The organism is Lentzea aerocolonigenes (assembly GCF_000974445.1).
Lineage (GTDB): Bacteria > Actinomycetota > Actinomycetes > Mycobacteriales > Pseudonocardiaceae > Lentzea > Lentzea aerocolonigenes.
In genome coordinates, this window is sequence record NZ_BBOJ01000005.1 from 1 (window position 1) to 115,343 (window position 115,343).

The 115,343-nt window shown below is 69.0% G+C and carries 101 protein-coding genes and 2 pseudogenes (1 of these 103 running past the window's edge); 54 read left to right on the plus strand and 49 right to left on the minus strand.

Going from position 1 to position 115,343, the window contains the following annotated elements; all coding sequences use genetic code 11:
- Window positions 1-326: 326 nt before the first annotated feature.
- Window positions 327-1,334 carry a Gfo/Idh/MocA family protein gene (locus AOM45_RS10765; protein ID WP_030467534.1) on the minus strand — a complete coding sequence of 336 codons (1,008 nt, stop codon included), beginning with the start codon at window positions 1,332-1,334 and terminating at the stop codon, window positions 327-329.
- Window positions 1,335-1,385: 51 nt separating this feature from the next.
- Entirely contained in the window at window positions 1,386-2,102 is a 717-nt protein-coding gene (locus AOM45_RS10770; protein ID WP_236703291.1) for a TioE family transcriptional regulator, read from the minus strand.
- Window positions 2,103-2,181: 79 nt separating this feature from the next.
- Here AOM45_RS10770 and AOM45_RS10775 point away from each other — a divergent pair, with 79 nt between their 5' ends.
- A complete protein-coding gene (locus AOM45_RS10775; protein ID WP_030467532.1) occupies window positions 2,182-3,294 on the plus strand; it encodes an erythromycin esterase family protein in 1,113 nt (370 codons plus the stop codon).
- On the opposite strand, the gene AOM45_RS10780 is transcribed toward AOM45_RS10775, so the two are convergent.
- Entirely contained in the window at window positions 3,266-3,772 is a 507-nt protein-coding gene (locus tag AOM45_RS10780) for a hypothetical protein (protein ID WP_030467531.1), read from the minus strand. The genes AOM45_RS10775 and AOM45_RS10780 overlap by 29 nt on opposite strands.
- Window positions 3,773-3,892: 120 nt before the next feature.
- On the opposite strand from AOM45_RS10780, the gene AOM45_RS10785 reads away from it, so the two are divergent.
- From AOM45_RS10785 to AOM45_RS52760, 4 genes are all read left to right on the plus strand, one after another.
- Window positions 3,893-5,032, plus strand: a complete 1,140-nt coding sequence (locus AOM45_RS10785) for a sensor histidine kinase (protein WP_030467530.1) — start codon at window positions 3,893-3,895, stop codon at window positions 5,030-5,032.
- Window positions 5,029-5,682 carry a response regulator gene (locus AOM45_RS10790; protein ID WP_030467529.1) on the plus strand — a complete coding sequence of 218 codons (654 nt, stop codon included), beginning with the start codon at window positions 5,029-5,031 and terminating at the stop codon, window positions 5,680-5,682. Before AOM45_RS10785 ends, AOM45_RS10790 begins: the two co-directional genes overlap by 4 nt.
- Window positions 5,683-5,744: 62 nt before the next feature.
- A complete protein-coding gene (locus AOM45_RS10795) occupies window positions 5,745-6,449 on the plus strand; it encodes an alpha/beta hydrolase (RefSeq protein ID WP_051783308.1) in 705 nt (234 codons plus the stop codon).
- Window positions 6,446-7,468, plus strand: coding sequence for an acyltransferase family protein (locus tag AOM45_RS52760; RefSeq protein WP_081902100.1), 1,023 nt, complete (start codon window positions 6,446-6,448; stop codon window positions 7,466-7,468). The genes AOM45_RS10795 and AOM45_RS52760 overlap by 4 nt, the downstream gene beginning before the upstream one ends.
- A gap of 1,366 nt (window positions 7,469-8,834) precedes the next feature.
- Here AOM45_RS52760 and AOM45_RS54020 read toward each other — a convergent pair.
- Window positions 8,835-9,296, minus strand: a pseudogene (locus tag AOM45_RS54020) (hypothetical protein); the annotation flags it as partial.
- 41 nt (window positions 9,297-9,337) lie between these two features.
- The gene (locus AOM45_RS10810; protein ID WP_030467526.1) at window positions 9,338-9,910 is read right to left on the minus strand and encodes an SACE_7040 family transcriptional regulator; all 573 of its coding nucleotides are present in this window, start codon (window positions 9,908-9,910) and stop codon (window positions 9,338-9,340) included.
- Between the two features lie 270 nt (window positions 9,911-10,180).
- Here AOM45_RS10810 and AOM45_RS10815 point away from each other — a divergent pair, with 270 nt between their 5' ends.
- From AOM45_RS10815 to AOM45_RS10830, 4 genes are all read left to right on the plus strand, one after another.
- Window positions 10,181-10,966: an SGNH/GDSL hydrolase family protein gene (locus AOM45_RS10815; RefSeq protein ID WP_030467525.1), complete on the plus strand. Its 786-nt coding sequence runs from the start codon at window positions 10,181-10,183 to the stop codon at window positions 10,964-10,966.
- A gap of 135 nt (window positions 10,967-11,101) precedes the next feature.
- Window positions 11,102-12,691, plus strand: a complete 1,590-nt coding sequence (locus AOM45_RS10820; protein WP_030467524.1) for a carboxyl transferase domain-containing protein — start codon at window positions 11,102-11,104, stop codon at window positions 12,689-12,691.
- A gap of 2 nt (window positions 12,692-12,693) precedes the next feature.
- Window positions 12,694-14,610, plus strand: a complete 1,917-nt coding sequence (locus tag AOM45_RS10825; protein WP_030467523.1) for an acetyl/propionyl/methylcrotonyl-CoA carboxylase subunit alpha — start codon at window positions 12,694-12,696, stop codon at window positions 14,608-14,610.
- Window positions 14,611-14,615: 5 nt separating this feature from the next.
- Window positions 14,616-15,767 (plus strand): acyl-CoA dehydrogenase family protein, encoded by a 1,152-nt coding sequence (locus AOM45_RS10830; protein WP_030467522.1) that lies wholly within the window; start codon window positions 14,616-14,618, stop codon window positions 15,765-15,767.
- A gap of 48 nt (window positions 15,768-15,815) precedes the next feature.
- On the opposite strand, the gene AOM45_RS10835 is transcribed toward AOM45_RS10830, so the two are convergent.
- Window positions 15,816-17,351, minus strand: a complete 1,536-nt coding sequence (locus AOM45_RS10835) for an acyl-CoA dehydrogenase family protein (protein WP_030467521.1) — start codon at window positions 17,349-17,351, stop codon at window positions 15,816-15,818.
- 19 nt (window positions 17,352-17,370) lie between these two features.
- On the minus strand, window positions 17,371-20,001 hold the full coding sequence (locus AOM45_RS10840) for an ATP-binding protein (protein ID WP_051783305.1): 2,631 nt from the start codon (window positions 19,999-20,001) through the stop codon (window positions 17,371-17,373).
- A 138-nt stretch (window positions 20,002-20,139) separates the two neighbouring features.
- Between AOM45_RS10840 and AOM45_RS10845 the strand changes: the two genes are divergently transcribed.
- From AOM45_RS10845 to AOM45_RS10860, 4 genes are all read left to right on the plus strand, one after another.
- Entirely contained in the window at window positions 20,140-21,390 is a 1,251-nt protein-coding gene (locus AOM45_RS10845) for an FAD-binding oxidoreductase (RefSeq protein WP_081902098.1), read from the plus strand.
- Window positions 21,391-22,623, plus strand: coding sequence for an SAM-dependent methyltransferase (locus tag AOM45_RS10850; protein WP_030467518.1), 1,233 nt, complete (start codon window positions 21,391-21,393; stop codon window positions 22,621-22,623).
- 89 nt (window positions 22,624-22,712) lie between these two features.
- Window positions 22,713-22,934, plus strand: a complete 222-nt coding sequence (locus AOM45_RS10855; protein ID WP_156093806.1) for a hypothetical protein — start codon at window positions 22,713-22,715, stop codon at window positions 22,932-22,934.
- On the plus strand, window positions 22,931-23,332 hold the full coding sequence (locus tag AOM45_RS10860; RefSeq protein ID WP_035910135.1) for a type II toxin-antitoxin system VapC family toxin: 402 nt from the start codon (window positions 22,931-22,933) through the stop codon (window positions 23,330-23,332). Before AOM45_RS10855 ends, AOM45_RS10860 begins: the two co-directional genes overlap by 4 nt.
- On the opposite strand, the gene AOM45_RS10865 is transcribed toward AOM45_RS10860, so the two are convergent.
- From AOM45_RS10865 to AOM45_RS10885, 5 genes are all read right to left on the minus strand, one after another.
- Window positions 23,329-24,162 (minus strand): S1C family serine protease, encoded by an 834-nt coding sequence (locus tag AOM45_RS10865; RefSeq protein ID WP_030467515.1) that lies wholly within the window; start codon window positions 24,160-24,162, stop codon window positions 23,329-23,331. The two genes, AOM45_RS10860 and AOM45_RS10865, sit on opposite strands and share 4 nt — an antisense overlap.
- Before the next feature lie 66 nt (window positions 24,163-24,228).
- Complete coding sequence (locus AOM45_RS10870; protein WP_162185654.1) at window positions 24,229-26,262, minus strand: putative bifunctional diguanylate cyclase/phosphodiesterase; 2,034 nt, start codon at window positions 26,260-26,262, stop codon at window positions 24,229-24,231.
- A gap of 658 nt (window positions 26,263-26,920) precedes the next feature.
- Window positions 26,921-27,388 carry a flavin reductase family protein gene (locus AOM45_RS50720; protein WP_030467513.1) on the minus strand — a complete coding sequence of 156 codons (468 nt, stop codon included), beginning with the start codon at window positions 27,386-27,388 and terminating at the stop codon, window positions 26,921-26,923.
- Window positions 27,385-27,864: an NADPH-dependent FMN reductase gene (locus AOM45_RS50725; protein WP_035910129.1), complete on the minus strand. Its 480-nt coding sequence runs from the start codon at window positions 27,862-27,864 to the stop codon at window positions 27,385-27,387. The genes AOM45_RS50720 and AOM45_RS50725 overlap by 4 nt, the downstream gene beginning before the upstream one ends.
- A gap of 67 nt (window positions 27,865-27,931) precedes the next feature.
- Window positions 27,932-29,587 (minus strand): FAD-binding dehydrogenase, encoded by a 1,656-nt coding sequence (locus AOM45_RS10885; RefSeq protein ID WP_030467511.1) that lies wholly within the window; start codon window positions 29,585-29,587, stop codon window positions 27,932-27,934.
- 71 nt (window positions 29,588-29,658) lie between these two features.
- Here AOM45_RS10885 and AOM45_RS10890 point away from each other — a divergent pair, with 71 nt between their 5' ends.
- Both AOM45_RS10890 and AOM45_RS52770 read left to right on the plus strand, forming a co-directional pair.
- On the plus strand, window positions 29,659-30,084 hold the full coding sequence (locus AOM45_RS10890) for a cupin domain-containing protein (RefSeq protein ID WP_051783304.1): 426 nt from the start codon (window positions 29,659-29,661) through the stop codon (window positions 30,082-30,084).
- A 252-nt stretch (window positions 30,085-30,336) separates the two neighbouring features.
- Window positions 30,337-30,791, plus strand: a pseudogene (locus AOM45_RS52770) (DUF6098 family protein).
- Here AOM45_RS52770 and AOM45_RS10895 read toward each other — a convergent pair.
- A complete protein-coding gene (locus tag AOM45_RS10895) occupies window positions 30,775-31,464 on the minus strand; it encodes a hypothetical protein (RefSeq protein ID WP_051783302.1) in 690 nt (229 codons plus the stop codon). The pseudogene AOM45_RS52770 and the gene AOM45_RS10895 sit on opposite strands and share 17 nt — an antisense overlap.
- Window positions 31,465-31,571: 107 nt before the next feature.
- Between AOM45_RS10895 and AOM45_RS10900 the strand changes: the two genes are divergently transcribed.
- Together AOM45_RS10900 and AOM45_RS10905 are read left to right on the plus strand one after the other, a co-directional pair.
- A complete protein-coding gene (locus tag AOM45_RS10900; RefSeq protein ID WP_030467508.1) occupies window positions 31,572-32,114 on the plus strand; it encodes a hypothetical protein in 543 nt (180 codons plus the stop codon).
- A gap of 251 nt (window positions 32,115-32,365) precedes the next feature.
- Window positions 32,366-35,605: a S8 family serine peptidase gene (locus tag AOM45_RS10905; RefSeq protein WP_030467507.1), complete on the plus strand. Its 3,240-nt coding sequence runs from the start codon at window positions 32,366-32,368 to the stop codon at window positions 35,603-35,605.
- A gap of 50 nt (window positions 35,606-35,655) precedes the next feature.
- Here the strand turns inward: AOM45_RS10905 and AOM45_RS10910 are convergent, their stop codons facing one another.
- The 3 genes from AOM45_RS10910 to AOM45_RS10920 all read right to left on the minus strand — a co-directional run bounded on the left by AOM45_RS10910 (window position 35,656) and on the right by AOM45_RS10920 (window position 38,483).
- Window positions 35,656-35,931, minus strand: coding sequence for a hypothetical protein (locus AOM45_RS10910; RefSeq protein WP_156093805.1), 276 nt, complete (start codon window positions 35,929-35,931; stop codon window positions 35,656-35,658).
- Window positions 35,932-36,031: 100 nt separating this feature from the next.
- Complete coding sequence (locus tag AOM45_RS10915) at window positions 36,032-37,378, minus strand: MFS transporter (RefSeq protein ID WP_030467505.1); 1,347 nt, start codon at window positions 37,376-37,378, stop codon at window positions 36,032-36,034.
- A 22-nt stretch (window positions 37,379-37,400) separates the two neighbouring features.
- Entirely contained in the window at window positions 37,401-38,483 is a 1,083-nt protein-coding gene (locus AOM45_RS10920) for a mechanosensitive ion channel family protein (RefSeq protein ID WP_236703292.1), read from the minus strand.
- 115 nt (window positions 38,484-38,598) lie between these two features.
- On the opposite strand from AOM45_RS10920, the gene AOM45_RS10925 reads away from it, so the two are divergent.
- The 4 genes from AOM45_RS10925 to AOM45_RS10940 are packed head-to-tail and all read left to right on the plus strand — an operon-like array spanning window position 38,599 to window position 42,403.
- On the plus strand, window positions 38,599-39,606 hold the full coding sequence (locus AOM45_RS10925) for a protein kinase family protein (protein ID WP_030467503.1): 1,008 nt from the start codon (window positions 38,599-38,601) through the stop codon (window positions 39,604-39,606).
- Window positions 39,607-39,608: 2 nt separating this feature from the next.
- Window positions 39,609-40,589, plus strand: coding sequence for a hypothetical protein (locus AOM45_RS10930; RefSeq protein ID WP_030467502.1), 981 nt, complete (start codon window positions 39,609-39,611; stop codon window positions 40,587-40,589).
- A gap of 1 nt (window position 40,590) precedes the next feature.
- Entirely contained in the window at window positions 40,591-41,823 is a 1,233-nt protein-coding gene (locus tag AOM45_RS10935; RefSeq protein WP_051783300.1) for an adenylosuccinate synthetase, read from the plus strand.
- Complete coding sequence (locus AOM45_RS10940) at window positions 41,774-42,403, plus strand: NUDIX hydrolase (RefSeq protein ID WP_030467500.1); 630 nt, start codon at window positions 41,774-41,776, stop codon at window positions 42,401-42,403. The genes AOM45_RS10935 and AOM45_RS10940 overlap by 50 nt, the downstream gene beginning before the upstream one ends.
- Here AOM45_RS10940 and AOM45_RS10945 read toward each other — a convergent pair.
- From AOM45_RS10945 to AOM45_RS10965, 5 genes are all read right to left on the minus strand, one after another.
- Window positions 42,400-43,596 carry a M1 family metallopeptidase gene (locus tag AOM45_RS10945; protein WP_081902097.1) on the minus strand — a complete coding sequence of 399 codons (1,197 nt, stop codon included), beginning with the start codon at window positions 43,594-43,596 and terminating at the stop codon, window positions 42,400-42,402. The two genes, AOM45_RS10940 and AOM45_RS10945, sit on opposite strands and share 4 nt — an antisense overlap.
- Window positions 43,593-47,330, minus strand: coding sequence for a Pls/PosA family non-ribosomal peptide synthetase (locus tag AOM45_RS10950; RefSeq protein ID WP_081902096.1), 3,738 nt, complete (start codon window positions 47,328-47,330; stop codon window positions 43,593-43,595). Before AOM45_RS10950 ends, AOM45_RS10945 begins: the two co-directional genes overlap by 4 nt.
- Before the next feature lie 99 nt (window positions 47,331-47,429).
- Window positions 47,430-49,043 (minus strand): DUF4153 domain-containing protein, encoded by a 1,614-nt coding sequence (locus AOM45_RS10955; RefSeq protein ID WP_156093804.1) that lies wholly within the window; start codon window positions 49,041-49,043, stop codon window positions 47,430-47,432.
- A gap of 331 nt (window positions 49,044-49,374) precedes the next feature.
- A complete protein-coding gene (locus AOM45_RS10960; protein WP_030467496.1) occupies window positions 49,375-50,346 on the minus strand; it encodes a HAMP domain-containing sensor histidine kinase in 972 nt (323 codons plus the stop codon).
- Window positions 50,347-50,369: 23 nt separating this feature from the next.
- Window positions 50,370-51,059, minus strand: coding sequence for a response regulator transcription factor (locus AOM45_RS10965; RefSeq protein ID WP_063757024.1), 690 nt, complete (start codon window positions 51,057-51,059; stop codon window positions 50,370-50,372).
- Between the two features lie 84 nt (window positions 51,060-51,143).
- Here AOM45_RS10965 and recD2 point away from each other — a divergent pair, with 84 nt between their 5' ends.
- Window positions 51,144-53,306: an SF1B family DNA helicase RecD2 gene (recD2, locus tag AOM45_RS10970; protein WP_030467494.1), complete on the plus strand. Its 2,163-nt coding sequence runs from the start codon at window positions 51,144-51,146 to the stop codon at window positions 53,304-53,306.
- Between the two features lie 83 nt (window positions 53,307-53,389).
- Here the strand turns inward: recD2 and AOM45_RS10975 are convergent, their stop codons facing one another.
- Window positions 53,390-54,154 (minus strand): alpha/beta fold hydrolase, encoded by a 765-nt coding sequence (locus AOM45_RS10975; RefSeq protein ID WP_030467493.1) that lies wholly within the window; start codon window positions 54,152-54,154, stop codon window positions 53,390-53,392.
- 361 nt (window positions 54,155-54,515) lie between these two features.
- Between AOM45_RS10975 and AOM45_RS10980 the strand changes: the two genes are divergently transcribed.
- Both AOM45_RS10980 and AOM45_RS10985 read left to right on the plus strand, forming a co-directional pair.
- Window positions 54,516-55,811, plus strand: a complete 1,296-nt coding sequence (locus AOM45_RS10980) for a M14 family zinc carboxypeptidase (RefSeq protein ID WP_035910127.1) — start codon at window positions 54,516-54,518, stop codon at window positions 55,809-55,811.
- Between the two features lie 59 nt (window positions 55,812-55,870).
- Window positions 55,871-56,971 (plus strand): serine hydrolase domain-containing protein, encoded by a 1,101-nt coding sequence (locus tag AOM45_RS10985; protein WP_030467491.1) that lies wholly within the window; start codon window positions 55,871-55,873, stop codon window positions 56,969-56,971.
- Between the two features lie 51 nt (window positions 56,972-57,022).
- Here the strand turns inward: AOM45_RS10985 and AOM45_RS10990 are convergent, their stop codons facing one another.
- Both AOM45_RS10990 and AOM45_RS10995 read right to left on the minus strand, forming a co-directional pair.
- On the minus strand, window positions 57,023-58,645 hold the full coding sequence (locus AOM45_RS10990) for a glycosyl hydrolase family 18 protein (RefSeq protein ID WP_030467490.1): 1,623 nt from the start codon (window positions 58,643-58,645) through the stop codon (window positions 57,023-57,025).
- 407 nt (window positions 58,646-59,052) lie between these two features.
- Window positions 59,053-61,449, minus strand: a complete 2,397-nt coding sequence (locus tag AOM45_RS10995) for an ATP-binding protein (RefSeq protein ID WP_030467489.1) — start codon at window positions 61,447-61,449, stop codon at window positions 59,053-59,055.
- A gap of 204 nt (window positions 61,450-61,653) precedes the next feature.
- Between AOM45_RS10995 and AOM45_RS11000 the strand changes: the two genes are divergently transcribed.
- Together AOM45_RS11000 and AOM45_RS49370 are read left to right on the plus strand one after the other, a co-directional pair.
- A complete protein-coding gene (locus AOM45_RS11000; RefSeq protein ID WP_081902093.1) occupies window positions 61,654-62,367 on the plus strand; it encodes a response regulator in 714 nt (237 codons plus the stop codon).
- Window positions 62,368-62,507: 140 nt separating this feature from the next.
- Entirely contained in the window at window positions 62,508-63,368 is an 861-nt protein-coding gene (locus AOM45_RS49370) for a DNA-3-methyladenine glycosylase family protein (protein ID WP_236703293.1), read from the plus strand.
- Between the two features lie 247 nt (window positions 63,369-63,615).
- Here AOM45_RS49370 and AOM45_RS11010 read toward each other — a convergent pair whose 3' ends face one another.
- Entirely contained in the window at window positions 63,616-64,497 is an 882-nt protein-coding gene (locus tag AOM45_RS11010) for a serine/threonine-protein kinase (RefSeq protein WP_030467486.1), read from the minus strand.
- Between the two features lie 109 nt (window positions 64,498-64,606).
- On the minus strand, window positions 64,607-65,989 hold the full coding sequence (locus AOM45_RS11015; RefSeq protein WP_051783320.1) for an N-6 DNA methylase: 1,383 nt from the start codon (window positions 65,987-65,989) through the stop codon (window positions 64,607-64,609).
- A 52-nt stretch (window positions 65,990-66,041) separates the two neighbouring features.
- Between AOM45_RS11015 and AOM45_RS11020 the strand changes: the two genes are divergently transcribed.
- Window positions 66,042-66,737 carry a PP2C family protein-serine/threonine phosphatase gene (locus tag AOM45_RS11020; protein WP_035910125.1) on the plus strand — a complete coding sequence of 232 codons (696 nt, stop codon included), beginning with the start codon at window positions 66,042-66,044 and terminating at the stop codon, window positions 66,735-66,737.
- Between the two features lie 54 nt (window positions 66,738-66,791).
- On the opposite strand, the gene AOM45_RS11025 is transcribed toward AOM45_RS11020, so the two are convergent.
- The 3 genes from AOM45_RS11025 to AOM45_RS11035 form a co-directional block, all read right to left on the minus strand.
- Window positions 66,792-68,564, minus strand: coding sequence for an alpha/beta hydrolase (locus tag AOM45_RS11025; RefSeq protein WP_236703294.1), 1,773 nt, complete (start codon window positions 68,562-68,564; stop codon window positions 66,792-66,794).
- Window positions 68,565-68,741: 177 nt separating this feature from the next.
- Complete coding sequence (locus tag AOM45_RS11030) at window positions 68,742-69,632, minus strand: helix-turn-helix transcriptional regulator (protein ID WP_030467482.1); 891 nt, start codon at window positions 69,630-69,632, stop codon at window positions 68,742-68,744.
- Between the two features lie 58 nt (window positions 69,633-69,690).
- Complete coding sequence (locus AOM45_RS11035; protein WP_030467481.1) at window positions 69,691-70,506, minus strand: oxidoreductase; 816 nt, start codon at window positions 70,504-70,506, stop codon at window positions 69,691-69,693.
- Window positions 70,507-70,597: 91 nt separating this feature from the next.
- Between AOM45_RS11035 and AOM45_RS11040 the strand changes: the two genes are divergently transcribed.
- On the plus strand, window positions 70,598-71,179 hold the full coding sequence (locus AOM45_RS11040) for a TetR/AcrR family transcriptional regulator (protein WP_051783293.1): 582 nt from the start codon (window positions 70,598-70,600) through the stop codon (window positions 71,177-71,179).
- Here the strand turns inward: AOM45_RS11040 and cobF are convergent.
- The 3 genes from cobF to AOM45_RS11055 are packed head-to-tail and all read right to left on the minus strand — an operon-like array spanning window position 71,158 to window position 73,263.
- Window positions 71,158-71,901, minus strand: a complete 744-nt coding sequence (gene cobF / locus AOM45_RS11045; RefSeq protein ID WP_030467479.1) for a precorrin-6A synthase (deacetylating) — start codon at window positions 71,899-71,901, stop codon at window positions 71,158-71,160. The genes AOM45_RS11040 and cobF overlap by 22 nt on opposite strands.
- Window positions 71,902-71,940: 39 nt before the next feature.
- Window positions 71,941-72,582 carry a peptidylprolyl isomerase gene (locus tag AOM45_RS11050; protein ID WP_035910122.1) on the minus strand — a complete coding sequence of 214 codons (642 nt, stop codon included), beginning with the start codon at window positions 72,580-72,582 and terminating at the stop codon, window positions 71,941-71,943.
- A gap of 27 nt (window positions 72,583-72,609) precedes the next feature.
- The gene (locus tag AOM45_RS11055) at window positions 72,610-73,263 is read right to left on the minus strand and encodes a DUF2306 domain-containing protein (RefSeq protein ID WP_030467477.1); all 654 of its coding nucleotides are present in this window, start codon (window positions 73,261-73,263) and stop codon (window positions 72,610-72,612) included.
- A gap of 249 nt (window positions 73,264-73,512) precedes the next feature.
- Here AOM45_RS11055 and AOM45_RS11060 point away from each other — a divergent pair, with 249 nt between their 5' ends.
- Window positions 73,513-74,403, plus strand: a complete 891-nt coding sequence (locus tag AOM45_RS11060) for a C40 family peptidase (protein ID WP_030467476.1) — start codon at window positions 73,513-73,515, stop codon at window positions 74,401-74,403.
- Between the two features lie 14 nt (window positions 74,404-74,417).
- Window positions 74,418-75,284 (plus strand): M23 family metallopeptidase, encoded by an 867-nt coding sequence (locus tag AOM45_RS11065; RefSeq protein ID WP_030467475.1) that lies wholly within the window; start codon window positions 74,418-74,420, stop codon window positions 75,282-75,284.
- Here AOM45_RS11065 and AOM45_RS11070 read toward each other — a convergent pair whose 3' ends face one another.
- Window positions 75,285-77,957 carry an AfsR/SARP family transcriptional regulator gene (locus AOM45_RS11070; RefSeq protein ID WP_162185653.1) on the minus strand — a complete coding sequence of 891 codons (2,673 nt, stop codon included), beginning with the start codon at window positions 77,955-77,957 and terminating at the stop codon, window positions 75,285-75,287.
- Between the two features lie 438 nt (window positions 77,958-78,395).
- Between AOM45_RS11070 and AOM45_RS11075 the strand changes: the two genes are divergently transcribed.
- From AOM45_RS11075 to AOM45_RS11085, 3 genes are read left to right on the plus strand one after another with little or no spacing between them, the layout of a single operon-like run.
- Window positions 78,396-80,525, plus strand: a complete 2,130-nt coding sequence (locus AOM45_RS11075; protein WP_236703298.1) for a bifunctional diguanylate cyclase/phosphohydrolase — start codon at window positions 78,396-78,398, stop codon at window positions 80,523-80,525.
- A 27-nt stretch (window positions 80,526-80,552) separates the two neighbouring features.
- The gene (locus tag AOM45_RS11080) at window positions 80,553-82,526 is read left to right on the plus strand and encodes an APC family permease (RefSeq protein WP_030467472.1); all 1,974 of its coding nucleotides are present in this window, start codon (window positions 80,553-80,555) and stop codon (window positions 82,524-82,526) included.
- Window positions 82,527-82,573: 47 nt separating this feature from the next.
- Entirely contained in the window at window positions 82,574-84,124 is a 1,551-nt protein-coding gene (locus AOM45_RS11085; RefSeq protein ID WP_030467471.1) for a tannase/feruloyl esterase family alpha/beta hydrolase, read from the plus strand.
- Here AOM45_RS11085 and pip read toward each other — a convergent pair.
- The 3 genes from pip to AOM45_RS11100 all read right to left on the minus strand — a co-directional run bounded on the left by pip (window position 84,121) and on the right by AOM45_RS11100 (window position 86,279).
- Window positions 84,121-85,068, minus strand: a complete 948-nt coding sequence (gene pip / locus AOM45_RS11090) for a prolyl aminopeptidase (RefSeq protein WP_030467470.1) — start codon at window positions 85,066-85,068, stop codon at window positions 84,121-84,123. The two genes, AOM45_RS11085 and pip, sit on opposite strands and share 4 nt — an antisense overlap.
- A 127-nt stretch (window positions 85,069-85,195) precedes the next feature.
- On the minus strand, window positions 85,196-85,741 hold the full coding sequence (locus AOM45_RS11095; protein ID WP_030467469.1) for a DUF305 domain-containing protein: 546 nt from the start codon (window positions 85,739-85,741) through the stop codon (window positions 85,196-85,198).
- A gap of 55 nt (window positions 85,742-85,796) precedes the next feature.
- Window positions 85,797-86,279 carry a hypothetical protein gene (locus AOM45_RS11100; protein ID WP_030467468.1) on the minus strand — a complete coding sequence of 161 codons (483 nt, stop codon included), beginning with the start codon at window positions 86,277-86,279 and terminating at the stop codon, window positions 85,797-85,799.
- 268 nt (window positions 86,280-86,547) lie between these two features.
- On the opposite strand from AOM45_RS11100, the gene AOM45_RS11105 reads away from it, so the two are divergent.
- Genes AOM45_RS11105 through AOM45_RS11115 form a run of 3 tightly spaced genes read left to right on the plus strand, consistent with a single transcriptional unit; the run spans window position 86,548 to window position 88,959 of the window.
- Complete coding sequence (locus AOM45_RS11105; RefSeq protein WP_051783289.1) at window positions 86,548-87,294, plus strand: lytic polysaccharide monooxygenase; 747 nt, start codon at window positions 86,548-86,550, stop codon at window positions 87,292-87,294.
- A 16-nt stretch (window positions 87,295-87,310) separates the two neighbouring features.
- Window positions 87,311-87,901 carry a DUF305 domain-containing protein gene (locus tag AOM45_RS11110; protein WP_051783287.1) on the plus strand — a complete coding sequence of 197 codons (591 nt, stop codon included), beginning with the start codon at window positions 87,311-87,313 and terminating at the stop codon, window positions 87,899-87,901.
- Window positions 87,902-87,936: 35 nt separating this feature from the next.
- Window positions 87,937-88,959 carry an FAD-dependent monooxygenase gene (locus tag AOM45_RS11115; RefSeq protein ID WP_030467465.1) on the plus strand — a complete coding sequence of 341 codons (1,023 nt, stop codon included), beginning with the start codon at window positions 87,937-87,939 and terminating at the stop codon, window positions 88,957-88,959.
- On the opposite strand, the gene AOM45_RS11120 is transcribed toward AOM45_RS11115, so the two are convergent.
- Window positions 88,928-91,525: an ATP-binding protein gene (locus AOM45_RS11120; protein ID WP_051783285.1), complete on the minus strand. Its 2,598-nt coding sequence runs from the start codon at window positions 91,523-91,525 to the stop codon at window positions 88,928-88,930. The two genes, AOM45_RS11115 and AOM45_RS11120, sit on opposite strands and share 32 nt — an antisense overlap.
- A gap of 4 nt (window positions 91,526-91,529) precedes the next feature.
- Window positions 91,530-92,291, minus strand: a complete 762-nt coding sequence (locus AOM45_RS11125; protein ID WP_030467463.1) for an AraC family transcriptional regulator — start codon at window positions 92,289-92,291, stop codon at window positions 91,530-91,532.
- Between the two features lie 29 nt (window positions 92,292-92,320).
- On the opposite strand from AOM45_RS11125, the gene AOM45_RS11130 reads away from it, so the two are divergent.
- The 5 genes from AOM45_RS11130 to AOM45_RS11150 all read left to right on the plus strand — a co-directional run bounded on the left by AOM45_RS11130 (window position 92,321) and on the right by AOM45_RS11150 (window position 96,699).
- Complete coding sequence (locus tag AOM45_RS11130; protein ID WP_030467462.1) at window positions 92,321-92,740, plus strand: DUF2000 domain-containing protein; 420 nt, start codon at window positions 92,321-92,323, stop codon at window positions 92,738-92,740.
- A 12-nt stretch (window positions 92,741-92,752) separates the two neighbouring features.
- Entirely contained in the window at window positions 92,753-93,679 is a 927-nt protein-coding gene (sigJ, locus tag AOM45_RS11135) for an RNA polymerase sigma factor SigJ (RefSeq protein ID WP_082157633.1), read from the plus strand.
- An 81-nt stretch (window positions 93,680-93,760) separates the two neighbouring features.
- Window positions 93,761-94,879, plus strand: coding sequence for an NAD(P)/FAD-dependent oxidoreductase (locus tag AOM45_RS11140; RefSeq protein WP_030467460.1), 1,119 nt, complete (start codon window positions 93,761-93,763; stop codon window positions 94,877-94,879).
- A 7-nt stretch (window positions 94,880-94,886) separates the two neighbouring features.
- Window positions 94,887-95,465, plus strand: a complete 579-nt coding sequence (locus AOM45_RS11145; protein ID WP_051783284.1) for a Pr6Pr family membrane protein — start codon at window positions 94,887-94,889, stop codon at window positions 95,463-95,465.
- 28 nt (window positions 95,466-95,493) lie between these two features.
- Window positions 95,494-96,699 carry an MFS transporter gene (locus AOM45_RS11150; protein ID WP_051783282.1) on the plus strand — a complete coding sequence of 402 codons (1,206 nt, stop codon included), beginning with the start codon at window positions 95,494-95,496 and terminating at the stop codon, window positions 96,697-96,699.
- Here AOM45_RS11150 and AOM45_RS49375 read toward each other — a convergent pair.
- Together AOM45_RS49375 and AOM45_RS11160 are read right to left on the minus strand one after the other, a co-directional pair.
- Window positions 96,609-97,433 carry an alpha/beta fold hydrolase gene (locus AOM45_RS49375; protein ID WP_030467457.1) on the minus strand — a complete coding sequence of 275 codons (825 nt, stop codon included), beginning with the start codon at window positions 97,431-97,433 and terminating at the stop codon, window positions 96,609-96,611. The genes AOM45_RS11150 and AOM45_RS49375 overlap by 91 nt on opposite strands.
- Complete coding sequence (locus AOM45_RS11160) at window positions 97,430-98,113, minus strand: SRPBCC family protein (protein ID WP_030467456.1); 684 nt, start codon at window positions 98,111-98,113, stop codon at window positions 97,430-97,432. The genes AOM45_RS49375 and AOM45_RS11160 overlap by 4 nt, the downstream gene beginning before the upstream one ends.
- 133 nt (window positions 98,114-98,246) lie before the next feature.
- On the opposite strand from AOM45_RS11160, the gene AOM45_RS11165 reads away from it, so the two are divergent.
- Window positions 98,247-98,831, plus strand: coding sequence for a DUF998 domain-containing protein (locus tag AOM45_RS11165; protein ID WP_035910115.1), 585 nt, complete (start codon window positions 98,247-98,249; stop codon window positions 98,829-98,831).
- Between the two features lie 61 nt (window positions 98,832-98,892).
- Here the strand turns inward: AOM45_RS11165 and AOM45_RS11170 are convergent, their stop codons facing one another.
- Entirely contained in the window at window positions 98,893-99,120 is a 228-nt protein-coding gene (locus tag AOM45_RS11170) for a zinc-ribbon domain-containing protein (RefSeq protein WP_030467454.1), read from the minus strand.
- Between the two features lie 96 nt (window positions 99,121-99,216).
- Between AOM45_RS11170 and AOM45_RS11175 the strand changes: the two genes are divergently transcribed.
- From AOM45_RS11175 to AOM45_RS11200, 6 genes are read left to right on the plus strand one after another with little or no spacing between them, the layout of a single operon-like run.
- A complete protein-coding gene (locus AOM45_RS11175) occupies window positions 99,217-99,807 on the plus strand; it encodes a nucleotidyltransferase family protein (protein ID WP_030467453.1) in 591 nt (196 codons plus the stop codon).
- Window positions 99,770-100,018, plus strand: a complete 249-nt coding sequence (locus tag AOM45_RS11180) for a hypothetical protein (protein WP_030467452.1) — start codon at window positions 99,770-99,772, stop codon at window positions 100,016-100,018. Before AOM45_RS11175 ends, AOM45_RS11180 begins: the two co-directional genes overlap by 38 nt.
- Window positions 100,015-100,737, plus strand: coding sequence for a metallophosphoesterase family protein (locus AOM45_RS11185; protein ID WP_030467451.1), 723 nt, complete (start codon window positions 100,015-100,017; stop codon window positions 100,735-100,737). The genes AOM45_RS11180 and AOM45_RS11185 overlap by 4 nt, the downstream gene beginning before the upstream one ends.
- Window positions 100,734-102,491, plus strand: coding sequence for a thiamine pyrophosphate-requiring protein (locus AOM45_RS11190; protein WP_030467450.1), 1,758 nt, complete (start codon window positions 100,734-100,736; stop codon window positions 102,489-102,491). Before AOM45_RS11185 ends, AOM45_RS11190 begins: the two co-directional genes overlap by 4 nt.
- A complete protein-coding gene (locus AOM45_RS11195) occupies window positions 102,488-103,438 on the plus strand; it encodes a TIGR03557 family F420-dependent LLM class oxidoreductase (RefSeq protein ID WP_030467449.1) in 951 nt (316 codons plus the stop codon). Before AOM45_RS11190 ends, AOM45_RS11195 begins: the two co-directional genes overlap by 4 nt.
- A 27-nt stretch (window positions 103,439-103,465) precedes the next feature.
- Window positions 103,466-103,777 (plus strand): DUF6766 family protein, encoded by a 312-nt coding sequence (locus tag AOM45_RS11200; RefSeq protein WP_051783281.1) that lies wholly within the window; start codon window positions 103,466-103,468, stop codon window positions 103,775-103,777.
- On the opposite strand, the gene AOM45_RS11205 is transcribed toward AOM45_RS11200, so the two are convergent.
- The 3 genes from AOM45_RS11205 to AOM45_RS11215 form a co-directional block, all read right to left on the minus strand.
- Window positions 103,769-104,182: a hypothetical protein gene (locus AOM45_RS11205; RefSeq protein WP_201779934.1), complete on the minus strand. Its 414-nt coding sequence runs from the start codon at window positions 104,180-104,182 to the stop codon at window positions 103,769-103,771. The genes AOM45_RS11200 and AOM45_RS11205 overlap by 9 nt on opposite strands.
- A 67-nt stretch (window positions 104,183-104,249) precedes the next feature.
- A complete protein-coding gene (gene tuf, locus AOM45_RS11210; protein ID WP_030467446.1) occupies window positions 104,250-105,431 on the minus strand; it encodes an elongation factor Tu in 1,182 nt (393 codons plus the stop codon).
- 318 nt (window positions 105,432-105,749) lie between these two features.
- Complete coding sequence (locus tag AOM45_RS11215; RefSeq protein WP_051783279.1) at window positions 105,750-106,637, minus strand: LysR family transcriptional regulator; 888 nt, start codon at window positions 106,635-106,637, stop codon at window positions 105,750-105,752.
- Between the two features lie 70 nt (window positions 106,638-106,707).
- Here AOM45_RS11215 and AOM45_RS11220 point away from each other — a divergent pair, with 70 nt between their 5' ends.
- The 6 genes from AOM45_RS11220 to AOM45_RS11245 all read left to right on the plus strand — a co-directional run bounded on the left by AOM45_RS11220 (window position 106,708) and on the right by AOM45_RS11245 (window position 110,656).
- Window positions 106,708-107,697, plus strand: a complete 990-nt coding sequence (locus AOM45_RS11220) for an FAD-binding oxidoreductase (RefSeq protein WP_051783277.1) — start codon at window positions 106,708-106,710, stop codon at window positions 107,695-107,697.
- A gap of 5 nt (window positions 107,698-107,702) precedes the next feature.
- Complete coding sequence (locus AOM45_RS11225) at window positions 107,703-108,323, plus strand: response regulator transcription factor (RefSeq protein ID WP_030467443.1); 621 nt, start codon at window positions 107,703-107,705, stop codon at window positions 108,321-108,323.
- A gap of 70 nt (window positions 108,324-108,393) precedes the next feature.
- Entirely contained in the window at window positions 108,394-108,765 is a 372-nt protein-coding gene (locus AOM45_RS11230; RefSeq protein WP_051783275.1) for an ATP-binding protein, read from the plus strand.
- 16 nt (window positions 108,766-108,781) lie between these two features.
- The gene (locus AOM45_RS11235) at window positions 108,782-109,807 is read left to right on the plus strand and encodes a PAS domain-containing sensor histidine kinase (protein ID WP_030467441.1); all 1,026 of its coding nucleotides are present in this window, start codon (window positions 108,782-108,784) and stop codon (window positions 109,805-109,807) included.
- Window positions 109,804-110,199: a response regulator gene (locus tag AOM45_RS11240; RefSeq protein ID WP_236703300.1), complete on the plus strand. Its 396-nt coding sequence runs from the start codon at window positions 109,804-109,806 to the stop codon at window positions 110,197-110,199. The genes AOM45_RS11235 and AOM45_RS11240 overlap by 4 nt, the downstream gene beginning before the upstream one ends.
- A gap of 73 nt (window positions 110,200-110,272) precedes the next feature.
- Window positions 110,273-110,656 carry an STAS domain-containing protein gene (locus AOM45_RS11245; protein ID WP_162185652.1) on the plus strand — a complete coding sequence of 128 codons (384 nt, stop codon included), beginning with the start codon at window positions 110,273-110,275 and terminating at the stop codon, window positions 110,654-110,656.
- Between the two features lie 19 nt (window positions 110,657-110,675).
- On the opposite strand, the gene AOM45_RS11250 is transcribed toward AOM45_RS11245, so the two are convergent.
- The 5 genes from AOM45_RS11250 to AOM45_RS11270 all read right to left on the minus strand — a co-directional run.
- A complete protein-coding gene (locus tag AOM45_RS11250; RefSeq protein ID WP_236703304.1) occupies window positions 110,676-111,773 on the minus strand; it encodes a glycosyltransferase in 1,098 nt (365 codons plus the stop codon).
- A 100-nt stretch (window positions 111,774-111,873) separates the two neighbouring features.
- A complete protein-coding gene (locus AOM45_RS11255; protein WP_030467437.1) occupies window positions 111,874-112,956 on the minus strand; it encodes a nucleotide disphospho-sugar-binding domain-containing protein in 1,083 nt (360 codons plus the stop codon).
- Between the two features lie 39 nt (window positions 112,957-112,995).
- Window positions 112,996-113,532, minus strand: coding sequence for a TetR/AcrR family transcriptional regulator (locus AOM45_RS11260; RefSeq protein ID WP_030467436.1), 537 nt, complete (start codon window positions 113,530-113,532; stop codon window positions 112,996-112,998).
- Between the two features lie 148 nt (window positions 113,533-113,680).
- Window positions 113,681-114,604 (minus strand): hypothetical protein, encoded by a 924-nt coding sequence (locus tag AOM45_RS11265; RefSeq protein WP_030467435.1) that lies wholly within the window; start codon window positions 114,602-114,604, stop codon window positions 113,681-113,683.
- A gap of 142 nt (window positions 114,605-114,746) precedes the next feature.
- Window positions 114,747-115,343: the final stretch of a helix-turn-helix transcriptional regulator gene (locus AOM45_RS11270; protein WP_030467434.1), read on the minus strand. The gene runs 2,163 nt beyond the window's last position; 597 of the gene's 2,760 nt are visible here — the last part of the coding sequence; its start codon lies beyond the right edge, outside the window — the gene reads right to left on this strand; it ends in the stop codon at window positions 114,747-114,749.

Genomic DNA, 115,343 nt, shown 5'->3' on the forward strand with positions numbered 1-115,343 from the left:
AGCCAGCGCCGCCTGCGGGTTGATGGCACGCCTGGTGCTTTGGGCGGCTTGCTGCTGCGTAGGCGTGCGGTTCGGGTGGGTTGGTCCCGTCACAAGCCGTACCAGGAGCTGGTCACACCCGAGGGGATACGTCAAGTCGACGAAAAGCGTGTCGACTTGACGTATCCCCTCGGGCGCGACGAGAGCTGTGGCACGACTCGTGACGGGACCAACCCACCGGAACCCCACGCTAAGAGCTGGCTCGGCTGCGCCATCGCGTCGGCTCGCCTTCGGCCTCGCGTGCCTCGCCTTCGGCCTCAGGTTGGGCTCGCCTTCGGCCTCGCGGGTTAGAGGCGGACCGAATCGCCTGTTGTTGCCGACTGCTTCGCCGCCTCGATCACCTCTAGGCCTGTCACCGCGTCCTGTGGGGACACTGGCGGCCTTCCTGCTGCCACTTCCGCGTAGAAGTCTTGATATGCGCCTGGTTCTGTTTGGTGCGGGGTGCCGTTCAGCTTGCCCCAGTTGGGTTCTGGGTCTTCGCCCCAGCCCGGGGTGGCTGGGGTGTGGCCTGCTTTGAGGTGTTCTTCCTGGGGGTCCATGCCGTATTTCACGTAGGCGCCGTCGTGGCCGAGGACTCGGAAGCGGGGGCCCAGGTCTGCTGCCAGTGCGCTCATCCAGAGGTGGGAGCGGACGCCGTTCTCGTGGTTCAGGGAGAGGAAGACGTCGTCGTCTGCCTTGGCGCCTGGGCGGACTGTGGCTATTTCCGCGTGTACTGCCAGTGGGCGGCCGAAGAGGGCCACTGACTGGTCCACCAGGTGGGTGCCCAGGTCGAAGAGGATGCTGCCCAGGTCTGCCGGGTCGCCGGATTCCTTCCAGGACTCCTTGATCTCTGGGCGGTAGCGCTCGAAGCGGGACTCGAAGCGGTGGACTCGGCCCAGGGTTCTTTCGGAGAGGAGTTTGCGGACGGTCAGGAAGTCGCCGTCCCAGCGGCGGTTGTGGAACGGGACCAGCATGAGGCCCTTGGAGGAGGCGATCGAGGCCAGGGCTCGGGCTTCTGCGGCTGAGGCTGCGAAAGGTTTGTCCACCACCACGTTCAGGCCGTGGTCCAGGGCCTGGCGGGCGTGGGTGGCGTGGAAGCGGTTCGGGGTGGTGATGACTACCAGGTCGAAGTTGCCCGACCACACTTCGTCCAGAGAGGACAGGAGACGGGTGGCCGGGTAGCGCGCTGCCACCTCTGCTCGGCGGCGGGGGTTCGCGGTGACCACGGCCTCGAGCTCGAGGCCTGGGGTGGTCGCGATGAACGGGGCGTGGAAGGCCGCCCCACCTAGTCCGTAGCCGACCAGAGCTGTGCGCATGGGATCTAGCCTAAGCGGTCTCACCTGGTGGACGGAGGCGTTGGCGGAGCCCTAACTGTGCTTGGTGGGTCGAGTCCTGTTTGGACCGCCATGCGGCGAGGTGGTCAGGTAGTCGTTTAGGCGTGCGGAGGCGGCGAGCATCGCCAAGCCCTGTGCGGTCAGGCGGCGGCGCCAGTCGGCCAGGGCGGCGGTCAGCGTTTCGGTGCCTCCTGCTGTGCGGATCTGCTGCACCACCAACGCGATGCGGGCCAACGGGTAGCCGCCGCGGCGCAGGAGGTGGGCCAGTTCGGCGTCGCGGACGTCCTCGGCGCGGAAGACGCGGTAGCCGGTGGACTCGCGGTCTGGGGTGAGGATGCCGGCGTCTTCCCAGGCGCGGAGTGTTGCCGGGGTCACGTCGAGGCGGCGGGCCAGCTCGCCGATCGTGCGGGGTTCCAGGGACGGTTCGAAGTCGGTCAGGTCGTGCACGGCCCGGCTGACGGCGTCGAGGGTTTCGCGGTCGCGCAGGAGCTGCTCGTGGGCGCGGTCGACGGTCAGCAGGACGTCGTCCAGGTCGTCGGCGTGAACTGCGTTCATGATCTGGCCTGCTCGCGCGTGGCCGAAGGCGGGGATCAGTGCGATGAACGCGCGCAAAGCGGCGGCGTGGACCTCGGTGTAGACGCGGTAGCCGGACGGGGTGCGCTCGGCCGGTGGGATGAAACCCGACTGCTCGTAGTTGCGGACGGCCTGGGTCGAGATACCGTGCTCTGAGGCGAGGTCGGCTGGACGCACGGTTGAGACTTTAGCCGGGTGTTCCAGGGCCAACTCGCTGAAAGTTTCAATGGAGCTTTCAATGTTACGGTTGAACCACATGAGCCAGGACATTCGCGAGTTCATCAGTCCCTTCACCGAGCTCTTGGCGTTCGGCGAGCCGACGCACCGGGAGCACGCCCACACCTGGATCCGCAACGAGCTGTTCGAGCAGTTGGCGGCGCTGGGCTACCGCTCGATCGCGCTGGAGACCTGCCGGGTGCGCGGGCTGCTCGTCAACGACTACGTGCAGGGCGCGCCCGGTGATCTCGACACGGTGATGGAGGAGGGCTTCTCCCACTCGTTCGGGCAGTGGCCGGCCAACCGCGAGCTCGTCGCGTGGATGCGCGAGTACAACGCGGGCAAGGCGCCGGAGGAACGCCTGGCGTTCCACGGCTTCGACTTCCAGACCGAGACGACCAGCGCGCCCAGCCCGCGGCCCTACCTCGAGCACGCCCGCGACTACCTGGGCGAGGACGTCGACCTCACGACCGACGACGAGAAGTGGAGTCGCGACGAGGCCGTGCTGGACCTCACCCAGTCACCTGGTCGCTCCGAAGAGGCGATCAGACTGCGGGAGATCGGCACGGCGATGCTCAGGCGGCTGCACGCCGTCAAGACGACCGACGACGCCTGGAACCGCGCGGAGCTGCACCTGACGGCCGGCCTCAGCCTCCTCCAGTACCACCGGGAGTGCGCGGAGCCGAACCCGCTCGGTGTCCGGCTCAACCGCCTCTGTCAGATGCGGGACGGGGTGATGGCGCGCAACCTGCTGGAGATCCGGCGCGCCGAGGCGGCGAAGGGGCCGACGTTCGTGTTCGCGCACAACGCCCACCTGCAGCGCACCAACTCCTCGATGGAGATGGGCGGCGAGCGGATCGAGTGGTTCTCCGCGGGAGCGCTCGTCGCCCCGATCCTCGGCGACCAGTACACGGTCGTCGCGGGCACGCTCGGCCGCAACGACACGTTCGGGCTGAGTGAACCGGACAAGGCCACCCTGGAAGGACAGTTGCAGGGCCGGTTCACGACCTGGGGGCTCACCGCGGACAAGCCTCACGGCCCGACCCGCACCGACACCAGGCCGGAAATGGGCTACTTCCCGCTCGATCAGCACCTGATGGACGGTGTGGACGCGCTGCTGCACGTCAGGGTTGGTCGTCCAGTGACGCGGTGATCCACGGCGCGACGGGCAGGTCGCGCGTCTCGCACTCGATCGCCAGCTTCAGGGTCCACCGCAGGGCTTGTAAAACAACTGTCGCGAGCTCCTGCGGTGCCCCGTTGGCCAGGGCGATCTCGATCTGCTCCGAGGCCGCGTCCTGGTCGCCGTGGACCTCGGCCAGCAACGCGCGGATCGCGGTGCGCACGGGTGGGTCCGCGTCGTCGATCTGGACCTCGTTGCCGTCCTCGTCGAAGACCTGCATCTTCACCGGCGTGGCGCCGCCGGAGCCGAGCGCGCTGACCATGCTGCTGCACTCGGCGAACAGCAGCAGCACCAGCTCACGGATCTCCTCGTTGCCCTCGGGAGACCCGCTGAGGTAGCCGGTCACGAGGTCGACCGCCACAGCGTCCTCGCCGGCCCTGGCCGCGGCCAGCGCCTCACCGGCCACGGCCGTCAGCCGTGACCAGCGATCTGGATCCTGTGGTGGTCGCACAGGTACTGCCTACCGCGCGATGTGACGCGTTCGCAATGCCCCATCTTGATCAGAGTGCTACCGGGGTATGTCACTCCGCAGGTCAATGTGGGAATCAGCGGATCCACCTAGCATCGGGTGGTGTTCCGCACGCTGTACCGAACGATCCTCGGTCCCGATCGCACGCGGGTTCTGCCCAAAGCGCTCGGCCGGTTCCGCGTCCCCGCGTTCGCCGGCTTGATCATCTACGGGTTCGTCTGGGCGATCATCGGCAGCGCGACGTACGTGGACACCGCGTACCCGGCTGAGGCGACGAAGTACGGCGACGGCTGGTGGGTGCTCATCTTCTTGGTCACCCTCGGTCCGTACGTGCTGCTCATCTGGTCGCCGCTCTACGCCTGGCGAGTGGCGGCGCCGGCGTTCTACTTCGTCAGTTTCCTCCTGGACGGTGACCGTGCCGGGGCCTTCCAGTACTGGACCGCGCTACCTCTGCTGATCGGCGTCGCCGCGTTCTACTCGCGGGAGATCGTCGTCACCGCCGCGTTGATCACCATGGCGATAGTCCCGTTCGCTGAACCTCAGCGTGCCGCTTTGGCGTTCTACGTGCCACTCATCGTTGCCGTCGTCTACCTCTTCGGTTCGCGCGGACGGGCCGAGCGCGAGCTGGAAGAAGAACGCGGCTCCAAGGCGGCGCTCGAGGAACGTGCTCGCATCGCGCGCGAGATGCACGACGTCGTGGCGCACCACATGTCGATGGTGGTGGTCCGGTGCGAGACCGCGCCCTACCGCCTCCAGGGGCTGAGCGAGGAAGCCGAGAAGGAGTTCGCCGAGCTCGGTGAGGCGGCCAGGGAAGCCATCACGGACATGCAGCGCCTGCTCGGCGTGCTCAGGACGAACGGGCACGAGCCGGAACGCGAACCGCAACCCGGCATCAGCCGCATCCCGGAGCTCACGAGGCCCGGCGACGAGGCCGAGGTCGACGTGGACGACGTGCCGGAGGCGGTCGGGCTGACCGCGTACCGGATCGTGCAGGAGGCGCTCACGAACGCCACCAGGCACGCGCCCGGCTCCAGGGCGTCCGTCCACGTGCACAAGAACGAGGGCCGGCTGGACGTGCTGGTGATCAACACCGCCGGGGGACCGTCGATGGGCGGCGGCAGCGGGCAGGGGCTGGTGGGCATGCGCGAACGCGTCGCGGTCCACGGCGGCACGCTGACCGTGAAGGCCACCGAGGACGGCGGGTTCCTGGTCAGGGCGAGGATTCCGTTGGGGGACAAGTGATCAGGGTGGTCGTGGTCGACGACCAGGAGATGGTGCGCGAGGGCTTCTCCGCGCTGCTCAACTCGCAAGAGGACATCGAGGTGGTGGGTGCCGCGGGCAACGGCCTGCAAGGCGTGGCGTTGGCGCGCACGGTCAAGCCGGACGTCGTGCTGATGGACGTCCGCATGCCCGAGATGGACGGTCTCACAGCGACCCGGTTGCTGCTGGACGGGTCCAGCTCCACGAAGGTGCTCGTGCTGACCACGTTCGACCTCGACGACTACGTGTACGAGGCGTTGCAGGCAGGCGCGAGCGGGTTCCTGCTCAAGCACGCGCCCGCTCGCGAGCTGCTCAACGCCGTGCGCGTGGTGGCCGCGGGGGACGCGCTGCTGGCTCCGTCGATCACCAAGCGCCTGATCGAGGACTTCGTGAGGTCGCGGCGGACCGAGCGTGTCCGGCCCGCGCGGCTGGACGTCCTGACCGACCGCGAGACCGAGATCCTCGTGCTGGTCGCGCAGGGCATGTCGAACGCCGAGATCGCCGCGCACCTCGTGCTGGCCGAGCAGACCGTCAAGACGCACGTGAGCCGCGTGCTCACCAAGCTCGGCCTGCGCGACCGCGCCCAGGCCGTCATCGCGGCGTACGAGAGCGGGCTCGTGGTACCGGGGTAGGGCCGGGAAGACGGCACTCCGGCGTGACGATCACGGGGTCGTCGTCTCCCTAGCTTCGGCTCATGCGCCGAGCCGTCCTGTTCCTCCTGCTGATCGCCGTTCCCGCGGTCGCGCCGTCGATCGCGCAGTGGCGTGGCGACGTCGCCCGCAGGGTCGCGATCGTCGGTGATCTCGCCACCGCCCGCGACGTCGTGGTCGTCGTGCCCGGCTCCGACGTGGACGTGGACCGGTTCGACCGGACCGTCGGGAGGATGGCGACGAACCTGCACGAGCAGGCGCACCGCGACGACCTCGCGGTGATCGCGTGGCTCGGCTACCGGACGCCGCAAGGACTTGGCGTGGACGCCGTGACCGGTTCTCTTGCACGCCAAGGTGCCGCCTCGCTCGTGGACTTCGTACGGGCGTTGCACACCAACGCGCGCATCCACGTCTTCGGGCACAGCTACGGCTCGGTCGTGGTCGGGCTCGCAGCACACGAGCTGAACGTCGACGACATCGTGTTCACCGGAAGTCCTGGTGTGCGGGCGAACTCCGCGGCCGAGCTGGGCACTTCGGCGAAGGTCTGGGCTGTGCGGTCGGCCGGGGACTGGGTGCGGTTCGTGCCCAACGTCCGGCTCCTCGACCTCGGGCACGGCACGGATCCCGCGTCGGACTCCTTCGGTGCCACGGTGTTGCGGTTCGACGGCGGCAAGCACGACACCTACTACGAGCCGGGCACCGAGACGTTGAACGCGCTCGTCCGGATTGCCTTGGGGGAGAAGCAGTGAGGAATCCGTTCGTCGACGCCGTGCGAGCGATTGCGGTCGTCACGGTCGTGCTGGGGCATTGGCTCGTCACGTCACTTGTCGACACACCGACCGGCATGGTCATAGACAGCCCGTTGAAACACATGGCCGCACTTACGCCCGTGTCGTGGGTTCTGCAAACGCTCGGCTTGTTCTTCTTCGTGGGCGGTTATGCGGCCGCACACTCGAAGACGCCGTTCCTCGTCAGGCTGAAGCAACTGGCCGTGCCGACGTTGCTGATGCTGGGAGCGTGGACGGCTGTCCTCTTCGGACTGGTCCTGCGCGGGGTCGACCAGGACACCGCGTGGAACATCGGGTTCCTGGTGACGACGCCGTTGTGGTTCCTGGGCGTCTACCTGGTGCTGCTGGGCATGAAACCGCTGGTGCGCAAGCTGGACGAGTACTCGTGGGGTGTGCTCGTCCCGGTCGCGCTGGTGCTGGTGCTGCCGTACGCGGTGTGGTGGGCGGCCTGGCAGCTCGGGTACGCGGTGGCGCGCAGGAGGATTCTGGGTCCGCCGCTGCTGGTGCTCGGTGTGCTCGGGTACGCCCTGCTCACGACGTTCGGCGGCTATCCGGTCTCGGCGGTCGGCATCCCCGGCGCGACCGCCTCGAACCTGAACCCGCCGAACTACGCCACGCTCGCGCTGGCGTTCGCCCAGATCGGCCTGGTGCTCACGATCGCGCCTGCGCTGACCAGGCTCGGCACGACGAAACCGGTGGCGTGGCTGAACAAGCGAGCGCTGGGGATCTTCCTCGTGCACCAGAGCGCGCTGATCACCGTGACGCTGGCGCTCAGCGCGTGGGGGCCGCTGCCGGGGCTCCAGCAGCCACCAGATCATCCGGGCTGGGTGTGGCAACGAGTGCTGTGGCTGCCGGTGTGCGCGGCCGTGACCTGGGGATGGCTGCGAGCACTGCGAGACCGATCGCCACGGCGTGCAGCACCACCACCGACGGCGGAGGTTGCAGCGCCAGCATCGGCGGTACGCACGCCAGCGCCGTGAGCAGCCACGGCAACCGCGTGTCGCAACTGCCGGTGCGGGCGGTGTGGATCAGGTACCAGCCCAGCAGCAGGTGGATGACGTTCTGCAGCGGATCAACCGGTAGCAGCACCAGCACCCCGTCGCCGAGGAACCCGCTCACCACGAACCCGAGCACGCCCAGCGTCCCGAACGCCACACCCGCGCCCGTGGCGAGCCTCGTCCGGTGCGACTCGTGCGCGAGCTTCGAAGACCTGATCAGGCGCCGCTCGAACCGGTGGAACAGCAGGATCAGCGGGATCAGGCCCAGCACGAGCCAGATCGGCGCCTGCGTGAGCCCGAGCAACCCGATCAGCGCGCCCACCCCGGCCAGGTACGCCAGGTACACCGTCATCGGGGCCCGGCGGGCGAAGTTCACGACGTGCCACCACCGGCCGCCCAGCCACGAGGTGACCCGGTCGCGCGCCAGCAGCGCCAGGCACACCTGCGCGACCCCCAGCACCATCATCGAGCGGGGGTACTCGCTGAAGAACACCAGCGCGGGCAACGTGACCGCGCCCAGCGCCGCCAGCACCCGGCGCGGCACCGCGGTCAGCGTGCCGTCGGCGTAGAAGAACCCGAGCTGCTGCATCAGCAACGCGCCGACGATCAGGTTCGCGTACCCGCCGGTCCTCCAGTCCGTGGACGTGCGCGCGACCTCGACCGCGAGCGTCACCAGCATCAGCACGAACGGCGTGGTGCGGCGGAAGTGCTCGTGCAGCCACGCGGCGGCCGGGGTCGCCGCGACCGCGAGCAGGTACACCCCGAGGAACCACAACGGATGCGTGATCAACCGGCTGTACGCGTCGACCTTGACGTCGAGCAGGTTCAACGCCGCGAACAGCACCACCCAGAGCAGCACGAACGCGAGCACCGGCCGCAGCAGCCACGACGTGCGGCTGGACACCCAGCAGCCGAAGCCGCCCTGGTGCGCCTGCCAGCTGCGCAGGTTCGCGTGCCCGCCCGCGAAGAAGAACAACGGCACCGCCTGCAACGCCCACAGCCACGACGTGCCGAAGCCGCGCAGGTGCGCCAGCGTCGCCACGGTCTCGCCGAGGACCAGCAGCGCCAGGCTGAAGAGCCGCAGGAAGGTCGCGTACCGGTCCTGCTCGGCGTGCTCCAGCACCAGGGGAAGCGAGTTCGCGGTGTCCGAGTGCTCGTCGCGGCGCCGCCCGTGCAGGCGCGCCAGCAGGAGGAACACGACGACCGCGCTGCCGAACGCCCACGCCACCACCGGCTCGTGGCCCGGCGGCCCCCACCGCTGCCGCCACGAGTTGAACTTCAGCCCGAGCGCGTAGGTCTCCGCGACCGCGTGACAGGTCTGCTCGGCGCCGCGCGGGTTCAGCCGGCACTGCGTGTGCAGATCTTCGGCGAGCCGGTCGTCGAGCGCCCTGCGCGCGTCCATGCCGAGCGGGTGGCCCTTGGCCTCGGCGTAGCGCAGCAGGTCGTAGCCCAGGTCGTGCGCGCGGCACCCGGTGCTGAAGTCCCACTCGGTGTCCCCGGCGGGCCCCGAGCAGCCACCGGAGGCGTCGACGAGCCGCAGCGTGCCGTCCGGGGCCGTGACGGTCTTCGGGTCGCGGCCCATCTCCTGCGCGAAGTCCGACGGCAGGCTGAGCCTCGGGTCGTGGGTCGCCGACGGCGCCACGAACGCGTTCACGGCGTTGGCGGCGGCGACCACGTCACCGCTCGGTGGCACCCCGCTGTCGCCGTTCGCGGGGCGGGAAGCGATCACCCCGCACACGAACACCGCGAGCGTGATCACCGTGAACCGGAACCAGGCCGGGAGCCGGAGGAGGAGTTTGCGCGCGCCCATCGTCGCGTCAGGTTACGGAAGGGTCTCGGCTGATCGCCAGTTCAGGAGGTCACGACCGCCGGAGTGAGCGAAGCGAGCGCCATCCTCGCCAGCAGAGAGGCCATCTGGTCGCGGTCGAGATGCGCGCTGTGCGGGGTGGAGTTGATCAACCCGAACACCGCGTGCGCCGCCGCCCGCGCGGTCGGCTCGTCGAAGTCCGGCACGGTCCGCCGGATCGTCTCGACCCACACCTCGACGTAGCGGCGTTGTAACGCGCGCACCCGCCGGCGGTCCGGGTCGGTGAGGTTGGCGAGGTTGCGCATCTGCACGGTGATCAGCGCCGGGTCGTCCAGCGCGAAGTCCACGTGCCAGCCGATCAGGGCCTGCAACGCCTCGTCGGCGTTCGACGCCGCGTCCACCCGCGCCTGGCCGCCGTCCAGCAGCCGCTCGGAGATCGACGTCAGCATCTCGCCGAGCATCGCGTCCTTGCTGCGGAAGTGCCGGTAGAGGGCGGGACCGGAGATGCCGACGGCCGCACCGATGTCGTCGATGCCCACGCCGTGGAAGCCGTGCCGGGCGAAGAGCTCGGCCGCGGCGTTGAGGATCTGGTCCCGACGTGAGGGTTTCTCGGCCACGGGAGGAGGTTAGCAGCCGTTTACCTACCGCCCGCCCGACCAATTCCCCCGCCTCGCCGGACCGCACGCGGGGCCCTTTCGTGCGCTCAGGGTGAACGAAAGCTCCCCGCGTGCACCTGACAACAGGGTGGTCCGGTCGTCCGATGGGTGGAATCTGCGCAGGTACAAGCCCCAAATGTTGACTATTGACCAATACTTCACACAGGTCTTACTCGTGAGTAACCATTGGCGTGCAATGCATCACCCCTGCGGCCCCTTCGGGAGTCTTCGATGCGTCCTGCTCACTTCATCGCCTCAGTGGTCACCGCCGCTGCGGCCGTCATCGCGCTTGCCAATCCCGCCAGCGCGGCCCCTGTCAACTACGTCGCGCTCGGCGACTCGTACTCGTCCGGCCTGGGTACCGGCACGTACGACGGGACGAGCGGCAGCTGCAAGCGCGGCCCGTACGCCTACCCGGCCCTGTGGGCGGCGGCGACAGCGCCCGCGAGCTTCAAGTCGGTGGCCTGTTCCGGCGCGCGGACCGGTGACGTGATCAACCAGGCGGCAGCGGTCACGACCAGCACGAACCTCGTCACGGTGCAGGTCGGCGGCAACGACGCCGGCTTCACCGACGTGATCACCACCTGCACCTTCGGGTCGGACCAGGACTGCGTCAACCGGGTGAACCAGTCGAAGACCTACATCGCCAACACGCTGCCCGGCCTGCTCACCAACGTCTACGGCACCATCAGGTCCAAGTCCCCGTCGGCGCGCGTCGTCGTGCTCGGCTACCCGCGCCTGTACAAGGTGCCGGGCTCGTGCAACGTCGGGCTGAGCGACACCAAGCGGGCCGCGATCAACTCCGGGTCCGACGCGCTGCACAACACCATCAGCGCGCGGGCAGGGGCGGCCGGGTTCACCTACGTCGACGTGCGCGGGGCGTTCACCGGGCACGAGATCTGCTCGTCGAGCTGGTGGCTGAACAGCCTGAGCTGGCCCGTCGAGGAGTCGTACCACCCGAACCGGGCCGGTCAGGCGAACGGCTACCTGCCCGCATTGCGGGCGGTCATCGGCTAGATTCCGGAACGTGAGAGTGCCTGAACACGGCCGTGACCTGCGTTCCGGTGACTCTCGAGCCGTTCCTGTGGACCGGTAGGTTAGCGGGCGCTAACATGAGGAAGTTAACGCCCGCTAACCTGAGGTCTGGGGAGCATGGACGCACCTGTCCTGCGCAGCGCCGCCGAGCCGTCGGACCGCTACGCCAAGGAGCACACCGCGCTCGTCGACGAGCTGCGCGGCAAGCTCGCCACCGCCGCACTCGGTGGCCCGGAGAAGGCACGTCAGCGTCACGTCGACCGCGGCAAGCTGCTGCCGCGCGAGCGCGTGGACACGCTGGTCGACCCCGGCTCGCCGTTCCTGGAGCTGTCTCCGCTCGCCGCGAACGGCATGTACGGCGACGAGGCACCGGCCGCGGGCATCATCACCGGCGTCGGGCGGGTCTCCGGCCGTGAGTGCGTGATCGTCGCGAACGACGCCACGGTCAAGGGCGGCACCTACTACCCGATCACGGTCAAGAAGCACCTGCGCGCGCAAGAAGTCGCGTTGCAGAACAACCTGCCGTGCATCTACCTGGTCGACTCCGGCGGCGCGTTCCTGCCCAAGCAGGACGACGTGTTCCCCGACCGCGAGCACTTCGGCCGGATCTTCTACAACCAGGCCACGATGTCGGCGCGCGGGATCCCGCAGATCGCCGCGGTGCTCGGTTCCTGCACCGCCGGTGGCGCGTACGTGCCGGCGATGAGCGACGAGGCGATCATCGTCCGGAACCAGGGCACGATCTTCCTCGGTGGTCCGCCGCTGGTGAAGGCCGCGACCGGTGAAGTGGTCAGTGCCGAGGACCTCGGTGGCGGCGACCTGCACTCGCGGACGTCCGGCGTCACCGACCACCTGGCGGAGAACGACGCGCACGCACTCAGGATGGTCCGGTCGATCATCTCCACGCTCGGGCCGCGCGTGCAGCGCCCGTGGGACGTCGCCCCGGTCGAGGCACCCGCGGTCACGGACGATCTTTTCGGCGTGGTGCCAACGGATTCCCGGACGCCCTACGACGTGCGCGAGGTCATCGCACGGATCGTCGACGGCTCGAAGTTCCAGGAGTTCAAGAAGGAGTACGGCGCGACCCTCGTGACGGGCTTTGCGCGCATTCACGGCCACCCGGTCGGGATCGTCGCCAACAACGGCATCCTGTTCGGCGAGTCGGCGGTGAAGGGCGCGCACTTCATCCAGTTGTGCGACAAGCGGTCCATCCCGCTGGTGTTCCTGCAGAACATCACCGGGTTCATGGTCGGCCGCGAGTACGAGGCGGGCGGCATCGCCAAGCACGGCGCCAAGATGGTGACCGCGGTGGCCTGCGCGCGAGTCCCGAAGTTCACCGTGATCATCGGTGGCTCGTTCGGCGCCGGCAACTACTCGATGTGCGGCCGGGCGTACTCGCCGCGGTTCCTGTGGATGTGGCCGAACGCGCGCATCTCCGTGATGGGCGGCGAGCAGGCGGCATCGGTGCTCGCCACGGTCCGCCGCGACCAGCTCGGTGACGAGTGGTCAGCGGAGGACGAGGAGGCGTTCAAGGCGCCGATCCGCCAGCAGTACGAGGACCAGGGCAACCCGTACTACTCGACCGCGCGGCTGTGGGACGACGGCGTGATCGACCCGCGCGACACCCGCATGGTGCTCGGGCTGGCGTTGTCCTCCGCGGCGAACGCCCCCATCGACGATGTTTCCTACGGCGTCTTCCGGATGTGATCATGTTCGACAGCGTTCTGGTGGCGAACCGCGGGGAGATCGCGGTCAGGGTGATCCGCGCGTTGCGGTCGCTCGGGATCCGTTCCGTCGCCGTGTACTCCGACGCGGACGCCGATGCGTTGCACGTCCGGCTGGCCGACGAGGCCGTGCGGATCGGGCCCGCGGCGGCCCGCGAGTCCTACCTCTCGATCGAGAAGATCGTCCAGGCCGCCCTTTCCACTGGCGCGCAGGCGATCCACCCCGGCTACGGTTTCCTCGCCGAGAACACGGCGTTCGCGGCCGCTTGTGCGGACGCCGGCGTCGTCTTCGTGGGACCGCCTGCGTCGGCGATCGACGCGATGGGCGACAAGATCCGCGCGAAGCTGACCGTGTCGGCCGCGGGTGTTCCCGTGGTGCCGGGCCGTACTCGCGAGGGCATGTCCGACGACGAGATCGTCGACGCCGCCCTGGAGATCGGTTTTCCGGTGCTGCTCAAGCCTTCCGCGGGCGGCGGCGGCAAGGGCATGCGGCTCGTGCACGAGGAGTCGGCGCTGCGCGAGGCGATCGAGTCGGCACGGCGGGAGGCGCGCGGGTCGTTCGGTGACGACACGCTGCTGATCGAGCGGTTCATCACGAACCCGCGGCACATCGAGATCCAGGTGCTCGCGGACTCGCACGGCAACGTGATCCACCTCGGTGAGCGCGAGTGCAGCCTCCAGCGGCGGCACCAGAAGATCATCGAAGAGGCGCCGTCGCCGTTCCTCACGCCCGAGATGCGTGAAGCGATGGGTCCCGCCGCCGTCGACGCGGCCAAGTCCTGCGGCTACGTCGGCGCGGGCACGGTCGAGTTCATCGTGGACGGACGGACCGGCGACTACTTCTTCATGGAGATGAACACCCGGCTGCAGGTCGAGCACCCGGTGACCGAGGAGGTCACGGGCGTCGACCTGGTCGAGTGGCAGCTCCGCGTGGCGTCCGGCGAGGTGCTCGATCTCGAGGTTTCGCTGACCGGGCATTCGGTCGAGGCGCGGGTCTACGCGGAGGACCCGTCACGCGGCTTCCTGCCGACCGGTGGCCGGGTGCTGGCGCTCAGCGAGCCCACGTCGGTCCGCGTGGATTCCGGGCTGTACGAGGGACTTGTCGTCGGCTCGGACTACGACCCGATGCTCGCCAAGGTGATCGCGCACGGCCGCACCCGCGAGGAGGCCTTGCGGCGCCTGGATCACGCACTCGGTCAGATGGTGCTGCTCGGCGTCACGACGAACATCCCGTTCCTGCGGGCGTTGCTGCGCGATCCCGACGTCCGTTCCGGCGCGCTCGACACCGGTCTGGTGGAGCGGAAGCTGGACTCGTTGACGTCGGCGGAGATCCCGGACGACGTGTACGTCGCGGCCGGCCTGGAACGGTCTCTGGAACCTCGCGGCGACGACCCGTGGGACCAGCTGTCCGGGTGGCGCGTCGGTGAGCACGCGTGGACGACCTGGCGGATCAACGACGTCGACGTGCGCGTGCGCGGCGATGAAGTCGCTGTGGGCGCTGGGGAACCGGTTCGCGCGCGGGCCCGCCGGGAAGGCTCGGACCTGCTCGTCGGCTCGCGCCGGTACTCGATCGCCCGTGACGGCGACGTGCTGTGGCTGGGCCACGACGGCGCCTCCTGGGCGTTGGTGGAGGCCGAGTTCCTGGTCGGCGCGTCCGGGTCCGGTGCGGCCGCGTCGGGCGGTCCGGTGAAGTCGCCGATGCCCGGAACCGTGCTGGTGGTGCGGGCTTCCGCCGGTGACGAGGTCACCGCGGGTCAAGCGTTGTTCGTGGTCGAGGCCATGAAGATGGAGCACACCGTGACCGCACCGGTCGACGGCGTGCTCGCCGAAGTGAACGTGCAAGCAGGCCAGCAGGTCGCACTCGACCAGGTGCTGGCTCTCGTCGTCTCTCACGAGGAGTGACACCGATGTTGGACTTCAGACTCCCGAGCGAGTACGAGGACCTGCGCAAGACCGTCGAGGAGTTCGCTCGCGACGAGGTGGCCCCGGTCATCGGCGACTACTACGAGCGCTGCGAGTTCCCGTACCCGATCGTGGCGAAGATGGGCGCGATGGGCCTGCTCGGCCTGCCGTTCCCCGAGGAGCACGGCGGCATGGGCGGCGACTACTTCGCGCTGTGCCTGACGCTGGAGGAGCTCGCGCGCGTCGACTCGTCGGTCGCGATCACGGTCGAGGCGGCCACCTCGCTGGGCGCCATGCCGATCTACCGCTTCGGCACCGACGAGCAGAAGGCCGAGTGGTTGCCGTCGCTCACGTCCGGCGAGAAGCTCGGCGCGTTCGGCCTGACCGAGCCGGGCAGCGGTTCGGACGCGGGTGCGCTTGCCACCACGGCCCGTCTCGAGGGCGACGAGTGGGTCATCAACGGCACCAAGGCGTTCATCACGAACTCCGGCACGGACATCACCGGCCTGGTGACCGTGGCCGCCGTGACGGGCACGCTGCCCGACGGCCGCAAGGAGATCTCGTCGATCATCGTCCCGTCCGGCACGCCGGGCTTCACGGTGTCGAAGAAGTACTCCAAGGTCGGCTGGTGCGCCTCGGACACGCGTGAACTGTCCTTCCAGGACTGCCGGGTGCCCGCCGCGAACCTGCTCGGAGAGCGCGGCCGCGGCTTCGCCCAGTTCCTGCGCACGCTGGACGAGGGCCGCGTCGCCATCGCGGCTCTCTCTGTCGGTCTCGCCCAGGGCTGCGTGGACGAGTCGGTGCGCTACGCCCACGAGCGCGAGACGTTCGGCGCGAAGATCGGGACGTACCAGGCGATCCAGTTCAAGATCGCCGAGATGGAAGCCCGCGTGCACACCGCGCGGCTGGCCTACTACGAGGCCGCGTCCCGGATGCTGCGCGGCGAGCCGTTCAAGAAGCAGGCGGCCATCGCGAAGCTCGTGTCGTCCGAGGCGGCGATGGACAACGCCCGTGACGCCACGCAGATCTTCGGCGGGTACGGCTTCATGAACGAGTACCCGGTCGGCCGGTTCTACCGGGACGCCAAGATCCTGGAGATCGGCGAGGGCACCTCCGAGGTGCAGAAGATGCTGATCTCACGCGAACTCGGGCTGTAGTGCTTCGGGCCGGCGCGATCGAGTGATCGCGCCGGCACTCGTGGCCTCTCAGAGCTTGGGCACCGCGCGGTCGATGATCGCGGCGAAGTCGGTGGACTTGGGGAGCGTGCCAAAAGCCACTCCCCAGTCCCCGCCGATCCGTGAGCTCACGAACGCGTCGGCGACCGCGGGGTGCCCGTGCTTGACCAGCAGGGCGCTCTGCAGGATCAGCGCCATCTTCTCGACCACCCGGCGGGCCTGCGACTCGTCCACATCGGACAACGCGGTGCCGAGCTCGTTCAGCGCCCTGTCGATCCGCGGGTCGACGCCGCTGACCACGCCGAGGAACTCCTGCACCGACTCGGGTTCCTTCTTCATCGCGCGCAGGACGTCCAGCGCGGCCACGTTGCCGGAACCCTCCCAGATCGACATCAGCGGTGACTCGCGGAACAGCCGCGGCATCCCGCTGTCCTCGATGTAACCGTTGCCGCCCAGGCATTCCAACGCTTCCGCGGCGTGCACCGGGCCGCGTTTGCAGACCCAGTACTTGGTGACCGCGAGCCCGAGCCGCGGCCGGTGCCGTGCGAGCCACATCGCGGCCGTCGTGGCGGCCTCGGACTCGACGGCCAGGTCCGCCAGTACGTTCCTCATGGCCGGCTGGTCGATCAGGTACTTCCCGAACGCCTTGCGGTGGGCAGCGTGGTGCGCCGCCTGCCTGAGCCCGGCGCGCATCCCCGCCGCGGAACCGAGAACGCAGTCCAGCCGGGTCATGTTGACCATCTCGATGATCGTCCGCACGCCGCGACCCTCGTCGCCCACCCTCAGCGCGAACGCCTCGTCGTACTCGATCTCGGCGGACGCGTTGGACTTGTTGCCCAGCTTGTCCTTGAGCCGCTGGAGGAAGAACCTGTTGCGCGTGCCGTCCGGCAGCACCCGCGGCACCAGGAAGCAGGTCAGGCCGCCCGGCGCCTGCGCGAGAGTCAGGAACACGTCCGACATGGGTGCCGACGTGAACCACTTGTGCCCGGTCAGCACGTACCCGTCCTGGACCGGCCTGGCCACGGTGGTGTTCGCCCGGACGTCCGACCCGCCCTGCTTCTCGGTCATGGACATGCCGGCGATCAGGCCCTGTTTGGACAGTGGCGCGCGCAGGCCGAAGTCGTAGTTCCGCGCGGTGAGGAGCGGTTCGTAAGTCGAAGCCAGATCCGGCGCCACGCGCAGAGCGGGCACGGCCGCGTAAGTCATCGAGATCGGGCAACCGTGGCCGGCCTCGACCTGGGACCACACGTAGAACTTGGCGGCACGCTCCAGATGGCCACCGTCGACGTAGGCGTGCAGTCCGTGCGAAACGGCGACGTTCATCAGGTCGTGCCAGGCGGGGTGGAACTCGACCTCGTCGATCCGGTTGCCGTACCGGTCGTGCGTGCGCAGGACCGGCGGGTACGTGTTCGCGAGACGGCCGCGCTCCTGCCACTCCTCACTGCCCGCGAGCCTGCCCAGTGAGTGCAGTTCGGCGTCATCGACCCAGGTGAGCAGCGCGGGGTCGTCCGCGACGTCGTGACCGCTCAGCGGCGGCACCTGGTTGGTCACCTCGTGCGTAGCCATGCCCGCACGCTACTACTCATCAGTAACTCCGGGCAGCCTCGCGGGCGTAGAACTCGCGGTCGGGGTGGATCTCGGCCAACACGGAGAGCGCCCGTCGTTCGAGCAGCTTGAAACCACTGGTCCTGGCGATGGTGAGGCCCAGCTGGACGTCCGCGACGGTGCGCATGGTGATCAACGCGGCCGCCTCGGCGTGCGCGTACCCCACGCTGCGGGCGAGCGCGACCGCCCGCGTCAGGTGCTCCCTGGCCTCGTCGTCACGGCCGAGGCTGCGCAACGCGGCCCCGAGCGTGCTGCACGCGTCCGCCTCGGCGGCGGGGTCGTCGATCTCCTTCGCGATCTCCAGCGCCTCGGTGCCGTGCCGCAGCGCCTCCTCGTACCGGCCGGCGTCCCCGCAGGCCCACGCGAGGTCGTCCAGCGCGTGCGAGAGCAGGGCGCGGCCGGCGTGCCGGCGCAGCACGACGATGGCCCTGGTCGAGCAGTCGATCGCCTCGTCGACCCTGCCGAGGTCGCGGAGCGTGAGCCCGTACGACGACAGGTAGACCCCGGCCCGGTCCTCCAGCCCCAGCTCGGTGGCCCTCTGGATGGCCAGCTCGAAGTACTGAGCGGACGTCTCCAGCTCGCCCTGCAGCCAGCAGCCGGCGCCGAACGCGGCGTACAGCGCGTGCAGCAGGTCCTTCTGCCCGAGCTCGGTGGCCAGGTCCACGGCCGCTCTGCAGCACTCGAGCGAACGGCCGACGTCGCCGATCTCCCGCCACAGGTTGCTCAGCGCGGACAACAGCCGCACCCGTGCCCGCGGCCAGGCGAGGTCGAGCGCCTGTTCGGCGATCTCCACGGCCTGCCGGAGCCTGCCCGAGTTCGCGTACCCGCTGGACAGCGCGTGCAACGCGGCCAGCCGCCCGCGGTCGTCCCCGGCTGCCTCGGCGGCCTCGAGCGCGGCGGTGCCGACCGTGAACAGGTCGGCGGCGTACCTGCTCAACCGGAGGAACCCGTGCAGCCGGTCCGCGTAGAGCCACCGCAGTCGGGCCGGAGCGTTGGTGGTGAGGGCGACGAGGTTCGCCCGTTCCGCCTCGAGCCACGCCCGCCCGCTGGTGGGCAGGGTGATCTCGGTGCCCTCCTCCAGGTGCCGGAACTCGGTGGTCAGCTGTTGCGCCGCGGTGTGCGCGGCGTCGAGGTACCAGCCGTGGTAACGGTCGAGTGCCTGGTCGAGGTCCTCGGCCCGCTCGTCGCTCTGCGCCCGCTCGTGCGCGTAGAGCCGCAACAGGTCGTGCAGGCGGTAGCGGCCGGGGATGTGCTGTTCGACGAGGTTCGCCGCGAGCAGGGTGTCGAGAGACGCGTCACCCGCCAGCGGGGCGGCGGACTCGGCGGTGAAGTCGACGCCGGCGAGCAGGCCGAGCCGCCGGAACAACCGCCGGTGCGCCTCGTCCAGCGCCAGGTACGAGAGGTCGAACGCGGCCCGCACCGCGACCTGCTCGTCGTCGTGGATCTCGAGTGCCGCCAACCGGTTCTGCTCGCGCAGCTCGGTCACGGTGTCGGCGAGGAACGGGCCGGCGTTGGCCGCCGCGATCCGCAGCGCGAGCGGCAGGTACCCGCACAGCCGCGCGAGCTCCCGCGCCGCCGCGACGTCGACGTCCTGGCCGAGCAGGCCGCGCACCACCGCGACGGCCTCGTCCTCGCTGAGCACGTCGAGGAACAGCGGGCTCGCGTCCACCCCGCTGAGCCGGTTGCGGCTGGTGATGAGGCACGTCGAGGCGCCGCCCGGCAGCAACGGCCGCACCTGGGCGGGATCGGCGGCGTTGTCGAGCAGCACCAGCATCCGGCGGCCGGCCATCAGCGTCCGGTACAGCTCGGCCTGCTCGTTCTCGCTGATGGGCACCTGGTACGCGCGCACCCCGAGCGCCCGCAGGAACTGGGTGAGCACGTCAGTCGGGCGCAGCGGCTGGTCCTGCGGGTCGAAGCCGCGCAGGTTCACGTACAGGTGACCGTCCGGAAACCGGTCCGACTCGTTGTGCGCGAACTGCAACGCCAGTGATGTCTTCCCGACGCCGGCGGTGCCGTCGATGGCGGTGATGAGCACGACCCCGGACCGGTCGGCCAGCTCACGCAGCTCGGGTTCCCGGCCGGCGAACCCGCCCGGTGCCGCCGGGAGCTGACGCGGCACGCGCTCCGGTGCCACGGGTGAGTCGTCGGCGTGGTCGAGCTCTTCCTGCACCGCGCGCCGTTCGAACGCGAGCGCCTCGCGTACGCCTGCCCACCAACGTCGTCGCGGCAGATCGCGCAACGCCTCGCCCTGCCACAGATCCAGGGCCGACCGCAGCAGTGCGGGGTTCGCGAGCGTGCGTGCTTTTGCGACCAGACGCCGGAAATGGTGCAAATCAACCAAGTCCGGGTCGATTTCGGCCAGATAGGTCTGCCCGACCGTGACGATCGCGAGCTCCGGCACGGGTTCCAGCGCCCTGCGCAGCCGGTGCATCTGGTTGCGCAGCGCCTTGTCCGGGTTCGACGGTGGCTCGTCTCCCCAGGTCGCGGCCAGCAGCCGGGACATCGGCACGGCTCGTCCCGGTTCGAGCAGCAACGCCGCCAGCAGGCACCGCTGACGTTCCGTCAACGAGACACCCGAGACGGCGAGACTTCCGAGGAGCCGTATGCGCACAGAGTGATTCAACAGGAAGATCACTGGCCCATTCGGGATTTGGGGGTGCCAACGGCGCTGACGAGGAATAACGTCGTTCTGGTGAGTGACCATGGGCACAGCACGGCCGTTTCTGCGCTGACCGCGCAGTACGCCGCGATGCGCGAAGGTGCGCCAGTGCGGCTCGCTAAGAAGACGTCGAACCTCTTCCGGTTCCGCGCCGAGCAGTCGGGCGGGTTGGACGTCGGCAGGTTCGACCGGGTGCTGGCGGTGGACCCGGTCGGACGCACCGCACAGGTGCAAGGCATGACCACCTACGAGAACCTCGTTGCCGCGACCCTGCGCCACGGCCTGATGCCGCTCGTCGTGCCGCAGCTCAAGACCATCACGATCGGCGGGGCGGTGGCGGGCCTCGGCATCGAGTCCACCTCCTTCCGCAACGGCCTGCCGCACGAGTCCGTGCGGGAGCTGGAGATCCTCACCGGGGACGGCGAGGTCGTGGTGGCCAAACCGGACGACGACCTGTTCCGCGCGTTCCCCAACTCCTACGGGACGCTGGGATACGCGCTGCGGCTGGAGATCGAGCTGGAGCCGGTGCGCCAGTACGTCCGGCTGCGGCACGTGCCGTTCGGCTCGTTCGCCGAGTGCGCCGCCGTCATCGAGGAGGTCTGCTCGGACGGTTCGGCGGACTTCGTCGACGGCACGGTGTTCTCCCGCGGCGAGATGTACCTGACGCTCGGCCACTACGCCGACATCGCGCCGTACACGTCGGACTACACCGGCAACGACATCTACTACCGGTCCATCCAGAAACGCCGGACGGACCACCTGACGATCCACGACTACCTGTGGCGCTGGGACACCGACTGGTTCTGGTGCTCACGGGCGTTCGGGGCGCAGAACCCGGTGGTGCGCCGCCTGTGGCCCAAGCGCTACCTGCGTTCGGACGTGTACCGCAAGCTGGTGGCCAAACACCGTCAGCTGAGGCCGCGCACCGACGTCGAGCCGGTGATCCAGGACGTCGAGATCCCTGTCTCGGCGCTGGCCGACTTCCTCGACTTCTTCGACCGCGAGATCGGCATCTCGCCGGTGTGGCTCTGCCCGGTTCGCCTGCGCGACACCACGGGCTGGCCGCTGTACCCGATGGACGCGGACACGTTGTACGTGAACGTCGGGTTCTGGTCGGAGGTCCCGGTGCGGCCGGGGGAGAAGATGGGTGACCGCAACCGGCTGATCGAGCGCGAGGTGGCGCGGCTGGGCGGTCACAAGTCGCTGTACTCGGACTCCTACTACACCGAGGACGAGTTCTGGCGGCACTACAACGGTTCGCACTACCGGTCCGTGAAGAGCCGGTACGACCAGACGAACCGCCTGCCTGATCTGTACGCCAAGTGTGTCAGGGGACGATGAATGCGGTTGGCCTCGATTTTCCAGCGCATCACGGGTGGCGACAACGTTCGCTTCCAGGCCTACGACGGCAGCACCGCCGGGCCGTCGGAAGCCTCGGTGTCGATCGACATCAAGACACCGGAAGCCCTGTCCTACCTGGCCTCCGCGCCCGGTGAGCTGGGCCTCGCCCGCGCGTACGTGACCGGTCACCTGGAGATCCTCGGCGACGTGCACGCCGGCCTCTCCCAGCTCTCCGAGTTCTCGTTGCGCGAGCTCCCGTGGCTGCAACGCGCGGAGCTGCTGCGCTTCCTCGGGCGAATCCGGTTGTCGCACAAGGTGTCTCCGCCGCCGCAGGAGACCCGCCTGCGCGGCCTGCGTCACTCGAAGGCCCGCGACCAGCAGGCCATCGCGCACCACTACGACGTCTCGAACCAGTTCTACGAGTGGATCCTCGGCCCGTCGATGGCCTACACCTGCGCGGTGTACCCGACGCTCGAGTCCACACTGGAGGAAGCCCAGTTCGAGAAGCACGACCTGGTCGCCCGCAAGCTGGGCCTCCGTCCGGGCATGAAGCTGCTCGACGTCGGCTGCGGCTGGGGCGGCATGGTCATGCACGCGGCCCGCGAGTACGGCGTGCGGGCGATCGGCGTGACGTTGTCCCGCAACCAGGCCGAGTGGGCGCAGAAGGCGATCGTCGAGGCCGGCCTGTCCGACCTCGCCGAGGTGCGGCACCTCGACTACCGCGACGTGCGGGAAACCGGCTTCGACGCGGTGTCGTCGATCGGCCTCACCGAGCACATCGGCAAGGCCCAGTTGCCGGCGTACTTCTCGTCGTTGTACCGCAAGCTGAAGCCGGGTGGCCGGTTGCTCAACCACTGCATCACCCGTCCGAACAACAAGGAACGCGCGCTGTCCGGCCCGTTCATCAACCGGTACGTGTTCCCGGACGGCGAGCTCGTCGGGCCGGGGCACATCGTGTCCCAGATGCACGACACCGGGTTCGAGGTGCGGCACGAGGAGAACATTCGCGAGCACTACGCGCTCACGCTGGCCGCGTGGGGGCGGAACCTCGACGCCCACTGGGACGAGGCCGTGGAGGAGGTCGGGGAGGCACGCGCTCGGGTGTGGCGGCTGTACCTGGCGGCGTCGCGGCTGGGGTTCGACCGGAACAACATCCAGCTGCACCAGGTGCTCGGGGTGAAGCTGGACGGGACTCGGTCGCACATGCCGTTGAGGCCGGACTGGCTGTCCTGAACGTCGAAAGGGCCGCGGCATCGCCGCGGCCCTGATCTCTGTGATCCCCCGATCGGGGCCGTTGGTGCCACAATGGCACCATGAAGCGGATGAATCTGAGAGATGTGCCGGACGAGGTGTACGTGGCGCTCGCTGAGGGTGCTGCGGCGAGCCATCAGTCGCTGAACGCGTTCGTGGTGGAAAAGCTGACAGAGGTCGCGCAGGTGCTGAACATCGGCGACTACCTGGCGACCTACGATCCACCGAGCGGGACGGGAGTCACGCTGGAGGACGCGACGGCTGCGGTGCGCGAGGTGCGGGACGCCTCGTGAGTCTCGCTGTTGTTGATGCGTCTGTTCTCGCCGCGTTCTACTCCGCTGATGATCCACGGCGTCAGCAGACCGTTGCCCGCTTGTCCGCTGGGCACGCTCTCTTCGCTCCGGCTCACCTCGACGTGGAGGTGGTCTCCGCACTCCGCACGATGGCACGGAACAACCCTGCGTTGACTGCTGCCGCGCCCTCTGCACTTCTGCACCTTGCCGGGTTGCCCGTACGTCGCATGCCTCTGGCGTCGCTTCTGCCCCGCATGTGGGAACTCGGGGACAACATCACCCCCTACGACGCGGCCTACGTCGCCCTGGCGGAGCAGCTACGTGCCACGCTGATCACGTGCGACGTGCGCTTGGCCTCCGCTCCCAGGGCCAAGTGCACGTTCGACGTGATCTCCTAGCTCAGCTTGTCCACGATCTGCTTGGCCGTGTTCGACGGGATCGCGAACCCGATCCCCACGCTCCCGGCCTCCCCGCTGCTCGACGCCGGCGAGTAGATCGCCGAGTTGATCCCGATCAGCTCACCGGCCGCGTTCACCAGCGCGCCACCGGAGTTGCCGGGGTTGATCGACGCGTCGGTCTGGATCGCCTGGTACGACACGGAAGACGCGCGGCGCCCCTCGCCCGGCACGGTCACCTTGCGGTCGAGCGCCGAGACGATTCCGGTCGTCACCGTGCCCTGCAGGCCCGACGGCGAACCGATGGCCATCACCGCGTCACCCACCTTCACGGAGTCCGAGTCCGCCCACTTGATCGGCGTGAGACCGGAGACCCCGGTGGCCTGCACCACGGCGAGGTCGGAGGCCGGGTCCGTGGAGACCACGGTGGCCGGCACCTCGCGGCCGTCGTTCAGCGTCACGGTGAGGCGGCCGCCGGACGACGCCACGACGTGGTTGTTGGTGAGGATCTTGCCGTCCGCGGTGAGGATCACGCCGGAGCCGAGGCCGTTGGCGACGTTCACCTGGACCACCGACGGCAGGACCGCCGAGGCGGTGGTGGTCCAGTCCACAGTGGACTGGTTGGAGACCGTCTGTGCTGCCACGGACGACGACGCGGCGGGGGAGTCCGGCGAGGCGATCACCGCTCCGGTGACGCCTCCGAACAACCCGGCGACGAGTGCCGCCGCGGTCAGCATCGGGGCCGTGCGGCGCCAGAACTTCGGCGCCGGGGCAACGGCGGGCTGCGGTTCCACCAGTGACCCGCTCATGGCGGGGAAGCTCTGCTCGGTCATGACTCCACGATGGACCGCCATCATGTGAACAACCTGTGCGAAAGCCCGAAGAAACCCTGATAAGAACTAGCTGAGAAGGAGCTCGGAAACCTCTGAGGTCGTCAAGGACGGCCCGAAGTACGGCCCCTGCGCGCCGGTCACGCCGAGCTCGGCCAGCTTCGACGCCTCTGCCTGCGTCCGCACGTCCTCGGCGTACAGCGGCACCCGCAGGATCGAGGCCCACCGGAGCAACGCCACCGAGGCGCTCTCGTCGACCGGGTTCGCGCCGGTGTCGAGGCCGTGCACGACGCCGTCGGCGAACTTCACGCCGCTCAACGGCAGCAGGCGCAGCCGGTCGATGCCCACGTTGCCGCCGTTCATCTGGTCCAGCACGAGCCCGACGCCGCGTTCGGCGAGGATGGTCAGCTCCTCCAGCTGCTCGTCGGTCAGCAGCGCGGGCAGGTGCTCGTGCAGTTCGAAGCGCAGCAACGACGCGGGGAGCCCGGTGTGGTCGAGCACTCGGGCGACCTCGGCGACGAGCTCCGGCTCCTGGCACAGCCGCGGCGGCAGGTCGAGGGAGAGCACCGGCATCCGGGACCCCAGCGCCTGGTGCCACTCGCTCGCCTGCGTGCAGGCTTCCAGCAGCGCCCAGTGCACCAGCCGGACGATCATGCCGTTGTCGGACGACTGGTCGACGAAGATGCCGGGGCACAGCACGCCGTGGGCCGGGTGGTCCCAGACGATCTTCGCTTCCAGGGCGAGCACGGAACCGTCGGCCAGCGAGTGCACGGGCACGTAGTCGACGCGGAACTGGCCCTCCTCCAGCGCGCCGGGGATGGACGCCGCGAGCGCGTACCTCTCCTTGTCGCGCAGGTCGCGTTCCCTGTCGTACAACGCCCACTGCGCCTTGCCGTCGCGCTTCGCCCAGCCGACCGTGACGTCCGCCGCGCGCAGCAGGTCCACCGCGTCGCCGCCGCGGGCCGCGCGCGCCACGATGCCGATGCTGGTCGTGACGCCGACGCCGTTCGCGTCGATCCAGAGCGGTTCCTCGAGCTGCTTGGTGAACTCCTCGACCAGCGCGATCACGCCGCGCACGTCACGCGGGTCCTTGATCAGGACGCCGAACTCGTCCTCGCCGATGCGCGCGACCTTGCCGACGTCCTCCGGGAACACCGACCGCAGGCGCGTCGCGACGTGCATCAACACCTTGTTGCCGACGTCGTGCCCGAACGCGTCGTTCACGCCGCGGAACCCGTCGATGTCGACCTGCACCAGCGCGAGCGCCTCGGGGCCCTTCGACCCGACGGCACCTTCGAGCCAGCCGAGGAACTGTGCCCGGTTGGGCAGCCCCGTCTGCATGTCGTTGAGGCTCTGCCGCACGAGCTGCGTCTGCAACGCGCGCATCTCGTTCATGTTCTCGATCATCGTGACGAAGTACGGCTGCGCGTCCTCCTGCTCACGCACGACCGAGATCGCCATGTGCGTCTGGATCGTCTCGCCGTCGCTGCGGATCATCCGCTTCTCGACCCTGATGGCGTCGAAGTCGGACGCGATCAGCTGCTGCGCCAGCTCCCGCAGCGCCGCCCGGTCCTCGGGGTGCACCAGGTCGCCGCCGTGCATCGTGCGCAGGTCGTCGCGCCGGTAGTCGAGCATCGTCAGCAACGCCTCGTTGACGTCGATGATGTCGCCCTTGAGGCTGCTGACGACGATCCCGAACGCGGAGGCCTCGAAGATCGCCCGGAACTTGGCCTCGCTCGCCCTGACCGCGATCTCGGCCCGGCGCATCGAGTTGATCGCGGCCGTGCGGCTGATCTCCTGCTGGTCGAGCGTCCGGTCGCGCAGCCCCTCCGCGTACCCGGCGGCGAGCGCGCCCAGCTGGGCCGGCGTGATCGGAGTGGTCTCACCCAGGTGGGTGAGCGTCTGCTCCAGCGTGGTCGAGGAGATGAAGTCGTGTTCCACCATCGAGCGCCCGACCTGCCGAGCCGCGTCCACACCACCGGTGAGCAGCTGGTCGACGTACCCGCCGAGCAGCTGCTCGAGCTTCTCGCGAGTCAGGTTCGCGAGAAGGGTGCTGGAGATCGCCGCCGCCCAGCGAACGGCGGGCTCTTGGCTGTCGACCATGTTCATTCAGCTCAGGTGGCCATTCGTGGGGACCGGGGTGATCTGCTGATCGATCGTCGGACGCCAATCGATACGCCTGTGCGACCCACTTCCGCCGGGCTCGGTCGAACGGGTGACAGCCCCGTGCGGTACCACCACCGGGTGTGGGTCCAACGCTCAAGCTTACTGATCACGCATCACGTGTCCAACCGAACCCCGATTCCCGGCCGCGATTCATGGGTTTGCCCATGAATTCACTCGTTTGAACTAATGAATCGCCTTCTCGAAGGCGAGCGGGCCAATGGTGAGCGGGTCCGCGTCCACGTCTGACAACGGCGTGCACCCGGTCGCGAGGTACAGCCCTCTGGCCTCCTGGCCCGCGTCAGGTGGATCCAGCGGTACCCGAACGTGCGCACCTGGGTCTCAGCCCGGCGCGCCCGCCCGCGTCTGCGGTGCCGGGAATGCGTCCAGATCCTTTTCAGCTCTGCGGCCTCGGGGTCGTAGCGCACCAGCGCGTTGGAGTTGCCCGCGCCGCCCGTCGCCTTCGTCCTCGGTGTCCACAGTGCACGGTCGAACCGCTCGCCGCGTTCCGCGACCGCCAGAAGTCGTTGCGAGCCGGTGTTCTCCGCCCTCGGCGTTCCGGCGGAACGACGTCCTGGCACGGGAGATCCTGCGGACGCTAGGCGACGGAGGTGTAGCGCCCCTGGTGCCGCACCAGGGGCGCGGCGATGTCGGAGTGCGTGATCTCCAGCGGTTCCCCGACGAGCGCGATGTGGTCGCCCACCGCGATCCTGCGCGCGGTCCGGCACCGCAGCCGCACCGGCGCGTCGAGCAGCCACGGCACGCCGTCGTCGTCGGGCCGCCACCGCGTGCCCTCACCGAACCGGTCGGCGCCCTTGGTGGCGAAGAGGTCCGCGAGCGCGGTCTGCGCGGTGTCGAGCAGGTGGACGGCGAACAGCGGCGCCGTTCGCAGCACCGGCCACACCGAAGCGCCTTCGCCGATCCACACGACCACCAGCGGTGGTTCGAAGGAGGCCGAGGTGAACGACGACACCGTGGTGCCGACCGGGCCGCCGTGCCCGCTGGCCGTCACGATCGTGACGGCCTGGGCGTGGTGCCTCAACGCGTCGCGCAGCTGTTCCTTCACCGCAGCACCTTCAGTCCGTCGAGGTCGAAGTCCGTGACGTCGGCGGGCAGCGAGGACTCGTTGAGGAACAACGCCTGCGGCACCAGTGCGCCCAGTTCGGCCAGCACCGGGCGCAGGTGCACCTCGACGGCCAGCGCGTGCCGGTCCGACGCGGCGATCTGCAGCGGTAGGACTACCTTGCCGCGCAACCACCCCGACGGCGCCTGGTCCAGCACGGCCTTCAACAGTCCGGTGTACGCGGCCTTGTACGTCGGAGTCGCGACCACCAGCACGTCGGCCCGCCCCAGCGTCTCCAGCGCGGCCTTGATCGTCTCCGGTTCCGTGAACACGGCCGGCGCGAGCGTCGCCGCGTCGACGACAGGGCCCTCGACGGGAACGCCCAGCGTCGAGGCGAGGGCCTCGCGCAGGGCGAGTGCCGCCTGCAACGTGCGCGAGGCGGGCCGCGGGTTGCCGACCAGAACACCGATCTGCGTCATGCCTTCAGCACAGTCGCGGGCCGGGCCACGGTCAACCCGCGTCCACCACGCGGGAACACTTGCGGTTTCAGGAAACCGCGTCGGCCGCCGCACGTCCGGCGACACGTCCGGAGAAGAGACAGCCGCCCAGGAACGTGCCTTCCAGCGCGCGGTAGCCGTGCACGCCGCCACCACCGAACCCGGCGGCCTCACCGGCGGCGTAGAGCCCCGGCAACGGCTCACCGGACGTGTCGAGCACGCGCGACGACAGGTCGGTGTGCAGGCCGCCCAACGTCTTGCGCGTGATCACCGACAGCCGCACGGCGATCAGCGGTCCTGCCTTCGGGTCCAGCAACCGGTGCGGCTCGACGACCCGGATCAGCTTGTCCGTCAGGAAGTGGCGTGCTGCGCGGATCGCGTTGACCTGCATGTCCTTGCTCAGTCCCGCGGTCACCTGGCGGTCGCGTTCGACGATCGTCTTCTCCAGCGCGGCGGCGTCGATCCGGGAGTCGCCCGTCAACGCGTTCATCTTGCGCGCCAGGTCCGCGACCGTGCCTGCCTGGATGAACTCCTCGGACTTCTGCGCGAACGCCTCCACCGGTGCCATCGCGCCCGGCAGCGCGCGCTTGAGCACCGCGCGGGTGTCCTTGCCCGTCAGGTCGGGGTTCTGCTCGGAGCCCGACAGCGCGAACTCCTTGCCGATGATCCGCTTGTTCAGCACGAACCACGAGTGCCCGTCGCCGCGCGAGGTGATGTGCTGCAACGCTCCCAGCGCGTCGAAGCCGGGGAACAGCGGGATCGGCAGGCGGTTGCCGTCCGCGTCGAGCCAGAGCGGCGACGGGCCGGGCAGGATGCGGATGCCGTGCCTCGACCACACCGGCGCGTAGTTCGCGATGCCCTCGGGGTAGTGCCACATGCGGTCGGCGTTGATGATCGAGGCCCCGGCCTTCTGCGCCACCTCCATCATGTGCCCGTCCACGAAGTCCGGCACGCCCGCCAGCATGAACTCCGGCGGCTTGCCCATCCGCTCCGGCCAGTTGCGCCGCACCAGGTCGTGGTTGCCGCCGATGCCGCCGGACGTGACGATCACGGCCTGCGCCGACAGCGAGAAGTCTCCGACCACCGTGCGGGAGCTGGGTTCGGCCCTGCCGACCGCCGACGGCTCCAGCACCTCGCCGGACACGCCGTCGCACACGCCGTCGCTGACGTTGAGGCCGGTGACGCGATGCCGGAACTTGAGCGTCACGAGTCCTTTCGCGACACCTTCCCGGACCCGGCGCTCGAACGGCTCGACCACACCGGGCCCGGTGCCCCAGGTGACGTGGAACCGCGGCACCGAGTTGCCGTGCCCGTCGGCCAGGTACCCGCCGCGCTCGGCCCACTGCACGAACGGGAACCAGCGCACTCCCATGTCGTGGAGCCACGAACGCTTCTCGCCGGCGGCGAAGTCCACATAGGCCTGTGCCCACAGCCGGGGCCAGTGGTCGCTGTCCCGGTCGAACGCCGCGGAGCCCATCCAGTCCTGCAACGCGAGGTCGTGCGAGTCCTTGACCCGGAGCCTGCGCTGCTCTGGAGTGTCCACCATGAACAGCCCGCCGAACGACCACCAGGCCTGGCCGCCGAGCGTCGCCTCCGGTTCCTGGTCCAGGAGGATGACCTTGCGACCCGCGTCCGCGAGCTCTGCGGTCGCGACGAGACCTGCGAGGCCCGCGCCGACGACGATGACATCCGCGTCATGTGCCATCGGCCGAGCATAGATCCACCGCAGGTCGCAGACGAGACCTGAATCTATTTCACTTTCTGGGGAGAGATCACGTGACGTTCCGACCGGCTTCCGAGGTGGGTTTCAGCACCAAGTCCACGCGGTTCGTGGCACCGGGCTCGGTGACCAACGGCGAGTTCGGCCTGTTCGAGTGGCGGATGGACGCTCGCCAGCCCGGTGCGCGCCCGCACTTCCACAAGACGTTCTCCGAGTCGTTCTACGTGCTCGAAGGCGAGATCACGCTGTTCGACGGCGAGGAGTGGATCAAGGGAGGTGAGGGCGACTTCCTCTACGTGCCGCCGAACCGGCCCCACGCGTTCCGCAACGACAGCGACGCCCCCGTGCGGATGCTGATCCTGTTCTCACCGGGGATCGCCAGGGAGAACTTCTTCCTGGAGGTGGGGGCCGCGAAGGGGCTGCCGCCGGAGGAGCTGGAGGCGTTCTACGCCCGCCACGACCAGTACAACCTGCCCGGCTGAGGGTGCCGCCGACCGCCACTACCGGTGAGGGGGGTTTCCGGTGTGCCGGTCGACGGCGGGTTGGCCGCGGCGCGAGCGCACACGCCTGCGGAAGGGCTTTTCCGACCTGGGGGTGCCGGATCGCCCTGGCGCGGGCTCGAGCGCCAGCGGCCAACCACATTGTTGAACGTACAACCGGACGGCGGTGTTCCGGTCCGCTTCAGCTGTGACCGGGCTCAATTCCTTCAGGTTCCCTTCAGCTTCGGCCGGGGTATGTCACGAGGTGTGACGGCCGAACTGCCCACGATCACGAACCTCGCCGAGCTGGCCGACCTGCTCGGCGAGGACGTGTACGTGCGCTGGTCGAAGGGCCCGGAGGCGGACGCCGCCTCGACGTCGCGGGACTCGCTGACCGGGGTCGAGCTGCCCGGGCTGTCGGCGAGCCCGCTGCACGTCGAGCCGTGGTGGGGCGACCGTTCGCGCCGGCTGTGGGTCGCGCGCCGGCTGTTCGACTACCGCCACCTGCGTGAACTGCGCGGCCCGGACGTCCGCGCGTGGGTGCTGAGAGGCGACGAGGTCGGCAGAGGCCGGACAACGAGCCCCTGGTCCAGTGCCGCGAGCCGATCGCGTGGGTGGCCGACAGCGCGCTGCGGGAGTGCGAGGAACTGGTCGGAGCCCAGCACTCCGAGGAGTGGGGCCCGCTCGACCGGGCTAGCTCAGATCGCTGAGCTTGCGCTCGGCGGCCTTGCGGGCCTTCTCCGCGCCCGCCGTCACCCGTTTGGCCTCCTCCAGCCGTTCGGCGGCCCGGTCGAACGCCCGCTGCGCCACCAGCTGGTCGGCCTGGGCCTCCCCGAGGGCCTGCTCGGCCTCGTCCAACGCCTGCTGGGCCTCCGCCAGCTTGCGCTCCTGCCGTTCGCGCCGCTTGCGGGCCAGCGCGTCCTCTCCGTCGTCGCCCGCCGGTTCGGGTGCCGGCAGCGCGAACCCGAACCCGGAGTACTCCAGCGCCTTCGTGAGGTGCCCCGCACGCACCTGCTCGGCGGACTCGGGGTCGGCCATCGCGGCGGTCAGGGTGTTGCGCACCTGCGTGACGGCGTCGTCCGCGAGCGGGCCCGTCAGCTCCAGCGTGCGGTAGACGAGGGCCTCCATCAGCTCCTTGCGCTTGCGACCGAGCTCGCGCATGGTCAGCTGCGCCGTGGAGAGGCCCAGAGCCTCCTCCAGGCCGTCCGGGTTGTCCCTCACCAGCCGGTTGACCGCCCAGGCGCCCACGGTCGGCTTGCGCAGGTCCGCGATGGCCTTGGCGAGGTCCTTGTCGTCGGTCTGCTTGGCCGCGGCGTTGCGGGCCGCGGTGAACTCCTTCGGGGGCAGCCCGTAGAGCTCGTCGGCGACCAGCTTGAGGTCCATGCGCGCAACGTAGCGCCTGAACAGCCCCCAGTCGTGCCGAACAACTCAACGAGGTGAGGGCGGTGCGCGTCTTCAGTACCAACGGCTCGGGTACACAGGATGGAGAGATGCACACCAGGTGGAGATGGGTCCTCTTCGGGCTCGGCGCGGGCGTCGCCGCCGGTGGGCCGATCGCGATGGCGGGAGGCCCCTGGTACGGCTACGTCTTCGGCGGTCTGTGGTCCCTCATGGGTGGCACCGTGGCGTGGCGCAGTTTCACCATGGGCACGAAGCTCACGGGTGAAGGCATCACGTCGAACAGCCTCGACCGGCGCACCACCGTTCGGTGGTGCGACGTTCACGCGATCGAACCCGCGCGCAGACGCAACCTGATCTTCTTTCACACCATCGCGCCCGTCGTCCGCACGCACGGCGGCAAGGAAACGCTGACCGAGCTCAGCCTGCTCTCGGTCAAAAAGGACTTCGTGCCCGAACGGACCGCGAAGCAGGTCGCCGAACTCCAGCGGGCGCTGAAAGCACATCGCGGCAAGTGTCCGGCGTGTGGGGCGCAGCCGAAAGAGCTCCAAGCCGCCCAGGGGATCGTCGGCCGCCTGCGGTCGCGATTGCGCTCGCTAATGGGCAGAAATAGTGATCAGCCCATCGCTCGTTGACGGGATCCTGTTACACACCAACGCCGTTCACCGTTGACGCAGGCTTGACATTCCCCTCCATCAGCTCTTGACTGGAGAGCGGTTGCTCGTTCCACGGCAAAGTGGAAACGCGCGGCACCAAATGTGCGCGCGGACAAGCCGCTGAACAGTCCAATGTGGATCTGCGAATTCGGCTGAGAAGACGATTGCCCCTCGTCAGGTGAAGAGATGTGCTTCTGAGCACTCTTTACCCCACGAAGGGCACATGCGCCGTGAAGAACTGGAGACGCCGCACCGGAACGGTCTTGCTGACCGCGGTGCTGGGCACTGCCGGGTTCGGCTTCGCCGCCACCCCTGCAAACGCGCAGAACGCTCCGCAGCAGGAAAAGCCGGCTGCGGACAAGCAGCTCGACAAGACCGACCGCGAGCTCGTCGACGAGGCCGCCCGCCAGGGCAAGCCGACCGTCGACCTGCTCGTCGCGGCCGAGAAGGGCAAGACCGACGCCGCGGTCAACGACCTGAAGGCGCTCGGCGCCACGGTCCAGAAGACCGAGAAGGACGTCGACTACGTCAAGGTCACCATCCCGCGCGACAAGGCGGAGAAGGCGGCCAAGCTGGCCTCGGTCAACACCGTTGACGTGGACGGGCTGATCGCGCTCGACGACCCGCGCCCGCAGGGCATGGAGCAGCCGGCGCCGCAGAACGCGCCGGACGCGAAGACGCCGCGCACCAACCCGTACATGCCGACGCAGGACACGCAGGCGGCGCAGTTCGCCGTCGCGCACCCGCAGTGGGACGGCCGCGGCACCACGATCGCCGTGATCGACTCCGGCATCGACCTGGACACCCCGGCCCTGCAGAAGACCAGCACCGGCGAGCGCAAGATCGTCGACTGGTACAACGCGAACGCCACGAACTCCGGCGACGGCACCTGGGTCACCATGACCAAGACGGGCGTCACCGGCAAGTTCACCAACGGTGGCCGCGAGTGGACCGCGCCGGCGACGGGTGGCCCCTACTCGTTCGGTCTCTTCAAGGAGACCGCGGGCGACCTCGGCACCGCGGCGTCCGAGACCGGCGGTGACATCAACCGCGACGGTGACAAGCTCGACTCGTTCGGTGTCCTCCAGGACATCACGACGAAGGAAGTCTTCGTCGACGTCGACGGTGACGGCGACTTCACCAACAACAAGCGGATGCTCGACTACAAGGTCAAGCAGGACGTCGGCTTCTTCGGCACCGACAACCCCGCCACCCCCGTCGCGGAGCGCATGGCGTTCGTCGTGCAGACGGACCGCTCGATCTACGACAACCAGGGCACGCCGTACGTGAACCTGGGCATGGCGGCCGCCGCGCACGGCACGCACGTCGCCGGCATCACCGCCGCCCACAAGCTGTTCGACGGCAAGGCCGCCGGTGCCGCGCCGGGCGCGAAGCTGATGGCGGTCAAGGCCTGCCTCTCCACGCCGTCCTGCACGAGCTCCGGTCTGATCGACGGTGTCCTCTACGCCGCGCGCAACGGCGCCGACGTCGTGAACATCTCCATCGGTGGCCTCCCGGCGCTCAACGACGGCAACAACGCCCGCGCCGAGCTCTACAACCGCACGATCAACGAGTACAACGTCCAGATCTTCATCTCGGCGGGCAACTCGGGTGCGGGCGCCAACACCGTCGGTGACCCGTCGGTCGCCACGGACGCGGTGAGCGTCGGTTCGTACATCACCAGCGCGACCTGGCTCTCCAACTACGGCTCGAAGACCGCGCAGAAGCAGAACCTGCACGGCTTCTCGTCGCGCGGCCCGGCCGAGGACGGCGGCTTCAAGCCGAACATCGTCGCGCCCGGTTCGGCGATCTCCACCACGCCGCGCTGGCAGCCGGGTGGCCCGGTGGCGGGCACCTACGCCCTTCCGCCCGGCTACTCGATGTTCAACGGCACCTCGATGGCCGCCCCGCAGGCGACCGGTGCCGCCGCGCTGCTCGTGAGCGCCTACAAGGCCGAGCACAACGGCGAGAAGCCGACCAGCGCCGAGCTGCGTTACGCGATCCAGCGCAGCGCGAACTACGTGAGCACCCTGGGTGCCTACGAGCAGGGCGCGGGTCTGTTCAACACCAACGCCGCCTGGTCGCTGCTCGACAAGCACGGCGTGCCGAACAAGGTCACCACCTCGGTTCCGGTCAACACCGTCCTCAGTGGACTGCTGGCCACCCCGAACGTCGGTGTCGGCATCCACGACCGTGAAGGCGTGACCGCGGGCCAGGAGTACACCCGCACCTACACGCTGACCCGCACCACCGGTCACGACCACGACGAGGTCTGGAACGTGTCGTGGAAGGGCAACGACGGCACCTTCAAGGCCGCCAAGACCGTGACCCTGCCGTTCAACAAGCCGGTCCAGTTCCCGGTGAAGATCAAGGCAGCGTCCGCGGGTGCGCACAGCGCCGTTCTGCAGCTCGACGACGTCGAGACGCCCGGTGTCGACGTGCAGACCCTGAACGCGGTGTTCGCGGCGGAGAACTTCAACACCGCCAACAAGTTCTCGGTCACGAAGTCCGGCACGATCGCGCGCAACCAGTCGACCAGCCTCTTCGTGAACGTGCCGAAGGGCACGACCGCGCTGAAGATCGACATGAACGCCGGTGGCGCCGAGGCCGGCAAGGGCCAGGTCCGCTTCCTGCGCTTCACCCCGCAGGGTGTTCCGCTCGACGTGACCAGCTCGACCAACTGCTACAACCCGGACGCGGGTGCCGGCTGCTCCGGTGGCACGCCCACCAGCCGCACGGTGACCAGCCCGATGGCCGGTGTGTGGGAGATCGTGGTCGAGGCGCGCCGCACCTCCGACGCCGACTCGGCGCCGTACTCGGTGACCGCGTCCGTGCTCGGCACGGCGATCAGCCCGAACCCGGACGTCATCGCGTCCGCGGCCGCCGGCGTGCCGGTCAACCGCAGCTACCAGGTCACGAACACGCAGGCCGCGTTCAACGGCCGGCTCGTGGCGGGTGCCGTCGGCAGTGCCAAGACGGGCCGTGAGTCGATCGCGGACGGCGAGACCAAGCTCTACGAGATCGACGTGAAGGCCGGTGCGACGCAGCTGGTCGCCACGATCGGCAACCCGTCCGACGGTGGCGCCGACCTCGACCTGTTCGTGCTCAACTGCACGTCGGGCACCTGCGTGGTCGCCGGTCAGTCCGCTGACGGTGACTCGGAGGAGTCGGTGACGGTCAACAACCCGGCCGCCGGCAAGTGGGTCGTCCAGGTCGACGGCTACGCGGTGCCCGCGGGCACCACGCAGTACGACTACATCGACGTGTTCACCTCGGCCGGTCTCGGCACGCTGGCCGTGACCGACACCAACGCCGACCGGGCCGCCGGTGCGTCCTGGACGGTGCCGGGTGTCATCACCCCGCTCGCCCAGCCCGCCGCCGGCCGCGTGCTGCGCGGTGTGCTCGAGGTGCGCACGGCGGACGAGAACGTCGTCGGCAACGGCGCCGTGATCGTCCAGACCGTCAGCTAGTCCCCGGGAACACGCGGAAAGCCCCAGGATTCACGAGATCCTGGGGCTTTCTACGGTTCAGGGAGCTTGTTGCCCAGCGGTTCGTCCAGATCCACTTTGGACACACCGGTGATGAGGTACGCGTCTTCCACCTTGTCCACCGGCATCTCGGCCCGCAGGTAGCCGATTCTGGGATCGCGCGACTCGACGGTCGCGCCCAGCTTCCTCAGTGCCTGCTCGACCTCCCCGTCACGTCCCGGCTGCACGGAGATCATCAGTGGCACGGTGAGGTAGCCGTCGCGTTTCGCCTGCTCGAGCCGGGTCTTGTCCGGCTTTGCTGATGACACGGTCGGGGCCTCCGCGTACGTCACGGCTGGAGACCCGTTCGTACCACAGCTTCCGAGTGCCAGCGCGCAGAACGCGACGGCGAGCGGTCTTCTCATGTGGCTAGGACGGAGCGGGCTCCGTGAGGGGTTGCATCTTCGTTTCCGGGACCACGAGCATCAGCACGACCACGCCGCCCACCACCACGACACCGATCACCGCGAACGTGAGCGGCAGGCCGAGAACCGGCCAGAGGATCGCGCCGAACAGCACCGGAACGAACCCGGCCCCGATCCGGCTGATCGTCGACGCCCAGCCGAAACCGCTGGCCCGCAGGTGCGTCGGGTACAGCTCCGGCGCGAGCGCGTACAGCGCCGGGATCGCGATCTGGATGAGCGCCCCGTAGAGCGTGATCCACGCCTTCGCGGCCGTGTCCACGTTGATCTGCACCGCGAACATGACCAGGGCCACCGACGCGAGCGGCGCCGTCACCGCGATGACCCACTTGCGCCCGAACACGTCCACGAGCCACGCGCTGATCAGCGCGGCGACCACGCCGACCGCCACGGTGCCCGTCGTGACCATGAACGCCGCGTACGTCCCGTACCCCTGCGCCTTGAGGATGCTCGGCAGCCACGTGACGGCGCCGTAGTACAGCAGGAAGACGGCGAGGAACATCAGCCACATCGCGCCGGTGCGCCGCGGGTCGAACCGCCAGATCTCCTTGAGCTGCGAGAACATCGTCCTGGGGGAGAGGCGCTGGAGTTGGCCGGGGTCGGGAAGCCGCCAGTCCTCCTTCGGCGCTCCGGTCTTGGCCAGCAGGTCGTCGATGACCTTCTTGGCCTCCTCGGGGCGGCCCTTGGCGACCAGGAACATCGGCGACTCGGGAACGCCGCGCCGGATCCAGAACAGCAGGAGCGCGGGCAGCACCATCGTGAGCATCAGCAGCCGCCAGCTGCCCAGGCCGGCGAGGAAGGCCGCGGTGAGCCCGCACAGCGTCGCACCGAGCGGCCAGAACCCGTCCATGGCCGCCAGCACCCTGCCCCTGACCTTCGCGGGCGTGAACTCGCCGACCAGCGCGAAGTCCACCGGGATGCACCCGCCGAGCCCGACCCCCGCGAGGAACCGGAACACGCAGAACGTCACGAAGTCCTGCGACGCCGCGCCCGCCACCGTGAACAGCGAGAACATCAGGATCGTGAGGCTGAACGCCTTCTTGCGCCCGATGGTGTCCGCGATCGCACCCCACGTGAACGCGCCGATCGCCATCCCGATGAGGTTGGCGGTGCCGACCCACCCGCGTTCGCCGAGGCTGAGGCCCCACTCGGCGCTGACCAGCGGGATCAGGAAGGCGTTGAGCGTGACGTCCCAGGCGTCGAACAGGAACCCGAGCCCGCCGATGATGAAGATCGTCCCCTGCGCCCGCCACCGCCACGGCAGGCTCTGCACGACCTGGTCCCCGGTCCTCATGCGCCCAGTGTGGGGCAACGCGCTACTGCCTGGGTCCCGCAAACGCTTGCTCCCGCAACGCCCCGTCCGCGCTCTCCCCGAACACCCGAGCGTCCGTGTGCTGGTCACCGGCGGGCTGCTGCCGTGCGGCCCGCGTGACGGTCCGCGTCCGCACCTGCGGCAACGCGCCGTCGTGGTACCGCTGCACCCAGTCGACCAGGTGCTCGCGGGTGAGGCACCGCAGGTCCCACAACTTCCCGGCGTCGGCCGCGCTCACCAGCGCCCTGAGGCGCACGAACCCCTGGGTCGCGGCCGTCACCTGCAACACGGACACCCGCCCGTCCCACAGGTCGCTGCCCTCCAGCATGGACCGCATCTCCTGCCGCATCGGCTCGACCGGCACCGTCCAGTCCAGGTCCAGCTCGACGGTCCCGAGCAGCGCGGACTGCGTGCGCGTCCAGTTCTCGAACGGCGTCTTGAGGAAGTAGGAGGTCGGCAACACGAGCCGCCGGTCGTCCCACAGGTGCAGCACCACGTACGTCAGCGTGATGTCCTCGACCCGCCCCCACTCGCCTTCGACCACGACGACGTCGTCGAGCCGCACGGCGTCGCTGAACGCGATCTGCATCCCCGAGATCACGTTGCCCAGCAACGACTGCGCCGCCAACGCCGCCACCGCACCGATCACAGCCGCACTGGCCAGTACGGTCGACCCGACGGCCCGGGCCCCGGGAAAGGTCATCAGGATGGCCCCGACCGCCAGCACGCCGATGACCACCAGCGCCAGCCGCCGCACGAGCGTGACCTGCGTGTGCACGCGCCGCGCGTGCCGGTTGTCCGTGACGTCCGTGCGAATCCGCGACAGCGAGAGGTCCACGAGCGTGCTGATGAGGGCCGACAGCAGCCACGCACCGGCCAGGATCAACGCGATGCCCAGCGCGTGCAGGGTGACCGGGGCGTCGACCGGGTAGGCGCTCAGGCTTGCCTGGGCGGCCAGCAACGCTCCGAACACCTGGCCTGGCCGGTACATCTTCCCGCTGTGGGTGAAGCGGCGCACCAGCCGGTGGACCACCTCCACCGCGAGCAGTGCGAAGGCCACGGAACAGCCCATGACGACGAACAGCACGGTCCCTCCTTCCGGTATCGGGACGGGGTACCCGGCGTCTGGGGACCGGAACACCATGAGCCGGGTCACGAAGAACAGCGTTGCGATCGGGGTTTGAGTCACTTAGACTCAAACCATGCTCACGACAGCCGAGGCCCTGGAACTGGTGGAACGCGCCGCGTCAGCCGAAGCGCTCTTCGGTCCGCGCACCACCGATCCGGCCAGGCGCAAGCAGGTGCGACGCCGGTACCACGCCCTGGCCTCGGTGCTGCACCCCGACGTGGTCGGACCGCGCGACACGAGGGCGCACGCGGCGTCGGCCGAGCTGACCCGCCTGCACCACGAGTGGGTGCACGGCGCGGTCGTCGAGTTGAGGACGAAGACCGGCGTGTACCGCATCGGGGAGCCGTTCGCGGTCGGCAGCATCGCCAACCTGTACGAGGCGGACGGTCCGCACGTGGTCAAGGTGGTGCGCAACCCGGCCCTGAACCCGTTGCTGCACGGTGAATGGCTGGCGCTGAGGGCGTTGGAGTCCTTCACGGACCGGAACCAGTGGCTGCGCCCGTTCTACCCGCGGCTGCTCGACACGTCGGGCGACGTCGCCAAGGGCTCACGCGCCTTCACGGTGCTCGAACCCCTGCTGGACGGCTTCGTGACGCTCGCGGACGTCCGGCGCGCGTTCCCGGACGGGCTGGACGGCCGGGACTACGCGTGGATGCACCGCAGGCTGCTCAAAGCGCTGGCCGGCGCGCACCAGATCGGGCTGGTGCACGGGGCTGTGACCGCCGAGAACGTCATGGTGCACCCGGAACAGCACGGCATCGTCCTGGCCGGCTGGTCGTTCGCCGTCGAGGAGGGACAACGGCTCCTCGCGACGAGCCGCACCATCTCCTACCCACCGGAAGTCGTTGCGCGGCAGCCGGTCACGGCCGCGACGGACGTCCACATGGCACACACGCTGATGCTCGAACTCCTGGCGGAAAACGAACCTCGCCAGCGGGCCTTCGCTCGAGGGTGCCTGCAGGAAAACCCGCGGCGGCGGCCCGACGCCGTCGACCTGATCGAGGAGTACGACGACCTCCTCGAAGACCTCTACGGCGCACGGCGCTTCCGCCCGTTCGCCCTTCCCCAGACAGGAGAATGACCATGGGACACGGCAGGTGGGACGACAACGCCTACGCCGCGGCGAAGACCTTCCGCGCGGCCAAGGGCATCGCCGACTTCGGTTACACCGCCTCGATGAAGTCGACGCCCGCCGCGAGCTGGAAGGCCGCGCCGTCGCTGGATCCGCTGGGCGTGGGGTTCCGCGAGTGCCGCGACTCGCCCGACCACGCCGACTCGACACCGATCGCGGTGCTGTTCGACGTGACCGGGTCGATGGGCGCGGTGCCGCGGATCATGCAGGGCAAGCTCGGCAAGTTGCACGGGTTGTTGCAGCGCAAGGGATATCTCGCCGACCCGCAGGTGATGTTCGGCGGCATCGGTGACGCCGACAGCGACCGCGTGCCGTTGCAGGTCGGGCAGTTCGAGTCGGACAACCGCATGGACGAGCAGCTGCGCGACATCTTCCTCGAAGGCAACGGCGGCGGGCAGAAGAGCGAGTCGTACGAGCTGGCGGCGTACTTCATCGCACGGCACGTCGTCACCGACGCCTGGCAGAAGCGCGGCCGCAAGGGCTACCTGTTCATCATCGGCGACGAGCTGAACAAGCCGCGGCTGGAGGCCAGGCACATCCGCCGCGTCATCGGTGACGAGGTCAACCAGGACATCGACCCGGTGTCGGTGTACCGCGAGCTCGCCCGCAAGTGGCACGTGTACTTCATCCTGCCGAACCAGTCGTCGTACTTCCACGACGACAGCATCGGTGAGCACTGGCGTTCGATCCTCGGGCAGAACTTCCTCAAGCTCGACGACCCCGGCGCGGTGTGCGAGCTGATCGCCGCGACCATCGGCGTCGAGGAGAGCGTCGTGGACCTTGATCAGGCACTGGTGGACCTCGCCGAGATCGGCTCGGTCGCCGAGAGCGAGGCCGTCGGCAAGGCTTTGGCCACGGTCGGCGCGCGCTCGCTGACGGCGTCGGGCGCCCCGCTGGGCATCGACGGCCCCGACGACGTGAGGCTGAGCTGACATGAGGCGGGACGAGCACGTCATCGTCGTCGGGCTGGGGTTCGGCGACGAGGGCAAGGGAGCGGTGGTCGACGCGCTGTGCGCGGACGGGCCGCTGTCGGCGGTCGTGCGGTTCAACGGGGGAGCGCAGGCCGCGCACAACGTGGTCGTCGACGGCCGGCACCACACGTTCAGCCAGTTCGGGTCGGGCACGCTCGCGGGCGTGCCGACCTGGCTCTCCCGCCACGTGCTCGTCGAGCCGATCGCTCTCGCGACCGAGTCGCGCGAGCTGGAGGCCGTCGGTGTCGCCGACCCGTTGTCGCTGGTGTCGATCGACGCCGGCGCCCTGCTCACGACCCCGTTCCACGTGGCCGCGAACAGGGCGCGGGAGATCGCCAGGGGCGCCGACCGGCACGGGTCGTGCGGGAAGGGGATCGGGGAGACCGTCTGGTACGGGCTCCTCGGCGACCGGGGGGCGGTGCGGGGCGAGGTGGTCGAGGAGCAGCAGGTGCTCGGCGACCCCGGCCCCGCACCGAGGGTCGGCGACTGCATGGATCCGCGGGCGCTGCGGCGAAAACTCGACGTGCTCGCCCGGTTCTACGAGCCGCTCACCGGCGAGGTCGGCGGCGTCGACGACCTCGTCGAGCTCTACACCTCGTTCGCGGACGCCGTCCGGATCACGACCGGTGACGAGGCCGGGCGGCTCGCCGACACCGGACGGCTCGTCTTCGAGGGCGCGCAGGGCGTCCTGCTCGACGAGACCCACGGCTTCCACCCGCACACGACGTGGTCCACGGTCACGCCCCGCAACGCGCGAGAGCTGCTCGTCGGTCGTCCCGCCCGCGTGATCGGCGTGACCAGGACCTACCAGACGCGGCACGGCGCGGGCCCGTTGCCGACGGAGGACCCGGCCCTGCTCGAGCGGTTCCCGGAAGCGCACAACGGCACGGGGGAGTTCCAGGGCGCGTGGCGGGCGGGGCACCTGGACGCCGATCTGCTGCGCTACTCGGTGCGGTGCTGCGGCGGGATCGACGGCCTGGCCGTGACCCACCTGGACGCCCGCGATCTGCAGGTCGCCACCGGACCGCTCCTGGAGGAGATGCCGGAACCGTTGACGTACCTGGAAGATCTGCTCGGCGTCGAGGTGCTGGTGACCGGGGCGGGCCCGTCGAGGGCGGACTACGCGGTGCGGGAGAATCCAGGACATGATCGAGTCGACGCTGGTGTCGGTGGACGTGATCGTGCTCCGGTTTGATCCGGAGGCGCGCGCGGTGCTCGTGGGGGTGGCACCGCGCGCACACGAGCCGTTCGCCGGCGAGCTGGCGCTTCCCGGTGTCCTGCTGGGCAAGGGCGAACGGCTGCGCGACGCGACCACGAGGGCCGTCACGGGCAAGCTCGGTCTCGCCGAGGAGTCGGTGACGGCGACCGGTCAGCTCGCCACGTTCGACGAGCCGTCGCGTGACCCGCGCGGCCCGACGCTGTCGATCGCGTTGTGGGCCACCGTGACCCGCCCGACCGGTGACCTGGCCGTCTGGAGCAGGCTGGACGAGGTGCCGCCGCTGGCCTTCGACCACGACCGGATCGTCGCCGACTGCCGGCCGTTGCTGGCGGACAAGCTGTGGCGCGACGTGCCGTTCAGCGCGGGGCTGCTGGGGCCCGAGTTCACGACGGCGCAGGCGCTCGACGTGACGGAGTCGCTGACCGGCGACCGGCCCTACCCGGCCAACCTGGGGCGCACGATGGACCGCGTGCCCGGCCTCGAACGCACCAGCGAGCACGCCGCGGCATTGCCCAAGGGAGGCCGCCCGCCGTTGGTGTGGAAGTGGACCCGCTAGAGCGGTAGCGCGGGCTCGAACAACCAGCGCGTGAGCAGGTCGCGGTGCCCTGCCAGGGTGAGGAAGTCCTCAGTGGTCACCAGGCCGTGCCGGTTCCGCGCACACCACTCCCGCAGCAGCGCGAAGAACGAGTCGTCCCCCATCTCGCGCCGCAACGAGTGCAAGGTCAACGCCCCGCGCTGGTAGACCCGGTCGTCGAACCAGTCGGCCCGAGCAGGCCGTCCGATCACGAGGTCCTGCGGCAGGCGGGACAACAACTCCCGGGCTCCGGCAGCACAGGCGTCCGCCGACCGGCCACCGGAAGCCTCCGACCACAGCCACTCCGAGTAGCAGGCGAAGCCCTCGTTGAGCCAGATGTGTTCCCAGGCCGCGATTCCGACCGAGTTGCCGAACCACTGGTGCGCCAACTCGTGCGCCACCAACCGTTCCGAACCCCGCTGTCCGTCCACGTGGTTGGCCCCGAACGTCGACAGCCCCTGCGCTTCGACCGGGACGTCGAGCTCGTCGTCGGTCACCACGACCGAGTACTTCGTGAACGGGTAAGGCCCGAACAGCGACGAGAACAGCGAAATCATCTGGTTCTGCCGGGCGAAGTCGTGTGCCACGAGCCTGCGCAGCCGGGCCGGGGCCCAGACGTCCGGCAGCACCTCGACGTACTGTCCGATCTGGACGGTCGCCAGGTACGTGGCCATCGGCGCGGCCATCGAGTACACCCACCTCGTGGTGCTGCCGGACACCTTGCCGTCCACCAGCACGCCGTTGCACACGACCATGTAGGACGACGGCGCCGTCACGTCCAGCAGGTACGACGCCTTGGACGACGGCTCGTCCAGGCACGGGAACCACGACGGTGCCCCAACCGGCTGCGAGGCGACGATCGAGCCGTCGGTCAGCTCGTCCCAGCCGAGGTCGCCCCATTCCGGGGTGGACACCGGCACGGGCGTTCCCGAGTAGCGGACCTCGACCGAGAAGTTGCCGCGCACGGTGGCGCGAACGTTCAGCACACCGCCCGCGTGCGCGTACCGGGCGGGTTTGCCGTTCACCAGCACCTTCGAGACCCGCAAAGTACCGAAGGACAACGAGAACGACGAGAGCGAGGCGCAGGAAGCCTGCAGCACCGCACGTCCCGAGAGACGTGCGGAGTGCGGCTTGTAGTCAAGCTCTAATGCGTAGTGGTGTACCGAGAAGCTCATGTCCACGCGGAGATCGGGTTGCCCAGCCAACGGGTTCCCGACGGTACATCCTCTCCGCGCATGACGAGCGAGGCGGGTCCGATCGTGGTGTGGGCGCCGACGGACGCACCGGGCAGCACGATGCCGTGCGGGCCCAAAGTGGCGCCTTCCGCGAGCGTCACCTTGTCCATGCGCAGGATGCGGTCGTGGAACAGGTGCGTCTGCACGACGCAGCCGCGGTTGACCGACGCGCCGGCGCCCAGCTTCACCAGGTCGGCCTCGGGCAGCCAGTACGACTCGCACCACACGCCGCGGCCGACGGACGCGCCGAGCGAGCGCAGCCACCAGTTCATGATCGGTGTGCCACCGGAGAAACCGACGAGCCACGGCACGGCGAGCACCTCGACGAACGTGTCCGCGAGCTCGTTGCGCCACACGAACGCCGACCACAGCGGGTACTCGCGCACGTGGAAGCGGCCCACGAGCGCCCACTTGGCGACGACGGCCACCAGGCACGCGGCGACACCGGCGGCCAGCAGCACCACGCCGGACCACCACAGACCGTACGAACGCAGGGCGAACAGCACGCCGACGACCAACGCGACGTTCAGCATGACCGGGACGAACCGGCACAGCTCCACCAGCGCCCGCGCCCACATCAGGTGCTTGGGCGGGTCGAAGGTGCGCGACTGGTCTGACACCTCGGCCGCGCGCGGCAGCTTCATCGGCGGCATGCCCAGGTACGAGGAACCGGCCTTGGCGCGCTTCGGTGCCGCCGACAGGACTCCGACGAGCCCGCCCTTCGGCACCGCGCGGCCCGGCGCGGTCATGCCCGAGTTGCCCAGGAACGCCCGTTTGCCGACGCGGGCGGTCGCGATGCGCAGCCAGCCGCCGCCGAGCTCGTAGGACGCGACCATGGTGTCGTCGGCCAGGAACGCGCCGTCGCCGACGCGGGTCATCTTCGGCAGCGCCACCACGGTGGACGCCTCGACGCGGCGGCCGACCTTCATGCCCAGCAGGCGCAGCCAGACCGGCGTGAACAGCGAGGCGTACAGCGGGAACAGGGCCGAGCGCGCGTTGTTCATCAACCGCTCGGTCGTCCACGCCTGCCACGCGACGCGGCTGTGCACGGCGTAGTGGCCCTCGCGCATGCCGATGCCCAGCAACCGCACGGAAACCAGCACCAGCAACGCGTACGAGCCGAACCAGATCACCGATGCGACCGGGACGTCCCACAGCGCCGACGTCAGCGTCACGGGCCGGCGCAGCACGTACAGCACGGCCGGAGCCGCCGCCAGCAACGGCAGCGCGGCGAGCAGGCCGGACGAGACGCCGTACATGAAGTTCCAGAAGTACGAGCGCTGCGGACGGCGTGACGGGAACGAACGCGCCGCCTTGCCCTCGCGGATCGCGGGAACGCCCGCCCAGCGCTGACCTGTCGGCACGGAACCCACGACACCCGAACCGGGCGCCACCTCGGCCCGCTTGCCGATCCGCGCACCGGGGAAGAGCGTGCTGCGCGCACCCACGGTCGCACCCGCGCCGATCCGGATGCGGCCGATCCGCAGCCGGTCGCCGTCCAGCCACCAGCCGGACAGGTCGACCTCGGGCTCGACGGCCGCACCGCGGCCGATCTTCAGCATGCCCGTGATCGGCGGCAGCGAGTGCAGGTCGACGCCCGGGCCGACCTTCGCGCCCAACGCCCGCGCGTAGTGCGTCACCCACGAGCCGGAAAGCTCGGTGGCGCGCGTCATCTGCGCCAGCAGCTCGGCGGTCCACAGTCGCAAGTGGACGGAACCACCGCGCGGGTACTCGCCGGGCTTGAGGCCCCGCAGCAACAACCGCGCGCCACCGGCGGACACCGCGAGGCGGCCGAGCGGCGAGATGAACACCGCCCAGCCCGCGGCGACCCACCACCACGACACGGACGTCCAGCCGAGCACGTTCGACAGCGCCGTCAGTGCGACGACCCAGCGCGCACCGGCAACGGTCAGCAGCGGGATCATCAGCAACGTCTGCACCACGCCGGTCCAGCGCGGCGTCGGCGCGACCTCGTGCACCTCGGCGGTGGAGCCGTACGACTCGAGCTTGCGCGCGAGCTTGTGCAGCGTCGTGTTCTGGTAGATGTCCGAGACGGACGTGCTCGGGTAGCGCGTGCGCACCAGTGAGACGAGCTGCGCCGCGGACAGCGAGCTGCCACCGGAGGCGAAGAAGTCCGCGTCCTCGGAAGCCGGTCCGGAACCCAGCACGGCCGCCCACTGCTCGGCCAGCCAGCCTTCCAGGCCCGAGAACACCGCACCCGCGGTGTCGAGCGACTCCAGCGGCCACGGCAGGGCGGCGCGGTCGACCTTGCCGGACGTGCGCGTCGGCAGCGTGTCGACGACAGCGATCAACGGCACCAGCGCGGCGGGCAGCTCGGCGCGGAGCTGCTCGACGGCCGCGGCCTGGTCGAACTCGCCGTCGACCACGACGTAGCCGACGAGGATCTGGTTGCCGCCCCGCGTGGTGCGCACGGCGGCGGCCGCACCGGCCACGCCGTCGAGCGCCAGCAGTGCGGCGTCGACCTCGCCCAGCTCGATGCGCCGGCCGCCGAGCTTGATCTGCTCGTCCGCGCGGCCGAGGAACACCAGCCCCTCGGGCTCGGCGCGCACCACGTCACCACTGCGGTACGCGCGGTCCCAGCCCATCGAGGGCAGCGGCGCGTACTTCTCGGCGTCCTTCGCGAGGTCGAGGTAACGCGCGAGGCCGACGCCGCCGATCACCAGTTCGCCGGACTCGCCCATGGGCACGACCTCGCCCGCCGCGTCCACGACGGCGAGCTCCCAGCCGTCCAGCGGCAGGCCGATGCGCACCGGGCCGGCGCCGGACAGCTGCGCGGCGGTGGCGACCACGGTCGCTTCCGTTGGCCCGTAGGTGTTCCAGACCTCGCGGCCGTCCACGGCGAGGCGCTCGGCCAGGTCCGGCGGGCAGGCCTCGCCGCCGAAGATCAGCAACCGCACGTCGTCCAGCGCCTCGACCGGCCACAGCGCGGCCAGCGTCGGAACCGTGGAGACGACGGTGATCTCCTGCTCGACCAGCCACGGGCCGAGGTCCATGCCGGTGCGCACCAACGACCGCGGTGCGGGCACGAGGCAGGCGCCGTGCCGCCACGCGAGCCACATCTCCTCGCAGGAGGCGTCGAACGCGACGGAAAGCCCGGCCAGCACACGATCTTCCGGGCCGATCGGCTCGTCGGAGAGGAACAGCCGCGCCTCTGCGTCCACGAACGCGGCGGCGCTGCGGTGCGTGACGGCAACGCCCTTGGGCTTGCCGGTGGAGCCGGACGTGAAGATGATCCACGCGTCGTTGTCGAGACCGGGCTCGCCGGGCACACCGAGCGTGGTGCCGTGCAGCACAAGGGATCGGCCTTCGCCGAGCACGGCACTCACCTGTGCCTCACCGAAAACGAGCTCTGCTCGCTCGTCCGGGTCCTCGAAGTCGACGGGCACGTAGGCGGCGCCCGCCGCGAGGGTGGCGAGGATCGAGACGTAGAGGTCGGCGGTCCCGGACGGCACGCGAATGCCGACCCGGTCGCCTGCCCCGACACCCTCGGCGGCGAGCTTTTCCTTGAGTTCCAGCACTTCCGAGATGAGCGCGCGGTACGTGAGCGCGGTGGTGCCGTCGTCGACGGCCAGCGCGTCCGGGTGCTGTTCGGCACTCGCGCGCAGGATGTCCAGGAGTGTGCGCGGGGTGGGCGCCTCGCCTGCCGTGAACATCGATCGAAGAACAACGGGTTCAGCCGCAATGGTCACGTCAGCGTCACTTCTCACCCTCTCGGCAACTCTCCGGCCAGCAACTTTACCGCCAGTTAACGACTACCTCTCTCCGGAGTAGGCGTACTCACAGGTGACATCAGTCACCGCAACACTTTCGAGTGACTCCCAGGCGTTGTGCCGCGCGAGGTTGAAGTCGCGCCAGTCCTGCTCGACGTTCGTGCGATTCTTCAACCACCGCAACGAACAGCTGCGTTCGTGTTCGGGCAGCCTCACGAGCGCGGGCACCGCGTCCTCCGACAGCTCCGACAGGTAACGCGTGTCGATCTTCTTCGTCGCCTCGAACCGCGACACGTTGTAGTCGGCAACCACCCGTTCGGGGTTCATCACCATGACCACGAGGAGGAACGCCGCTCCGGTCCCGACGATCGCCTTGGGCAACCAGTTGGCGCGCAAGGTGATTCCGCCCGCGATCACCATGAGGTACACGACGGCGAGCCAGATCTCGCACGACGACACGAGCAACCGCAGCACCGTCCACCCGTACGCCTGCTGGTAGAACCACATGCGGCTCAACGCACTCGCCACGATGACCAGTGTGAGAACAGTCAGTGAACCCAGCAGAACCCGCAGCCACAACTGGTCGCGCGTCGTCTTCTTGACCGCGAAGTGCGCAACGCCCGCGATGACGCCGAGCGTCAGGATCGCGACCCACAGCAGCTGCCAGAAACCGGACCGCGCGTACTCGGCGAACGTGACACCGGCCGTCTTCATGACATAAGCCTCGCCACCGAACAGAACCGCGAGCTGCGTCCCCACGAACCCGGTGAACAGCAACACCAGCACACCAACGGGCAACCCGTAGTCCTTGAGCCGCAACGACCCGGGCTTGGCCTCGACGTCCTCGTTGATCTTCGGCGGCGCCGCCACGAGGTAGCACGCGCCCAACGCCCCGAGCGCCGCGACGACCCCGAAGAACCCCATCCGGACGTAGACACCGGCATCGAGGTCGGGGACCAACCCTTCGAGGAAGTCGTTGAACCCCTTGTCCGCCCCCGCCAGCAACGAGCCGAAGACGAGCAACAGCACCAGCGCCACCCCGACCGAGATGAACGGCCGGAGACCGATCGGCCCGCGCTTGCTGAGCCCCTTCGCAACCCACGGGATGGACCGCAACCCGGCCAGCCCGACCCCGAGCGCACCGAACACGAGCCCCCGCACCGTCCTGCCGCCGGCCATGGCGATGGACCCGCACAACATCGACGCCAGCACGCACATCGGAAAGATCCACTCGGCCGCCCGCAGGAACCCCATGGCGAGGAACGCCAGCGCCCCCGCCAGCCAGAGCGCGCGCTCGACGGACGGCCTGCCCGCGTAGAACAGAACGGCGCCGACGCCGAACAGCGCCGCGAGGAACCAGCCGATGCCGTTGTTGGGAGGGGCGAGGAACGCGGCGGCCAGGCCTGCGATCAGGCCGACTGCCAGGGCCTTGCCGGAGGCTCCCGTGGTGGGCGGGGTCCACCAGGGCATGAACGGGACGCCAGGGGCCGGGATGACCATCGCGGGGGCGGGGTAGCGGGGTGGGCCCTGCCACGGGGAGGGCGGCGGGAGGGTGGCGGTCGCCACCTGGGCGGGCTTCTGTGCCTCGGTACCGGGCAGCGGGCCGGGCTTCGGTGCCTCGGCGGTGGTTGTGCTCGATTTTCCCGACTCGCCCACGCTCTTGCTCGCCGGCCGATCTTGTCGGACCTCGTGAGTAGGTTGAGATGCAGGGGTTCCCGGCTCGGGGGTACCCCTGCGTGAGCCTGCCTCGGCGTCCTCAGCAGCCTCTTCGGGGTCCGGCGAGCCCCCAGGCCCCGCCGCCTCCCCGGCCACAGGCTTGTACCCGACCTTCCGGAAGTGCCGGTACCGCAGCCGCTGCACCGCCGGCTCCTCCGGCGTCTCCCCGGAGCCAGGCGATTTCGTCGAGTCAGAGTCAGTCATGTCCCTCTCCAAGCCCAAAAAGGGCGCGCGTCACCGTCACACCACCCACGCGGTGCGAATAGAAAAGTCAGCGAGGCAAAGTCACCCGGATGCACGACCCGGGATCCACCACGGCGATCGTCCCGCCGTGCAGGTCCACCACCCACCGGGCGATGGCGAGACCGAGCCCGGTCCCACCACCGCCCGCCCTCTCCCCTCGGGTGAACCTCTCGAAGATCCGCGACCGGTCCGCAAGCGCGATCCCCGGTCCCTCGTCCCGCACCTCCAGGACGACCGAACCTCCGGAAGCGAACCCCGACACGGACACCAACCCCCCGGTGGGGCCGTGCCGGGCAGCGTTGTCGACCAGGTTCACGAGCACCTGGTGCAGTCGTTCCCCGTCGGCGAGGACCGTCAGGTCTCCGTCGACGTCGATCGAGAACGACGCGGCGGGAGCAGCCACGGCCGCCTCCGCCACCACGTCGGCGACCAGCGAGGACACCGACAGCTTCTCGCGGTTCAGCGACAGGACCCCGGCGTCGATCTTCGACAGGTCCAGCAGCTCGGTGACCAGCCGGCCCAGCCGCTCGGTCTGGGCGAGAGCCGTCTTCATCGTCGCCGCGTCGGCGACGGCCACCCCGTCCACCACGTTCTCCAGCACGGCCTGCAACGCCGAGATCGGCGTTCGCAGCTCGTGCGACACGTTCGCGATCAACTCACGCCGTTGCTGGTCGGCGGCGGCCAGATCCCCGGCCATGACCGTGAACGCCTCGGCCAGCTGCCCGACCTCGTCAGAGGACGTGGCTCGCACCGAGCGCGAGTAGTCACCGGACGCCATCGACCGGGCCGCGGACGTCATCTCCCGCAACGGCGACGTCATGCCGTGCGCCAGCAGCTGCGACGTCAGCAGCCCCAGCAAGAGCGCGATGATCGTCGTGCGCGGAGGCAGCCACCCCGTCACGTAACGGAAGTACGCGAACGCCACGCACCCCGACACCACGATCACGATGCCCAGCTTGAGCTTGATCGACCGCACCGAGTCCAGCGGACGCGGCAGCATGTCGAGCAGTTCGAGAAGACGCCTCACGGAGACACCTTCTTCTGGGGTACCTCCAGCGCGTACCCCACGCCGTGCACCGTCCTGATCAGGTCGGCCCCGAGCTTGCGCCGCAGCGCCTTCACGTGGCTGTCGACCGTCCGCGACGACGCGCCGTCGTGCCACCCGCACGCTTCCGCCAGCAACCGTTCCCGCGCCTGCACGGCCGACGGCCGCTCGGCCAGGAACACCAGCAGGTCGTACTCGGTCGGCGTCAGGTGCGCCTCGACACCGGCCCTGCGCACGCGGCGCCCGGCCAGGTCGATCTCCAGGTCCCCTAGCTCCAGCGACTGCGACGAAGCCGCGCGGGACACCCGGCGCAGCAGCACGTGCACCCGTGCCGCCAGCTCCCGCATCGAGAACGGCTTCGTCAGGTAGTCGTCGGCCCCCACGGCGAGGCCGACCAGCAGATCGGTCTCGTCCCCCCGCGCGGTCAGCATCAGCACCGGCACCGAACGCGACGCCTGGATCCGCCGGCACACCTCGAGCCCGTCGAACCCCGGCAGCATCACGTCCAGAACGACCAGGTCAGGCAGGAACGAAGCCGCCTGCGCGACCCCCGACGGCCCGTCGTGAGCAACCGACACCACGAAGCCCTCCGCCCGCAGCCGTGCGGCCACGGACTCGGCGATCGTGATGTCGTCCTCGACGACGAGCACCCGGCGCTGACCTGTCATGCCGGTGACTTTATGACCATGTCGTGGAGGACGCCGGGACAAGTTGTGAAGATCGTGTGCAGAAGCCCGAGGTAGGTTCGCAGCATGAACGTCCTCGAAGCGGTCCTCGAGAGGATCACCTACGCCAACGAGGACAACGGCTACACCGTCGCCAAGGTCGACACCGGCCGCGGCGACCTCGTCACGGTCGTCGGCGCGCTGCTCGGTGCCCAGCCCGGCGAGTCGATCCGCATGCGCGGCCACTGGGGTTCGCACCCGCAGTACGGCAAGCAGTTCCACGTCGACGACTACACGACGATCCTGCCCGCGACGATCCAGGGCATCCGCCGCTACCTCGGCTCCGGCCTGATCAAGGGCATCGGGCCGGTGCTCGCGGACAAGATCGTCACCCACTTCGGCGTGCAGGCGCTGGACGTCATCGAGCACACCCCCGAGCGCCTGATCGAGGTCCCGAAGCTCGGCCCGAAGCGCACCAAGCTCATCGCCGACGCGTGGGAGGAGCAGAAGGCCATCAAGGAGGTCATGGTCTTCCTCCAGGGCGTCGGCGTCTCCACGAGCCTCGCCGTCCGCGTCTACAAGCAGTACGGCGACAAGTCCATCGAGGTCGTCAGGGAGGAGCCGTACCGGCTGGCGAGCGACGTCTGGGGCATCGGCTTCAAGACCGCGGACGTCATCGCGAAGGCCGTCGGCATCCCGCACGACAGCCCGCAACGCGTCAAGGCAGGCCTGCAGTTCACGCTCTCCGAGGCCACCACCGACGGCAACTGCTACCTGCCGGAACAGGCCCTCATCGCGGACGCCATCAAGATCCTCCAGGTCGACACCGGCCTCGTCATCGACTGCCTGGCGGAGCTCGTCGAGGAGGAGGGCGTCGTCCGCGAGGAGCTCCCCGACGACGAGATCGCGATCTACCTGGTCCCGTTCCACCGCGCGGAGATCTCGATGGCGTCGCAGCTCAAGCGCCTGCTGCACGCGGACAACGACCGCATGCCGAGCTTCGCTGGCGTCGACTGGGACAAGGCCTTCGCCTGGCTCGGCACCGAGCTCGAACAACACCAGGCCGCTGCGGTGAAGCTCGCGCTGACGCAGAAGGTCGCGGTGCTCACCGGCGGTCCCGGCTGCGGCAAGAGCTTCACCGTGCGCTCGATCGTCCGGCTGGCCCAGGCGAAGCGGGCCAAGATCGTCCTGGCCGCGCCCACCGGCCGTGCCGCCAAGCGCCTGACCGAGCTGACCGGCCACGAGGCCCGCACGGTCCACCGGCTGCTGGAACTCAGACCGGGCGGCGACGCGGCGTACGACCGCGACCACCCGCTCGACGCCGACCTCGTGGTCGTCGACGAGGCCTCGATGCTGGACCTGTTGCTGGCCAACAAACTCGTGAAGGCCGTCCCGCCCGGCGCCCACCTCCTGCTCGTGGGAGACGTCGACCAGCTGCCGTCCGTCGGCGCCGGCGAGGTGCTCAGGGACGTGCTGGCGCAGGGCAGCCCGATCCCGAACGTCCGGCTCACGCACATCTTCCGCCAGGCCCAGGAGTCCGGCGTCGTCACGAACGCCCACCGCATCAACAGCGGCGACTACCCGTTGGTGCAGGGACTTCCCGACTTCTTCCTGTTCAGCACCGACGAGGCCGAAGAGGCCGCGACGACGACCGTCGACGTGGTGGCGAACCGCATCCCGCGCAAGTTCGGGCTCGACCCGCGCAAGGACATCCAGGTCCTCGCCCCGATGCACCGCGGCCCGGCCGGCGCGGGCGCGTTGAACACCGTCCTCCAGGAAGCGCTCACGCCGTCACGGGACAACCTCCCCGAGAAGCGCTTCGGCGGCAGGGTGTTCAAGGTCGGCGACAAGGTCACCCAGATCCGCAACAACTACGACAAGGGCAAGAACGGAGTCTTCAACGGCACGTTGGGCGTCGTCATCGCGTTGGACCCCGTCGAGCAGAAGCTGACCATTCGCACCGACGAGGACGAGGAAGTCGACTACGAGTTCTCCGAGCTGGACGAGCTGAGCCACGCCTACGCCATGACCATCCACCGCTCACAGGGCAGCGAGTACCCGTGCGTGGTCATCCCGATCACGACCAGCGCGTGGATGATGCTGCAGCGGAACCTGCTCTACACCGCGGTGACGCGCGCGAAGAAGCTGGTGGTGCTGGTGGGCTCCAAGCGCGCCATCGGCCAAGCCGTCCGCACCGTCGGCGCAGGCCGCCGCCACACAGCCCTAGCCCACCGCCTCCGCTCTGGTTGACCGCACGCGGGGCCCTTTCGTGCGCCATGAGCGAACGAAAGCTCCCCGCGTGTGGTTACAGCGGTGTAATTACACCGACGTAGTTACACCGACGTCAGGTAGTCCGTGATCAGCCGCGCCCACGGCGTCGCGGCCTCCAGCGCGATCGCGTGCCCGCACGCGAGGTCCGTGTACTTCGCTCCCGGGACGAGGTCCGAGACCTCCTTGGCGAGGGCGGGGGACAGCAGCCGGTCACCGGACGCGCCGATCACCAGCGTCGGCTGCGTGACCAGCGGCAGCAGCCCGGACAGGTCGGTCCTCAGGATCAGGTCGACGTGCGAGGCGGACCCGGCCGGCACGGTCGTGCCGATCAGCTCGGCGAAGCCCTCCGCCTGCGCGGGGGTGAGCCCTGCCAGGTACTTCTCGCTGCACATCACCGAGAGGATGTACCTGGCCAGCACCGAGCGGGGGCCGTCCAGCAACGACCTCCAGTGGTCGAGCCTCGCCCTGGTCGCGGCGTCGATCTTGGTGAACGGCGAGCTCAGGACGAGCCCGCGCACCCGTTCGGGGTGGCGGACCGCCGCCGTGGCGGCGATCGCGCAGCCCATCGAGTAGCCGGACACGTGGAACGACTCGTGCCCGGCCCGCACCGCGACGTCCACCAGGTCGTCGGCGAGCTCCTCCAGGACGAGCGGGCCCGCGGCCACCGGTGTGCTGCCGGAGCCCGGCAGGTCGCGCCCGATGACGGTGAAGTGCTGGATGAGGGTCCGCAGGACCGGGCCGTAGTTGGCCTGGACGCTGCCACCCGCGCCGTGGACGAGCAGCAGAGCAGGGCCGGTGCCCTTGACGACGGTGGACGGGCCGGTCATGAAACCCCCGAGTTTTGTCAGTCCATGCTGCGGACGATGGTCGGCTCCAGACCATCGTCGTCGTCCGCGGGGGAACCGCGCCAGGGGGAGAGGTGGGAGATCTCGGCGACATTGTCGTTGTAGAGATGATCCATGGGTTTCGCTCCCGTTGTCTTCGTGTGAATTGTGTGCGGACCTCACTCTTCGTCGAGTCGGTTTCGGCCTGTCAGCACAATAACCGCTGCGATGCTGAGTGAAATCATATTGAGTTTCGTCACACAGTGCCAAGCGACCTGTTCCTCGTCTCAAGCACCGGACGGTAATCATCCGGTCGGTCGAACGGAGTGGCGGTGTTCTGCCAGACAGTCGATCATCGTCGATCATGCGCCCAGCACTGGCCCTGCTCGCCTGCCTGGCTCTCCTCCTGAGCCCCTCACCAGCGCCGGCGGAGGGTCCACAGCCGACATACGTGCTGCGTGTGCCCGCTCCGATGGGTGACGCCGCCCAGCGGCTGCTCGGTCTGGGGTACGACGTGGTGGAGCAACGCGACGGCGACGACCTCTTCGTCGTGGGCGACGTTCGCACCGCCGACATGCTCCTGTCCGACGGTTTCCGTTCGTCTGTTGAGACGGTGATGCCTCCGTCTCAATGGGCTCCGCGCTCTCTCGCGGATACGACGTACTACGGCGGCTACCGGACCATTACCGCGCAACTCGCCCATCTCGACGAAGTCGCCAATGCGCATCCCGAACTGGCCTCGGTCGTCGACTACGGCGACTCGTGGCGCAAGACGCGCGGCAGTGGTGGATATGACCTGAAAGCCATCTGCATCACGCGCAAACGACCTGGTGACTGCGCATTGACGCCGACCGCGCCAAAACCGCGCCTGTTCGTGATGGGCCAGCTCCACGCACGGGAAATCACCACCGGCGACATGGCGTGGCGGTTCATCGACGACCTGGTCGGCTCCGACCTCACCGCGATGCTCGACGCGCTGGAGGTCTGGGTCGTCCCGATCGCCAACCCGGACGGCGTGGAGATCGTCGAGTCCGGCGGCGACTCACCGGTCCTGCACCGCAAGAACGCCAACGGCACGTGCGGTTCCGGCCAGCGCGGCGTCGACCTCAACCGCAACGCCGGTTCGCACTGGGGCGAGGTCGGCACGTCCAGGGACAAGTGCAGCGAGGTCTACCGCGGCCCGAGCGCCGACTCCGAGGTCGAGACGCAGGCGCTGGAGTCGTTGTGGCGCAAGCTCTACCGCGACACCCGCGCGCCCGGTGACACGGCGGCGGCCGCCGCGGACACCACCGGCACCGTGATCTCCATGCACAGCTACGGCAACTACGTGCTCTTCCCGTGGGGCTGGAGCACCCAGAAGACCGGCAACGACGCCGCGTTGCGCAAGATCGCCCAGGACATGGCGTCGCTGTCCGGGTTCCGGGCGGGCCAGCCGGGCGAGCTGCTCTACAACGCCTCCGGCGCCACGGACGACTGGGTGTACGAGGACCTGGGCGTGCCGAGCTTCGTGTGGGAGATCGGCGCCTCGTCGGGTGCGTGCGGCGGCTTCCTCCCGGCGTACTCGTGCCAGAAGGACGTGCATTGGCCGAAAGTGCGTCCCATGCTCGTTTCGGCCATGAAAGCCGCCCTTGGGCCCTATCGGACCAAGGGAAGCCCCTAGGGCGTCGATCCGACTGAAGGTGGATGCGGACGGACGCGCGCCTCGCCAAGGTGGGAGGCATGGGGATTCGATTGGTAGCCACAGTCACCGCGGCGAGCCTGCTCGCTTTGACCACCGCGGGAGTCGCGGCCGCGGACACGGGCACGGACACCGCCGCGGACCGCAAGGTCGTGCAGGAGGCCCTGGACCAGCTCACCAAGAGCGGGGCAGCGTTGGGGGTTCAGGCCCGCGTGACGGACGGGCGGCAGCGCTTCACCGCACGTTCCGGCAAGGCGGAGCTCGACAGCGAGAAGCCGGTGCCGCTGGACGGCCGGTTCCGCGTCGGCAGCATTACCAAGACGTTCGTGTCGACGGTGCTCCTGCAGCTCGCGGGTGAGGGGAAGGTCGAGCTCGACGCGCCCGTCGACCGCTACCTGCCCGGCCTGATCGACAAGCAGATCACCGTCCGCCAGGTCCTGCAGCACACCAGCGGCCTGTACAACTACACGAACGCGCTCCCGCTCAGCCCGGACGAGTTCGAGAAGATCCGCTACAAGCACTGGTCACCGCAGGAGCTCCTCGCCATCTCCACGAGCAAGCCGCTGGACTTCGCGCCCGGCACCAAGTGGAGCTACTCCAACACGAACTACATCGTCGCGGGCCTGCTCGTCGAGAAGCTGACCGGCAAGCCGTACGAGAAGTCGGTCGAGCAGCGCATCCTGAAGCCGTTGCGGCTCAACGACACCGAGGTGCCCGGCGACAACCCGAACATCAGGGGCCCGCACGCGCACGGCTACTGGACCGTGAACGGCAAGCCGTCCGACATCACCCGCCTCAACCCGTCGGTCGCCTGGTCCGCCGGTGAGATGATCTCCACGACGAAGGACCTGGACACCTTCATCGTGGCGCTGACGAGCGGCAAGCTGCTCAAGCCCGCGCAGCAGCAGGAGCTGGTCAAGACCACGACCGTCAGCCCGGATTACGGCCTCGGCCTGTCCGTGCAGACGTTGCCGTGCGGCACCAAGGTCCTCGGCCACGGCGGCGGCATCCCCGGCTACTCGTCGGACCTGCTCACCACGCCGGACAACAAGAACCGCCTGGAGATGTCGGCGACCAGCGCGCCGGTGGGCGGCAACCCCGGTGACGCCTACAAGAAGCTGCTCGACGAGGTCTTCTGCTGACAACAAAAGGGGAGCTGGGTTGACCCAGCTCCCCTCCCGGCGTGCGAGGAACTAGCCGAGCGCGTTCCTCATCGCTGTGATCAACTCTCCGTTCGCGGTGTCACCCGTGAGCTCCCAGAAGAACGCGCCGCCGAGGCCCTGGCCGCGTGCCCAGGAGATCTTGCTCGCGATCGTCTGCGGGGTGTCGTAGCTCCACCACTGGCCGTTGCAGAACGCGTAGGCCGTGCCCGCGACCGTGCCCGTGGCGGGGCACTTGGTCTTCAGGACCTTGTAGTCCTCGATGCCCTGCTCGAACGTGCCCGGAGCCGGACCCGTCGCCGTGCCACCGGGCGCCGCCTGCGTGACGCCCTGCCAGCCGCGGCCGTAGAAGCCGATGCCGAGCAGGAGCTTGGACGCCGGAACACCCTTCGAACGCAGCTTGGAGATCGCGGCCTCGGCGTTGAAGCCGGCGGTCGGGATGCCCGAGTACGACGTCAGCGGGGAGTGCGGAGCCGTCGGACCCTGCGCCGCCCACGCACCGAAGTAGTCGTACGTCATGACGTTGTACCAGTCGATGTACTGCGCCGCGGGCCCGTAGTCGGCCGCGTCGATCTTGCCGCCGTTGGAACCGTCAGCGGTGATCGCCGAGGTGACGAGGTAGCTCGAACCGAAGCGGGCACGCAGCGCCTGCATCAGGTTCTTGTACGCCGCCGCACCACTCGTGTCGCACGAGAGACCACAGGCGTTCGGGTACTCCCAGTCGATGTCGATGCCGTCGAACAGGTTCGCCCAGCGCGGGTCCTCGAGCAGCTTGTAGCAGGACTCGGCGAACGCGGCCGGGTTCTGCGCGGCCTGGCCGAAGCCACCGGACCAGGTCCAGCCACCGAACGAGTACAGGACCTTGAGGTGCGGGTACTTCTTCTTCAGCTTGAGCAACTGGTTGAAGTTGCCGCGAACCGGCTGGTCCCACGTGTCGGCGACACCGTCCACGCTCTCCGCCGCCGTCATGGCCTTCTCGAGAGCGGGGTACGACTCACCGATGGTGCACTGACCGCCCGACACGTTGCCGAACGCGTAGTTGATGTGCGTCAGCTTGCTCGCGGAACCGGAGGTGTCGATGTTCTTCACCTGGTAGTTGCGAGCCGGGTAGACACCCCACTCCGCGAAGTAGCCCAGGTTGATCTTCCCGGGAGGCGGCGGCGGACCAGTGGTGGTGGTGGTCGTCGTGGTGGTCGTAGTCGTGGTGGTGGTAGTCGACGTCGTGGTCGTCGTGGTCGGGTTCGTCCCGCCCGCGTCGCACGAGCCACCGTTGAGCTTGCAGTTGGTCGGCGCACCGAACGTGCCGGTGTACGCGCCGTTGAAGCCGAAGCTCGCCGACTGCCCGACACCGATGTTGCCGTTCCAGGTGTTCTTGACCGTGACGACCTGGCCGGACGTCGTGTAGGAGCCGTCCCACAGGGACGTGACCCGGTGGTTGGCAGGGAGCGTGAACTCGACAGTCCACGACGTCAGGGCCGCCGTGCTGTTGTTCGTGATCGTGTACTTGCCCTCGAAGCCCGTTCCCCAGTCCGAACCCTTGGAGAACGTGGCGGACACGCCACCGGCACCGCTAGCAGCGGGCACGACGACGATGCCGAGGACCATCGCGGCGACGGCCGCGAAGAGAGCAGCTAGATGCCATCGGAACTTGGACATCGGTCTCCTCAGTCGCAGGGGTACCGGAACGATGTGGTTTAGACCACTCAAAGGTCAAGGTCTAGACCTCTGCCGTCACTCGAACGGAGCAGTCCGAAAACGGTTCCAGAGCGCCGGTTGTCCAGTTCCGGTCTACTTGGTCAACCATTGGAGGGGTTCCGAGACGGCACCCCCTTCAGGTCGAGTTGTGGTGCGGTGACTGCACACAGAGGACGGACGGCTCCAACTTCGTTCCATGCCAAAGCGTTTCTCCACGACGCGCGGCCGCGAGCTCGGTGACGGTGTGCGTGCGGCCATCGCCGGTACCGGTCTGACCGGGCGCGAGATCTGCGAGAAGATCGGTTGGGATCCGAGCAAGTTGTCGGACCTCTTCCACGGCAAGGACGGGTGCTCGGCGCACACCGGCGTCAGCCGATCGCTCGCTCCGCACCCCAGGCCGCGATGTCCTCCCGGCTCTGCAGCCCGAGCTTCTCCCGCAACCGCTGCAACCGCGAAGCCACCGTCCGCACCGACACCCCGAGCCGGTTCGCGATCTGCTGGTTCGTCAGCCCCGAAGCCAGCAGCGCGATCACCCGCCGCTCGTGCTCGTCCAACGAGTCCGTGCGGTCCAGCCACACCTCGTCCTGAACGAACGCCTCGGTCTCCGCAGCCGTCAACGGCGTTGCAGCAGCCTCCGCGCGCGCAACGGGCAGCATCAGCCGTGCGGTGCGCATGGCGCCGGCGACCTTTTCCGCCCAGAACGCGTCCGGCACCACACCGACCGATCGCCGCAACGCCCGTCCGGTCGCTTCCAGCCGTAGCGCGCGCTCGGCCTGACCGCGCATCAAAGCCACAACGGCCAAGCCCTCCAGCGCGTCTGGTGCGGTCAACGGGTTGATGCCGTCCATGCGCAGCGCCTCGCGGAAAGCGTGCATCGCCTCGTCCAGGTCTCCCTGCACCAACGCCACGGCACCGCGTGTGTTCAGAGCAGAGGCGATGCGCGCGGGCATGCCCGACGCGCGCGAGATCGGCAACGCCTTCATGACGTTCTTCTCGGCGCGTTCGTGCTTGCCCTGCGACAAGGCCGTGCGTGCCAAATCCACCAAACACGTCGCACGCGCTAAGGGCTCGCCCAACAACTCGGCCACCCTCAGGCACTCTGCGTTGTTCTGCGCCGACGCCTCCCACTCGCCGGACGACTGCTGCACTGCCGCCAACGTGCTGCGACAGCTCATCGCCAGCGCCGGCAACGGGAGGTTCCGCACCAGCCGTGACGCCTCGCCCGACAACTCGGCGGCCTCGTCGTGGTCCCCCTGCTCGGTCGCGAACCGGGCGGCGTGGTTGAGCGCCACGCAGCGGTAGTCGTCCCGAGTGGACGGTCGTCGCAACGCGTCGCGCAACATCACTCGCGCCTGCCCGAGGCGTCCGCGTCGAGCCGCGGAGTCCGCCAGGGCCGCGGTCAGCAGCAGCAACCGTTCGTCGGAACGGTCAGCCGCCCATTCGACCGTGCCGAGCAGGCTGTCCACGTGGTTGTCGAGCTTCTGCTGCACCTCGGCCGGCACCGACAGCGGCGCGGTGACCAGCACGTCCGCCAGGTCCGTGAACCACCGGGCCAGCGCCTCGTAGGCGATGTCGAGCTCGCCGGCCGCCAGCAGCTTCTCCCTGGCGTGCAGCCGGACCGACTCCAGCTGCCGGAACCTCGTCGTGCCGGGGATCGCCGTCAGCAGCGACTTCGCCTGCAACCGCGACAGCACGTCCAGCACCGGTTCGGCGGATCGTTCCGACGAGCAGACCTCGGTCGCCGCGGCGAGGTCGAAACCGCCGTCGAACACGGAAAGCCGGCGCAGCGCGAACTGTTCGTCCGGCGCGAGCAACTGGTAGCTCCAGTCGATGGCCTCGCGCAGCGACCGTTGGCGCGACGGCGACTTCCGGCAGCCCAGCGTCAGGAGCTCGAGCGGCTCGTCCATGCGGTCGCAGATGTCCGCCACCGGCAACAACTGCACCCAGCGCGCCGCCAGCTCGATCGCGAGCGGCATCCCCTCCAGCCGTGCGCACAGCAACGCGACCGCGGCGGTGTTCTCGGGCGTCAAGCGGAAGTCGGGCTTGCGTTCGCGCGCCCGTTCCACGAACAGCTTCACGGCCTCGGAGCGCGGCGCTGCCGTCGTCACCAGGTCCCGATCCGTTGACGCAACCGGCAAACCCTCAACGTGAAAGCTGACCTCACCGGTGATCCACAGCGCCTCACGTGACGTCGCGAGCACCCGCACACCGGGGCAGCGGTTCAGCAGGACGTCGACGAGTTCGGCGCACGAATCGAGAAGGTGTTCGCAGTTGTCGAGGACTACGACCACTTTCATGTTCACGAGCGTTTCCACGACCGTGTCGCACAACGGTTCGTCCGGCTGCGCGACGACACCGAGCGCGTCGGCCACGGCGGGCATGACGTCGTCGGAAGCGGTGATCTCGCCGAGCTCGACGAGCAGGACCCTGTCCGTTCGCCCGCGCCGCAACCGTCCCGCGGCCTCCAGCGCGAGCCGAGTCTTGCCCGCACCCGCACTGCCCACGAGCGTAACGAGACGGTGCCTGCGCAACAGCTGGTCGAGCTTCGAGAGCTCCTGCTGGCGTCCGACGAACGAGTCGCGCGCGGCGGGCAGGTTCGACAGCACGCGCAGGTTCTGCCTGGTGGCGGGCGCGGGAGCGGAAACGGTGACACGGCGGCGATACGCCCGTTGGCGGCACGCGTTGGAGCAGTAGGACCTGCGCTGCTCGGAGGTGGCGGGAGGCAGCGTGCCGTCGCACAGGGCGCAACGTCCGGTGCTGGTCATGAGTCCCTCTCCTCGAGCCGTAACGGCAGGCCGTTCCTGTCTCGGTGCGGCGAACGCGCAGGTGGCGGGCGGTGGCCTGCCGTGTGCAACCCGTTACACGTCGGCGTGCGCGAGACGGTTCGCAACACGGTCGTTATGCCTGCCTTCCCGAGATCCTCGTTCGGGAACAAACTGGCGACTGGTCCGGTCTGACAGGGAGTGCGCATGACGTTGACGACGAGCACCTCGTGGGCGAGCGCAGGTCTGCAACTGGTGGACAAGTCGCGCACGATCACCGTTGGCATCGCTGACGACGAGGCTCTGGTCCGCACGGGAGTCCGTGGTGTGCTGGAACGTTCCGCCAACCTGGCGGTGGTCGGCGAGGCCGGCGACGGCGGCGGCGCGGTGGAGCTCGCGCGGCGGCAACGTCCGCAGGTGCTGCTGATGGACGCCGCGATGCCAGGCATGGAGAGCCTGGGAGCCGTGCGCATGATCCGCCGGCTCGTGCCGGGAACGCAGGTGATCGTGCTGTGCACCGCGCCGACCGAGGAGTTGCTCTTCCCGGCGCTGCGAGCGGGCGCGGCGGGATTCCTCTTCAAGAACAGCGAACCCGACGCGCTGGTGAACGCAGTCCGCGCCGTGGCAGCGGGCGAGGCGATCCTGTCGCCGTCCGCGACCCGAGCGCTCGTCGACCACTTCACCGGCGCCGACTCGGAACGCCGCGACGCCGCGCGCAGCCGCATCAGCCTGCTCACTCGACGGGAGCAGGAAGTGCTCGTGTACTTGGCGCAGGGCATGGCGAACGCACGCATCGCAAGGCTCATGTACCTCTCGGAGGGGGCGATCAAGGCCCACGTCAGCCGACTGCTGACGAAACTGCGGTGCGACAACCGCGTCCAGGCCGCTCTCATCGCACGCGACGCCGCCCTTCCCTGCTGAACTGACATTTCTGCAACGGCGTTGAAGTCAGACTAGCCACGGATTTTCGCGCGGCGAAGCAGGTCACCCGGTTGGCCCCGTCCATAGTGATGTCTCTTTCCCGCCAGCGTCTCGGCTGGACTCAAGGCATGCTTGCCTTCATGCGGCTGGAGAAGTTCTCGGAACGCTTGCCCTTTCAAGCACCTCTGTGTCCCGACAACTTGTTCGGCCACCTCATCGCCACCGCCGTGCCAGGCGTGGAGGAATGGCGCGACGGCGTCTACCGGCGCACCTTGCGGCTACCTGACGGATTCGGGATCGCGGCCCTGCAACCGTTCCCCGACCACATCGCGTGCACAGTGGAACTCTCGGATCCTCGCGATTTGGCTAGTGCTCTAGACCTTTGTCGCTTCCTGCTGGACCTCGACACCGATCCTTCTTCGGTGGACGATGCTTTGTCGGCCGATCCTCTTCTGGCACCACTAATTTCGACAGCGCCGGGCCGCCGAGTCCCGCGCACGGTGGACGGCGCGGAGTTCGCGATCCGTGCCGTGCTGGGCCAACAGGTCTCGACGAAGGCCGCCCGAACCCACGCCGCCCGCCTGGTGTCGCGCCACGGCACCCCGGTGGGCGACCTGCACCTGTTCCCGCTGGACTTCGACCCGGCCGACCTGGCGATGCCCGAGTCCCGCCGCCGCACGATGTCCGCGTTGCTGGAAGCACTTCAGTCCGGTTTGGACCTCTCACCTCACGCCGACCGCGCGGTCGCCCGCGAGTGGCTGGCGTCGCTGCCGGGGTTCGGGCCGTGGACTGTCGAATCGATTGCGATGCGTTCGCTGGGCGACCCGGACGCGTTCCTGCCCACCGATCTCGGGATCCGGCTGGCGGCCAAGGCGTTGGGGCTGCCTTCGACGCCGGCGGCGTTGGTGCGGCGTGCGGAGGCTTGGCGGCCTTGGCGGGCTTATGCGGTGCAGCACCTGTGGGCCACCGGTGATCACGAGGTGAATCGGATTCCGGCTTGAGCTGGGGGCGGGGGTTGCGCCGTTGGTGAGAAGTTGCGCAGCCGTCTGGTGCACCCCCACGCCCTTGAGGCTGGGTTGCCGGCTCAGGTCGGCGGCTCGCCTCTTCAGCGCTGTCTACAGTTTTAGCGCTGGCCGTCATCCCAGTGCTGGCCGCCCTGACCTGGCCGCCCCGATCCGGCAGCTGCCTCCTCGGCCCGGCCGACCCCAACCTTGCCTTTCCGGTCCTACTTCCTTGGCCCGGCCACCCTCAGGAGGTGTCGAGCCGCCGCATCCGTTGCATGCTCGCGTACATCGCCGCCGCCGACCCGTCCCGCACGAACCCCGGCAGCGGCGGCGGATCTTGCGCGAACCTCTGCAGGTCGGCGAACACGTCGAGCGCCGACGCGGGGCGGTCGTCGGGGTCCTTGGCCAGCAACCGTTGCACCACCGGGTCGAGCGCGCCCGGCACCGGCCGCGGGGGTTCCTTGACGTGCTTGTCGAACACCGCGTAGGCCGTCGGGCCGGTGAAGAGTTGTTCGCCGGTCAGCATTTCGTGCAGCACGCAGCCCAGCGCGTACAGGTCGCTGCGCGGTTCGGCGGTGCCGCGCTGGATCTGTTCGGGAGCCATGTAGGACGGCGTTCCCAGGATCTGGCCCGCGCGGCTGAACGGGGCCACGTCGCTCTCCTTGAGCAGCGCGAGGCCGAAGTCCAGGACTTTCACGGCGCCGTCGGGGCACAGCATCAGGTTGGTGGGCTTGAGGTCGCGGTGGCAGATGCCGTGCTCGTGGGCCTCGGCGAGGACGGCGGCGGTTTGGGCGGCGATGTTCGCCGCCCGGGATTCGGGGAGCGGGCCGAACTCGCCCACCAGGTCGGCGATCGTCACGCCGTCCACGAACTGCATGACCTGGAACAGGCGCTGGTCGTACGTGCCGAAGTCGTACAGGACCGGGACGCCGGGATGCTCCAGCTTGGCCACGATCCTCGCCTCGCGCGCGAAGCGGTGCTGCACCTCCTCGTCGCTGCCTGGGAGGCGCAGGAGCTTCACCGCGACCCGTCGATCCAGGCGCAGGTCCCGGCCCTTGTGCACGGAACCCATGCCACCCCGCCCCAACGGCAGGTCGTCGATCTCGTAGCGGTCGGCGATCAGCACCCGCGAAGCCTAACCGCCGGTCCCTGGCCGCTGCCCCCGCGCGCTTCCTCGATAGCGAGGCGACCGTAACAGCGTTTCAGGACATCTCGAACGGGTGAATCTGCCCTGATCACGCTGGTCGGATCTGTCCGCTCAGAAGCCCATTGTAGCCCAAACGAACCAGCGCGGCTGCTTCTTCCAGACCTGTCTCCAGCGCCTTGAGCTGGGCGAACGCCTGTCCGTACCGGCGCTGTTCCTGGATCGGCAGTGACGGCACCTGCGTCCGCCGGACGTCGAGGCGCGTCGAGCCGGTCGGGGTGCGGGCGAACGCCGCGCGCAGCACGCCCTCCAGGTAGTCGGGGTCGACCTTCAAGGGATTGATCTCGTACGTCGCGCCGGTGGGGGAGGTGACGACGTGCTTGCCGGGGGCGCTGCGGACCAGTTCGCCGATCGTCGTCATCGGCACGGTGGTCTGTTCTTGCAGCGGTGGCAACGAAGGCAGCGCGAACGCCGGTTGTGCCGCGAGGTAGGTCGAGACGTCGGTGCCGCTGTGCCGGGCCGGGCTGAGGTCGACGTCGTCGTCGAGCAGGTCGATGACCCGCGTGTTCGGCTCGATCGGGCCTGGGCGTTCCAGCAACGCGATGTGCTCGGGCGCGCGGCCGACCGGGTTGCGCAGCAGCCACAGGTCGCGGCCCGGCTGCACGGTCATCACGCCGCGCAGAGCGCCGGCCCGCAACAGGTTGCCGCGGATTCGCTTGCCCGGACGGCGGGAGGCGGCGGCCGACGGCAGCAGGACCGCGACCAGGCCGCCGGGCTTGGCCAGCGAAAGGCAGTGCTGCACCCAGGCCAGCTCCGGTTCGCCGCGCGGGGGGAGTCCGTAGGTCCACCGCGCGTCGCCGACGAGCTCCTCGTGACCCCACGTCCGGTCGTGCCACGGCGGGTCGCAGAGCACCGCGTCGGCGCGGTGGGTGATGCCGTTGTGCCGCAACGAGTCGCCGGTGAAGATCTGCGCACGGGGCATCCGGCGCCTGGCGATGACCGCCGACACCGGGTCCAGCTCCTGGCCGATCTTGTGCCTGCCTGCGGACGCCATCAGCAGCGAACCCGTGCCGCACGCCGGATCGATCACCGTGTCGCCGTCGGTCGTGGCCAGGACGACGTCGACGACCTCGGGCGGGGTGGGGTTGAGCAGCCGTGAGTGCGCTTCGAGGTAGCGCTCGTGCAGGAACTCGAAGGTCGCGGGATCGGCGTCGACCGCGGCCAGCGCCTCGCCGAGCTTCAGGTCGTCCACGGTCCGGAGCTGGGTCCAGAGGCGTTCGGCGGGAGAGACGCGGAACGGCTTGCCGTTGCGCCGAAGCCATGCCTCCACGTCGCGCAGCAGGTACAACGGACTGGAGGCCGTCCCGCCGACCGGCGACGGGAAGTCCTCGAACCGCCGCCGCCAGTTCGACACGGCTGCCCGCCCCACGTCTGCGAGGCGCGCTATGTCACCGGCGTTGACCGTCTCATCCATGTTCACAACCGTATTGCTTGTGAAGTGAGTTCACAACTGATGTACTGGAGGCATGACACACGAGCTGCGCATCGCCGTGGCGACCGATCCGGGGCTCGTCCGCGAGCACAACGAGGATTCGGTCTACGTCCGGCCGGACCTGCAGGCCGTGGCCGACGGCATGGGCGGCCACGAGTACGGCGAGCTCGCCAGTGCGATCGCGGTGGACGTCCTGGCGGCGTGGCAGGGCGACCTCGGACCCGCGGTCACCGAGATCGCGCGCAGGCTCGACGCCGAGACCCCGCAGGGCACCGGCACCACGCTCACCGCGATGCGCTGGGAGGGCCTCGCGTTCCAGCTCGCTCACATCGGCGACTCCCGCGCGTACGTGCTCAGGGAGGGCGAGCTCCGCCAGATCTCCCACGACCACACCATGGTGCAGGCCCTCGTCGACGCCGGCCGGATGACGCCGGAGGAGGCCGCGAACCACCCCCGCCGCGCCTACGTGCTCAGGGCGCTCCAGTCCGGCAGCTCGCACGACCCGGACCTGTCGTGGCACCAGGCCAAGATCGAGGACCGCTACCTGCTGTGCAGCGACGGCCTCACGGACTACGCGGACATCGAGGACGTCCACGAGATCCTGCTGTCCACACAGGACGGTACGGAGGCGGCCTGGCAGCTGATCGCGCTCGCCAACGGCAACGGCGGCCCCGACAACATCACGTGCGTGATCACCGACGTCGTCAAGAAGAAGTGGTGGCAGCGCTAGAGATGGGAACGGTCCCCGGCACGACGTGCCGGGGACCGCAGCTTCAACAGGGTGTTACAGGTTGGCCGGCATGCCCGACTCGTCGGCAGCCGCCGTCGAGGAACCGCTGAGCAGGTCCTTGACGATCTTGTTGGCCTCCTTGACGGCCGGCGTGATCATCTTGATCTTGATCTTGCCGTTGGTGAGCTTGCCGCCGACGTCGAACGTCTTGTCCTCACCGGGCAGCGGGAGCCCCTGGCAACCGGTGAACTGCTTGCGCGGGGTCGCACCGGTCTGGAAGTAGAACGTGATCGGGTCGTCGACGCAGTCCGTGTTGTACGGGAACAGGCCGTGCGAGCCCTCGTTGTCGACGCTGATCATCTTGGCGTTCGGCAGGGCCTTGGCCGTCGCGAGACCACCCTCGTACGCGGTGGCGGCGTCGAGTTCGCTCTGCGCGACCAGCAGACGCGGGAACGTCTTCTTGTCCGGCTTCGGCATCGAGTTCTTGGTCGGCCAGTAGGCGCACAGCGGCGTGTCCATGAACGGCGCGATGAACGGCGCGTTCACGGTCAGGTCGGCCAGCCAGTACTTCCAGTAGTGCAGGTTCTGGTTCCACTGACCGTCCTGGCAGCGGATGGCCTCGAACGTGGCGTCCCAGGTCTCGACCTCGGCCGCGGCGGTCGTGGACTTCACCGCGACGCGCTCCTTCTTGGCGATCGCGGCGAGCGCGTTCTGCTTGCCCTTGGCGATGAACGCCTTGTTCTCGTCCGTCAGGCCCGGCGTCGCGAGCATCTTCGAGACGAGCAGCTCGACCTTCTCCGAGTCCGTGCCGGCGGCGGCGGAGTCACCGATCACCGCGGACACCGCGGAGGCGGCGGTCGGGTACTGGGTGGTGTCGTACATGGCCGGGATCACGAACCACGCGACGAACAGCTGGCCGAGGAACTCACGGGTGCCGCCGGCCTTCTCCCACTTGCGGCGGATCTCCATCGGGTCGGTGCCCTGCGCGTACTTGGCGTCGTTGCGCGCCATGTACGGCAGCAGCGCCTCCTGGAACTGGCGGTCGCGGGTGCGCGGCTGCAGGTCCCACGTGTTCTCCAGCGTCGACTGCGAGGCGTCGACGGCCGAGTCGAGCAGCATCCGGTGGACCTTGCCGGGGAACGTGGCGGCGTACCAGGTGCCGAGCCACGTGCCGTAGGAGTAGCCGATGTACGAGGTCTTCTTCTCGCCGAGCAGGACGCGGATGAAGTCCATGTCGTACGTGGTCTGCTCGGTCGTGATGAACGGCGTGAGCGGGTTCTCGAGGCAGCCCTTGACCTTCGCCCTGTTCAGCACGTCGGGGTCGGTGCTGCTCGGGACGGTGTAGCTGCACGTGAGCGGCGTGGAGAGGCCGACACCGCGCGGGTCGAAGCCGATGAAGTCGTACTGGCCGGCGAGCACCGGGGCGCGCAGGGCCATCGCCGCACCCCACGGCAGGCCGGAGCCGCCGGGGCCACCGGGGTTGACCAGCGCGATGCCCTGGCGGCTGGTGCCCTTGTAGGCGGTCTCGGTCTTGGAGACGCGGATGCCGATCGTGTTGCCGTCGGCCGGGTTGTGCCAGTCGCGCGGCACCTGGACGGTGGCGCAGGCCAGGCCCTTGACGGTCTTGAACTTCTTGACGGTCTCCTCGGCCACGCCGGGGAAGGTGCACTCTTCCCACTTGACGGTCTGGGTGGCCAGGGCGCCCGCGAGCGCCTGCGTGTCCGGGTCCTGCTTCGCCGCCGCGTTCGCCGTCGGCGTCAGCACGACGCTGGTGGCGATCAACACCCCTGTCACCGCGGCGATGCCGCCTCTGAAGTACTGCCTCACGGTGGATCCCTTCCTGCCCCCGACACGGCTGGGTTCAGCCGTGCCTTCAGAAGGTGAGGAAGGGACAAGAACGTTTTTGACACTCGCGGGTGATGGCAGAAAGTCGCCATGTCTGGAAACTGTCACCAAAGGTGTTCACAGAGTGATGAACACCCAAGCGTTCGTGACCTTGCGTGACTAGAGCCAACCTCGCCGTGATGCCTGCACGCCGAGCTGGAACCGCGTCTGGGCGCCCAGCAACTGCTGGAGCCGGCTCACCCTCCGGTGCACCGTCCGTTCGCTGACGCCGAGCTCGCGGGCGATCGACTCGTCCGTCAGACCCGCGCTGAGCAGCGCCATCAGGCGCCGCGTCGCAGTCGTCGGCTCTTCCCTGGTGTCTTCCTGGCTGCCCGGCGTGATCGACACCGCCATCCGCCAGAACGCCTCGAACAACTCGACGAGCGCGCTCAGCAGCACGGACGGGTGAATCAGCAGCGCCACGACGTTCCCGCCGGTGACCGTCGGCACCGCGATCAGGGCCCGGTCCGAGTCGGCGATCACGAGCTTGAGCGGCACGCCGGGAAACGCCCGCGCCTGCTCGCCCGCCGCGATGCTCTCCTGCACCGACGCGAATCCTTGAGCTGTCTGCAACAACGCCGACTCGTACACGACCCGGTACGCGACACCGCGGGCCAGCGCGGGAGGTTGCGCGGGACTCGCCTCCGGCTGCGGGCTGAGGTAGGAACCGGGATCCAGCGCCCGGACCTCCGTCTTGGCCTGGCTCTGCATCTCCTCGAACGCGCTGATCACCTCGCCGGCGTCCTTGAGGACCTCGACGAAGTCGACCTCCTTCGCGCCGCGCTCGGCGTACGCGGCGGCCAGGACCTCGGCTGTCTCCCTGGCCCGGACGGCCGCGGCCTCGTGACTCGACGCGATCGCGGCCAGCGCCGACCGCGGAGGACGCACGTCGTTGTTCCTGACCAGTCCCAGACGTTCGAGCTCGTCGTGCGCCGCGCCGGGCTCCGCGTGGTCACCGCGCAACATCGCCAGGTACAACTTCTCGGCTTCCGGCGACAACCCCTCGTGCACCCGACTCCCCTCGGTGGCTCTGAACCGAAGGTACCTGCCCGAACAGGTGGAACAGCCGTTAGGCGAACCGGCGCAGCGCCCCGAGGAACATCGCGTCGAACGCCCGGTCCGACAACACCCTGCGGGCGAACAGGATCGGCCGCGCCCCGAAGCCCGCGGCGTACCGCGTGCGAGGCCGGCGAGCCTGTGCCGCCTTCACGATGACGTCCGCGATGACCTTCGGCTCGCTGCCGCGCTCGGCCTGCGAGAAGAGCCCGGACAACTGCCGCACCTGCTCCTTGTAGGCGCCGCCGCCGGACGTCTTCTGCATGTTCTCGACGGCGATTCCGCCCCACTCGGTCTTGATCCCACCGGGCTGGATCACCACGACGTCGATCCCGAACGGCTTCAGCTCCAGGCGCAACGAGTCGCTCAGACCTTCGACCGCGAACTTCGTCGAGTGGTACCAGGCACCCAGCGGTTCGTAGATCCGTCCGCCGATCGACGACACGTTCACGATCCGCCCGCTCCGCTGCTCCCTCATGTGCGGCGCGACGAGCTGCACGAGCCGGGCGAGCCCGAACACGTTGACCTCGAACTGGTACTTCGCCTCGTCGAGCGGCACGTCCTCGACGGCGCCGTACGAGCCGTACCCGGCGTTGTTGACGAGCACGTCGATGCGGCCGGTCTCAGCGATGATCTTCTTGACGCCCTCGACCATCGACTCGTCGTTGGTGACGTCCATCGCGAGCACCCGGATGCCCTGGGCGGCCAGGCCTTCCATCCGTTGCACCCGGCGGGCTGCCGCGTAGACGGTGTAGCCCGCTTTGTGCAGCTCGAGCGCCGTGGACTCGCCGATGCCCGACGAGGCACCCGTGACCAGTGCGACCTTCATGACCCGCTCCTAACTAACCGGTTGGTTGATTAGAATCAGGCAACCACGCCTTCGCTCGCTTGTCAACCAACTAGTTGGTTAGACTGGCTGTGTGGTGAGGGACAAGAAAGCAACGAAGGCGAAGCTGCTGGAAGCGGCACTGACGGAGTTCGCCACCTACGGCATCGCGGGTGCGCGGGTGGACCGCATCGCGTCCAACGCGGGCTGCAACAAGGCGATGATCTACGCCTACTTCGGGAGCAAGGAGGATCTCTTCGAGGAGGTACTGAAGATCCAGATCGCCCGCGTGATCGAAGCTGTTCCCATCACGCCGGACGACCTGCCGGGCTACGCCGGTCGTCTGTTCGACACCTACGAGCGGCAGCCTGAACTGCTCAGGCTCGCCGGGTATCACCGGCTCGAGAACGGCTTCGAGGCGATCAGCAAGGCCGAGGGTGACATGCACGTCGAGAAGGTGGCCGCGATCGCTGAGGCACAGCGCTCCGGCCGGCTGCCGGCGGAGTTCGAGGCCGAAGAGCTCCTAGGTCTCGTTGTCCACATGTCGATACTGGCGTTCTCCACCCCGGTTGCGACTCGCGCACTGGTCGTCAAAGCTGTGGCGCGGCTTGTGGGTCAGCGCGCCGAACAGCGGTTTGCTCACCGGACCGAAGATCAGCTCCGGCGCAGCAGGTAGGTGTCCATGATCCAACCCTTGCGCGCACGGGCTTCCTCGCGCACCTCGCGGATCTTCGCGGCCACGTCCCCCACGCGCCCCGACACCAGGATCTGGTCCGGCATCCCGAGGTATGCGCCCCAGTAGATCCACGTGTCCGGGTCCACGCCCTCGAACGAGTACTTCGCGTCCAGCATCACGGCCACGTCGTCCACATCGGACGGCCACCCGGCGGCCAGCCTGCGGCCGGTCGTGATCTGCACGGGCTTGCCGACCTGGTTGAGCGACACCTTGTGGCCGGCCGTCAGTGCCGCGACGGACGTCACGCCCGGAATGACGTCCACCGAGAACTCCGAACCGCGGGCCTGCAGGTCGTCGAGGATCGCCAGTGTCGAGTCGTACAGGGACGGGTCGCCCCACACCAGGAACGCGCCGACCTCGTCCTCACCCAGCTCCGACAGCAGTTCCAGGCACACGTCCGCCCTGGCACGGCGCCAGTCGTCGACCGCTGCCACGTAGTCGGTGGCACCGCGGTCGCGCTCCGGGTCCCTGCCCTCGACCCACCGGTACGGCCGCGTCACGTGTGCCGCCAGGATCGACGAACGCAGATCGACGAGCTCCTGCTTCACCGAACCCTTGTCCAGCACGAAGAACACGTCGACCGTCTGCAACGCCTTGACGGCCTGCACCGTCAGGTGGTCGGGGTTGCCCGCGCCGATACCGATGACCAGGATCTTTCGCACCGCGACACACTAACTCAGCCCATCAGTGCGGCCGTTCGATCAGTGCGCCAGCACGTGCAGGATCCTGACCGGCTTCTTCGGTGCGCCGTCCAGCGTTCCGTCCGGCTGAGGCACGATCCCGGCCTTCACGATGCGGTCCAAGGTGTCCATGCCGAACGTGACGTGGCCCATCACCGTGTACACGGGCCGGATGTTGGCGAACGAGTGCACGATGAAGAACTCGCTGCCGTTGGTGCCCGGTCCCTGGTTGCCGTACGCGATCGTGCCGCGCGGGTAGGTCTCCTTGCCGGTGACCTCGTCGGCGAACCGGTAGCCGGGGCCGCCCTCCTCCGCCCGGTAGATGTCGCCGCACTGCAGCACGCCCAGGCGCGTGGTGTCGGTCAGGCGCCAGCACTGCGTCATCGTGTAGAACCAGCTCCGGGCCAGGTGCGCGAAGTTCGCCACGCCGCACGGGGCGTTGGCGCGGTCGAGGTCGGCGGCGACCACGCCGTAGTTCGTCACGATGGTGACCTTCACGGTGCCGCGCGCGGGCACCACCGCGGGCGGTGGCTGGACCGGGCGGGCCGCCGGGTTCTCGGGCGTGGGGATGAACTCGCACTTCGCGGTCGGTGGGATGGCCGGTGCCGCGGAGGCGACCGGGGCGAGGACGACCATCATCAGGACAGCGAGCAGTAGCCTCATGCGAACTGACCGTAGTCGTCGCGGGCCTCACGCGGGAACGGTTTCTCGCTGCACGGCACGGCGCCGCGGCTTGCGTTCCAGCCACCACTGCGAGATCAGCAGCGGGATCGTCCAGCCCGTCCACGTCGAGATCCCCGCGATCGTGGTCGGCAGGTCCGCCTCCGGCACGTGGTCGGCCAGCAGCAGGAACGCGAGCACGCCCCAGATCCGGTTGGTGATGATCGAGACGGTCAGGGCGAAGCTGCGGATCATCCACTTGCGGTGGTCGCGGAACTGTCGTTGCCTCGCCGCACGCCACGCCAGCCACGTGAACGTCAGCCACAGCGCGGCCAACAGCACGTTGCTCACCTGAGCGACCGGGCCGAACGGGGTCATCCAGCCGATGATCAGCCCGGCCAGACCGGCTGGCAGCACGCCTGCCACCACGTACACGCGGCCGATCCGGCGGTGCCACGCGGGGAAGCGGCCGCGGAACCACGGCCAGATCTGCACGACGCACGTCAGGATCGCGATCGACGCGCAGACGACGTGCACCACGAGCAGGGGGTAGTGCGGCCCCCAGTCCGACTGCACCCGTGCCTGCACGCGGTCACCGGTCAGATACGGCGGCAGCGAGAACGCAACGAACGCCACCACCACAAAGGCCAACGGGCCCACCCAAGGCTTGCGCAACCACGTCATGAACGCAGCTTCTGCGGCGCCGCTTACCGATCACGCACCGATCGCTGACGTGGCCTTCTGACACCTCGCTGACAGCAGCTGTCAGGTCGCTGTGAGTGCGCATCAGCAGTGTCAGGGCCATGGAGCCGGGGCCGCCCGGCAACCCGAGGGGGCTCGCCGTGACCGGCTACATCACCGACTGACTTTCCTTGCCGCACAAGCAGTTCGAAGAGGGAGCAGCATGTCTGACCCGAGAGCGACGGACCGGAGGTGCTGAACCTCCGCAAGTCCGCGTTGACCGCGGTCACCGCCTTGGCCGTGCTCGTGCCGCTGGTGAGCACCGGCACGGCCCAGGCGGAGGTCCGCACGTTCACCGCCACGACCGCCCTCGACGGCCGCACCGTCAAGGACCCCGGCGTGCCCGTAGGTCAGAAGCGCGTGGCCGACATGTACCTCAAGGGCGAGAAGGTCGACGTCGTCTGCCAGGACACCGGTCCCGAGTACGGCGGCAAGAAGATCTGGGACTTCACCACCGACAACCTGTGGGTGCCCGACAACTACGTCAAGACCGGCACCGACGGGTTCGTGCAGGACCTGCCGCGTTGCGGCACCGACGGCATCGAACCCGGCCAGGCACCGCCCGGCAACGCGGTCCACGGCCGCAGCAACGGTCCGGCGGGTCCGGCGACCGGCACCAACGCCGAGAAGGTCCAACGGGTGATCGACACCGCGAAGTCCCAGATCGGCAAGGGATTCCTCTACTCGTGGGGTGCGGGCGGCAAGGGCGGGGCGTCGTACGGCGTCCACCACTACCCGGACAACGACCCGTCGCAGGGCGATGACTACCACCGCCTCGGCTTCGACTGCTCCGGACTGACGCTCTACGCGTTCTGGAAGGGCGCCGGCGTCGACATCGGTGCGTGGACCGGCGCGCAGAACGTCAAGGGCCGCGCGGTGGCGATGGCCGATCGCAAGCCGGGCGACCTCGTGTTCTGGGGACGTTCGGACAACGACGAGGACGCGACCACGCACGTCGCGCTCTACCTGGGCGACAACAAGATCCTGGAGGCCGCGCCGCCGCGTGACGGCAGGAGCGTCCGGATCAGCGAGCTGAACAGCCACGGAACGCCGTATTCCGAGGTCCGCCGGATCTTCGGGTGAACGAGGGGAAGTCCATGAGCGTCAAGAGAGTGCTGTCCGCGGTGGCGGGCCTGGCGATCGGCCTGGGCGTGCTCGTGGTCGGTGGCCCGCAGGCCTCCGCCGCGACCAACTGGCAGATGCCGTTCCCGTGTGGACAGACGTGGACCGGTCAGACCCGCGGTCCGAACGACACCCACCCGCACAACCCGTTGGAGGCCATCGATTTCAGCCGCGCCGACGCCCAGGGCGACGTGGTCGTCGCGTCCGCGGCGGGCAAGGTCAAGCGGGTCGAGAACCGCGGCAACGAGAGCTACGGCCGCTGGATCGAGATCGACCACGGCAGCGGCTGGACCACCCGCTACGCCCACCTGTCCGTGCAGAGCGTCTCGGTCGGCCAGAGCGTCTCGCAGGGCCAGAAGATCGGCAACGTCGGCAACACCGGCAACTCGAGCGGCCCGCACCTGCACTTCGAACAGCTCAAGGACGGTGACCCCAAGCGAGTCGTCCTGAACGGCGCCCAGGTGCACTACTACGGCGCGCGGAGCTACAAGAGCAACAACTGCGGCGGCGGTGGCTCCACCAACCCGTACACGCCGGAAGAGGCGTGCGGCGACGGCTACAAGGTGATCGACGGCGCCAACGTCGTCGGTGCCCGCGTTTCCCTGCTGTACAACGCTTCCAACGGGTACAACTGCGTGGTGGCGATCAAGACGACGAAGATCGGCACGGCGACCGACGTCGGCGCGTTCCTCGAGGTGCAGGGTTCGGCCCGCACGACCGACCGCGACGAGTACGGCTACTACGCCGGTCCGGTGAAGAAGAAGGCCGCCGACAAGTGCGTGAAGTGGGGCGGCATGGTCGGTTCCTCCAGCTACACCAGTGGTTTCGAGCACTGCGACTGATCAGCTGACCAGACTGTCCAACAGGTTGTCCCTCCGCAGACCGGGTGTGCCGAGCAGTTCGGCCGCCCGGTCCGCGTGCTTGTACCGTCCTGCCTCGGCCAGCACGAGGTGCGCGACACCCTCGCCGTAGCGGTCGCCGCGAGCGCTCGTGATCTCCAGACAGCGCTCGGCGTCCTGCCTCGCCTCAGTCGGCTTCCCTTGAGCCAGAAGAACTTTCGCCCGGCACAGCAACGCCTGCCACTCGTCGTTGTGCTCGCCCGTCACCCGGCACAGCTCGATGCACTCGCCCAGCGCCGCCTCGGCCTCGTCCAACCGGCCGAGCTTGAACAGCGCCTGTCCCTGTGAGGCCAGCGCATACGCCGTTCCCGCGGCGTCCTGGTGTGCACGGGCGTGCCGCAAACTCTCCACCGCGGCCAGGAGCGCCTCGTCGTAGGCACCGGCCACCTGGTGGACCTGGGCCAGCGCCGAGAGCGGAACCCGTTGTGCGCCAGCGGGTCCGTGGTCCGCGGTGAGCACGATGGCCTGCCGCAGCGTTTTCTCGGCCGCGTCGAGCTCACCCGTCTCGCGTTGGATCGTGCCGATGCCGGTGAGCGCACGGCCTCGGCCGAACGGGTCGTCGGCGCGTGCTTCGAGGACTTCTTCCAGCTGGGCGCGGGCCGTGGCGAACTCGCCGATCCTGCGGTTCGCGGCCGACCGCACCAGAAGTGCGGTCTCCGCGGCCTGCGAGGTGCCGATGGTCTGCGCCGCCTCGTGCGCGATGCGGCCCAGTTCGATCAGGTCGGCGACTCTGTCCTGTTTGAACAGGTGCGGGTACAGCATGTGCGCGATCGCCAGGGCGTGCTCCGCGAGTCCCGGTTCCGCCACGGTCGATCGGGCCGCCGCGAGGAGGTTCTCGGCCTCCTCCGTCAGCCACTGCAACGGCTCGTCGATGTCCTGCCGGGGGTCGGTGTTCGTGAGCGCGCCGTACGCGTGCGGGCGCAGCTTTCGCAGTGCCGCGGCCAAAGTCTCGCGGTACTGCGTGAGCGCGCGGGTGAGGGCGTCGTGCTTCTCGTCGTTCACGTGCTCGGCGCCGAACAGCCTGAGCAGGTCGTGCACCCGGTACCGCTCGGGGCCGCACGGTTCCACGAGCTTGGCGTCCACCAACGGGTCCAGCGCGCGGTCGACGTCGTCCTGCCCGAGCAACGCCCGCGCGGCCTGCTCGCTCACGGTGGGCACGTTGAGGCAGCACAACAACGTGAACGCCCTGGTGGAGCCCGCGTTCAGGCCCTCGAAGCCCAGCTGGAAGCTCGACCGCACGCCGAGGTCGTCGAAGTTCAGCTCGTCCAGCCGGTGCCGCTGGTCCGCGAGCCTCCTCGCGAACGTCGCGGTCGTCCAGTCCGGCCTCGAACGCAGCCGCGCGGCCGCGATCGTCAGGGCCAGCGGCAGGTGGTCGCACGCCCTCGCGACCTGCCTGGCCGCCTCGCTGTCGTCGCCCAGGAGCTTGATCGCGTCGTCCTCCGGCAACGGGCCGAGCCGCACGTGCCGCGCGCTGAGCGTGGCCAGCATGCGCCGGCTCGTGATCAGCACCGTCGAACCGGCGTCGCCCGGCAGCAGCGGACCGACCTGCGCCGCGTCCACCGCGTTGTCCAGCAGGATCAGCACCTCGCGCCGCGCGAGGGTCGACCGGTAGAGCGCCGCGGCCTCGGAGGTGTCGGTGGGCACCGCGAGCGGTGGTGTGCCGAGCGCGCGCAGGAACCGTCTGATCACCTCGGCGGGGGAGAGCGGCGCGCGGCCCGGCGTGGCGCCGTGCAGGTCCACGTACAGCTGCCCGTCGGGGAAGCGGGCGGCCATCGCGTGCGCGGCCGCGGTGGCCAGTGCGCTCTTGCCCTGCCCTCCCGGTCCGTGCACGGCGATCACGTGCTCGGACGTGCCCGTGATCAGCTCGATCTCCGCGCGGCGCCCGACGAACGGTTCCGGCGCCTTCGGCAGCTCGCGCGGCACGGCCGGGATGTCGCCCTGCAGGATCGCCGCGTGCAGGTCCTTGAGCTCCTGGCCGGGATCGAGCCCGAGCTCGTCGGCGAGCAGCCGCCTGCCCTCGTCGTACGTCCTGAGCGCGTCCGCCTGCCGTCCGCCGCGGTGCAGCGCCACCATGAGGGCGCCCCGCAACCGTTCCCGCGTCGGGTGCTGCGTGACGTACCCGGTCAGCTCGCCGATCACTTCGTGGTGGCGGCCGTCCTTGAGCGCCTTGTCGACGCGGCGCTCGATCGCTGCGAGCCGCTCCTCCTCCAGCTGGTTCGCGAACTGGGTGTTGGTGGTCAGCTCGACCAGCGCCGGCCCGCGCCAGTGGCTCAGCGCCTCGTCGGGGTCCCGCGCGTCCCGGAAGAGCTGCAGGTCGAGCGACCGGTCGGGGATGTCGAGCCGGTACCCCTGGTGCGACCACTCCAGCGACACCCCCGGAAGGTCCTTCAACGCCCTCCTGAGCTGCGAGACGTGCACCTGGACGGCCTTGCGCGCACTGACGGGCGGATCGCCGTCCCACAGGATCGACATCAGGTGGTCGACGCTCACGGTCTGGCCGGCGTGCAGGAGCAGCAGAACGAGGACCTGGCGCGGCTGGCCTGCGGGAATGCGCACGTCCCGCCGCCCGTGCGTGACGAGCAGCGGCCCAAGCACCCCGAACCGAACGCCGTCCACGGCCTCCACGATAGTCCGTTGATCACCCGCTCTCACCGCATCCACAGTGGACGGACCCGCGACTCGTGACCGGGTGTGCAAACTTCGGGTGGAAAGAGCGCGGCGATGACATGCGACATGAACTCGGACCGTCTGACCAACGGATCAGAAATGTTCTGGATGCGCCCCGGGTGTCCGCCAACAGGTCGAAGGCGCGAGCGTGGAAGCGCTCCCGGTGGCACGAGGTGTGCGAATCGCCGTCGAGCAGCGAAAAGTCGTGCAAAAATCGTTCGGGGGCAACACGCGCGGGAGGAACGGCGACACAGCGAAAACAGAACAGTGATTTGCGGTAGCGTCCGTATTAGTGGGTCACCTCATTGGAGTAACGGCGGTGCCGCGATCATCCCAAGTCGGGCATCATCACCTGGCTCGACCAAGTCGTAGAACGAGGGGTCTCGTGTGACCATCTTCCGTGCCGGCCGTACCGGAGCGTGGTGGATGTACCTGGTGGCAGGTCATCTGCTGCTGGGTGTCTACTACCTGATTCCGGTCAGCCCTGCGGGGACAACGGGACAAACGGTGCGGGTGGTGCTCTACTGCACGATCAGCGCCTCGGCTGCCATCGCGACATTCACAGGTGTCAAGCGCAACCGTCCCCAATGGAGGCGGCCGTGGGTGTTCCTCGCGCTCAGCCAGGTCGTTTACGCGATCGCGGACCTCACGTTCTACACATCGCACTACGTCTTCCAGTACACGGTTTACCCGTCGCTCGCGGACATCTTCTACCTGGGGCATTACCCGTTGATGGTGACGGGCGTGATCCTGCTGATCCGCCGTCGCACACCGGGACTCGACCTGCCGAGCCTGCTGGACGCCGCGGTGCTCGCGATGGTGGCGGGCATGGCGTCGTGGTTGTACGTGATCGGCCCGCAGGCGCGGCTCACGTCGCCCGCTCTGGTGAAAATCGCCTCGCTCGGCTATCCGATGATGGATCTCGCGCTCTTCGTGGTGGCGTTGCGCCTGATCTTCGGCGCGGGGCCGCGGCCCCGCGCGTTCGTCCTGCTGACGGCGAACCTGCTGGGAATCCTGACCGCCGACACAATCTACGTGCTGCAGCGGCTGGACGGCAGCTACCACGCCGGCAACTTCCTCGACGCCATCTGGCTGTCGGCCAACCTGTGCATGGGCGCCGCCGCGCTGCACCCGACGATGGCGCGGCTCGTCGACCGCGCGCACGTCAAGGACGTCGGCCTGAGCCGCGGCCGGATCATCGCGCTGTCGTCGGCCGCGCTCGCCGCGCCGGTGCTGATGCTGATCCACGACGTCGGTCAGTCGTCGCAGGACGTGCTGGTGATCGCGATGGGCAGCGCGCTGCTGTCGTTGCTGATCATCGCCAGGCTCGCGGGGCTCGTGGCGGACCAGCGCAAGCTCGCGATCACCGACAGCCTCACCGGATTGCACACCCGCAGGTTCTTCGAAGCGCAACTGCCGTTGGAGATAGCTCGCGCCCGCCGCAACGAGGGCTCGGTCGCGGTGTTCATCATCGACGTCGACCGCTTCAAGTCGATCAACGACAACTACGGCCACCCGGCAGGCGACGACGTGCTGATGGAGGTCGCGGCACGGCTGCGCGCGGCGTCGAGGTCCGGTGAGGTGCTCGCGCGCTACGGCGGCGAGGAGTTCGCGCTCCTGGTCCCGGACGCGGGTCCCGGCAGGCTGTCCGTGATCGCGAACCGGCTGCGGGAACGCGTCGCGGAGAAGCCGATCCCCGTCAACGCGGGCAACGACGACATCCCGTTGTCCGTCACGGTCTCGGTCGGGTCGGCGAGCTTCCCGACGCACGGCGACGGCCCCGACGACATCGTGGTGATCGCGGACCGCGCGCTGTACGCGGCGAAGGCGGCCGGGCGCAACAGGATCGCGGTCGGCCCCGAGCCGTTGCCCGCGGTCGACCCCGACACCGACGGCGCGATGGCGGAGTTCCTCTGCCAGGTCGCCGACCGGGTGGACGGCTGGCTGCACCGCTACGACCACAGCCGTTCGGTGTCGCGTTGGGCGGGCGTGGCCGCGGGGGAGTTCGGGCTCGACGCGCCGACGACCAGGGTGGCGCAGCTCGCCGGGCGCCTGCACGACATCGGCAAGATCATCATTCCCGAGGTGGTGCTCACCAAGCCCGGCGCGCTCACCGAGGAGGAATGGCGGCTGCTGCGCCAGCACCCGGACTTCGGCTACCGGCTCGCGAGGATGGTGCCGGGGTTCGCGGGTGTGGCGCACGTCATCAGGCAGCAGCACGAGCGTTACGACGGCAGCGGGTACCCGGACGGGCTGCGCGGCGCGGACATCCGTGCGGAAGCGAGGATTTTGTCCGTATGCGTGGCTTGGGCCGCGATGCGGTCAAATCGTCCACATCAGACCGCACTGGACGAGAACCGCGCTCGGCGCGAACTGTGGGCGGGACGGGGCGAACAGTTCGATCCGGACGTCGTGGACATGTTCCTCGATCTGCACACCCAGGGGACGATCGGAATGTTGCGTCCGTCCGGATTGTCCGTTCAGGAGGCTGGATTCCCGGCGGACTTCCGGCCTTGATCACCGGGTGATGGCATGCTCTGCGCCATGAGCACGGAGTACGCCATTCCCGCTGAGGTGCCGAGTCCGGAACGACCGGCACCACCGGGAGGGCCGCTGGGGAGGTGGCTGCTCGCGGACCGGGTGGCGCCCTCGGGCCCGGAGAGCCACGACTCCCACGCGAAGCCGCACGCGTGGTGGAAGGTCATGACGCTCACCGGCGTCGACTACTTCTCCACGCTGTCGTACCTGCCGGGCATCGCGGCTCTGGCGGCCGGCGCGTTGTCGCCGCTCGCGACGTTGCTCATCGTCGCGCTGACGTTGCTCGGCATGCTGCCGATGTACCGGCGGGTGGCGAAGGAGAGCCCGAACGGCCAGGGCTCGGTCGCGATGCTGGAGGACCTGCTGCCGTTCTGGCGCGGCAAGATCTTCGTGCTGGTGCTGCTCGGGTTCGTCGCGACGTCGTGGATCATCACGATCACCCTTTCCGCCGCCGACGCCTCGGTGCACGCGCTGGAGAACCCGTACGTGCCCCAGTCGCTGCACGGGTACGAGATGGCGTTGACGATCGTGCTGCTGCTGATCCTCGGCGGCGTGTTCCTGCTGGGCTTCAGCGAGGCCGTGGGCGTCGCGATCCCGCTGGTCGCGGTGTTCCTGGCCCTGAACGCCGTCGTGGCCGTGGTGGGCATGGTGGACGTCTTCGCGACGCCGGACGCTCTCGACCGCTGGATCGCCGCGCTGGGAGCGCACGGCAACGGCGTCTTCGGGGTGATCGGCCCGGCGATTCTGGCGTTCCCGCTGCTGGTGCTCGGTTTGTCCGGCTTCGAGACCGGCGTCAGCATGATGCCGCTGGTCGCCGCGGACGGGAAGACCGCCCAGGAGCGGATGGAGAGCCGGGTGCGCAACACCCGCAAGCTGCTCACCACCGCCGCGCTGATCATGTCGGTGTACCTGATCGCGACGTCGTTCATCACCACCGTGCTGGTGCCGCAGGACAAGTTCGCGCCGGGTGGCCCCGCGAACGGTCGTGCGCTCGCCTACCTCGCGCACGAGCTGCTCGGTGAGGTGTTCGGCACGGTCTACGACATCAGCAGCATCCTGATCCTGTGGTTCGCGGGTGCGTCGGCGATGGCGGGCCTGATCAACATCGTGCCGCGGTACCTGCCGTCCTACGGCATGGCACCGGAATGGGGTCGCGCGGTCCGTCCCGTGGTGATCGTCTACACGGTCATCTGCATCATCATCACGATCATCTTCAAGGCCGACGTCAACGCGCAGGCCGGCGCGTACGCCACCGGAATCCTCGCGATGATGGTCTCCGGGTCGTTCGCGGTGACGGTGTCCGCGTGGCGCAAGAAGCAGCGCGGCGCGACGATCGGCTTCATCGTGCTGACGCTGGTGCTGGTGTACGCGCTGGTGGAGAACGTGATCGAGAAGCCGGACGGCATCACGATCTCCTTCGGCTTCATCATCGGCATCGTGGTGATCTCGTTGATCTCCCGCATCTCGCGCACCACCGAACTGCGCGTCGACAAGATCAAGTTCGACGAGACCGCGCGGAAGTTCATCACCGACACCATCTCCTACGACAACCGGATCACGCTGATCGCGAACCGCCGCCAGGCCGGTGACAAGGACGAGTACGACGAGAAGGAGTTCGAGCAGCGCGGCATCAACCCGGTGCCCGGCACCGCGGACGTCCTCTTCCTGGAGATCGACATCGTCGACCCGTCGTCGTTCAGCCACGTGCTGTGCGTGCGGGGTGTCGAGGTCGACGGGCACCGCGTCCTGCGCGCTTCCGCTCCTGCCGCACCGAACGCGATCGCGGCGATCCTGCTGGCGTTGCGCGACTCCACCGGCGTGATCCCGCACGCGCACTTCGAGTGGTCGGAAGGAAACCCGCTGGGCCACCTCTTCCGCTACCTGATCCTCGGCCGCGGCGATACTCCTCCGGTCGTACGCGAAATCATCCGCTCGGCCGAGGCGGATCCGTCTCGGCGCCCACGCGTGCACGTCGGTTAGCTGGAAGACTCCCCCTGTACGTCCGACTACAGGGGGAAGGACGCCACATGCTCCGCAAGTTGCTGGTCTCGTTCGTCGTGCTCGCGACGGTCGGGGCGGGGATTGGTCCTGCTGTCGCAAGCGAATCCAGACCCAGGCCGGTGCGTTCGTGCGCCGATCTGGTGCGCTCGTTCGACGTTCCGGCCGCCCGCACGCAGGTCAGGTCGGCGGCGGTCGTCTCCGGTGCCACGGAGTTCTGCGACGTGCGCGGCACGATCGAACCGAACATCGGGTTCCAGCTGAAGCTGCCGACCCGCACCTACCAGGGCCGCTACCTCCAGTACGGCTGTGGCGGATTCTGCGGGATCATCGACGATCCGGACTTCCCGCAGGGCTGCGGGCCCTCCTTCGGTGACGCGGCGGTGGCCGCGACCGACGACGGGCACCAGGTCTCGCTGGAGAACGGGTTCGACACGACCTGGGCCGCGAACAACCAGAAGGCCCGCGACGACCTCTTCTTTCGCGCACCACACGCGTTGTCGAAGGTCTCCAAGCACATCATCTCCGTCTTCTACGGCAAGGCGCCCAAGACGTCGTACTTCAGCGGCTGTTCCAACGGCGGCCGCGAGGCACTGCTGCTGGCCCAGCGGTATCCGCACGACTTCGACGGCATCATCGCGGCGGCGCCCGCTGCCTACTACACCGCGCTGATCGGCTACCAGGCGTGGATCGCGCGCAACGCCATCCCGAACGACAAGATCTTCCTGTTGCACGGCGCGGTGATGCAGGCCTGCGACGGGCTCGACGGGTTGGTGGACGGGCAGATCGACGACCCGCGCCTGTGCAAGTTCGATCCCGCAACGCTCGCGGGCCAGCTGACCGATGACGAGATCGCCCGCGTCCGGCGGCTCTACGCCGGGCCGTCCGACCGGGGCACGCGGCTGTATCCCGGCGGCCAGGCCTACGGTTCCGAGATCTCGTGGACGTTCTGGCTCAACCCGACGCCGGAGTTCGGCCAGGCGATCGCGGCCGGGCTCGCGGACAACGCGTTGAAGCACCTCGTCTACCCGATCGGGCAGCCGCACTCGTCGCTCGCGACGTTCGAGTTCACGGTGCGCGAGTTCCGGCGGCTGGTGCCGGAAACCGTGAAGGCGAACGCGTTGTCGCTGGACCTGCGCGAGTTCCGGCGTTCCGGCGGCAAGCTCATCATCTGGCACGGCGCCGGTGACCAGGGCATCCCGTTCGAGGGCACGCTCGACTACTGGCAGCGCCTCACCGGCGGCAGGACGCCGGACTGGGCCAGGCTCTTCGTCGTGCCGTCGATGTGGCACTGCGCCGGCGGCGACACCCTGACGGAGTTCGACCCGTTCCGCGAGCTCGTGTCGTGGGTCGAGGGCGGCAGGGCGCCGTTCCGGGTCATCGCGTCCGGCCGGGACCAGGCGGGCAACGTCGTCCGCACGCGTCCGGTGTTCCCGTATCCGTTGCGCGCCAGGTACGACGGTTCGGGATCGGTGGACGACGCGGCGAACTTCGTTGCGGCGCCCGGGTTCGGGTTCCACGACCGGATCAGGTGGGCCGGTGAGGATCTGCACTACCGGCCCGGACCCGTTGCCCCTTAGCGGAACTTCTCAACGGCGGCAGAGATGGCCTTGTCCAGGCTGTTGCCCTCCATGATGACGTGGCCGGCGTCGTTCAGAATGACGAGCTCGGCGTCCGGCCACCTCTTCGCGACCTCCCACGCCGTGTACAGCGGTCCGCCGAAGTCGTTGCGGCCGTGGATCAGCACGGCGGGGATGCCCTTGAGCTTGTCGAGGTTGTCGAAGATGTAGTTCGGTTCGAGGAACGCCTCGTTGCCCCAGTAGTGCGTGACGGTCCGCGCCAGTTGGTAGCGCATCACCGGATCCTCGTACCGGGTGCCCTCGAAGTTGTTGTCGCCACCGGTGATCGTGGACAGGTCCCACTTGCTCCAGTCCCACGCCGCTTTCTCACGGACGGCGGGGTCCGGTGAGTTGAGCAGTTTGTTGTAAGCCAGGGCGAGATTGCCGTCGCGGTCTTCCTCGGGAACGCCGTCGCGGAACGCGTCGAAGTAGTCCGGGTAGAACAGGCCCAGGCCGCGGGTGATCCACGCGTGCTCTTCCGGGCGGGAGGTGGTGACGGCGGGGATGATGATCTCGCTGACCCGGTCGGGGTGCTGGATCGCGTAGGCGAGGATCAGGGTCGAGCCCCAGGACCCGCCGATCAGCAGCCACTTGTCGATGCCGAGGTGCTCGCGGAGCTTCTCCGCGTCGTCGATCAGGTGCTGGGTGGTGTTGTGCTCCGTGCTCGTGGCCGGGTCGCTGACGGGCGGGGTGCTCCTGCCCGCCCCGCGTTGGTCCCACAACACGAGTTTCCAGTGGTCGGGGTCGAAGTCCTCGCGCCATCGCGGGTTCGAGCCGGATCCGGGGCCGCCGTGGAAGACGCAGGCGGGTTTGCCGTCGGGGTTGCCGCTGACTTCCCAGTGGATGAGCTGGCCGTCGCCTACGTCGAGCATGCCCTGGTCGTAGGGCTCCACCTGTGGGTACATGCGGCGAGCGTATTCAGGCGGGGTGAGCGGTGCCGCTCATTTCCCGGCCCCGCGAGGCCTCCGATATGGATGAACGGCGCCTTCATCCACGTCACGTGGATGAAGGCGCCGTTCATCGAGCTGGGGGTCAGGCCTTCTTCTTGGCCGCGATCTGGTCGATGACCTCTGACTGCGACACGACGATCTTCCCGGCGAGCGCCTTCGAGCCCACGTGCACGCCCTCGGCCTGGGCCTTCTTGGCCATGTCGACACCGCTGCGCAGGTGCCGCGAGAGGGCGGCGAGGAACAGCTCGTCGAACTGCTTGCCCTGGGCGGCCTTGATGCCCTCCACGTCCTTGGCGGTCATCATGCCCGCCATCTTGTGCGTGGCGTTCGCGTCCTCGCCGGGCACCTGGATGTTCCAGCTGCGCAGGTAGGTGGCCATCTGTTCGATCTCGCCCGCCTCGGCGGTGGCGATCTTGTCGGCGATGTCGACGACGAACTGGTCCTTGGACCTCTCCATCGCGACCTTGGCGATGTCGATCGTCTGCCGGTGGTGAGGGATCATCTGCAACGAGAACTTCGCGTCCGCTTCGTTGGCGGCCGGCTCGTTCGAGCCGCCGCTGCCGCCGACTGTCGAACAGCCGACGAGCGCCAGTAGTCCCAGCACGATTACGAGCAGACGCGCACGCATGAAGCCTCCCGTCACGGTTCCCTGACGAGGCATACGGGTGGCCGATGTGTCCGGTTCAGCTCAGTTCGTCGAGGGCCTTCACGACGCTGAACACCACCTCGGGGTGGCCGAGCGGCAGCGGCGCCGGGACGCGGTCGTCCGGCGTGTCGTGGCTGCGGGCGACGACCCGTGCGAACGGTTCGTCGACGTCGACCTCCGGGTCGACCAGCAGGACCGAGCGGACCAGGTCCTCGTGGCGGCGCACGAGGTCGATCACGTCGGCCGCGATCGGGCCGCTCGAGACCACGTCGAGCACCGGCTGGGTCTCGTTCCGGTGCCTGGTCAGCACGGTGTCCACAGTGGACTGCCAGCCGGGTGCGGCAGGCACGCGCAGCCACACGATTCGCATCCGGTCCGTCAGCTCGCGCCAGGTCGCCGGAATCTCGTCGTGCACGGCCTCACCGGCTGGATCGATCACGAGGACCGTGGGGGATCCGGCGGGTCCGTCGACGACGACGCCGGGCCCGGTCGCCCTGGTGGGCTCATCGAAATCGCGCATGGCACGGGTTACCCGGCCTGGTCGTGGTTTGCACCCAGTACCACTGCGGCCGGGTGGTCCGGTGCGAACAGGACCACCTCGTGTGCGTGGACTTGTTGACGGACACCGATTTCCGGTCCACGGTCCGTGACTGCTTGACCGCTTTCCGAACTCAGGTTTATGGTCTAGACCACACCGAAACTTGATCGGCGAGCGATCCAGAGCGCTCCCGGTTCCCACCCCTGCACGGGGCTCACCCCGCCTGGGAACGATCCAAGGAGTTCGGACGATGAAACTCACCCGAAAAGCGGCGCTGGTCACGGCCGCGATCCCAGCACTCGTGCTCATCACGCCGGTCGGTTCGGCCAGCGCGCACGGTTACGTGTCGTCGCCGGCCAGTCGTGCCGCGCAGTGTGCGGCAGGCGTCCTCGACTGCGGCCCCACCGGTCCCCGTTACGAACCGCAGAGTGCGGAAGGTCCCAAGGGTCAAACGACCTGCAGTGGTGGCACCCGCCAGGACTTCGAGGTGCTCAACGACGACAACAAGGGCTGGAAGGTCACCAACGTCGGCAGCACCATGACGGTGACCTGGACCTTCACCGCCCGGCACGCCACGCGCGACTACGAGTACTTCATCGGCAACACGCGCGTCGGCTTCGTCGCCGGCAACAACCAGCAGCCGAACAACCCGACCTCCCACTCGATCAACCTGGGCGGGTTCACCGGTCGCCAGAAGCTGCGCGCCGTGTGGAACATCGGCGACACGGTGAACGCGTTCTACTCGTGCATCGACATCAACATCGGTGGCGGCCCGACGAACCCTCCCACCACCACGACGACCACTCCTCCTCCGACGACCACGACCACGACCACGACGAACCAACCTCCCGTTGGTGGCACGTGGGCGCCGAACACCGCGTACGCGACCGGTGCGACGGTCACCTACGACGGTGTGTCCTACCGCTGCCGTCAGGCGCACACGTCACTCGTCGGCTGGGAGCCGCCGAACGTGGCCGCGTTGTGGGAGCGGATCTGATCCGATGAGGCGCTCGGTGATCGCGATTGCGGCCGCGGTCCTGGCGCTGGCGGGGTGCGGCGGAGAGGCGATCGTGCCGGAGGGCCAAGGAGCCCACGGGCACGGTGCCAGCACCGCCGCACCACCCGTTCCCGCCGCCAGCGCGAGGTTCAACGACGCGGACGTGACGTTCGTGCAGATGATGGTGGACCACCTGCAGCTCGGCATCAGCCTCTCCCAGGTGGCGCTGGCGAAGGCCACCAGGCAGGAGGCGAAGAACCTCGCGGGTGCGATCAACACGACCCAGCGGGAGGAACTCGCCACGCTGAAGTCCTGGTTGAAGCTGTGGGGCAAGTCTGAGAGCGGCGGTGCGGACCTGCACGCCGCGCACGGCGGCCAGCCGTTGCTCGACGACAAGGTCATCGACGGCACGAAAGAGAAGAACGGCGCCGAGTTCGACCTGACGTTCCTCAACCTGATGGCCGGGCACCAGGGTGCGGCGGTGGAGATGGCGCTCGCGGCGAAGAAGGACGGCCAGAACCCGGAGACCGCGGCCTACGCGGAGCGGGTCGTCAGCACCCGGCAGGGCCAGGTCTCGCAGATCTTGAAGATCATCAGCGAACCGTAGGCGTTCGGTCAGCGGCCCGGCGTTCCCTTCCCGTCATGGACGTTTTGATCTCGGGAGCGGGCATCGCCGGGCCCGCGCTGGCCTTCTGGTTGTCGCGCTTCGGCTTCTCGCCAACGGTCGTGGAGCGGGCGCCGTCGTTGCGCAGCGGTGGTCAGGCCGTGGACTTCCGCGGCGAAGTGCACCTGTCCGTGCTGCGGCGGATGGGCGTGCTCGACGCGGTGCTGGCCGCGCGGACCTCACCGCGGGACATGGTGTTCCGCGGTGTCGACGGACGCGAACGGGCACGGCTGCCCGCGTCGTTCACCGCCGGGGAGGTCGAGATCCCCCGCGGCGACCTGTCACGGCTGCTGCACGAGCACAGTGCAGCGGACGCGGAGTACGTGTTCGGCGACTGGATCACGTCGCTGCACGACGACGGCCGCGGTGTCGACGTGACGTTCGCGCGTGGCCCGTCCCGCCGGTTCGACTTCGTGATCGGCGCGGACGGGATGCGGTCGGGGGTGCGGCGGCTGGTGTTCCCCTCGTACCGGCCGAAGTTCCAGGGCTACTACTTCGCGATCTGGGACGCCGACGGTGACGACAGGGACCTGACGTGCTCGCCGGGAGTGGTGAGCGCGCCGGGGTGGCTGATGTACAAGTCCTCGGTGCCGCCGGAGCTCATGCCGTTCGAGGTCATCGCGCCGGGCGTCTACTTCGACTCGATCAGCCAGGTCCGGATGCCGTCGGTCAGCTCGGGACGCGTGACGTTGATCGGGGACGCCGGGTACGGCTCCACGCTGGGAGGCATGGGAACCGGGCTCGCGGTCGTCTCGGCCTACGTGCTGGCGGGTGAGATGGCGGCGGGAGGTGACGCCTTCGCCCGGTACGAAGCACTGATCGGGCCGTACGCACGCGGATCCCAGGGCAATCCGGGGATGTTCCTCGCGCCGGCGACCCGGCTCGGAATGTGGGCGCGCGACAGGATGTTCGGGTTGCTGCCGAAGATGCCGATGGTCGCGCGGATGGACATGCGGGCGGCGACCGCGATCAAACTTCCCGACTACGCGCCAGTTCGCTGAGCGCCTCTTCGACGTGCTGCTTGGCCGCGGCGTGCATCCACCCGAAACCGAGCTCGCGTTGCGCCTCCCGCAGCAGCTGTTCGGCCCTGGCCGGATCGCCCCTGCGCTGGGCGATCTTGGCCAGGCCGGTGTTCGCGAGCGCCCGCGTCGCGGACAGCCCCGCCCGCGTCGCCAGGTCCAACGCCTGCAGGTACTCGCGTTCGGCCTGGTCGGGGTCGAGGTCGAGCAACCGGTCGGCCCGTCGCCCGCGCAGCTCGGCGAGCTCCTCCACGGCCCCCAGCTCACCCACGGCCAGCAGAGCCTCGTCGGTCAGCGCCAGAGCCTCGTGCGGGTCTTCGGTGAGGGTGGCCAGCAGGTCCAGGATCTGCGCCGCGCCCCAGCGTTCGCCCAGGTCCTGGAAGTACCGGAGCGCCGAGCGGCAGTGCTGGATCGCCGCCGCCCGGTCGCCGTCCGTCGCCCAGCCGAGGTAGGCGTTGCTGAAACCGACCAGGCCCTTGATCCACGGGTCGTCACTGCGCTCCACCTCGTCCTGCAGCTCGGTGCGCGGTGCGTCGGGCTCGGGAGGGCCGGCGAGCATGGCCCACGCGATGAGCACGAACGGTTGCTTGATCGGGCCGCGCAGTTCCGCCAGCTTGCTCTGCACGCGCTCCGGGGCGGCCAAGGAGAGCAGGATCGCGTACTCCTCTGTGGACTGTTCCGGTACTCGTGCGACGAGTTTCTCTGCCATGCCGCGAACTTCCGTGCGGCTGCCCTTCAGGTACCAGTACCACGACAGTGCGGAGACCAGCCGCAGCGCCAGCTCCGGATCGTGCTCGGTCGCCCACTCGACGGCCTGCAGGAAGTTCGCGTGCTCCGCGGTCAGCCGGGCGAACCACCGCACCTGGTTGCGTTGCCGCAGCTCGGGATCCGCGCGCCGGGCGAGGGCGAGGAAGTACGCGGCGTGCTCCGCGTCGACGCGTTTGTGCTCCGAGCAGAACTCGCGGATGGTCTCCAGCATGCGGTAGCGGCCGTCCGCGGCCTCCACCAACGACTTGTCCACCAACGCGTCCAGCACCTCGACGTCGTGCCGGCCCACCTGCTCCACGGCCTCCAGCGTCGCGCCACCGCTGAAGGTGGCGAGCGACGCGGCCAGGTCGCGTTCGTCCTCGGACAGCAGGTCCCAGCTCCACTCCACGACCGCGCGCAGCGTCTGGTGGCGTGGTGCGGCGGCGCGGTTTCCCTTGGTGAGCAGGCGGAAGCGGTCGTTCAGCCGGTCCGCGATCTCCTCGGTCGTCAACGCTCGCGTGCGCGCGGCGGCGAGTTCGATCGCGAGCGGGAGCCCGTCCAGCTCCCGGCAGATGTCGGTGGTGTGCTGGTCCCGCACGAACGCCGGGTTCACCAGCCGTGCGCGGTCGACGAACAGCGCCACGCTCTGCTCGGGATCGAGCGGCGGCACCGGGCACAGCGTCTCGCCCGTGATGCCCAGCGGTTCGCGGCTCGTGGCCAGGATCCGCAACGAGGGACACGTGCTCAACAGGTGCTGTGCCAGCTGGGCTGCCTGCACGATCACGTGTTCGCAGTTGTCCAGGATCAGCACGGTGTCGCGCTCGCGCAACGCCAGAGTCAGCCGGTCTTCCGGTGACAGCACGGTTTCCTTGAGCCCCAACGCCTGCAACGCGGCCGCCGCGACGTCCTTCACGGGCGCCAGGTCGACGAAGATCGCGCCCGCGCCGGCGCTCTGCAGGGCGAGCCTGGTCTTGCCCGCGCCGCCGGGGCCGGTCAGCGTGACCAGTCTGGCGGTCAGCGTGGCGATCCGTCGCAGTTCCTCTTGTCTGCCAATGAAACTGGTGAGCTGCGCCGGGAGCTCCCGCTGGGACTGGCCGCGCAGGACCTGGACGTGGATGGCGCGCAGCTCGGATGACGGGTCGGTGCCGAGCTCGTCGGCCAGCAGCGCTCGCGCGTCCTCGAACGCCTGGAGCGCCTCGGCTTGCCGGCCCTGCTGGTTCAGCGCCTGCATCAGAAAACCGCGCAGGCGTTCGTCCAGAGGGTTCTGCCGCACCAGGTCCTGGATCTCCTGCACGTCGGCCTTGCCGAGACGCAGGCGCGCGGCGATCAGCGAGCTCACCGCCGAGGACCGCTGCTGTTCGAGCCGGGTCGCGTGATCCGCGGCGTCGACGTCGGCGAGTGCCGGACCCCGCCAGAGCTGAAGTGCTTCGGACAAAAGGGATTCCGCCGCCTGAGCGTCACCCTGCTCCAGGGCCTGCCGGCCTTCGGTGACGAGCGTGGCGAACCGGCAGGCGTCGACCTGGTCCGGTTCGAGTGCCAGGCGGTACCCGGCGGGGTGGAACTCGATCAGCTCGGCCCGTCCGAGCGCCCTGCGCAACCGCGAGACCTGGCCCTGCAAGGCGTTCGCGGCGTCGGACGGCGGCTGGGCGCCGTAGAGTTCGTCGATCAACCGGTCGAGCGGGACGATCTCACCCACCCGCATCGCCAGCATCGCGAGCAGGGTGCGCGGACGTGGCCCACCCACCGCGACCTTGCCGTCCGGGGAATGCGCCTCAACGGGCCCGAGAATGCCGACGTGCACGACGTCAGCGTACGAACCGTCCGGGACTCGTACCCAGGACACGGCGAAAATGGCGCGTGAGGTGCGACTGGTCGTGGAACCCGGCCAGCACCGCCGCTTCCGCCGCCGGCCGTCCCTCCACGAGGTACCCGCGGGCGAGATCCACCCGGCGCCCGGTCAGGTACCGGTGCGGCGGCAACCCGAACTGCCTGCTGAACGCCCGCACCAGGTGCGTCTGGCTGGTCTGCAGCAGGTCGGACGCCTCGGCCAGCGAGATCCCGCCCGGAAGTGACGCGTCCAGCAGCTGCCGCAGCCGGTCGGCGAGCGTCGGATCCGCGTGCACGGCCGGTTCGGTGCCCGCGAAGTGGTGCGTGAGGCGTTCGGTGATCAACGCCAGCCGGCTCGACGCCTCGAACGGCTCGTCCAGCGCCAGGTGCAGCTGGTGCACGCGCTGACGCAGCAGCGGGTCGACGAGCATCGGGGTGTCGACGGCCTTGCCGATCAGACCGGACGGCAGCACCGAGTCGTCGAGGTAGAGCACGCGCTTGTGGAAGCCGGTCGGGTACGCGGACCGTCCGTCGTGCGGCACGTGCGGCGGCAACAGCGTGACGCCGTGCACGAGAGCGCCGTGCTCGTGACGGTCCAGTTCGTAGCGCACGGCACCCGTGTCGAGCAGCATCAACGTCCACGCGTCGTGCGTGTGCGTGGGGTAGACGTGCGTGGTGAAGGAGGCGTGGAAGACCTCCCTGATGCCTTCCACCGCCGGTCGCCAGGCGGCCGTGCTCATGTCAAAAACGTACAAGACCCGTGAGTGTGATGCCCGCGATCGTGGACCTCATGTTCGACACCAAGATCGCTGTGTTGCTGCGGGACGACCTGGCCGGCTGGCAGGCGCTGAACGTCGTCGCCTTCCTCGTCAGCGGCCTGCCCGACGAGCTCAGGGGCGAGCCGTACATCGACGCCGACGACGTGAACTACCTGCCGATGTTCGGCCAGCCGGTGGTGGTGTTGCAGGGTGGCCAGGCGTTGCTCAAGAAGGCGCACGAGCGCGCGTTGAACCGCAACCAGCCTATGGCGATCTTCACCGCCGACCTGTTCGCGACCGGCAACGACGACGACAACCGCGCTGCTGTCCGCAAGGTGCACACGCAGGACCTGGACCTCGTCGGCATTGCGGTGCACGGGCAGAAGAACGCCGTCGACAAAATCTTCAAGGGCGCGCGCATGCATCCGTGATTGACTCTGATCATGCTCGCCCTGTTCGAGGAGTCCAGGCCGCGGCTGGAGGCGATCGCGTACCGGCTGCTGGGTTCGGCGGCCGACGCGGAAGACGCGGTGCAGGACACGTACCTGCGCTGGCAGGCCGCCGACCACGACGTCGTCGAGGTGCCGGAGGCGTGGCTGACGAAGGTGCTCACCAACCTCTGCCTCAACCGGCTCACGTCGGCGCGGGCCAGGCGCGAGACCTACGTGGGCCAGTGGCTGCCGGAGCCCGTCTTCGCGGGTGACCGCATGCTCGGGCCGTCCGAGACGGTCGAGCAGCGCGAATCCGTCTCGATCGCGATGCTCACGCTGATGGAACGGCTCTCGGCCAACGAACGAGTCGTGTACGTGCTGCGTGAAGCGTTCGGTTACGCGCACGGCGAGATCGCCGAGATCCTCGACCTCACCGAGGCGAACTGCCAGCAGATCTACCGGCGCGCCAAGCAGCACCTCGCCACCGGCCGCACGCGCGTGGAGGTGGACGCGGCCGGTGCGCGCAAGATCGTCGAGGAGTTCCTCGCGGCGGCGCTCAGCGGCAACACCGACTCGCTCGTGAAGCTGCTCGCCGACGACGCGATCAGCGCGGGCGACGCGGGTGGCGTGTTCGTCAGCCTGCCGAAGCCGATCACTGGTGCGCTGAAGATCGCGAGGTTCCTGCGCACCCTGTTCACCCCCGACGAGGACAAGCGGGGGCTGGTCGGCGGCCGTCTCGAGTTCTTCGCCGAGATCGTCAACGGAGTCCCCGCGCTGGTGCTCGTGGTCGGTGAGCGGGTCTTCGTCGTCATCACCCTCGAAGTGACCACCGACGGCATCACGGCCGTCCACACCCAGGCCAACCCGGCCAAACTCGACCACGCCACGCGGCAGTGGGCCACGATCGACCGCGGAGAACCACTCCCCGCGGACTGGTGACCCAGCTCACAGCCAGCTCCTGTCAGGTTTCGCGCCGCTGTCCGGTTCAGGTTTCGACACCAGCCAGACAGGAGCGAAACCATGAAGCACCGCATCGTCGTTCTCGGGGCCGGATACGCCGGAGCCAACGCGGCAGGCCGCCTCGCCAGGCGACTGCACCCCGCCGACACCGAGATCACCCTCGTCAACGCCGACGCGGAGTTCGTCGAGCGGGTGCGCCTGCACCAGCTCGCGACCGGCCAGGACCTGAAGGTCCGCAAGCTGGCCGACGTCTTCGCGAATACCGGCGTGCGGGTGCGCGTGGCACGGGTCGCCGCCGTCGACGCCGAACGCAAGATCGTGAGCACCGACGACGGCGACATCGCCTACGACACGCTCGTCTACGCCCTCGGCAGCACCGCCGCGGACGTTCCCGAGCACGCCCACAACATCGCGGGCAAGCAGTCCGCACTGCGGCTGCGCGCACGGCTGGAGGAACTCGGCGCCGGCGCGACCGTGCTCGTCGTCGGTGGCGGTCTCACCGGCATCGAGGCGGCCACCGAGATCGCCGAAGCCAGGCCGGACCTCGACGTCTCGCTCGCCACCCGTGGCGACCTCGGCGACTGGCTGAGCGAGAAGGCCCGGCAGCACCTGCGCACCGTGTTCGACCGGCTCGGCATCACCGTGCACGTCCACACCGACGGTGGCGCGCTCGACGCCGACGTGACGGTGTGGACGGCGGGGTTCGCGGTCCACCCGATCGCCGCCGCCACGACCCTGGAGGTCTCGCCGTCCGGTCAGATCGTGGTGGACGAGACCATGCGGTCCGTCTCGCACCCGGACGTGTACGCCGTGGGCGACGCCGCGTTCGCCGTCGGTGGGAGCGGTCAGCCGTTGCGGATGTCGTGCGCCTCGGGCGTTCCGACGGCGCACCTGGCAGCCGACGCCATCGCCGCGCGCCTGACGGGCCGCGAGGTCCCGGAGAACAAGATCGGGTACAGCGGGCAGTGCATCAGCCTCGGCCGCAGTGACGCCCTGGTGCAGTGGGTGACCCCTGACGACCAGCCCAAGCCGTCCGCTCTCACCGGCAAGATGGCCGTGCGGGTCAAGGAGCTCATCTGCAGGAGCGCAGCCTGGAGCGTCTCGCACCCGACGGTGATGATGCCGTCGCGTCGGCGGCGGGTCACCACGGCCAGCGCAGTGCTCGAATCCGCGCTCTAATTCGTGCGTGATCAAGCTGCTGCGGATGGCCGTGTTCCTGCTGGTTCTTTCGGCAGAGGTCTACCTGATCGTGGCGCTGGGGGACCGGTTCAACCCGGCCAACCACTTCAGCTACTTCACCGTGCTCTCGAATGTCTTCGCCGGCGTGGTGGCCCTGCTGGGAGTGTTCAGCCCGGTGTCGGCGCAGATCAGGGGCGCGGCCGTGCTCTACATGACCACAACGGGCATCGTCTACGCGCTGCTGCTGCGTGGGGTCGACGTGCAGACACCTGCTTACGCGAACTGGGTGCTGCACGTCGTCGTCCCGGTTCTCGTAGTGGTGGAGTGGCTCCTCGCGCCGGAACGCACCACACGGGCGTGGACCTGGTTGGCCTTCCCTCTTACCTACCTGACGTACACGTTGGTGAGGGGCCCGATCGTCGATTGGTACCCGTACCCGTTCCTCGACCCGCGCCAGAACGGGTCCGGCGAGGTTCTCCTGAGCTGCGTGTTCGTCGCGGTGATCATCGCCGCGCTGGCGTACGCCGTGTCGTGGATCGGCACCAAATTGGCCCAAAGAAGCGGCGCAGTCTTGTCCCACGACTAGGGCCAATAATCGCCTTACGGTCAGAGTCATGACCAGGCGACTCGCGTACGCACAGCTGACGAACTCCATCGGTGACGGCGGGTTCCTCGTCGTTTCGGCGTTGTACTTCACCCAGATCGTCGGCCTGAGCGCGGCACGGGTCGGCCTCGCGCTGACCCTCGCGTGGGGCGTGGGTGCCGTCGCGGGCGTCGCCCTCGGCCACGTCGCCGACCGGCTCGGCCCGCGCACCACCGCCGTCGTGCTGGCCGCGGCGACGGCGGTGAGCATCGGGGTCCTGCTCTTCACCCGGCACTTCGCGGTGTTCGTGCTGGTCATGTGCCTGTACGCGAGCTTCCAGAGCGGGCTGCAGGCCTCCAGGCAGGCACTCCTCGCCGGGCTCACGACGCCGGAGGAACGCACCCGAGCCCGCGCCCGCATCCAGTCCACGGCCAACGCGGGCATCGCGATCGGCGCCGCGGCAGGTGGGTTCGCACTGCACCTCGGCACCGAGACCGCCTACACGGCCGTGTTCGTGCTCGACGCCCTCAGCTTCGTCGCCGCGGCCGCGATCCTGAGCACGCTGCCGGAGACCGTGATGACCCGCGCCAAGGGCAAGTTCGACGTGCTGAAGGACCGCCCGTACGCCCTGATCACGTTGATCAACGCCGTGATGCTGCTCTACATGCCGCTGCTGAGCCTGATCATCCCGCTGTGGATCGTGCAGCGGACCGAGGCGCCGACGTGGCTCGCCGCCGCGCTGCTGGTGCTCAACACGGCCGCCGTCGTGCTGTTCCAGGTCCGGATCGCCAAGCGTGCCAACGGTCTCGGCTCCGCGTCCAGGCTCGTGCGGCACGCCGGACTGATCATGCTCGCGTCCTGCGCGGTCTTCGCGGTGACGGCGTTCAGCCTCGGCGCGTGGAAGGGCGCGGCGTTGCTGATCGTCGCCGCCGCGTTGCAGGTGCTCGGCGAGATGATGCTCGCCTCCGGGGCGTGGGAGATCAGCTTCTCCCTCGCGCCCGCCGACCGGCAGGGCCAGTACCAGGGCTTCTTCGCGACCGGAACGGCAGTCGCGCGCATGGTCGGCCCCGCGCTGCTCACCACCGTCGTCCTCGGCTGGGGCTCGCTCGGGTGGCTCGCGGTCGGCGGGCTGTTCGTCGTGGCCGGTTACGCGATGGGACCCGCGGTGCGCTGGGCCCGCGAGAAGAACTCCACCAGCACCGGTGCCGCGGCCGACGCCTTGAGCATGTGCGTCTGACCCGGCAGCTCCTGGTACTCGACGTCCCCGAGGACCTCCGCGACGTTCTTCATCGTGTTGCGCAGGTACTCGGGGCTCTTGCCGCCGTTCATGACGAGCGTCGGCACCTTGATGTTCCAGCGGTTCGCGGGCAACGGCTCGCCGCGGCCGTCGTCGCCGAGGAGGCGCAGGTCCCACGGCAGGGTGTGCGCGACCAGCTTGAGCTTCTTCCACACCGGGGTCAGCTTCATGATCGCGAGACCGATGCCGGGCACGCCGACCATCTTCATGAACATCGTCACCGCGGCGGAACGCTCGCCACGCGCGATGAGTCCGTCCATCGTGGCCACGACGTCGGCTGGGCGCGGGGTGTACGTGTCGTCCACGACCATGGGCAGCTCGTAGAGCGCGAGCCGGGTGATGGTCGGCAGCTTCGTCGCCGCCTCCAGCGCCAGCACCGCGCCGGAGGACTGCCCGAACACGAACGCGCTGCCGCCGGCCTCCTTCACCAGCGCGTCGAGGTCGTCGATCTCGTTCTGGAGCGACCACGGCGTGGCGCCGTCGCCGGTCTCGCCGCGGCCGCGCCGGTCGTAGGTGTAGACGGTGAAGTTCTTGTCCAGCACGGACGCCAGCTCGGTCGACGGGCCGAACATCCGGTGGCACATCGCGCCGTCCACGAGGACCAGCGCCGGTCCTGAACCGGTGACCGAGTAGGCGATCTCCGTGCCGTCGGCCGAGGTCGTGAAGCGCGTCATTTCTGCTCTCCCAGGGTGGTGTCGAGGAAGCTCTGCCAGTCCTGCTCGGACTCGGTGCCCTCGAAGACGTGGTGCGCGGCGATGAACGGGCCGAAGAACCCGCGCATGAAGCGGTACATGCCCTTGTCGGTGCGCAGACCGAGCGTGTGGGCGTTGCGGTGGTACTCGACGGCGTCCGGGAGCTTGTCGGCCAGCGCCGCGTCGAGCTTCTTCCAGGCCTCGTCCCAGTCGCTGACCATCGGCCCGAAGACCGTCAGCGGACGGGCCGTGCGGCCGGCGAAGTGGTGCAGGTACTCGCTCAGCGTGCTCCGGAACAGCGCGCCGCCCAGCGTCATGGCCTCGAACTCGTCGGCCCAGTCGTCGCCGGGCAGGAAGCCGCTCGTGACCATCCGCAGCACGGTGCTGCCGTGCTCGCGGCCCTCGACGAGGAACTCGTAGGCGATGAACCTGCCGTCGGGCGCCTCACCGCTGTTGTAGGCGAAGCGGTGCGGCGGTTCGGACGCGGTGATCTCGCTCGTCGGCTGGTACCCGCCGAACGCCATCTTGACCTGGCCGTTCGCGACCTCGTTGCGGCCCATGAACCACGAGTCGATGCCCGGCCCCGTCGCGATGGCCGTCCAGACGTCCTCGACCGAGGCCGGCACCTCGATGTCGTCTGTGCTCTCGAACGCGTGGCCCATCAGCTCGCTCCTGTCTGGTTCGTGGATGGTCCCATCCTGCCGCCGACGATTCCATTCGTCAAGACAGTCTCTCTAGTCTTGACAAAAAAACTTGTCGGTGGTTCCGTTCTCGCCACAACCTCAGGAGGAACCCATGTCCCGCATCGCGTGCGGCGTCGTCGCCGGCCCGCTCTACCTCGTCACCGGCTACGCCCAGGCCTTCACCCGCGAGGGCTTCGACCCGTCGCGGCACCCGTTCAGCATGCTCAGCCTCGGCTCGCTGGGCTGGATCCAGATCGCCAACTTCATCGTGAGCGGTGCCCTGTTCGTCATCGCCGCCACGGGCATGGCGAAGCACACGAAGTGGGGCGCGCGCCTGATCGGGCTCATGGGTGTGGGGATGATCCTCGGCGGCGTGTTCGTCGCCGACCCGGGCCTGGGCTTCCCCGCGGGAGCACCGGAGGGCCCGCCGGCGTCGATGTCGTGGCACGGCGCGCTGCACGCGGTGGCGTTCGGCCTGGCCATGATCGGCTGGATCGGCGCGTGCTTCGTGTTCGCGCGTAGGCTCGGAGGATGGCTGGCGGTGATGAGCGGCCTGACGGGCGTGCTCCTGATGGTGCCGATGGCGTTCCTGGGCAACCCTTCGGGCACCGTGCTGCTCTACGTCGTGGCGACGATCGGCTGGCTGTGGACCTCGGTCGTGTCCCTGAAGCTGAACCGGCCTGCCTTCTCGAGCTGATCTGCCCGGAGTGCGGGCGCGTCACCACCGACGAGGACGCGCCCGGATGTGAGGCCTGCCGTCAGCCGACGAGCTGATGCGCGTGCATCTTGCTGATGTCGTAGGAGACACCGCAGAACGTGCACTGCAGGCCGTACCTGCTGCTGATGGTGAACAGCGGGATGAAGAAGATCGTCGGCTTCGTGTAGCGACGGAAGAGGTTGTGCGCGGCCTGGTGGTGGCAGTGCCCGCACACCAGCGTCAGCATCCTCAGCTGCTCGATCGTGGTTCGCCAGCCGAAAATCACCATCTGCGCTCCTTTGGTCGGCTGTCTCTTTGACGTGTGAAGTCCGGTTCGCGTTGCGCCTGAGGTTCACTCCGCGACAGGCCGGGTAACCGGGACTGCATGAGCGACGTGCAGGACGAACTGCTGCGGACGTTGACCAAAGTCGCCAACGCCCTGCGCAGCGCGGAGATCCCGTTCGCCCTCACGGGCGGGTGCGCCGGCTACGCGCGTGGTGGTCCGGCGAGCGAGCACGACGTCGACCTCCTGGTGCGCGAGCAGGACGCCGCCGAGGCCGTGCGGGTGCTGGTGCAGCGCGGGTTGCGTGCTGCGGAGCCTCCTGAGGACTGGCTGCTCAAGGTCTACGACGGTGATTCGTTGGTGGACCTGCTGTTCCGGCCGAACGAGCGGCCCGTCACCGACGAGACCCTCGCGATGGCCGAGGAGATGCCGGTCGGTTCCGTGATGTTGCCGGTGATGCCCGCGACGTTCGTGCTGAGCAGCAAGTTGCTCGTGCTGGACGGGCACCGCTGCGACTTCAGCGAGCTGCTGCCGTTCGCCCGCGCGCTGAGAGAACAGATCGACTGGGAGCAGGTGCGCGAGGAGACCAAGCACTCGCCGTACGCCGAAGCGTTCCTGGTGCTCATCGAACGCCTGGACATCATCGGGAGGGGCCATGAGTTCCGAGCAGTACCTGGCGGCAAATCTGCGTAGGGCGGTGGCGGAGGATCCCAGAACGGCCGAGCTCGGCGTGCGGATCACGGTTCGGGGTGATCACGTGATGCTGTCCGGCGACGTGGCGTGCGCCGACCGCCGGGCCGCGCTGGAAGAGGTGCTGCACGAGGCCGCGCCAGAACTCACGATCTTCAACGACGTCCGGGTGACCCCGGCCGGTGAGCCGGACGGTGAGGAGGACCTCCGATGATCCGGGTCGCCGCTGTCGGGGACGTGCACCTCGGCGAGGACATGCGAGGCCGGCTGCGGCCCGCGCTGGAGAAGGTCGGCGAGCACGCCGACATCCTGTTGCTGGCCGGTGATCTCACCCGGCACGGCACGGTGAGCGAGGCGCAGGTGGTCGCGGACGAGTTCGCGGACCTGCCGGTGCCGGTCGTCGCCGTGCTCGGCAACCACGACCACCACGACGACAAGCCGCTCGAGGTCACGAAGACCTTGGAGGACAAGGGCATCCACGTGCTGGAGGGCACGACGTTCACCCACCGCGTGAACGGCTGCTCGATCGGTGTCGCGGGCGTGAAGGGCTTCGGCGGAGGGTTCGCGGGCAAGTGCGGGAGCGCGTTCGGCGAGCGCGAGATGAAGGCGTTCATCCAGCACACCTGTGACATCGCGGAGAACCTCGAAGGCGCACTGTCCGAACTGGACACCGACATCAAGGTCGCGCTGACGCACTACGCGCCCGTGCCGGACACGTTGCGCGGTGAGCCGCCGGAGATCTACCCGTTCCTCGGCTCCTACCTGCTCGGCGAGGCGATCGACGCGACCGGCACGCATCTCGCGGTGCACGGCCACGCGCACTTCGGCACCGAGCAGGGCATGACGCCCGGCGGGGTCCGGGTCCGCAACGTCGCTCAGCCCATCATCCGCACCGCGTACACGGTCTACGTGTTGGAAGGAAGCCACTCATGACCGTGGGGGACTTCATCGTGCAACGCCTGCGCGACTGGGGAGTCGAGCAGGTGTTCGCGTATCCCGGTGACGGCATCAACGGAATCGTGGCGGCGTTCGGCAAGGCGGACAACGATCCGAGGTTCATCCAGACCCGCCACGAGGAGATGGCCGCGTTCGCCGCAGTCGGCTACGCCAAGTTCAGCGGCGACGTCGGCGTGTGCCTCGCGACGTCGGGGCCCGGCGCGATCCACCTGCTCAACGGCCTGTACGACGCGAAGCTCGACCACGTGCCGGTCGTCGCGATCGTCGGCCAGACCGCCCGCACCGCGCAGGGCGGCAGCTACCAGCAGGAGGTCGACCTCCACTCGCTGTTCCGCGACGTCGCCTCGTACCTCGTCGACGTGACGGTGCCGGAACAGCTGCCCAACGCGCTGGACCGGGCGATGCGCACGGCCCAGGCCGACCGCGCACCGGCCGTGGTGATCATCCCGAACGACGTGCAGGAGCAGGAGTACGAGCCGCCCAAGCACGAGTTCAAGTACATCCCGTCGAGCCCGCCGTCCCGGCCGTCGTCGTGCGTCGTGCCGGCGAACGACGAGGTGCGGCGTGCGGCCGACGTGCTGAACACCGGTGAGAAGGTCGCGATCCTGATCGGCCAGGGCGCTCGCGGGGCGGCCGCCGAGGTGCGCGAGGTGGCGGACCTGCTCGGCGCCGGCGTCGCGAAGGCGTTGCTGGGCAAGGACGTGCTGCCCGACGACCTGCCGTACGTGACGGGCTCGATCGGGTTGCTCGGCACCAGGCCGTCGTACGAGCTGATGCGCGACTGCGACCGGCTGCTGATCGTCGGCTCGAACTTCCCGTACTCGCAGTTCCTTCCCCAGTACGGCAAGGCGCGCGGTGTGCAGATCGACGTCGACGGCCGGGCGATCGGCATGCGCTACCCGACCGAGGTCAACCTCGTCGGCGACGCGCGGGAGACGTTGCGCTCGCTGATCCCGTTGCTGGAGCGCAAGACCGACCGTTCGTGGCGCAACACGATCGAGTCGAACGTCGAGCGCTGGTGGGAGGTCGTGGAACGGCAGGCGCAGGTGCCCGCCGACCCGGTCAACCCGATGCGGATCGTCTCCGAGCTGTCGAAACGCCTGCCCGCCAACGCGATCGTCACCGCCGACTCCGGTTCCGCGACCAACTGGTACGCCCGGCTGCTGCGGATCAAGGAGGGCGTGCGGTCGTCGTTGTCCGGCACGTTGGCCACGATGGGCTGCGCTGTCCCGTACGCGCTGGGCGCCGCGTTCGCCCAACCGAACCGGCCGCTGATCGCGTTGGTCGGTGACGGCGCGATGCAGATGAACGGCATGGCGGAGTTGTTGACGCTGCGCCGTTACGGCATCCGGTGCGTCGTGTGCGTGTTCCACAACAACGACCTCAACCAGGTCACGTGGGAGCTGCGCGCGATGGGTGGCGCGCCGAAGTTCGATGAGTCGCAGTCGCTCCCGGACGTGTCGTACGCGGCCTACGCGCGTTCGATCGGCTTGCAGGGCATCGAGGTCAACGACCCGAACCAGCTCGGCACGGCGTGGGAGACGGCGCTCGCGTTCGAGGGCTCGACCGTGCTCGACGTGCGCTGCGACCCGAACGTGCCGCCGATCCCGCCGCACGCGACGTTCGACCAGATCAAGGACATGACCGAGGCGGTGCTGCGCGGCGATCCCGATGCCTGGGAGGTGCTGCGCCGCGGCCTGCAGACCAAGATTCAGGAGTTCCTGCCGTGAAGCTGGGCTATTTCCTTTCCTCGGAAGAACACGGACCTCGTGAGCTGGTCCGGCACGCGAAGATGGCCGAAGAGCACGGCTTCGAGGCGTTGTGGATCTCCGACCACTACCACCCGTGGAACGACGAGCAGGGCCAGTCGCCGTTCGTGTGGGGCACGATCGGCGCGTTGTCCGAGGCGGTGTCGCTGCCCATCACGACGGCCGTGACGTGCCCGACCGTCCGCATCCACCCGGCGGTCATCGCTCAGGCCGCGGCCACCGCGGCGGTGCAGACCGAGGGCCGTTTCACGCTCGGCGTGGGCAGCGGTGAGGCGTTGAACGAGCACGTGCTGGGCGACCACTGGCCGTCCGCGGACGTGCGGCTGGAGATGCTGGAGGAGGCGATCGGCCTCATTCGCACGCTGCACCAGGGCGACGAGGTCACCCACCACGGCAAGCATTACACCGTGGAGAACGCGCGCGTCTACACCGCGCCCGAACGCCCGGTGCCGATCTACGTGTCCGCGTTCGGCCCGAAGGCGGTCGAGCTCGCGGCCCGCTGCGGTGACGGCTACGTCTGCGTCGGCCCGGCCGGCGACCTGGTGAAGAAGTACCGCGCCGAGGGCGGTCGCGGACCGGCGCAGAGCGGGCTCAAGGTCTGCTACGGCGAGGCCGAAGAGGACGCTGTCGCCACCGCGCACCGCTTGTGGCCCAACGACGGCCTGCCCGGTGAGCTGGCCCAGGTGCTGCCGACGCCGAAGCACTTCGAGCAGGCCTCGGAGCTCGTCACGCCGGAGATGATCGGTTCGTCGATCCCGTGCGGACCGGATCCCCAGCGGTACGCAGAGAAGATCAAGGAGTTCGCCGACGCCGGGTTCGACGAGGTCTACGTGCAGCAGATCGGCAAGAACCAGCAGGAGTTCTTCGAGTTCTGGGCCAAGGAGGTCACGCCGCTGCTCGATGTTTGACGGCGGGAGCGCAGGGCACCCGGTCCTATGAGGAGATTCCTGCGCGAGCACAGCCTGACGCTCGTTTTCGCCGGTTTGTTCCTCGCGGCGCTGGTAGGCCAGTTCTTCGCCGGGCACGCCGACTACAACGAGCGTCAGGCTGCGCTGGGTCAACCCCTGGAGACCCTTGGCTCGTACCTGTTCTCCGCCGACTTCCTGGTCGACGTCGTGGAGAACTGGCAGTCCGAGTTCCTCGCGATCGCGTCGATAGCGATTCTCAGCGTCTACCTGCGTGAGCGCGGATCGTCCGAGTCGAAGCCGGTGGGCGCGGCGCACTCGGTGAGCGACGAGTCAGGCTAGCTCGACCCACTGCGAACGCCATTCGGGCGCGTCGAACTTCTGCGAGTAGTACCGGGTGTCGCGCAGGATCCGCCCGTCGACGTCGAGCTCCCACACGACGATGACGTGCCAGATCTCGTCGCCGTAGTCGTTGATGCCCTCGACGACCCAGAACCGGCCGGAGCCCACCACCCGCCTGAGCGTGATGGCCGGCGGTTTCGGGAAGCTGCTCTGCATGGCGAGCATGTTGTCCCGCCCCCGGACGCGTTCGCCGGACTGCGGCATCTCCATCACGTAGTCAGGTGACCGCAGCTCGTACTCGGACTGCGCGTCGAGCTGACCGAACAGGAGCTCGACGCCCTCGCGCATCGCGGCGGCGTCGTCGGTCTGAGCAGCGCGGCGGAACAGCTCCAGGGCTCGGTTCATCCCCGGAGTCTGCTCCGCCGCGCCTCTTCAGGCAGCGCGACCACCTTCTCGGGCCGTCAACCGCCGCCTAGGCGAGGATCTCGCCGACCGTGCCGGCACCCACGGTCTTGCCGCCCTCGCGAATCGCGAAGCCCAGCCCGGTGTCCATCGCCACCGCCTTGCCCAGCTCCACCGTGACCTCGACGGTGTCACCTGGCAGGGCCAGCGTCCTGTCGAGCTCCACCACGCCGACGACGTCGCCGGTGCGGAAGTGGAACTGCGGGCGGTAGTTCGACGTGATACCGGTGTGCCGGCCGCCCTCCGCGTGGGACAGCAGGTACACCGACGCGCGGAACCGGGTGTGCGGCGCCACGCTGCCCGGCAGGGCCAGGACCTGGCCGCGCCGGACCTCGCCGCGCTTCACGCCCCGCAGCAGCACCGCGGCGTTGTCTCCCGCCTGGGCCTGCCGCATGGGCTTGCCGAACGTCTCGATGCCCGTGGCGACACTCGACACGGCCGCGCCGAGACCGAGCACCTCGACCGCGTCGCCGACGCCGAGCACGCCGCGTTCCACCGCACCGGTCACGACCGTGCCGCGACCGGTGATGGTCAGGACGTTCTCGATCGGCATCAGGAACGGTCCGGTGACGTCCCGCTCCGGCACCGGGATGTGCTCGTCCACGGCCTCCAGCAACGAGACCACGGACTTCACCCACACCGGGTCGCCCTGCAACGCGCGCAGGCCGGACACCCGCACGACCGGTGTGGCATCGCCGTCGAAGCCGTACTGGGAGAGCAGGTCGCGGATCTCCAGCTCCACCAGGTCGAGCAGCTCCGGGTCGCTCACCGCGTCGGCCTTGTTCAGCGCCACCACCACGTGCGGCACGCCCACCCGATGCGCCAGCACGACGTGCTCACGCGTTTGCGGCATCGTGCCGTCCTCCGCGGACACCACGAGGATCGCGCCGTCCAGCTGCGCCGCACCCGTGATCATGTTCTTCACGTAGTCGGCGTGGCCGGGCATGTCGACGTGCGCGTAGTGACGCGTCGGCGTCTCGTACTCGACGTGCGCGATGTTGATCGTGATGCCGCGGGCCAGCTCCTCCGGCGCGCGGTCGATGCGGTCGAACGCCGTGAAGGTCGTGCCCGAAGGGTCCATTTCGGACAGAACCTTGGTGATGGCCGCGGTGAGGGTCGTCTTCCCGTGGTCGACGTGGCCCATGGTGCCGATGTTGAGGTGCGGCTTGGCGCGCACGAACTCCTGCTTCATTTCCTTCGTCCTCGTGGCTGGCGGAGTTCAGAACCTGTGGACCGCTACAACCCTCCTCCAGTGGTCCTGAAGGAGCGGACTGGAGAAGGGTCAGAGTCGGGCGCCGGCCAGCTGTGCCGAGGCAACGGCGAGCGCGCCCGCAGGAACACCTGCGAACGTGTTGTGCTCAGCCGTCAGGAACATGCCGATGATCGTGACAGGGGCCTAGTCCGCTGTCACCTGTATTTCCGCGAGTTCGCGTCGGTCATCCGGTCAACCGCTCGCGCCGAATTCGGCGAAGCCCAATTCGGCGCGAGCGATTCGGCCGGATGACCGACTTCAAGGCGAACTCGCCGCCGTCTCCGGAGGAGCGGCCATCGAACACAGCCGGATCAGCGCTCGCGCGGCGGGGCTGTGCGGGCCTTCCGTGCGCCACGCGAAGGCGAGCCGGCCGCGCGGTGACGGGTCGGTGATCCGCACGGCGTGCAGGCCTTCGGTCATCGACGACGCCAGGATCGCCGGTCCGAGCCCGCGTTGCGCCAGCGTGATCACCATCGCTGGTGCGGACGCCTCGAACGCGATGCGCGGGCGGCGGGCACCACAGGCCTCTTCCAACGCGCCGCGCAACCCGGTGCCCGGCGGCAGGCTGATCAGCCCGCGCTCCAGCAGCTCGTCCAGCGGAACGGATTCCCTTCCGTGCCAAGGATCACCGGGAGCGACCGCGGCCACGAGCGGTTCGTCGGCCAGGACCCGCACCGACAGTCCCGTCGGCGCATCACCGGCGTACCCGATCAGGGCGAAGTCCAGCGAACCGTCCACAAGGGACGAGATCAGCGCATCGGAGTTGGCCTCCGCCAACGTGATCTCCACGCCGGGGTGCAGCGCGTGGAACGACGACAGCAGCTCCGGCAGGTCCATGATCCCGCACGACACGACCATCCCGACCCGCACGACACCGCGCACCAGCCCGGCCATCTCCTCGACCGTCCGCTTCGCCGACTCCACCGACCGCAACGCGGCTCGCGCCAGCGGCAGCACCGCGGCGCCGACCTCGGTGACCGTGACGGTGCGTCCCGACCGGTCCAGCAGGTCGTGGCCCAGCTCCCGTTCCAGCCGCCGGATCTGCGCGCTGACACCGGGCTGCGCGACGTGCACCCGTTCGGCCGCGCGCGTGAACGAGGCTTCCTCGACGACCGCGACGAAGTACTCCAGCTGCCGAAGCTCCATAACCATCAATTATAGGGGCGAGCACAACTAGATCTTGGACATATAGCCACAGCTCAACCACGCTGAAGACATGCAGATCTTCCATCCCGGCGACATCGGTTACGACGACGAACGCAGCGGCTTCCAGACCGGGCTCCGGCACGAGCCGCAGGTGGTCTTCGCCGTGGAGAACGCCGACGACGTGCGGAAAGCCGTCGACCACGCCGAGACCCACGGCCTCGAGTACGCGATCCAGACCACCGGCCACGGCCTGACCGCGCCGACCACCGGCGTCCTCATCTCGACCAGGCGCATGAACGGCGTCGAGGTCGACCCGGCCACGAGAATCGCGCGGGCGGAAGCGGGCGCGGTCTGGCAGCAGGTGATCGAGAAAGCCGCACCGCACGGGCTCGTCCCGCTCAGCGGCGACGCGAGCGACGTCGGTGTCGTCGGCTACACGCTCGGCGGCGGGTTCAGCGTGCTGGCGCGTGAGTTCGGGTTCGCGAGCGACCGCGTCCGCGCGACGGAGAAGGTCGGCGAGGTCGTCATCGCGCTGGAGTTCGAGCTCGTCGAGGCGGGCGACGTCCACGCGGGCGAGATGTTCTTCGACGTTCAGCACGCGGAAACCGTGTTCGACGCGTTCCACGCGTGGGACCTGCCGGATCACGTCACGCCCACGCTCACGACCCTCGGCGAGGTGGTGCGGGTGACGTTCGCGAGCACGAGGCCGTTCGACGTCGAGCACCTCCGCGTCGCACCGAGGCTGACCGACGAGTTCGGCCTCAGGCCGTTCGCGCAGGCCGCGGGCAAACCACTGCCGCCGCACGCCTACCAGGGCGACAACGTGCTGCTCGGCGACCTGCCGCTGGACGCTCTGCACCGCCTGCGCGAGAAAGCCGCTGGCGCCTCGATGTTCCTCGGCGTGCTCCCGCTCGGCGGAGCTTTGAACACCGGCGCCACCCATCTGATCAAGCTGCTCGCGCCTCGGCTCGGGGTGGAGGAGCAGCTGGAAGAGGTGTTCGACGAGGTGCGGCCGTTCGTGGTCGGACGGTCGCGGAATTTCCGTTACGCCGTAGGCTGAGGAACATGACCCGAGTGGTTCTCGTGGAGGACCATGACATGGTCGCGGAGGCGATCGGTCTGGCGCTCGAACGCGCCGGGATCGAGGTGATCGCCCGCGCGTCCACCGTCGCGGCCGCGCTCGCGGAGACCCGCCGCGGCGTGCCCGACGTGATCCTCCTCGACCGCAGGCTCCCCGACGGTGACGGCACGGCGCTGATTCGAGAGTTCGTCAGAGGCGGCGCCAAGGTGCTGGTCCTGACCGGTGAGGCGACCGCGTCGGTGGCCGCCCGTGTCGCCGAGGCCGGTGGTGCGGGGCTCATGCTCAAGTCGGCGCGGCTGGACGACCTCGTCGAGGCGGTCCGCAGGGTGGCGGACGGCGAGGTGGTGTTCGACCGGAGGCTCCTCGCGGGCGTGCTGGACCGGCTCACGGGCAGGGTCAAGGTCGCCGGAGCCACCCTGACCGCGCGGGAGCAGGAGACGTTGCTGCTGCTCGCGGAGGGTGTGGGCACCGACCAGATCTCCAGCAGGCTCGGCGTCGCCCGCAACACCGCGCGCAACCACGTGCAGCGCGTCCTCGACAAGCTCGGTGCCAGTTCGAAGCTGGAGGCCGTGTCGATCGCCCGGCGCGAGGGCCTGCTCGACTGATGCAACCGCACCAGTTGATCTGGTTCGGCTGCGTCTGCCCGCACGGCCGCCGCTGGTGCATCGTGCTTCGGTGGCCACCAGTTCGCTCACGGACGCCGTGTTCTCACTGCCTGAGGACGATCGGCGTGGCGGCGTGGCGCTCGCTCGGGACTTCGCCCGCCGCGCCGCCGTGAGCTGCGGTTACCTCGGCAGCCACGACGACGTCGTGCTGGTCGTCAACGAGCTCGCGACGAACGCCGTCTGCCACGGTGGCGGCCGCCCGGTCGTGCGGATCACCGGCGACAGCGACCAGGTGCTCGTCGAGGTCGCCGACGCCGCGGCCTCCCACCCGCAGCTGCGCGCCGACGGCTGGGGACTCCAGCTCGTCGCCCGGCTGGCCGAGAGCTGGGGCGTCACGGTCAGCGCTGGTCAGAAGGTCGTCTGGTGTGAGCTGACGGCGTAGCCACCATGATGAGGCCGTGCAACCGGACGACTGGCGGGAAAGCGATCTCTTCCGGTTGCTCGTGCTGGGCGTGCGCGACTACGGGATCTTCATGCTCGACCCCGGCGGGCACGTCGTGAGCTGGAACGCGGGCGCCGAGCGCATCAAGGGCTACACGGCCGAGGACATCATCGGACGGCACTTCTCGACGTTCTACCCGCCGGAGGACGTCCGGTCCGGCAAGCCCGAGTGGGAGCTGCGGGTCGCGAGGGCCGAGGGTGCTCTGGAGGACGAGGGCTGGCGGGTCCGCAAGGACGGCACCCGGTTCTGGGCCAACGTGATCATCACCGCCCTCTACGACGACACCGGTGAGCTGCGCGGGTTCGGCAAGGTCACGCGGGACATGACCGAACGGCGGCGCGCCGAGCAACAGCTCACCGACCGGCGCCGGCTGCTCGCGCACCTCGTCGAAGCGCAGGAGCGGGAACGGCAGCGCATCGCGTGGGACGTGCACGACGACACGATCCAGGCCATGGTCGCCGTCGACATGCGCCTGCAGCTGCTCGCCCGCAGGCTGCCCGACGAGCACCGCGAGACGATCGAGCAGCTCGACGGCGCGGTGCGGTCGGCGATCAGCAGGCTGCGCAACCTCGTGTTCCGCGTGCGCCCGCCCGGCATCGAGCGGCGGGGCCTGCGCGACTCGCTGGCGACCTATCTCGCCGACACCGCCATGGTCGGGGAGATCCGCAACGAGCTCGAACGCGATCCGGGTGACGACGCGGCCATCACGATCTTCCGCATCTGCCAGGAGGCGCTCACCAACGTCCGCAAGCACGCGCGCGCCTCCTCCGTCGCGATCACACTGTCCACTGTGGATCGCGGGTTCCTGGTCCGGGTGGTCGACGACGGTGTCGGACTGCCCGACCTCGACCCGGACGCGGGTCACTTCGGCCTGATCGAGATGCGGGAACGGGCGGAGGCCTCCGGAGGGTGGTGCACCGTGACCGCGCAGGAAGGCGGGGGCACCGTCGTCGAGTTCTGGCTGCCGGACGTGCGGCCGTGATCGTCCGTGTGCTGGTCGCCGACGACGATCCCCTGATCAGGGACGTCCTGCGCGATGTGCTCGACGAGGAACCGGACCTGGAGGTCGTGGCCGTCGCCGCGGACGCCCGCGAGGCGGTCGAGTTGGCGCAACGGCACGCGCCGACCGTGGTCGTGCTCGACGTCCGCATGCCGCACGGCGGTGGCTCGCACGCGGCGACCGAGATCCTGCAACGCGCGCCCAGCACGCGGATTCTGGCGTTCTCCGCCTACACCGACCCCGGCGCGGTCGACGAGATGCGCCGCGCGGGCGTCACGGACTACCTCGAGAAGGGGGTCCGCAACACCGAGCTGGTCGCAGCCGTCCGGCGGTTGGGCGAACGACAGGTTGTGGTGTGGAAGCAACAGCCGTAACGTCGAAGGCTCAACCGGGTTCAGCAGTGTGCTCGGACCGGTTTCTATGTGCTTCGGCCACCGGGGAGTGCTGGTGAACGAAGATCTGTTCAGGGAATCTCCGCTGATCACGGTGCGTGCCACTGACGTCGCAGGAGTGGTGGTCGTCGAGGTCGAAGGCGAGATCGACGTGGACACCGCGGATGTCGTGCTGGACGCGTTGCGACTCGGATTCTCTTCGGAAGGCCCCGCCCTCGTGGCGGATCTCACGCACGTCAGTTTCTTCGGCTCGACCGGCATCTCCACGTTGATCACGGCCCACGAGCTCGCGGACCAGCACTGCAAGGACTTCCACGTCGTGGCACCGCATCGCGCGGTGAAGAGGCCGTTGCAGGTAACGGGAGTGGCGGACGTGCTGGTGCTGCACGACTCGGTGGACGAGGCGTTGTCAGCGCTGAAGCCGGTGCTCAGCGAGTGAGCACCGGCTCGCACGGGTGTCAGCCGGCCAGTTCCACCAGCTTCGGCACGACCTCGCCGGGGTGAGGCATCGCGGCGATCTCTGCCGCGATGGCGGCGTTCGCGGCGCGAACATCGTTGTTCCGCAACAGTTTCTGAGCTGTTTCGTGCACCGCCTCCGCCGTGAACCGCTCTCCGGCGAGCTGTGCGCCGAGGCCCGCGTCCGCGACGAGGGCGGCGTTGCGGAACTGGTCTGCGCCCTGGGGCAGTACCAGCTGAGGTACGCCGTGCGTCATCGCGGTCACCGTCGTGCCGGACCCTCCGTGGTGCGCGACGAGATCCGCGTGCGCGAGCAGATCCGCCTGGGGCACCCACCCGAGCACGTGCACGTTGCCCGGCACGTCGGTCAGCGCGGACGGCTCGACCAGCGGTCCGCTCGCGACCAGCACCTCGGCGTCCAGCCCGGCCAGTCCGGCGATCGCGGTGCGCAGGAGGTCCGGGTTCGCGAACGCGGTGCCGAAGGTCAGGTACACCAGGGGCTTCTCGTGCGCGATCACCCAGCCGGGCAATTCACCGGGCTCGGCGAACGGGGTCGGCCGCAGTGGAATTCGGTCCACATCGGATAGTTGGGTCAGGTCCTGCAAAGACGGCGGGAAGACGTCGACATAGGGTGATCCGAGTCCGTAATGCTGCCCATTCGGCAGGGTGATGCCGAGTTCTGCGACGTACTCAAGCAACAGATCGCGCATCGCCTCCGGGAACGTGTCCGCGTCCATCTTGCCGAAACCGTGGGCCACGGCCGGAATGCCGGCGCGGATGGCCGCGAGCCCGGCGCCGGGGTTGGCGATCTCGAAGACGACCAGGTCCGGCTTGTCCCGCTCCAGCACCGGCTCTAGGCTGGTCAGGAAGGCCCTGGGCAGCACAGATCCGAAGGCCTGGACGGCGGTCTGCCGCAGCATCTCCCGTCGGAACTCGGGCGTGCCGTGCAATTCGTTGGCCTGGCGGAATGCGTCCCCGATGCTGATGCCCGCGCCGACCGCGGTGAAACCCAGCTTTTCCGCGGTCGGGTGAAAACCGGGGTCGACGGCGTAGAGGACGTCGTGTCCCTGCCGCCGGGCGGCGATCGCGAGCGGGAGCAACGGATAAACGTGTCCGTGCGAGCCTAAGCTCGAGAAGAGAATGCGCACACGATCACATTAGGTGCTGCGGTGCCGGTGTGCCGGTTTCGCTCTCGTGAATTCACGAACTCCAGCGCTGAAGGCTTTCCCACCGGCCGGCGACCTCCGCGGGTGACGGCATCGCGGCGATCTCGTCGCGGACCTCGCCCGCCGCCTTCTGCAGCTTCGAGTCCTCGATCAGCCGGGTGAGCAGCTCGGGCGTGATGTCCCTCGGACCGGCCTTGAGCCCGGCTCCGCGCCCGGTGATCGCGTTCGCGTGCGTCGTGCGGTCGCCCGGTCCCGGCTCGACGAGCTGCGGCACACCCGCCGCCAGCGCGCCGAGCAACGTGCCCGCGCCGCCGTGGTGCACGATCCCGTCGCAGAACGGCAGCACGTTGGGGAGCGGCACCCACCCGACCGTCCTCACGTTGTCCGGCAGGCCTTCGGTCTTCTCCGGCCGCACCAGCACGAACTCCGCGTCCACGTGCTCGGCGGCTTTGGTGACGGCCGCCATCATCCGGCCGCTGCCCGGGCCGGGCGCGGTGCTGCGGCTGACCAGGATGCGCGGCTTGCCGGAAGGTTCGGCGAGCCACTGCGGCACCTCGCCGTTACCACTGTGGGCGACGAACCGCATCGGCTGCCCGACCTTGAACTCCAGGATCGATCGCGGTGCGGTACGCAGAACCATTGCGGGAGAACGCACCCCGGCCTTCATCCGGGCGCCGACCGCCGCCGTGAGCTCCAGGCCGTCGAACAACGACACGTCGTGGACGATCGAGGGAACCCCGAGTGCCGACCCGGCGACGGCGAGCGGTTCGTGCACGACGACATCCGGCCGCCACTTCGCGGCAAGCGTTTGCAGCGGCTCGGTCATGGCGTCGCCGACCGTGCCGAACATCCGGGACACGAAGTCGAGCCTGCCGCTGCCCGCCATCTCCCGCTTGGCCACGATCGGGTGCGCGAGCATGATCCGCAATGCGATCGGCCCGAAGCGAATGTTCGCGGGAACCACGTCCTCGACCGGCAGTCCCGACTCGCGGACCCGCAGCGCCTCGCCACCCGTGGCGACCACGACGTCGTGTCCCGCGTCGCGCAACGCCAGTGCCAGGGGCATCAACGGAAAGACGTGACCCAGCAGGGGCGCGGCGACGACGAGAACACGCATACAGCCAGGTTAACCACAGGTGCGCGGGTGCGGCTGTGATCAGCGGGGGTGGTCGTCTGGCTCGACCAGCCGGCGCACCGCGTCCTCGACGGTCCGCCGCCGCACCAGGTGGTCCGAACTGTCGGCCGGCGCGTTCGACCACATCGACGCGATCGCGAGCACCAGCACGAGCACCTGCTCCGCGGAGAACCGCGTGGACACCACCCCCTGCGCCTGCGCGTCCCGGATCGCCTCGACCTCGGCACGCCTGCTGACCCGGCCCGGCCGCTCCAGCCGGTGCCACGTCGCGAGCCGGGCGAACTCGGGGTGCTCGTGCTGCCGGTCGTAGAGCCTGGCCGCGTACCCCGGCAGGTCGTGGGCGTCGAACTCCACGAAGGCCGCGCCCACCACCTCGGACTGCACAGCGTCGAACAGCTCGTTCTTGCCGCCGTAGTAGGTGTAGGTGAGTCCGGCGGAACACCCCGCCATGCGCGCGATGCGTTCCATGCGCGCGCCGGCGAACCCGTAGGCCGCGAACTCGATGAACGCGGCGTTCAGCAAACGGCGGCGGGTCCGTTCCCGATCGCGGCGGGCCATGCGCAACAGGCTAGTGCGGTGACCACTAACCCTTGCCGTGTTGTGCACGGTCCAGGACGTCGCCCTGGGCCGCGCTCAACACGGTGAGGATTGTGGTCACCGCACTAGGGGCCGCAGCCGATGAGTGCGGCCCCTACGGAGAACCGGGTTACTTGGCCATGTCGAACCAGTTGAAGCCCTCGACCATCTGCCGGGTGGTGTCGCTGAGGTAGCGCGCGCCGGTGAGCTCCCAGCGGTCGACCCACGTGTAGGTGCCAGGCTCCTGCGACTCGTCCTCGGCGGTGTTCTTGTCGTCCACGGCCGGCGAGTACTGCAGGAAGTGGCGCTTGGTCAGGGTGACGTCGAGCGCCTCGTAGGCGGACTGGGTGTTCAGGTAGTCGCCCTGACCGTGGTCGCCGGCGCGGCCGGGGTCGGCCAGCTTCAGCTTCACGGTGTTGCCGCCGAAGGAACCTGTGGCGGACACGGCCGTGACGATGTGACCACCCGTGCGCTGCAACGTGTCGCTGAGCGGACCGTTCTTGTAGCGGCCGTACACGAGCTGAAGGGGGCCCTCGTTCAACTTGCGGGCGATGTCACCGGCGAAGTCGGGGTTGTCGATCGTGCTGACGCGGCCGCGGGTGGTCTGCCAGCCGGCGTTGCGGGCCGGCAGGGTGGCGTTGTCCCACGCGGCGCGCAGGCCGGTCAGGCTGGTGCCGCCGTCGTAGCCGGCGTCCGTGCCGATCTTCGAGATCGAACCGGTGACCGTGCTGTAGTCGACCTGCTTCATGGGGTCGAGGTACCCGACCTTCACCGGTCCCCAGCCGATCGGCGCGCCCTTCACGTGCGCCCAGTAGTGCAGGACGTTGTACAACGAGGCCGGTCCGCAGTAGGCGTTGCCGTTGCTCTCCAGGTTGGTGCGGAACTGGTCCACGTCGCTCACGCCGCACTTGCGGACGTTGAAGTCGGGGCCGGCCAGGTCGGAGGCGTTCACGCACGGCGGCGGGGTGCCGATGACGTCCGCCGAGGCCATCGGAGCGAACGCGGTGGCGAGGGTGGCGGTGGCGGCGGCGGCGAGCAGAGCGTTGCGGATCATTTCGGTGTCCCCTTCGGATCTCGTGTTCCCCTGTGGTGACACGAGATTCGCCGGGACGGACCCCCAAAGGCATGAGGGGAGATCCCTCAACCCTCCGGCGGGAAAGTTGGGTGTATCAGGGGCACCCCCACGCCGCTCCGTATCAGGCGAGCACTGCCGCGAGGTCCCTGCGACCTGCGATTCCGAGCTTCGTGTAGATCCGGCCGAGGTGGTTCTCGACGGTCTTCGGCGTCACGAACAGCTCCTGCGCGATCTCCCTGTTCGCCCGGCCCGCGGCCGCGAGGTCGGCCACTCTCCGCTCGGACGCCGTCAGCGCCTCGGCCCCCACGACGATCTGCCTGCGCGGCCGGTCGCCGAGCGCCTCCAACGCCTCGACCGCGCGCGTCCGCAGCGTCGCGGAGCCGCAGTCGCCCGCGAGGTCGATGGCGCGGTGCAGCGGTTCCCTGGCGTCGGTCCGCCGGCGTGCCACCCGCAGCGCCTCGCCGAGGTCGACGAGCGACCGGGCGAGCTCCAGCCGTGACGGTGACGCCTCCAGCACCGACACCGACTCGGTCAGCAGCTCCAGCCGTGCGCTCGGGTCGGCGTGGGCGAGCAGCCGCAACGCCGCTCCGACCTCGGTCGCCGCACCCCACTTGCGGGCCACGTCGAGCTGTTCGGTCGCGAGTTCCAGCGCGAGCTCGTGCTCGCCGAGCTGCAACGACGCCCTCGCCGCCGGTGCGCGCCACGGGATGGTCGGCGG

Coding starts and splice junctions, on each gene's coding strand:
- AOM45_RS10765 (WP_030467534.1), bottom strand. CDS start 1,334: ATGCGCACAGCTCTGGTCGGCTACGGACTAGGTGGGGCGGCCTTCCAC.
- AOM45_RS10775 (WP_030467532.1), top strand. CDS start 2,182: ATGAGCCAGGACATTCGCGAGTTCATCAGTCCCTTCACCGAGCTCTTG.
- AOM45_RS10795 (WP_051783308.1), top strand. CDS start 5,745: ATGCGCCGAGCCGTCCTGTTCCTCCTGCTGATCGCCGTTCCCGCGGTC.
- AOM45_RS10815 (WP_030467525.1), top strand. CDS start 10,181: ATGCGTCCTGCTCACTTCATCGCCTCAGTGGTCACCGCCGCTGCGGCC.
- AOM45_RS10820 (WP_030467524.1), top strand. CDS start 11,102: ATGGACGCACCTGTCCTGCGCAGCGCCGCCGAGCCGTCGGACCGCTAC.
- AOM45_RS10825 (WP_030467523.1), top strand. CDS start 12,694: ATGTTCGACAGCGTTCTGGTGGCGAACCGCGGGGAGATCGCGGTCAGG.
- AOM45_RS10830 (WP_030467522.1), top strand. CDS start 14,616: ATGTTGGACTTCAGACTCCCGAGCGAGTACGAGGACCTGCGCAAGACC.
- AOM45_RS10835 (WP_030467521.1), bottom strand. CDS start 17,351: ATGGCTACGCACGAGGTGACCAACCAGGTGCCGCCGCTGAGCGGTCAC.
- AOM45_RS10845 (WP_081902098.1), top strand. CDS start 20,140: ATGCGCGAAGGTGCGCCAGTGCGGCTCGCTAAGAAGACGTCGAACCTC.
- AOM45_RS10850 (WP_030467518.1), top strand. CDS start 21,391: ATGCGGTTGGCCTCGATTTTCCAGCGCATCACGGGTGGCGACAACGTT.
- AOM45_RS10855 (WP_156093806.1), top strand. CDS start 22,713: ATGAATCTGAGAGATGTGCCGGACGAGGTGTACGTGGCGCTCGCTGAG.
- AOM45_RS10865 (WP_030467515.1), bottom strand. CDS start 24,162: ATGACCGAGCAGAGCTTCCCCGCCATGAGCGGGTCACTGGTGGAACCG.
- AOM45_RS10870 (WP_162185654.1), bottom strand. CDS start 26,262: ATGGTCGACAGCCAAGAGCCCGCCGTTCGCTGGGCGGCGGCGATCTCC.
- AOM45_RS50725 (WP_035910129.1), bottom strand. CDS start 27,864: ATGACGCAGATCGGTGTTCTGGTCGGCAACCCGCGGCCCGCCTCGCGC.
- AOM45_RS10885 (WP_030467511.1), bottom strand. CDS start 29,587: ATGGCACATGACGCGGATGTCATCGTCGTCGGCGCGGGCCTCGCAGGT.
- AOM45_RS10895 (WP_051783302.1), bottom strand. CDS start 31,464: ATGGACCTCAAGCTGGTCGCCGACGAGCTCTACGGGCTGCCCCCGAAG.
- AOM45_RS10900 (WP_030467508.1), top strand. CDS start 31,572: ATGCACACCAGGTGGAGATGGGTCCTCTTCGGGCTCGGCGCGGGCGTC.
- AOM45_RS10915 (WP_030467505.1), bottom strand. CDS start 37,378: ATGAGGACCGGGGACCAGGTCGTGCAGAGCCTGCCGTGGCGGTGGCGG.
- AOM45_RS10925 (WP_030467503.1), top strand. CDS start 38,599: ATGCTCACGACAGCCGAGGCCCTGGAACTGGTGGAACGCGCCGCGTCA.
- AOM45_RS10930 (WP_030467502.1), top strand. CDS start 39,609: ATGGGACACGGCAGGTGGGACGACAACGCCTACGCCGCGGCGAAGACC.
- AOM45_RS10935 (WP_051783300.1), top strand. CDS start 40,591: ATGAGGCGGGACGAGCACGTCATCGTCGTCGGGCTGGGGTTCGGCGAC.
- AOM45_RS10940 (WP_030467500.1), top strand. CDS start 41,774: ATGATCGAGTCGACGCTGGTGTCGGTGGACGTGATCGTGCTCCGGTTT.
- AOM45_RS10945 (WP_081902097.1), bottom strand. CDS start 43,596: ATGAGCTTCTCGGTACACCACTACGCATTAGAGCTTGACTACAAGCCG.
- AOM45_RS10950 (WP_081902096.1), bottom strand. CDS start 47,330: ATGTTCACGGCAGGCGAGGCGCCCACCCCGCGCACACTCCTGGACATC.
- AOM45_RS10960 (WP_030467496.1), bottom strand. CDS start 50,346: ATGCTGCCGCGTCCGCTGGACTCGGTGCGGTCGATCAAGCTCAAGCTG.
- AOM45_RS10965 (WP_063757024.1), bottom strand. CDS start 51,059: ATGACAGGTCAGCGCCGGGTGCTCGTCGTCGAGGACGACATCACGATC.
- recD2 (WP_030467494.1), top strand. CDS start 51,144: ATGAACGTCCTCGAAGCGGTCCTCGAGAGGATCACCTACGCCAACGAG.
- AOM45_RS10975 (WP_030467493.1), bottom strand. CDS start 54,154: ATGACCGGCCCGTCCACCGTCGTCAAGGGCACCGGCCCTGCTCTGCTG.
- AOM45_RS10980 (WP_035910127.1), top strand. CDS start 54,516: ATGCGCCCAGCACTGGCCCTGCTCGCCTGCCTGGCTCTCCTCCTGAGC.
- AOM45_RS10985 (WP_030467491.1), top strand. CDS start 55,871: ATGGGGATTCGATTGGTAGCCACAGTCACCGCGGCGAGCCTGCTCGCT.
- AOM45_RS10990 (WP_030467490.1), bottom strand. CDS start 58,645: ATGTCCAAGTTCCGATGGCATCTAGCTGCTCTCTTCGCGGCCGTCGCC.
- AOM45_RS10995 (WP_030467489.1), bottom strand. CDS start 61,449: ATGACCAGCACCGGACGTTGCGCCCTGTGCGACGGCACGCTGCCTCCC.
- AOM45_RS11000 (WP_081902093.1), top strand. CDS start 61,654: ATGACGTTGACGACGAGCACCTCGTGGGCGAGCGCAGGTCTGCAACTG.
- AOM45_RS49370 (WP_236703293.1), top strand. CDS start 62,508: ATGCGGCTGGAGAAGTTCTCGGAACGCTTGCCCTTTCAAGCACCTCTG.
- AOM45_RS11015 (WP_051783320.1), bottom strand. CDS start 65,989: ATGGATGAGACGGTCAACGCCGGTGACATAGCGCGCCTCGCAGACGTG.
- AOM45_RS11020 (WP_035910125.1), top strand. CDS start 66,042: ATGACACACGAGCTGCGCATCGCCGTGGCGACCGATCCGGGGCTCGTC.
- AOM45_RS11035 (WP_030467481.1), bottom strand. CDS start 70,506: ATGAAGGTCGCACTGGTCACGGGTGCCTCGTCGGGCATCGGCGAGTCC.
- AOM45_RS11050 (WP_035910122.1), bottom strand. CDS start 72,582: ATGAGGCTACTGCTCGCTGTCCTGATGATGGTCGTCCTCGCCCCGGTC.
- AOM45_RS11055 (WP_030467477.1), bottom strand. CDS start 73,263: ATGACGTGGTTGCGCAAGCCTTGGGTGGGCCCGTTGGCCTTTGTGGTG.
- AOM45_RS11065 (WP_030467475.1), top strand. CDS start 74,418: ATGAGCGTCAAGAGAGTGCTGTCCGCGGTGGCGGGCCTGGCGATCGGC.
- AOM45_RS11080 (WP_030467472.1), top strand. CDS start 80,553: ATGAGCACGGAGTACGCCATTCCCGCTGAGGTGCCGAGTCCGGAACGA.
- AOM45_RS11085 (WP_030467471.1), top strand. CDS start 82,574: ATGCTCCGCAAGTTGCTGGTCTCGTTCGTCGTGCTCGCGACGGTCGGG.
- pip (WP_030467470.1), bottom strand. CDS start 85,068: ATGTACCCACAGGTGGAGCCCTACGACCAGGGCATGCTCGACGTAGGC.
- AOM45_RS11095 (WP_030467469.1), bottom strand. CDS start 85,741: ATGCGTGCGCGTCTGCTCGTAATCGTGCTGGGACTACTGGCGCTCGTC.
- AOM45_RS11100 (WP_030467468.1), bottom strand. CDS start 86,279: ATGCGCGATTTCGATGAGCCCACCAGGGCGACCGGGCCCGGCGTCGTC.
- AOM45_RS11105 (WP_051783289.1), top strand. CDS start 86,548: ATGAAACTCACCCGAAAAGCGGCGCTGGTCACGGCCGCGATCCCAGCA.
- AOM45_RS11115 (WP_030467465.1), top strand. CDS start 87,937: ATGGACGTTTTGATCTCGGGAGCGGGCATCGCCGGGCCCGCGCTGGCC.
- AOM45_RS11125 (WP_030467463.1), bottom strand. CDS start 92,291: ATGAGCACGGCCGCCTGGCGACCGGCGGTGGAAGGCATCAGGGAGGTC.
- AOM45_RS11130 (WP_030467462.1), top strand. CDS start 92,321: ATGCCCGCGATCGTGGACCTCATGTTCGACACCAAGATCGCTGTGTTG.
- sigJ (WP_082157633.1), top strand. CDS start 92,753: ATGCTCGCCCTGTTCGAGGAGTCCAGGCCGCGGCTGGAGGCGATCGCG.
- AOM45_RS11140 (WP_030467460.1), top strand. CDS start 93,761: ATGAAGCACCGCATCGTCGTTCTCGGGGCCGGATACGCCGGAGCCAAC.
- AOM45_RS11150 (WP_051783282.1), top strand. CDS start 95,494: ATGACCAGGCGACTCGCGTACGCACAGCTGACGAACTCCATCGGTGAC.
- AOM45_RS49375 (WP_030467457.1), bottom strand. CDS start 97,433: ATGACGCGCTTCACGACCTCGGCCGACGGCACGGAGATCGCCTACTCG.
- AOM45_RS11160 (WP_030467456.1), bottom strand. CDS start 98,113: ATGGGCCACGCGTTCGAGAGCACAGACGACATCGAGGTGCCGGCCTCG.
- AOM45_RS11165 (WP_035910115.1), top strand. CDS start 98,247: ATGTCCCGCATCGCGTGCGGCGTCGTCGCCGGCCCGCTCTACCTCGTC.
- AOM45_RS11170 (WP_030467454.1), bottom strand. CDS start 99,120: ATGGTGATTTTCGGCTGGCGAACCACGATCGAGCAGCTGAGGATGCTG.
- AOM45_RS11175 (WP_030467453.1), top strand. CDS start 99,217: ATGAGCGACGTGCAGGACGAACTGCTGCGGACGTTGACCAAAGTCGCC.
- AOM45_RS11180 (WP_030467452.1), top strand. CDS start 99,770: ATGAGTTCCGAGCAGTACCTGGCGGCAAATCTGCGTAGGGCGGTGGCG.
- AOM45_RS11185 (WP_030467451.1), top strand. CDS start 100,015: ATGATCCGGGTCGCCGCTGTCGGGGACGTGCACCTCGGCGAGGACATG.
- AOM45_RS11190 (WP_030467450.1), top strand. CDS start 100,734: ATGACCGTGGGGGACTTCATCGTGCAACGCCTGCGCGACTGGGGAGTC.
- AOM45_RS11200 (WP_051783281.1), top strand. CDS start 103,466: ATGAGGAGATTCCTGCGCGAGCACAGCCTGACGCTCGTTTTCGCCGGT.
- AOM45_RS11205 (WP_201779934.1), bottom strand. CDS start 104,182: ATGAACCGAGCCCTGGAGCTGTTCCGCCGCGCTGCTCAGACCGACGAC.
- tuf (WP_030467446.1), bottom strand. CDS start 105,431: ATGAAGCAGGAGTTCGTGCGCGCCAAGCCGCACCTCAACATCGGCACC.
- AOM45_RS11215 (WP_051783279.1), bottom strand. CDS start 106,637: ATGGAGCTTCGGCAGCTGGAGTACTTCGTCGCGGTCGTCGAGGAAGCC.
- AOM45_RS11220 (WP_051783277.1), top strand. CDS start 106,708: ATGCAGATCTTCCATCCCGGCGACATCGGTTACGACGACGAACGCAGC.
- AOM45_RS11225 (WP_030467443.1), top strand. CDS start 107,703: ATGACCCGAGTGGTTCTCGTGGAGGACCATGACATGGTCGCGGAGGCG.
- AOM45_RS11255 (WP_030467437.1), bottom strand. CDS start 112,956: ATGCGTGTTCTCGTCGTCGCCGCGCCCCTGCTGGGTCACGTCTTTCCG.
- AOM45_RS11260 (WP_030467436.1), bottom strand. CDS start 113,532: ATGGCCCGCCGCGATCGGGAACGGACCCGCCGCCGTTTGCTGAACGCC.
- AOM45_RS11265 (WP_030467435.1), bottom strand. CDS start 114,604: ATGATCCGCAACGCTCTGCTCGCCGCCGCCGCCACCGCCACCCTCGCC.